At 46.5% G+C, this 115343-nt stretch carries 85 protein-coding genes (1 of these 85 running past the window's edge); 34 read left to right on the top strand and 51 right to left on the bottom strand.

The window, feature by feature from the left end; translation table 11 throughout:
- From Q1V85_RS04075 to Q1V85_RS04060, 4 genes are all read right to left on the bottom strand, one after another.
- Nucleotides 1–327 carry the beginning of a response regulator gene (locus Q1V85_RS04075; RefSeq protein ID WP_300597711.1) on the bottom strand. 1695 nt of this gene lie to the left of the window's left edge, so the window shows 327 of its 2022 coding nt (coding positions 1–327); its start codon is at nt 325–327; its stop codon lies beyond the left edge, outside the window.
- A gap of 456 nt (nt 328–783) precedes the next feature.
- A complete protein-coding gene (locus Q1V85_RS04070; RefSeq protein ID WP_300597709.1) occupies nt 784–1569 on the bottom strand; it encodes a CRISPR-associated endoribonuclease Cas6 in 786 nt (261 codons plus the stop codon).
- Nucleotides 1570–1821: 252 nt separating this feature from the next.
- Nucleotides 1822–3225, bottom strand: a complete 1404-nt coding sequence (locus Q1V85_RS04065; protein ID WP_300597707.1) for a c-type cytochrome domain-containing protein — start codon at nt 3223–3225, stop codon at nt 1822–1824.
- A 6-nt stretch (nt 3226–3231) separates the two neighbouring features.
- Nucleotides 3232–4167, bottom strand: coding sequence for a TIM barrel protein (locus tag Q1V85_RS04060; RefSeq protein ID WP_300597705.1), 936 nt, complete (start codon nt 4165–4167; stop codon nt 3232–3234).
- A gap of 117 nt (nt 4168–4284) precedes the next feature.
- Here Q1V85_RS04060 and Q1V85_RS04055 point away from each other — a divergent pair, with 117 nt between their 5' ends.
- The gene (locus Q1V85_RS04055) at nt 4285–4542 is read left to right on the top strand and encodes a hypothetical protein (protein ID WP_300597703.1); all 258 of its coding nucleotides are present in this window, start codon (nt 4285–4287) and stop codon (nt 4540–4542) included.
- A gap of 5 nt (nt 4543–4547) precedes the next feature.
- Nucleotides 4548–5165 (top strand): zeta toxin family protein, encoded by a 618-nt coding sequence (locus tag Q1V85_RS04050; RefSeq protein ID WP_300597701.1) that lies wholly within the window; start codon nt 4548–4550, stop codon nt 5163–5165.
- Nucleotides 5166–5195: 30 nt separating this feature from the next.
- Here Q1V85_RS04050 and Q1V85_RS04045 read toward each other — a convergent pair whose 3' ends face one another.
- From Q1V85_RS04045 to Q1V85_RS04025, 5 genes are all read right to left on the bottom strand, one after another.
- On the bottom strand, nt 5196–6704 hold the full coding sequence (locus tag Q1V85_RS04045) for a DUF1501 domain-containing protein (RefSeq protein WP_300597699.1): 1509 nt from the start codon (nt 6702–6704) through the stop codon (nt 5196–5198).
- A gap of 21 nt (nt 6705–6725) precedes the next feature.
- Nucleotides 6726–9461 carry a DUF1553 domain-containing protein gene (locus Q1V85_RS04040; RefSeq protein WP_300597697.1) on the bottom strand — a complete coding sequence of 912 codons (2736 nt, stop codon included), beginning with the start codon at nt 9459–9461 and terminating at the stop codon, nt 6726–6728.
- A gap of 595 nt (nt 9462–10056) precedes the next feature.
- Nucleotides 10057–10608 carry a hypothetical protein gene (locus Q1V85_RS04035; RefSeq protein ID WP_300597695.1) on the bottom strand — a complete coding sequence of 184 codons (552 nt, stop codon included), beginning with the start codon at nt 10606–10608 and terminating at the stop codon, nt 10057–10059.
- A gap of 164 nt (nt 10609–10772) precedes the next feature.
- Nucleotides 10773–11540, bottom strand: coding sequence for a LytTR family DNA-binding domain-containing protein (locus tag Q1V85_RS04030; RefSeq protein ID WP_300597693.1), 768 nt, complete (start codon nt 11538–11540; stop codon nt 10773–10775).
- A complete protein-coding gene (locus tag Q1V85_RS04025) occupies nt 11537–14650 on the bottom strand; it encodes a two-component regulator propeller domain-containing protein (protein ID WP_300597691.1) in 3114 nt (1037 codons plus the stop codon). Before Q1V85_RS04025 ends, Q1V85_RS04030 begins: the two co-directional genes overlap by 4 nt.
- A 297-nt stretch (nt 14651–14947) precedes the next feature.
- On the opposite strand from Q1V85_RS04025, the gene Q1V85_RS04020 reads away from it, so the two are divergent.
- From Q1V85_RS04020 to Q1V85_RS03975, 10 genes are all read left to right on the top strand, one after another.
- Nucleotides 14948–16381: a vanadium-dependent haloperoxidase gene (locus Q1V85_RS04020; RefSeq protein WP_300597689.1), complete on the top strand. Its 1434-nt coding sequence runs from the start codon at nt 14948–14950 to the stop codon at nt 16379–16381.
- Between the two features lie 43 nt (nt 16382–16424).
- The gene (locus Q1V85_RS04015) at nt 16425–17558 is read left to right on the top strand and encodes a hypothetical protein (RefSeq protein WP_300597687.1); all 1134 of its coding nucleotides are present in this window, start codon (nt 16425–16427) and stop codon (nt 17556–17558) included.
- A 60-nt stretch (nt 17559–17618) separates the two neighbouring features.
- A complete protein-coding gene (locus Q1V85_RS04010) occupies nt 17619–17837 on the top strand; it encodes a hypothetical protein (RefSeq protein WP_300597685.1) in 219 nt (72 codons plus the stop codon).
- Nucleotides 17838–17875: 38 nt separating this feature from the next.
- Nucleotides 17876–18208 (top strand): hypothetical protein, encoded by a 333-nt coding sequence (locus tag Q1V85_RS04005; RefSeq protein WP_300597683.1) that lies wholly within the window; start codon nt 17876–17878, stop codon nt 18206–18208.
- A 25-nt stretch (nt 18209–18233) separates the two neighbouring features.
- Complete coding sequence (locus tag Q1V85_RS04000; protein ID WP_300597681.1) at nt 18234–18797, top strand: hypothetical protein; 564 nt, start codon at nt 18234–18236, stop codon at nt 18795–18797.
- Between the two features lie 2 nt (nt 18798–18799).
- The gene (locus Q1V85_RS03995) at nt 18800–19150 is read left to right on the top strand and encodes a hypothetical protein (protein WP_300597679.1); all 351 of its coding nucleotides are present in this window, start codon (nt 18800–18802) and stop codon (nt 19148–19150) included.
- A gap of 89 nt (nt 19151–19239) precedes the next feature.
- On the top strand, nt 19240–19992 hold the full coding sequence (locus Q1V85_RS03990) for a DUF4595 domain-containing protein (RefSeq protein ID WP_300597677.1): 753 nt from the start codon (nt 19240–19242) through the stop codon (nt 19990–19992).
- A 64-nt stretch (nt 19993–20056) separates the two neighbouring features.
- Nucleotides 20057–20566: a hypothetical protein gene (locus Q1V85_RS03985; RefSeq protein WP_300597675.1), complete on the top strand. Its 510-nt coding sequence runs from the start codon at nt 20057–20059 to the stop codon at nt 20564–20566.
- An 8-nt stretch (nt 20567–20574) separates the two neighbouring features.
- Entirely contained in the window at nt 20575–21090 is a 516-nt protein-coding gene (locus Q1V85_RS03980) for a hypothetical protein (RefSeq protein ID WP_300597673.1), read from the top strand.
- 2 nt (nt 21091–21092) lie between these two features.
- Nucleotides 21093–21734 carry a hypothetical protein gene (locus Q1V85_RS03975; RefSeq protein WP_300597671.1) on the top strand — a complete coding sequence of 214 codons (642 nt, stop codon included), beginning with the start codon at nt 21093–21095 and terminating at the stop codon, nt 21732–21734.
- 6 nt (nt 21735–21740) lie between these two features.
- On the opposite strand, the gene bglX is transcribed toward Q1V85_RS03975, so the two are convergent.
- From bglX to Q1V85_RS03915, 12 genes are all read right to left on the bottom strand, one after another.
- The gene (gene bglX / locus Q1V85_RS03970; RefSeq protein ID WP_300597669.1) at nt 21741–24074 is read right to left on the bottom strand and encodes a beta-glucosidase BglX; all 2334 of its coding nucleotides are present in this window, start codon (nt 24072–24074) and stop codon (nt 21741–21743) included.
- Nucleotides 24075–24182: 108 nt separating this feature from the next.
- Nucleotides 24183–24839, bottom strand: coding sequence for a GDSL-type esterase/lipase family protein (locus Q1V85_RS03965; protein WP_300597667.1), 657 nt, complete (start codon nt 24837–24839; stop codon nt 24183–24185).
- Between the two features lie 114 nt (nt 24840–24953).
- Nucleotides 24954–26711 (bottom strand): family 43 glycosylhydrolase, encoded by a 1758-nt coding sequence (locus Q1V85_RS03960; protein WP_300597665.1) that lies wholly within the window; start codon nt 26709–26711, stop codon nt 24954–24956.
- 235 nt (nt 26712–26946) lie between these two features.
- Nucleotides 26947–27294, bottom strand: a complete 348-nt coding sequence (locus Q1V85_RS03955) for a GxxExxY protein (RefSeq protein ID WP_300597663.1) — start codon at nt 27292–27294, stop codon at nt 26947–26949.
- A gap of 511 nt (nt 27295–27805) precedes the next feature.
- Entirely contained in the window at nt 27806–29053 is a 1248-nt protein-coding gene (locus Q1V85_RS03950; RefSeq protein WP_300597661.1) for a glucoamylase family protein, read from the bottom strand.
- A gap of 5 nt (nt 29054–29058) precedes the next feature.
- On the bottom strand, nt 29059–30402 hold the full coding sequence (locus Q1V85_RS03945; protein WP_300597660.1) for a glucoamylase family protein: 1344 nt from the start codon (nt 30400–30402) through the stop codon (nt 29059–29061).
- Nucleotides 30403–30628: 226 nt separating this feature from the next.
- On the bottom strand, nt 30629–31516 hold the full coding sequence (locus Q1V85_RS03940) for a LamG-like jellyroll fold domain-containing protein (RefSeq protein WP_300597658.1): 888 nt from the start codon (nt 31514–31516) through the stop codon (nt 30629–30631).
- A 28-nt stretch (nt 31517–31544) separates the two neighbouring features.
- Nucleotides 31545–33098: a RagB/SusD family nutrient uptake outer membrane protein gene (locus tag Q1V85_RS03935; RefSeq protein WP_300597656.1), complete on the bottom strand. Its 1554-nt coding sequence runs from the start codon at nt 33096–33098 to the stop codon at nt 31545–31547.
- A gap of 18 nt (nt 33099–33116) precedes the next feature.
- Nucleotides 33117–36380 carry a TonB-dependent receptor gene (locus Q1V85_RS03930; protein WP_300597654.1) on the bottom strand — a complete coding sequence of 1088 codons (3264 nt, stop codon included), beginning with the start codon at nt 36378–36380 and terminating at the stop codon, nt 33117–33119.
- Nucleotides 36381–36601: 221 nt separating this feature from the next.
- Entirely contained in the window at nt 36602–37618 is a 1017-nt protein-coding gene (locus Q1V85_RS03925; protein ID WP_300597652.1) for a FecR family protein, read from the bottom strand.
- 96 nt (nt 37619–37714) lie between these two features.
- Nucleotides 37715–38275: an RNA polymerase sigma-70 factor gene (locus tag Q1V85_RS03920; RefSeq protein WP_300597650.1), complete on the bottom strand. Its 561-nt coding sequence runs from the start codon at nt 38273–38275 to the stop codon at nt 37715–37717.
- Nucleotides 38276–38688: 413 nt separating this feature from the next.
- A complete protein-coding gene (locus Q1V85_RS03915) occupies nt 38689–40128 on the bottom strand; it encodes a glycoside hydrolase family 30 beta sandwich domain-containing protein (RefSeq protein ID WP_300597648.1) in 1440 nt (479 codons plus the stop codon).
- Between the two features lie 50 nt (nt 40129–40178).
- Here Q1V85_RS03915 and Q1V85_RS03910 point away from each other — a divergent pair, with 50 nt between their 5' ends.
- The gene (locus tag Q1V85_RS03910) at nt 40179–40448 is read left to right on the top strand and encodes a type II toxin-antitoxin system Phd/YefM family antitoxin (protein ID WP_300597646.1); all 270 of its coding nucleotides are present in this window, start codon (nt 40179–40181) and stop codon (nt 40446–40448) included.
- Nucleotides 40441–40698, top strand: coding sequence for a Txe/YoeB family addiction module toxin (locus Q1V85_RS03905; RefSeq protein ID WP_300597644.1), 258 nt, complete (start codon nt 40441–40443; stop codon nt 40696–40698). Before Q1V85_RS03910 ends, Q1V85_RS03905 begins: the two co-directional genes overlap by 8 nt.
- Nucleotides 40699–40845: 147 nt before the next feature.
- Here the strand turns inward: Q1V85_RS03905 and Q1V85_RS03900 are convergent, their stop codons facing one another.
- The 4 genes from Q1V85_RS03900 to Q1V85_RS03885 form a co-directional block, all read right to left on the bottom strand.
- A complete protein-coding gene (locus Q1V85_RS03900) occupies nt 40846–42384 on the bottom strand; it encodes a RagB/SusD family nutrient uptake outer membrane protein (protein ID WP_300597642.1) in 1539 nt (512 codons plus the stop codon).
- Nucleotides 42385–42403: 19 nt separating this feature from the next.
- Nucleotides 42404–45778 (bottom strand): TonB-dependent receptor, encoded by a 3375-nt coding sequence (locus Q1V85_RS03895; protein WP_300597640.1) that lies wholly within the window; start codon nt 45776–45778, stop codon nt 42404–42406.
- Nucleotides 45779–45948: 170 nt separating this feature from the next.
- Nucleotides 45949–47043: a FecR domain-containing protein gene (locus tag Q1V85_RS03890; protein ID WP_300597638.1), complete on the bottom strand. Its 1095-nt coding sequence runs from the start codon at nt 47041–47043 to the stop codon at nt 45949–45951.
- 80 nt (nt 47044–47123) lie between these two features.
- Nucleotides 47124–47684 carry an RNA polymerase sigma-70 factor gene (locus Q1V85_RS03885; RefSeq protein ID WP_300597636.1) on the bottom strand — a complete coding sequence of 187 codons (561 nt, stop codon included), beginning with the start codon at nt 47682–47684 and terminating at the stop codon, nt 47124–47126.
- A 335-nt stretch (nt 47685–48019) separates the two neighbouring features.
- Here Q1V85_RS03885 and rpoN point away from each other — a divergent pair, with 335 nt between their 5' ends.
- Nucleotides 48020–49504, top strand: a complete 1485-nt coding sequence (gene rpoN / locus Q1V85_RS03880) for an RNA polymerase factor sigma-54 (protein WP_300597634.1) — start codon at nt 48020–48022, stop codon at nt 49502–49504.
- Between the two features lie 441 nt (nt 49505–49945).
- On the opposite strand, the gene Q1V85_RS03875 is transcribed toward rpoN, so the two are convergent.
- The 5 genes from Q1V85_RS03875 to Q1V85_RS03855 all read right to left on the bottom strand — a co-directional run bounded on the left by Q1V85_RS03875 (nt 49946) and on the right by Q1V85_RS03855 (nt 57380).
- Nucleotides 49946–53101 carry a carboxypeptidase regulatory-like domain-containing protein gene (locus Q1V85_RS03875; protein WP_300597632.1) on the bottom strand — a complete coding sequence of 1052 codons (3156 nt, stop codon included), beginning with the start codon at nt 53099–53101 and terminating at the stop codon, nt 49946–49948.
- Nucleotides 53102–53631: 530 nt separating this feature from the next.
- Nucleotides 53632–55293 carry an NAD(P)/FAD-dependent oxidoreductase gene (locus tag Q1V85_RS03870; RefSeq protein WP_300597630.1) on the bottom strand — a complete coding sequence of 554 codons (1662 nt, stop codon included), beginning with the start codon at nt 55291–55293 and terminating at the stop codon, nt 53632–53634.
- Between the two features lie 67 nt (nt 55294–55360).
- Nucleotides 55361–56074: a hypothetical protein gene (locus Q1V85_RS03865; RefSeq protein ID WP_300597628.1), complete on the bottom strand. Its 714-nt coding sequence runs from the start codon at nt 56072–56074 to the stop codon at nt 55361–55363.
- A 61-nt stretch (nt 56075–56135) separates the two neighbouring features.
- Nucleotides 56136–56501 (bottom strand): DUF3127 domain-containing protein, encoded by a 366-nt coding sequence (locus Q1V85_RS03860; RefSeq protein WP_300597626.1) that lies wholly within the window; start codon nt 56499–56501, stop codon nt 56136–56138.
- A gap of 192 nt (nt 56502–56693) precedes the next feature.
- Nucleotides 56694–57380 (bottom strand): TIGR02117 family protein, encoded by a 687-nt coding sequence (locus Q1V85_RS03855; protein WP_300597624.1) that lies wholly within the window; start codon nt 57378–57380, stop codon nt 56694–56696.
- Nucleotides 57381–57442: 62 nt separating this feature from the next.
- Between Q1V85_RS03855 and Q1V85_RS03850 the strand changes: the two genes are divergently transcribed.
- The 3 genes from Q1V85_RS03850 (at nt 57443) to Q1V85_RS03840 (ending at nt 59900) form a co-directional block, all read left to right on the top strand.
- Entirely contained in the window at nt 57443–58123 is a 681-nt protein-coding gene (locus Q1V85_RS03850; RefSeq protein WP_300597622.1) for a hypothetical protein, read from the top strand.
- 283 nt (nt 58124–58406) lie between these two features.
- Complete coding sequence (gene recA, locus Q1V85_RS03845; protein ID WP_300597620.1) at nt 58407–59435, top strand: recombinase RecA; 1029 nt, start codon at nt 58407–58409, stop codon at nt 59433–59435.
- Nucleotides 59436–59570: 135 nt separating this feature from the next.
- On the top strand, nt 59571–59900 hold the full coding sequence (locus tag Q1V85_RS03840; protein WP_300597618.1) for a DUF6686 family protein: 330 nt from the start codon (nt 59571–59573) through the stop codon (nt 59898–59900).
- Between the two features lie 114 nt (nt 59901–60014).
- Here the strand turns inward: Q1V85_RS03840 and Q1V85_RS03835 are convergent, their stop codons facing one another.
- From Q1V85_RS03835 to Q1V85_RS03815, 5 genes are all read right to left on the bottom strand, one after another.
- Nucleotides 60015–61691 (bottom strand): DUF4998 domain-containing protein, encoded by a 1677-nt coding sequence (locus Q1V85_RS03835; RefSeq protein WP_300597616.1) that lies wholly within the window; start codon nt 61689–61691, stop codon nt 60015–60017.
- A gap of 22 nt (nt 61692–61713) precedes the next feature.
- The gene (locus Q1V85_RS03830; RefSeq protein WP_300597614.1) at nt 61714–62985 is read right to left on the bottom strand and encodes a DUF4959 domain-containing protein; all 1272 of its coding nucleotides are present in this window, start codon (nt 62983–62985) and stop codon (nt 61714–61716) included.
- Between the two features lie 32 nt (nt 62986–63017).
- On the bottom strand, nt 63018–64976 hold the full coding sequence (locus Q1V85_RS03825; RefSeq protein WP_300597612.1) for a RagB/SusD family nutrient uptake outer membrane protein: 1959 nt from the start codon (nt 64974–64976) through the stop codon (nt 63018–63020).
- An 11-nt stretch (nt 64977–64987) separates the two neighbouring features.
- The gene (locus tag Q1V85_RS03820; RefSeq protein ID WP_300597610.1) at nt 64988–68110 is read right to left on the bottom strand and encodes a TonB-dependent receptor; all 3123 of its coding nucleotides are present in this window, start codon (nt 68108–68110) and stop codon (nt 64988–64990) included.
- A gap of 513 nt (nt 68111–68623) precedes the next feature.
- A complete protein-coding gene (locus Q1V85_RS03815; protein WP_300597608.1) occupies nt 68624–68758 on the bottom strand; it encodes a hypothetical protein in 135 nt (44 codons plus the stop codon).
- 141 nt (nt 68759–68899) lie between these two features.
- Between Q1V85_RS03815 and Q1V85_RS03810 the strand changes: the two genes are divergently transcribed.
- Nucleotides 68900–70141 (top strand): aminotransferase class I/II-fold pyridoxal phosphate-dependent enzyme, encoded by a 1242-nt coding sequence (locus tag Q1V85_RS03810; RefSeq protein ID WP_300597606.1) that lies wholly within the window; start codon nt 68900–68902, stop codon nt 70139–70141.
- Here the strand turns inward: Q1V85_RS03810 and Q1V85_RS03805 are convergent.
- Together Q1V85_RS03805 and Q1V85_RS03800 are read right to left on the bottom strand one after the other, a co-directional pair.
- Nucleotides 70138–71307 carry a serine hydrolase domain-containing protein gene (locus Q1V85_RS03805; protein WP_300597604.1) on the bottom strand — a complete coding sequence of 390 codons (1170 nt, stop codon included), beginning with the start codon at nt 71305–71307 and terminating at the stop codon, nt 70138–70140. The genes Q1V85_RS03810 and Q1V85_RS03805 overlap by 4 nt on opposite strands.
- Before the next feature lie 46 nt (nt 71308–71353).
- A complete protein-coding gene (locus Q1V85_RS03800) occupies nt 71354–72508 on the bottom strand; it encodes a helix-turn-helix domain-containing protein (RefSeq protein WP_300597602.1) in 1155 nt (384 codons plus the stop codon).
- A 313-nt stretch (nt 72509–72821) separates the two neighbouring features.
- Between Q1V85_RS03800 and Q1V85_RS03795 the strand changes: the two genes are divergently transcribed.
- From Q1V85_RS03795 to Q1V85_RS03785, 3 genes are all read left to right on the top strand, one after another.
- Nucleotides 72822–81512, top strand: a complete 8691-nt coding sequence (locus Q1V85_RS03795; protein ID WP_300597600.1) for a glucoamylase family protein — start codon at nt 72822–72824, stop codon at nt 81510–81512.
- 429 nt (nt 81513–81941) lie between these two features.
- A complete protein-coding gene (locus tag Q1V85_RS03790; RefSeq protein WP_300597598.1) occupies nt 81942–84143 on the top strand; it encodes an alpha-galactosidase in 2202 nt (733 codons plus the stop codon).
- Nucleotides 84144–84168: 25 nt separating this feature from the next.
- Nucleotides 84169–84813, top strand: coding sequence for a 4'-phosphopantetheinyl transferase superfamily protein (locus tag Q1V85_RS03785; RefSeq protein WP_300597596.1), 645 nt, complete (start codon nt 84169–84171; stop codon nt 84811–84813).
- Nucleotide 84814: 1 nt separating this feature from the next.
- On the opposite strand, the gene Q1V85_RS03780 is transcribed toward Q1V85_RS03785, so the two are convergent.
- The 3 genes from Q1V85_RS03780 to Q1V85_RS03770 all read right to left on the bottom strand — a co-directional run bounded on the left by Q1V85_RS03780 (nt 84815) and on the right by Q1V85_RS03770 (nt 90035).
- Complete coding sequence (locus Q1V85_RS03780) at nt 84815–85297, bottom strand: GNAT family N-acetyltransferase (RefSeq protein WP_300597593.1); 483 nt, start codon at nt 85295–85297, stop codon at nt 84815–84817.
- A gap of 10 nt (nt 85298–85307) precedes the next feature.
- Nucleotides 85308–89234 (bottom strand): Pls/PosA family non-ribosomal peptide synthetase, encoded by a 3927-nt coding sequence (locus Q1V85_RS03775; RefSeq protein WP_300597590.1) that lies wholly within the window; start codon nt 89232–89234, stop codon nt 85308–85310.
- A gap of 240 nt (nt 89235–89474) precedes the next feature.
- A complete protein-coding gene (locus tag Q1V85_RS03770; protein WP_300597588.1) occupies nt 89475–90035 on the bottom strand; it encodes a sugar O-acetyltransferase in 561 nt (186 codons plus the stop codon).
- A 114-nt stretch (nt 90036–90149) separates the two neighbouring features.
- Between Q1V85_RS03770 and Q1V85_RS03765 the strand changes: the two genes are divergently transcribed.
- From Q1V85_RS03765 to Q1V85_RS03725, 9 genes are all read left to right on the top strand, one after another.
- A complete protein-coding gene (locus tag Q1V85_RS03765; RefSeq protein ID WP_300597586.1) occupies nt 90150–91052 on the top strand; it encodes an Rpn family recombination-promoting nuclease/putative transposase in 903 nt (300 codons plus the stop codon).
- Nucleotides 91053–91172: 120 nt separating this feature from the next.
- Nucleotides 91173–92090: a DMT family transporter gene (locus tag Q1V85_RS03760; RefSeq protein ID WP_300597584.1), complete on the top strand. Its 918-nt coding sequence runs from the start codon at nt 91173–91175 to the stop codon at nt 92088–92090.
- A gap of 35 nt (nt 92091–92125) precedes the next feature.
- Nucleotides 92126–92485, top strand: coding sequence for a DUF4180 domain-containing protein (locus Q1V85_RS03755; protein WP_300597581.1), 360 nt, complete (start codon nt 92126–92128; stop codon nt 92483–92485).
- A gap of 254 nt (nt 92486–92739) precedes the next feature.
- On the top strand, nt 92740–93591 hold the full coding sequence (locus Q1V85_RS03750) for an NEW3 domain-containing protein (protein ID WP_300597579.1): 852 nt from the start codon (nt 92740–92742) through the stop codon (nt 93589–93591).
- Between the two features lie 2 nt (nt 93592–93593).
- Nucleotides 93594–94601: an ABC transporter ATP-binding protein gene (locus tag Q1V85_RS03745; protein WP_300597577.1), complete on the top strand. Its 1008-nt coding sequence runs from the start codon at nt 93594–93596 to the stop codon at nt 94599–94601.
- Nucleotides 94549–95568 carry an ABC transporter permease subunit gene (locus Q1V85_RS03740; protein ID WP_300597575.1) on the top strand — a complete coding sequence of 340 codons (1020 nt, stop codon included), beginning with the start codon at nt 94549–94551 and terminating at the stop codon, nt 95566–95568. The genes Q1V85_RS03745 and Q1V85_RS03740 overlap by 53 nt, the downstream gene beginning before the upstream one ends.
- A 355-nt stretch (nt 95569–95923) precedes the next feature.
- Complete coding sequence (locus Q1V85_RS03735; RefSeq protein ID WP_300597573.1) at nt 95924–97672, top strand: ABC transporter ATP-binding protein; 1749 nt, start codon at nt 95924–95926, stop codon at nt 97670–97672.
- A 4-nt stretch (nt 97673–97676) separates the two neighbouring features.
- On the top strand, nt 97677–99458 hold the full coding sequence (locus tag Q1V85_RS03730; protein WP_300597571.1) for an ABC transporter ATP-binding protein: 1782 nt from the start codon (nt 97677–97679) through the stop codon (nt 99456–99458).
- 155 nt (nt 99459–99613) lie between these two features.
- Nucleotides 99614–100018 carry a GxxExxY protein gene (locus Q1V85_RS03725; RefSeq protein WP_300597569.1) on the top strand — a complete coding sequence of 135 codons (405 nt, stop codon included), beginning with the start codon at nt 99614–99616 and terminating at the stop codon, nt 100016–100018.
- A 20-nt stretch (nt 100019–100038) separates the two neighbouring features.
- On the opposite strand, the gene Q1V85_RS03720 is transcribed toward Q1V85_RS03725, so the two are convergent.
- Both Q1V85_RS03720 and Q1V85_RS03715 read right to left on the bottom strand, forming a co-directional pair.
- Nucleotides 100039–101451 (bottom strand): MBL fold metallo-hydrolase, encoded by a 1413-nt coding sequence (locus Q1V85_RS03720; RefSeq protein WP_300597567.1) that lies wholly within the window; start codon nt 101449–101451, stop codon nt 100039–100041.
- A gap of 170 nt (nt 101452–101621) precedes the next feature.
- Complete coding sequence (locus tag Q1V85_RS03715; protein WP_300597565.1) at nt 101622–101837, bottom strand: helix-turn-helix transcriptional regulator; 216 nt, start codon at nt 101835–101837, stop codon at nt 101622–101624.
- Between the two features lie 191 nt (nt 101838–102028).
- Here Q1V85_RS03715 and Q1V85_RS03710 point away from each other — a divergent pair, with 191 nt between their 5' ends.
- Together Q1V85_RS03710 and Q1V85_RS03705 are read left to right on the top strand one after the other, a co-directional pair.
- Complete coding sequence (locus Q1V85_RS03710) at nt 102029–102580, top strand: hypothetical protein (RefSeq protein WP_300597563.1); 552 nt, start codon at nt 102029–102031, stop codon at nt 102578–102580.
- A gap of 514 nt (nt 102581–103094) precedes the next feature.
- The gene (locus Q1V85_RS03705) at nt 103095–105494 is read left to right on the top strand and encodes a prolyl oligopeptidase family serine peptidase (RefSeq protein WP_300597561.1); all 2400 of its coding nucleotides are present in this window, start codon (nt 103095–103097) and stop codon (nt 105492–105494) included.
- 341 nt (nt 105495–105835) lie between these two features.
- Here Q1V85_RS03705 and Q1V85_RS03700 read toward each other — a convergent pair whose 3' ends face one another.
- The 3 genes from Q1V85_RS03700 to Q1V85_RS03695 form a co-directional block, all read right to left on the bottom strand.
- Entirely contained in the window at nt 105836–106438 is a 603-nt protein-coding gene (locus Q1V85_RS03700; RefSeq protein WP_300597559.1) for a hypothetical protein, read from the bottom strand.
- 125 nt (nt 106439–106563) lie between these two features.
- Nucleotides 106564–106770, bottom strand: a complete 207-nt coding sequence (locus tag Q1V85_RS25155) for an antibiotic biosynthesis monooxygenase (protein WP_366913998.1) — start codon at nt 106768–106770, stop codon at nt 106564–106566.
- A 104-nt stretch (nt 106771–106874) separates the two neighbouring features.
- Nucleotides 106875–107393: a dihydrofolate reductase gene (locus Q1V85_RS03695; protein ID WP_300597557.1), complete on the bottom strand. Its 519-nt coding sequence runs from the start codon at nt 107391–107393 to the stop codon at nt 106875–106877.
- 81 nt (nt 107394–107474) lie between these two features.
- Here Q1V85_RS03695 and Q1V85_RS03690 point away from each other — a divergent pair, with 81 nt between their 5' ends.
- Entirely contained in the window at nt 107475–107882 is a 408-nt protein-coding gene (locus tag Q1V85_RS03690; RefSeq protein WP_300597556.1) for a helix-turn-helix domain-containing protein, read from the top strand.
- A 195-nt stretch (nt 107883–108077) separates the two neighbouring features.
- On the opposite strand, the gene Q1V85_RS03685 is transcribed toward Q1V85_RS03690, so the two are convergent.
- The 6 genes from Q1V85_RS03685 to Q1V85_RS03660 form a co-directional block, all read right to left on the bottom strand.
- Nucleotides 108078–108584: a hypothetical protein gene (locus Q1V85_RS03685; RefSeq protein ID WP_300597555.1), complete on the bottom strand. Its 507-nt coding sequence runs from the start codon at nt 108582–108584 to the stop codon at nt 108078–108080.
- A gap of 228 nt (nt 108585–108812) precedes the next feature.
- Entirely contained in the window at nt 108813–109907 is a 1095-nt protein-coding gene (locus Q1V85_RS03680) for a DUF695 domain-containing protein (protein WP_300597554.1), read from the bottom strand.
- A gap of 95 nt (nt 109908–110002) precedes the next feature.
- Complete coding sequence (locus Q1V85_RS03675; RefSeq protein ID WP_300597553.1) at nt 110003–112831, bottom strand: VCBS repeat-containing protein; 2829 nt, start codon at nt 112829–112831, stop codon at nt 110003–110005.
- Nucleotides 112832–113236: 405 nt separating this feature from the next.
- Complete coding sequence (locus Q1V85_RS03670; protein WP_300597552.1) at nt 113237–113719, bottom strand: GNAT family N-acetyltransferase; 483 nt, start codon at nt 113717–113719, stop codon at nt 113237–113239.
- A gap of 67 nt (nt 113720–113786) precedes the next feature.
- The gene (locus tag Q1V85_RS03665) at nt 113787–114113 is read right to left on the bottom strand and encodes a hypothetical protein (RefSeq protein ID WP_300597551.1); all 327 of its coding nucleotides are present in this window, start codon (nt 114111–114113) and stop codon (nt 113787–113789) included.
- A gap of 39 nt (nt 114114–114152) precedes the next feature.
- Nucleotides 114153–115124 carry a virulence protein RhuM/Fic/DOC family protein gene (locus Q1V85_RS03660; protein WP_300597550.1) on the bottom strand — a complete coding sequence of 324 codons (972 nt, stop codon included), beginning with the start codon at nt 115122–115124 and terminating at the stop codon, nt 114153–114155.
- Between the last annotated feature and the right edge of the window lie 219 nt (nt 115125–115343).

The following is a 115343-nucleotide window of genomic DNA, read 5'->3' as shown; positions in this document are numbered from 1 at the left end:
AAGCCGGATCACACCATCCACATCTTCAGGATGATTACGCCCTTCCAGCGTTCCCTGCCTTGCGGCAGTAATATCCGGACGATTGCCGGAAAGTGCCAGCCGGAGCTTACGGTCGCCCATGGGAACTTTCAAAAAATTGAGGTAGTCCTGATAATCGCTTTCATCCCGCGAATGTGCATATAGCAACAGGCTGGTTACGGCATTCTTCTGACCTTTTGACCATAGTCCTTCACCGTTTACAAAAGCCCTGGTTGCCGAAAGCGTTCCCAATGCCCACCAGAGGGTACAGAGTTCCAGCGTTAACAGCAACGCCATTATTCCAATCATAAAGTATAGCTTTTGAGCAATGGCAATACTTCTGAACTTCTTTCGTAAAAATGAAGAGAACATCAACTGTGGTAATGTAGGTTAAGAGTAGAGGAGTTATCCGTTCAATGGGCAGAATCGCATTTTGTTACAGCAAAGCCATCCCTTCAGCAACCGGGAAGCAAGGGGTACAGAAAACTATTTTTATACAATATCCTGCTTCCGGAAACAGGCAGCCGGTCTTCCGGTTTTTCATGTTGATATCCTGAAGGTGCGATCAACGGAACAGTTTTTCTTTTATAAAAAAAAGGGCTCATTGTAGCGGACGGTTGGTTGTCCTTGACGAATATAAGGATTTTCTAATGGATATATTATGTTTGAAACCGGGATCAAAAAAAGAAGCTGTTATGGCTTCGTCCGATGGCTTTAGAGCCGGAACGTATTATGTATGGCGCAAGGATTTGCCGCTACCGGATTTTAGCTGCCGCTTCCGGTGGGAATTACTTCCAGAAATCCCAGGCCTTCGTGATTATACGCTCCCATCCCGGTATTGAGTAAAAGGTTCAGAAAGTGTTTTCGGGCAGTCACTTTTAATACAAAGTTTAAGCATCCCCGGATCAAACTATGTGTTCCGTCTTCATGGACAATACGTGCAAAACGGAACCGGGCGCTGCTTCCTCCGCTTACTATTTTCGTGGTCAGCAATGCATTTTCCGCGGTCGCCATGTCATAGGTTTCGGCTATTTTTTGTCGCCAGCAGGCATTGAGCGTCGTTATAAATTCCGGCTCCTCCGGAAACAAAAAGCCCGTTCCCGAAGTATTGTGCAATGCCACCGGAGAAACCGGTTTTACAAGTAAAGAGGTAAAGATCCCCTCTTCCGGTATATACTCCGGTTCCGGCAGTTGCTCCAGTGCCTTTATTTTAAATGAAGCTGTGGTATAGGCGTCTCCGATAAAGAGCCGCTCATATTGAAAAAGCCCAATGACAAAGGCACTCATCTGTTCCGGCAAATGCAATCCAAGATAGAAGGAAAGTTCTTTATTCAACAACCACAACCGGTCGTCTTCCGGCTTAAACGCACAATGCATATTTGAAAAGGAAAAAAGCCGGGCATCCTGCCGGTAGCCCTCTTCATGCGAAAAGGTTGCTGCGGCCAATTTACTTTTAGAAAGAATACGCCGGATGGCTGCAGCCAGGGAGCCCTGGTAGTGTATGGGCAACGCCGATAAACGGGCTGCTTGCAATTTTACTAGAAAACGCATTCCAAATAAAACACAAATTAGCTATTTTAAAATATAACAATTTCGTAATAAAAATATTAAACTTAAAAACAAAATATCGACTTAAAAACGAATTTATTATTAAAATATATATAATAGGCTAATAAACCGAACCAGTTCTTGCTATTTTTTATTTCTATGGAAAAATAATTAGCTGTCCCGGATACCGGTAAACGAGGCCGAAGGTCATGGTTGGCCTTTTATGCCGGGAAGCAAACGTGGATAAAGACCGGGTTATTTCTTATTCTCTGCAGTAACCAGGGTTGTATCCGTTGGCAGTATGGGTACCGCGTAGCCTCCGGAATCCAGTACCGTTTTAGGGAACCATTGTTTTAACTGCACCCATCCGGTACTTCCAATGCCGGACTTATAAAGATAGAGGGCCCTCAACGATTTCAGGTCCTTCAACGCGGCCAATCCTTTTTCCGTAACCTTTGTACCTACCAGATTTAATACCTGCAACTGCTCCAATGCTTTCAGATGTACCAGCCCGGCATCTGTTATTTTTGTATTGGCCAATTGCAACCGCGTGAGATGGATCAATTTTGCAACGGCGGCCAATCCTTCATCCGTAATATTGCTTTCCGCCAGTTTCAGCCATACGACCTGTTTCTTTATGGGCTCCAGGAGCGTAACCAGTTCCTGCGCCTGGCTGCCAGCCGTAACAAAACTCACCGAAAGATAGTTGGTTTCATTGGAAACGGGCACTGCCATAATACCGGCATCCTTTAGCTTTTTCAGCACCGCTTCATCCGCAGCTCCTACTTCGTCTTGTGGCAGTTCGTTCTTTTTTGCAATATTGCCGGAGCCCCCGGATTGCAGGGCCGCTAATACCGGTTTTATTTTATCCGGCTGTGGTAATTCTTTTACCTTTTTTGTAAAGCTGTTTCTGCTACTTACCCACCAGCTCAAAATGGCCACTTCGTTGGGGCTTAACTGCGGTTTTTCTTTGGGCGGCATATGATCATCATCACTCAGCGGCAGCAGCAAGCGTTTAATGAGGGCGCTCTCATCCGGTTTACCGCTTACAATGGCCTTTCCATCTTTTCCGCCTTTCAGTATCTGTGCTTCGGCATCCAAACGTAGTTTGCCTTTTTGTTTGCTGCTGCCGTGACAGCTATAGCATTTTCGCTGCAATAACGGCTGTACCACATCTGTATACAAAACCGCTTCCTGTATGTTTGGGATCGGTTTCATTTCCTGCTCCGCGCCTGCTCCATTTAAACCTGCGGTCAGATAATCGGCGCCATGGGTCAGGGAGCCACCCAGGTGTCCCGTAATCATGATCAATAGCAGCACTACAATTGCGCCCAGGCGGGCATACCGGAACGCCAATGAAAACCGGTTTAAAAAATACAAGACCAATGATACCGCAGCTGTAGCAATACCCATCCACTGATGTTGTGTTACCAGCGCGTCATCATAATCACCGCTTAAAGACAGCAGATAGCCGGTAATACAGGAGGCAATGGCCGTCATAGCGCCCCAAAACAACAATACCGGAATGGCCGGCTTTAGTAAAGGAAAACGCTTTGCAAACAATTGAAATAAACAAGCCATCAATAAGATCCCGATAGGCAGGTGCACCCACACAGGGTGAAATCGTCCGATAAAATCCACAAATGCAAGCATCGTCATAAACAATTATTGATACCGGTTTCTAAGGGTTTTCATCATATGTACATTAATGGCCCATTGGTCGGCTACCGGTTGCTGCGTGTAAGGCAATACGGGCATGTATGTGGGAGGGCCAAATTCAGTGAGTACCGTCATGGTTTCTCCCCGCTGCCGTTTCCTTGTGGCAACCACATCCCACCAGTTGAAGTGCTGTTTTACCACCGCTTCCCATTCCGGCGCCCGCGGGTCGTTTACCTGCGGTCCTTCAGCATGGCCGATCCTTGCGTGAATATGTTCGGTTTTAGCCAGGGCCAGCGCTACGGTTTCCTGCTGATCACCCAACATGCTTTCATGTACATTGCACCAGTGGGAAATATCGAGTGTTAATTTTAACGAGGGATTTTTTTCAATAAACTGCCGCGCCACATGTGCTGCAAACAGCATCCGCGAGCGATGGGTTTCGTGGCAGATGGTAATTCCTGTTTGTGCAGAAAGCCCGCTGGTAAAATCGATGAATGCCTTGTTTTCTTCATAGCTGAAATGATCCCTTCCGGAATGGCAATTGATGTATACCGGTTTTTGAGCGGAGTTCCTCGTCGCTGCAGTAGCGGATTTCTTAAAAGATTCCAGGTGCTCTTTCCAAACGGGCTGATAGCCACCGCAAAGAAACCCTACCTCCAGCTGATATTTCTGTAATGCATCAAACAGTTCTTTCTGTTGTGCCGCTTCTCCCGGCCACCAAACTTCAATGCCATTATAGCCTTCTTTTTTTGCCGCGGCACAAAAAGCCTCTGCAGACCCGTTAAATCCCCAATTGGTTGCCAGCACCATCAGCCGGAAGCCTGCTTTTGCAGGCGCTTTCAATTGTTCAGGCTTTGTCATTAGATCTCCGTAAGGCAAAAACAAACCCGCTGCAGCCGCAGCGGATGATGATTTTAAAAAACTTCTTCTGCTATGGTTCATATGCTGCAATCGTTTGTGGACAGTCAAATTTACGGCATTGATATGGCATATACTCATACCAATGAAAGTAATCCGCTTTTTTTGTACCTTAGTATTTCTTCTTAAAAAGAACAAAAAATGTCTTTTGTTAATACAGCCATACTTACAAAAAAAGCCAACCTCGCAGTAAAACAACTACGGTCCCGGCAGCTTTCCAAAGGCTTACCGTTTATGATCAATTCCAGGGAGCTCCAGGATGATACTTGTTTTCTGGAATATCCTGACGGAAAAATAAAGCTTGTTCGCCAAAACAGGGCAGGAACTGAGTTTGTTGAAATACATACATTAAGTGCCGAAGCGGCCCGGCAAATACGGGTTCGATACAAACTGGTATAGACATCATGCCAGGGCTGTATATTATAACCGGGTCGAACGGAGCTGGTAAGTCTACAGTCGGATACAGTTATTTTCCTGAACATATCACTTCAATTTTTGATGGGGACAAACTGTACCTTGAAACCAAAAGCAGGCTATGGAAAGATGGTATCAAAGTTCAAAAGGAATTAAACATTCGTGCTTCTGACTTTGTAGAAAAGGAGTTCCTCCGGTTAGCTGAAGCCGCCCTGAAAAGCAAGACTGACTTTGCGTATGAGGGACATTTTTCAAAAGAGGAAAGCTGGAACATTGTGAACGTGTTTAAAAAAGAAGGATACTCGCTGCATCTTGTGTTTTTCTGTCTTAATAGTCCGGAGCTATCTTCAAACCGTGTTTTAATAAGAGCAAAAGAAGGGGGACATTTTGTAGATGCGCTAACCCTGCGCGAGAATTTTTTTGGCAATCTGGAGCAATTAAATAAACGATTTAAAATATTTGACACTATTTTTATTTTAGACACTTCCACAATGGAGCATATGCAACTTATGATCATCAACACGGGAACTGTTCAGGAGAGTGTCACTGCGGACCAATTACCGGAATGGTTTCATAAAACGCTTCCCGATCTTGTTGCATTAATCTGATCCTAATATAAGAAAATGCAATTCCGGATATTACGCAATGATCTCCTGAATCACCTTACCGCCCACATCGGTCAGGCGGAATGGCCGGCCCTGGTAGGGATAGGTAAACTGTTCGTGATCAAATCCTAACTGATTTAAGATGGTTGCCTGAATGTCATAGGCATCTACTTTTCCGCTTACTGCGCTATACCCGATCTCATCAGTTTCGCCATGCGTATAGCCTTTTTTAATACCGCCGCCAGCCATCCAAATGGTAAATGCCTCCGTGTGATGATCCCTTCCCTTGAAGGGGTTTTGTGCCCCGTTCCTGTTTTCCATCATCGGGGTACGTCCAAACTCGCCGGCCCATACTACCAGGGTTTCATCCAGCAGGCCTCTTTGCTTCAGGTCCATCAGCAAGGCTGTAACGGGTTTATCCACGCTCCTGTACTTATTGATGATGCCGATATTGAGCGCATTGCTGGCATTGTCGCCATGCGCGTCCCAACCCCAATCGAACAGCTGCACAAAACGCACCCCCTTTTCCACCAGCTTGCGCGCCAGCAATACATTATTGGCAAAACAGGCTTTTCCCGGTTTTGTGCCATACATATCGTGGATGTACTGCGGTTCATCATTAATGTTCATGACATCCGGCGCTGTGATCTGCATCCGGTAGGCCATTTCGTATTGCGAGATGCGGGAAAGGATCTCCGGGTCATTATAATCCTGGTACTCCTGCATATTGGCCTGGTTAACGGCTTCTATGGATGCCTTGCGCAGATCTCTGCTCATACCGTCCGGATCCTTTATGAACAATACAGGATCGCCTTCACTGCGGCATTGCACGCCCTGGTATACCGAAGGCAAAAAGCCACTACCCCAAACGCTTTTACCGGCATCGGGAAAACTTCCGCCGCTGGTAAGCACCACAAACCCGGGCAGGTTCTGATTTTCCGTGCCCAGGCCATAGGTTACCCAGCTTCCGATACTGGGCCTTCCCAACCGCGGGCTTCCGGTATGCACCAGCAACTGCGCAGGGGCGTGATTAAACTGGTCGGTTGTTACCGCCTTGAGAAAAGAGATCTCATCCACCGCCTGTGAAAGATGCGGAAGGTGCTCGCTCACCCAGGCCCCCGACTGGCCGTGCTGCGCAAAAGCGGCCTGCGGTCCCAACATCTTGGGAACACCGGTAATAAAAGCAAACTGTTTTCCTTCCAGAAAGGAGGGCGGACAATCCTGCCCATCCATTTTTGACAGTTCCGGTTTGTAATCAAAAAGTTCCAGTTGAGAAGGAGCGCCGGCCATATGTAAAAAGATAACACTCTTTGCCTTTCCAAAAAACGGGGAAGCCTTGGGCAGTAAGGGATGTGCCGGATCAAATACAATGGAGTGCGCAGCTTTCTTTTTGCCACCGCAGCCGCCCAACAACGATCCTATGGCCAGTGCGCCCAGGCCCATGGCACTCTCTTTTATAAAATGACGCCGCGTGTGGGTACGCATCACCATTTGTTCGGCCTCCTTTACCAACCGCTGATCAATAAGGTCTTTTTTTGTCATTGTAATCCTTTTGTGCGTTGTTTAATTTTTCACAACTACTTCATCCAAATTCAACAGGGCATTGGCCACCACTACCAGGGCCGCCGTAGCCGGTACCGCTTTCTCCTGCTGCCCCCCTACCATGGCCATCGTTTTCCCGGTATCTGACCGGAATTCTTTCAGGGCTTGCTGATACAGGGTTTCAAACACCTTCAGCTTATCCTCCTTTATCGGCTTGTATAATATCAGATTGTATCCCTTTTGTATCTGTGCCACCACGTCTCTACCGCCCTCCTGCTCCATCCGGTATGCCAAATGCCGCGCCATATCAATATAGGCTGAATCATTGAGCGTTGTTAACGCCTGCAGCGGCGTATTGGTCTTTATCCGCCGCGCCGTACACAATACCCGCTGTACCCCATCAAAGGAAATCATGGAGGGATAGGGAGCCGTGCGTTTCCAATAGGTATAAACCGCCCGCCGGTACTGGTCGTCCCCGGCACTGTTCAGCCAGCGCGCACCATTATAGGGCGAAAGCCAGATACCATCCGGCTGCCAGGGCATTACACCCGGTCCATACATTTTGGAGCTCATTAAACCGCTAATGCAGAGATTCTGATCCCGCAGCTGCTCCGCACTTAACCGCACCCTCGGCCCTCTTGCATAAAACTTATTTGCCGGATCTTTTTCCTTGAGCTCGGGGGTTAGCCTTGAATCCTGCCGGTAAGTGGCGCTCATCACCATTTCCTTCAGCAATTTTTTGATGCTCCATTTATAGTCGTTCATAAACCTCCAGGAAAGATGATCCAGCAGCTCCTTATGTGTGGGCAGCATACCCTGGGTGCCCATATCTTCCAGCGTTTCCACAATGCCCGTTCCAAACAGCTGTTCCCAGAGCCGGTTCACCATGGTTCTGGACACCAGGGGATTCCGCTTGTCGGTAAGCCAAAGGGCCAGTCCCATCCGGTTTTTAGGTGCATTGGCCGGCATGGCAAATTTTAGCGATTGGGGTACCGCCGGTTCTACTTCTTTTCCTAAAGTGAGCCGGTTGCCTCTTTCAAATACATGAGTTTGCCGTTGCATCCAGACAGGATTTTCCACCATCACCGGTGTAGTGGTAACGGAAGCATTCAGCAGGTTCCAGTACGTTTTTTTGTGTGCCTCAAAATCAGGCGTACCTTTTTCCGGCAGCTCCGGAAGAAATCCGAACCAGTCGAAAGTGGCCATGATATCGTCTCCCCTCTCCGTTGGATTTTGATAGGTTACATATACGTCATGAACGCCTGTTGATGCAATCGTGTTTGCCACACCATAATGCCATCGGTCTTCGGGCTGCACCACATAGGTACCCAGAATTTCACCCGCCGGATGATCTTTCCTGAACACAATGCTGCCGCCCGGCTTGTTGGAGCGGAACATAAAAACGATTTGCCCCATACCGTCCAGCTGAATGTGTTTCAGGCGGGCATGAGACTGGTTGCGCATATTTAGCGGCCCATTTTTATTGGTAGGCAGCGCATTCTTTAAGCTATCGGCAATGGTTGCATAAAAAGCCGGTTGCAGGGTTTTCAAAAAATGACGGACCCGCTCCGACTGTTCTTCCGTGCCATTATCTTTGATCCAGCGGGTTAATTGTGTTAATTCATTTTTAAGCGAATCGTTGTATTCTCTCAGAACCGGGTACTCGCCGGGGATATCGTTGTCCCGTGTGTTATTAAAGTACGCCATGAATTTGTAGTACTCATCATGACGAAACGGATCATAGGGATGGCTATGGCATTGCACACAGGAAAACGTGGTGCCCATCAATGATTCCCAGGTTGTATTTACCCGGTCCATTACGGCCGCCACCCGGAACTCTTCATTATCGGTGCCCCCTTCATCATTGGTCATTGTATTGCGGCTGAATGCCGTTGCGATGTATTGGGCATCGGTAGCTCCCGGAAAGAGGTCTCCGGCGATCTGCTCGGTTAAAAAGACATTATAGGGTTTATCTGCATTAAACGCGTCAATCAGCCAGTCGCGGTACCGCCAGATATTGCGCCCGCCATCCGATTCATATCCCTTGGTATCTGCATACCGCGCAAGATCCAGCCACATGGAGGTCCATTTTTCACCAAAGTGCGGCGAGGCCAGCAATGCATCCACCAGGCGCTCATATCCCTTGTCATCGCTGTTTTTCAGGTATTGATCCGCAATGGCAGCAGAAGGGTACATCCCGATCAGGTCGAGGCTCACTCTTCGCAACAGGGTTTGCGGATCTGCCTGTGCCGCGGGCTTCAGATCGCGGGCATCCAATTGTTCATAAATAAACCGGTCCACATCATTCCGCACCCACGAATTGGTTTCATCCGGTACGGCGGTTTGTTTTACGGGCAGATATGCCCAATGATCGCCCCATTGTGCCCCCTGTTTAACCCAGCGGCGCAGGATACTAATTTCGTCCTTGCTCAACGGCTCGTGTTTATACGGCATGCGCTCTTCGGGATCCTTTAAGGTAAGCCTGCGAATCATTTCGCTGTTATCCGGATCACCCGGAATAATGGCTGGTTTGCCGGATTCTGTTTTTGCCAGGGCTTCTTCCCTGAACAATACGCTAAAACCGCCCTTTGCTTTTACGCCCCCGTGACAGGTGATGCATTTTTTATTCAGAATGGGTTTTACATCGGCGCTGAAATCTACTTTTTTTGACCGGCTGGTAAAGCAGGCAGCAATGCCCGTTATTATCAAAACGGCCAACACCAGCAGCATCTTTCTGTTGTAATAAAAATGAGCCATCGTATTTTGCAATCATTAATCGAACCGGTCCGGGAAAATTCATCCGCACACAGCCGCTCCCTCTTCTCAAACTTACTAAAGTTTGATCTTTCACTAAAGAAAAGTTGTCGTTTTTAAGCGGGGACTGGCAAATGTGAAACGATTCTATCAAAAACCGATACTTTTTTACCATGCACCGTGCGGTGCATGGGTGTTGCCGGTTACCGGGTATTGCATTATTTGTTTGTGCTGCAAAACGGCAACGTGGTGACCGATCCCGCTGTTTCTTGATCTACGTGATATTGAACCAGCATCCAAATTATCTTTATAGGGTGTACCTACGGCACACCTAATGATCTTCGGCCGTAACCCGGCTACCAATAGATTGTTCCGATGGAACAAAAAATGCGAAATGGTTTTGGGCACGTCACTCTTCGTATTTGGATATTGTTTATGAATGCTTGCCGCTTTTAGAACCCTATATTAGAACAGTTCACCTGCTGCATACCGGCTACCCCAATAGATTGTTCCGATGGAACAAAAAATGCGAAATGTTTTTGGGCTCATCACTCTTTGTATTTGGATATTGTTTATGAATGCGGCGGACGACCTACTTTTACTCTTTTGCGGGCTCAAATTTCCAGTAAAATTTTGCACTTCCTTCTTCAACAGGGTCAAACCGCATTTCCAGCGGCGCCGTTGCATCGGACATATAGGCTCGTAAAGCATCGCCGTTATTTTTTATGCTTTTAATATACCAAAGTTCCGCTTTGCCTGGTACCGGTATTATTTTATAGGAGGATACATTCCCTTCCTTATAGCTGACAATAGGTGTGCGGTCGCTGATGCCGGGAAACGGCTGAAACCAGAGGTCCTCAGCATCTCCTGCCAGTTTTATGGTATAGATGATGTTCTTTGGCGTTCCGCTTTTGGTAACCACCCATTTCTGCAAACCACTGCGGCGGAAGGGCTTCAGAAATACATTCTGCCCAAGCGAAGCGGCTTCCGGTGTTAGCGCTACATTTCCGTTAACAAGGAAGTAGGTACCACTCGCAAGCTGCGGATCATTGGTTACAGCAGCAGCCGGCGCTTTCTTTGTTTGTGCAAATGCATTACTGGTGATCATGCAGGCAACAGCAATTAGCAGAGGGGATATAAACTGCTTCATGTTTGTAGGTTTTAATCTGTAAAATTAACGACACTGCAAAAAAAACAGGATCCCCAAATTGGGTGAGTCCTCCGCCCCTAGTTGATACAACAACTATGAGCCAAAGACTGTATTACCATCTTATTCATCCCAGCCGGCATTAGTATGCTTTTACCCGGCAACTGTCAGTATTTATAATATTCCCGCATTCTTTTAATAAACAATTCTTTTTTCCTGCGGGAGATTTCCACTTCATGATTATTGGTCATCATCACCGTTCCGCCTTCACCGCGGATGTATTCTTTAATATGTTCGAGGTTGACGAGGAACGATTTATGCACCCGTACAAAGGAGCTATCCTCCAGCAGCGTTTCATATTCAAAAATGGGTTTGCTGGAACAAAGGGTACTGCCGTTGGCCAGGTAGAAGTTGGTGTAATTGCTGCTTGCCTCGCAATAGATGATATCCGGAATCTCAATCACTTTAACGCCCCGGAGGGAAGGCACACATAGTTTCATTTTCTTTATAGCACCGTTCTGCTGCAGGTTATGCAAAAAAGCGTTCAGCTGCATGCCCTCATTTTTGTCGGCGATCCGTTTCGCGGCACGCTGTACCGCTTCAGCGAGGAGCTCGTCCTCCACCGGTTTTAAAAGATAATCAACGGCGCTAAACCGGAAGGCCTGCATCATATAGCTGTTGTGTGCGGTTACAAAAATGATCTCGAATGAGATCCGGTCCAGGCTGCGAAGCAGGTCAAATCCGTTTTTTCCCGGCATGGCAATGTCCAGGAATACCAATTGCGGCCGCAACTGTTCTATTTTTTCGATGGCATCTTCCGCATCCTGGCAGCAGGCCAGGATATGGACCTCGGGGCAATTGAGCTGCAACAACTTTTGCAGCGAGGAAAGACCTCTGGGCTCATCATCCACGAGCAGGGCAGTAACAGCGTTCATGATCTGTTTATTTGATGGGGAAGCAATAATTGTACAACCGTTCCGGTTCCGGTATAGGAATCAAGCGCAGCTTTATCATCGATATGCACACTGCAGCGGAGGGCATACTTTTCATTCAGCAACCGGATACGGTTGGTAATATTTTCAATACCAACGGAATGGTGGGTTTTACTCCCGTTGGCCTTATTTTTAAGGGATTGCCGGATGCCGATACCATCGTCTTCCACAACGCAAAGCAGCTGTGTTGCCTGTTTTTTAAAATCGATCCGGATATTAATGTTCTTCCGGGTAGCTGTGGTGCCATGCCAGAGCGCATTTTCCACAAAGGGCTGAATCAGCATGGAAGGCAGCATCACTTCATCGGGGTCCAGGTCGTCATCTGCCAGGATACGGCAGGTAAATTCTCCGTTGCGGATCTGTTCCATTTCTATATAGCGGGTAAGATGATCCATTGTTTGACGGAGCGTAACAAAGGGCACGCCCGACTGGTCGAGGGTTATCCGGATGAGGCCGGCAAATTTTCCCAAGAAATGAGAGGCTTCCTTGTTTTCATTACTCAGGATCATTTCCCGTATGCTATTCAGACTGTTAAACACAAAATGAGGATTCATTTGTGCCCGCATGGCCATCATCTCTGCTTCTGCTATTTGCTGCTTTAAACCGGCCTCTTTTTTTATTACCCGGATGCGTCTTCTGATTACCCAGGCAGCAATACCTGTAAGCAGGCATAGAACCACTACTATAAACCACCATTGCTGCCACCAGGGTGTACGAATGGTAAAGGGCATCGTGCTGATATCGTCGCCTCCCTTTCCGTCACTGTTTGCGGATTTCAGCTCAAACACATAATCGCCAGGAGGCAGGCTGGTAAAGTCGGCCACATTCCCGGTAGCAAAGGGACTCCAGTTATCCGTTAAGCCTTTAAGCCGGTAACTGAACCGGTTATTTTTTTCGTTGGAATAATTCGTAACGGCAAATTGGAATGTAATAAAATTTTCATTGTGCTGAAGCTGCAGCGGTCTGCCTTCCAAAACGGAGCGGGGGCTACCATTTACTACCATACCGGTAACCATCGGCCGTGGACTGAAATTGTTCGACTTTAATGCCGCGGGTTGAAAGAAAGTAATACCTCCCATCCCTCCAAAGTAAAGCATGCCATCGGTATCTTTAAAAGCAGCAGCAGTATTGTACTCCAGGAAGCGAAGCCCATTGGAGATGTCGTAATGTTGCCGGACTTTATAAGCAGCATCTACTTTATACAATCCGAAATTGGTGCTTACCCAATAAAAGCCGTCATCGTCTTTTAGCACGGCATAACAAACGCTCGACCGGTTCCGGGTCTCCGGTACGAGGTGATGGATTATTTTTTGCTGCCGGTAATCGTAGACGATCACTCCGTCATCTGTTGCCAGCCATAGCAGGTTGCCATCTTTTAACAGGTGGCGCACAAATAACGAAATATGATTCACTGGTGTTACCGGTTTAAGACGGTTCCCGGGATAGCTATACTGTAGTAGTCCGGCACCTTCCGTGCAGATCCATACCGTATTATCTTCGTCTTCATACATATACCGCGGTGTATATACCGGAGTTGTTATTTGCGCACCGGCATGCGCCAGCTCCAGCTGCTGGCTCCAGCGTCCGGAGGCCGGGAAGAAATACCATAACCCGTTTTCCGTAGCCACCAGCATATTGTTTGCCTGTTTCAGTTTTAGCAGGGCCACGGTTCTGTTCAGCGCTATTAAACCATTGTCCTGGTAAAAGCGCACCTTCCCCGTATGTGGGTTATACTCCATAGGGCCGGAAACCGTAGCGGCCCATATATGTCCGTCTGTATTTTCCGTTATATTGTACACCATACTGTTAACCCCGTTAATGGTTGCAGGTTGTGTTATGGCCGTTATGGTACCGGCAGACCGGTTCCACTCCAATATCCCATGGCTTTGGGTGCCAATATACAACCGGCCGTTCCGGGCTTTATACATCATGTAAACCGATTTTTCGGGCAGTGCTTTTTGGGGCCAGCCCATTTCACCCAGGTAGCCGAATTGCTGACGCATGGGATCGTACTTAGCAATACCGCCACTAAGACCAAACCATGTAATACCTTGTTTATCTTTATACGCGTCTAATATAAAATCCGTGGCCAGAGAGCCAGGGTCGTACGGGTTCTTGGCAACCCGCTGTACGGTTGCCTCTTTAATATGATACCTGTAAATACCACTGCCCCTGGATCCCGCCCAAATACGCCCATTATCTTCCTGTAAAAAAACATTAATACCGCCCGGCATTGTTTTTATTAAATGAATATTTTTTTCATCGTCCATGGATTGGCTCATATAGTAGCAATTCGACGAAAGGGTACCAATCCAAAGCAGATCATTGTGTGCATACAGCTGGTTGATTTGTGTAAATACCGTGTTGGCACATTTCCGTACGGGTATGTACCGGTTCTCCGATGGTTTTAAAATATAGAGGGAATGCAGCAATGACATTACAACCTCACCCCTGTATCTTACAATGGACGTTACACTTTCCCTGTTGGTGACGTCATCAAAATAATAAGCGCTGGTCCGGGTTTGCAGGTTCAGGTGCAGCAGGCCTTTCCGGGGAGTGATGATCCAGTATTCATTGGGCTCAAAACTCACGATCTTTTTTACCGGCATGGTATCCAGCATGGCAGCGAATGGATATACAGCAGATATGCGCTGCAACGAATCGCCCCGCCGGTTATACAAACAAACGCCTCTTGTGGTACCTACCCACAGCAATTTTTCCCGGTCATCAAAGAACAATGAAGAAACATGGTTGGCTGGCAGCAGGCGGTCGCCGGCCTGCTGTTTCAGGTACACTCTAAATTCCCGCCCGTCATAGCGGTTCAATCCATCCTGGGTTCCAAACCACATAAAGCCCAGGTCATCCTGGGCAATACTATAGCAACTGTTTTGTGAAAGGCCCTGCTCTGAGGTATAATTTTCAAAATATAAGGGCTGCGCAACCAGGTGCTCCGCATTAAGGAACATACAAAAATAAATCCCGGTGATCAAAGTAAGACCGCTTCCTTTCCAGGTGTCCTTAATGCAATCATTTATGGTTCTTAAAAAGTTCAAGCAGGTATCATTTTAGTAACCGGGCTTTTTCTCCTGCTCGTAAAGTTAACAATACTATCCAACAAAAAATACCCTGCCACGGTGGCGGGCCGGCTGATTTGCCGGTAATCCTGCAACAGGCGCCTTTTATGCAGCAACTGCCTCCGCTTATGGATTGAAGTCCCCAAAAATAAATCTGCAGGACCGGACCGCTCCTTCATTCAACGCCACCATTCGCTCATTACTTCCACAAACGGCGCCTTCGCAAGCTAGCTTTGACAGAAACAAACAATCACACCCGAATTAAACGCTTCAATTATGAAACCAATAGCACACCAACGCCTTATCCTGTTCTTCCTGACTGCAATACTCATTCTTGCCTGCCGGAAAGAGATGCAGTCCCCCTCTTCCCTGAAAGTTGCAGAACGGGCTGCCACGGGTAAAAACAATGAAACAAATGGCCATTTAAAACAAACAAAAACCTTTACGGCTGATGTGGTAAAAAAATGGCTGGAGGTACAAACTGCTTTGTTGTACGCGCCACCTAACTCTTACGGAATCAATGCCGGCAGATATATGGCATACAGTGGTGTGGCGCTGTATGAAGCGGTGCAACCCGGAATGCCGGCCTACCAAAGCCTTTACGGCCAACTGAACCAGATGCCGGAAATGCCTAAAACGGAACCCGGCAGGGCCTATCACTGGCCTACCTGCGCAAATGCAGCCCTGGCGGAGGTTACAAGAAATCTTTTCACGTTTACACCTGCTACCGGTGCCCGTGTAAAGCAACTGGAAGACTCCCTGAACGAGGCGTATGCAACCGAAATCGGGAATACGGATATTTTTGAACGGTCGAAGGCGTTTGGAAAGGCAGTTGGCACCGCGGTTGCAGGCTGGGCGGCCACCGACCATCCCTGGACATCATTACCCGATTTTTTACTTACAGACAATGGTGCCGGCCGGTGGTGGCCTGAAAACAATCCGCCGGCACCGTATATGGTTGCAAAGGGACTCGCCTACTGGGGCAAAACGCGCACCATTGTTCCTGGCAGCATCGACAACACCATTTCCGGTCCAAATACCTATGATGAAACACCCGGCTCTGCTTACTATAATGATATGCAGGAAGTATATACCGTTTCTAAACACCTCACCTATAACCAAAAGTTACAGGCGAAATATTACGATGACCCGGGTAAACGTTATCCGGCCGGCGCCCATTACTTCCCTATATTAAAACAGGTAATAGAGCAACTGGCGCCATCGCTTGACAAAGCTGCGCAGGCCTATGCCAAAGCTGGTATCAGCCTGATGGATGGCACCATCGGTTCGTTCAGTGCTAAATTTATATATACCACGGAGCGGCCCTTTCAATTCATCCAAAGAGTCATGGGGCAAACAGATAATGCTGCAAAAATCTGGAAATCGTACATTCCAACACCTGCGCATCCTGACTTTCCTTCAAACCATGCCATATTCAGCTCCAGCTTTGCTTTTGCGCTTACGAGTATTTTTGGCGAACATGTAAGCTTTACCAACAGCACCTATTCCGGCGAACAGGAAATAATTGATGGCACTCCGGTCTTTTTAGGCAGCCGCAGTTATCACTCTTTTGATGATATGGTGAATGATATTGCGTTTTCAAGATTGTATGGAGGTATTCATACCCGGCGTGCCTGCGAAGAAGGAATAAAGCAGGGAACCAAGACCGCCCGGAATGTTGATCGCATTGTAAAATTCCTGAAACAATAATCCGTCGCCAATACTTCTTATTAACATGATAACACACTTCAAAATGAAAAAGAATTTCCTGTCATTCCTTATGCTTCCGGTCGTATTATTATGGCATACATCGCTTGAAGCACAGATCTCCCTATCGGTACGAACGCCCAGGCTGCCCGGAACTAAAAAGGAAAAAACAGCGGCCAACACATCAAATAATAATCCTTCTGCCGATGAGGGACCTAATGGTGAAAGCTGGTTTATGGCCATTGGTAAATTCCGGCAGGGTTACGATCCCAACCGCGTTGTAGCCGAAGACCGCGCGTTCTTTATCAGCCCTTACCTGGACTGTTACGCCAGGAAATACCATATCGACCGGGATAAACTGGGATACGCCAACCGCCGCATCAGCAATACCGATTATGATGTAAAAAATCAATTGAAGAACGAGTTGCCAAAACTGGCTGAGCTTGAGCGCGAATTTAAACGCATGTTTCCATCCCGGCCTAACACGGGCAAGGGGTTCGACGAAAACCCTGCGATCTGGGATGATATTCTTACCAACCGGGAGGCATACTACCAATGTATTGTAGCGGATCTGCCCGATGCCGGCGATTGCAGTCGCCTGAGCGATATCGACAAGACCCGTGTAGGTATTTATAAAGAAAACATGCAAAAAACCCTGGAACAGGCAAAAAGCTTTACACCCGGGAGAGACTGGTATGTACAGGACTTTAATGACGGGTGGAACGAATACCTGAGAGCCGCTATTTCACCATCGGAGCGCAAACAATTTGAAAAAAAATATGGGCACCTCTACGCCTGTCTTGCCGGGCTTCTTGATGAAATAGCCCAGGCGGCACAAAAAACACTCCCCCTGTATAAACCGGTTGGCTATAACGTACACAATGCAGCAGAGGAGCGGATCCTGCGCAGCGGTGTTACAGACCTGGCGCAGGCAAAAGTAATGGGTACCGGGTTGCTGGAATCGAACTGGCTGATCTCAAAAAACGAGTTCGGAATCCCAACCGCCCGGTTTAAGCACGGAATGATCTATGCGCAATATCCCAAAACCAGCACCGATGATGGTTACTGCCGGATCATTTATGTAAATATTGTGCAGGATTACAGCGGGGGCGGAACATATGGCGCCAGCCGTGCCAGCTTTATCAAATCCGAACCCGCAGGTTGCTCCGGAGGAAAATGATGCTTATAAACCCTTTTTAACAACTAACAACAAAAGATGATCATTTAAAAATCACCAATTATGAAACGTCTTATACTCTTTGCCGTTCTCCTCTTTGCCGAATCCGTTGCTGACGCTCAAAGCCGTAAAGCAGGCGAGGGCCAGCGGGATTTTCTTGTTGTAACTACAGACACGGCTAAAAAGAAAACGTCTGCTCTCGCATCAACGCGAAAGCCGGCAGATAGCCTGGCAGTCAGCAATAAAACGCTGCGGCAAAAACCATTGGTTAAAAAGAATTAGGCAAACCCGGATTTTTTTACCTCATAATGATAACGATCATGAAATTAGAATTACAACCCAACGAAACGACAATCGACACCTGGGCCATCAACTACGTGGGCCCCAATAGTAAGACAGCTACCGGCAAGCTCACCATTACCAACCAGCGGTTATTGTTTCTGCCGCAGCATGGTGCCGACTCTTTATCTCTTTCTGTTTATAACCGGCAGGGGCTGATCGTACTGGACAAATCTTGTATCAGGAATGTAGCCGCTCAAAAAAGTTTTCTTTCAAAAAAGGTACTCATTACTATGTCAGACGATTCTGTTCATACATTCAATTATGGTGTAATGAATATCGACAAGTTGGTAGCAGCCATTCAAAATAATTAGTCAACCTATATCAATGCATACAAAAATGACAACGTACAAAACCCTGGTACCAGCTATGGCAACAGCCCTGTTCGTGCTATCCGTTTCATGTGGCAATCACTCAAACGATGCGCAAGCAGTGATCAACAAATATTGTGAGCTGAATACAAAGGAGCAGGAAGCGCCTTCTGCTGCCGCTAAAGAAGCCGCAGCAGCCAAAAAGAAAGCCTATGAAAAGGAAGTGGACGACCGGTATTTCAAGGATAACAAAACCTATCAACTCATTTTGGAAGGCATGAAAAAATGTGATGCCATGCAGGCTGCTGCGCCCGCGGGTGGCGGCGATGCCACAGATGCGTTACAGGCGATGTTACCATTGGCAACCAGTGATGCTGTTGCTGCAGCAAACGCCTATTGCAGACTGGTGGATCAATCCATCGCCGCGGCACAAAACGGCACCGAAGCGGAGCTAAAAAGAATAGTGGCCGCCAAAATCATCTACGAAAAGAATATGGATGAAAGCTTTAAGGCGAACACAGAAAGACGGGACTCTATCTATAACCTGATAAAGCCCTGCATGGAAAAAGAAATGCAGGTCCTGCACCAATAGCAATGCGCTTCAAAAAAAACATACGTGTCCTGCTGGTATGCACAGGCATCAACCTGCTATTACTGATTGCTGCAGCAGGCTTAGACATTATCCTGTCTTCCCTGCTGCTCCGGTTTTCCTCCTATGCATTTACGATTGCCTGCTTTGCGGTAGCAGGCGTCTTTTCAGGTGTGTTTTGCTACAGCCCGATGCAGGAGCACCACCGGTACCCGCTCATATGGACAACCATTTTATGTGTATTACTTTTTCTTGTAGCAGCGCAATTAAGTGGAAGGGCCTACAACTGGCCGGTTAAATTTTTTGCCATTACAGAAATGGCAACGGTCCTCTTTTTATGGAAAAGCAACGTATGATCCCCGATTATAAAACCATTAAAAATAAATAAAACGGCGGCCCTGTTTTGCCAAACTCATGGGCGACTAATCATCTTAAAAACAATACCATGAACCAACCATTTATTCTATTTTTCTTTCTTTTGACGATGGCATTAACCGGTTGCAGCAAAGACAAAAGAGCGGAGCAAAAGCCGGCCTGCCGCATTACCAGTATGACGTCTCCGGATGAAAGCTATACGTTTACCTATAATGCAGAAGGCAAATTAACTGCAACAAAGTCCAGCGGCACCATGGTCACCAATTTCACTTACAGTGGCAACACCGTTACGGCCCTGACGATTAGCGGATCTTACTACAATAAAACGACATACACGATCAACAGCACCGGGCAGGTAACGCGCGCAAGGATGGAGTATAATACCGCAGGAACCCTCTGGACTGAAAAAACCTTTGAATACAACGGAGCATTGATGGCAAAGGAAACCCATACAACAAAGGACGGTTTCACTTCCGTCCGCAGCTATCAATGGAGTAATGGTAATTTGCAACGCATCAGCTTCAGCAACAGCGATAACAGCTGGCAAAAGATCGAGTATGAATATTACCCGGATCAGCCTTACCAGGATGGAGACATGCATATCTGGGATAAAATGTCGGCCGGCGTAGAGATCTACCGTTCAAAGAACCTGGTAAAAAAATATACCAGCACTTTTGCCGATGCCGGCTCTACTGATCCCGCAACCGAAATAACGAACTATAGCTATGCTTTTGACAGCGATGGTAAGATCCGTTCCATGACGGCATCGTCTGGCAGCTATACGCAGGTATACCAATACCAGCACCAGTGCGATACTTATTAAAATAGAGCTCCAACAAGGCGGAACAAAAACAGCACACTTAAATTTATCATCTGTACGCAGCAATATGAAAAAGATACTACTATTGACGGCTATGCCAATACTTACCCTGGTCATTCATACACAGGCTCAGGGCCGGACGGATGTAAAGGATGCACACGACCGGTATGCAAACCAGGAGCTGGCTTATGCCGCAAGCAACCTACTTCCCGAAGGAGCCGAATTAAAAAACGGCAAGGTGGTGTTAAAAAGAGGATATGAAACCAGCTATGCCGATAACAACCAGGTACTTATTATTAAAAAAGCGAAAGCAGGCGGAACAACGGGTGCCTTCTCCTGTGATTGCGAACGGGGATCCGGGGGTTGCACCGTGGGCATTACTGACGGCGCTATTAACTGCTATTCAAAAAGCGGTTGTACAGATTGCAGGATCTCTGTTTCTATTGATCCAAAAAATACAGCCATTACAAAAGCCGGCACCAACTGGAAAAAGCTGACACTTACTGCTCCAAAAACAGAAGATCCGGACCAGGGAGGAGAAATTATCAGGAAGAAGGCGCTACCGGTAAAACAATGATTTTGTACATGTTTAAATTCATCCTTCCGATTATTACCCGCCGCCTTGCATATCCCTATCTTTTAGGGGCCCTGCTTTTGTTTGTGCTTGCCGGCAGTTACCTGGGTATCCGCAAATGGATGGACAACCGTACCGAGCAAAAGCAGGACACGGAAATAATCAGGAAGGGTGAGGAATACCTTGGCTCCTGGGGACAAAAATCGGATAAAGGGCTTATCCTGTTCCGGCTGCACCGGGATGGAACCTTTAGCTACAAGCAGGTGGCAGGCCCCACCCGTGATACCACCAGCATAAAAGGACGCTACGAAATAGCAAGGGCCGCCGGTGGCAGAACAGGCAATGACTATCCCCGTTTAATTGCAATAGGCCCTAAGGATGATACCATCATCAATCATTACATTGCGTACATTACACCGTATGATGCTGCGGCACTGGACCAGGGATATGACAAAATGGTTTTGAATGCGGGTGGCCGGCTCGATACCGCGGGTTTGGTCTTTTTTAGAATAAAAACATTTCACTAGTCATGAGAACTGTGTTATACATTTTCGTTGGATGTTGTATCCTTTTTTCCTGTACCAGTCCTTCCAACCGGCGCGCTGTAAACCCGGAGGACCTGGAAACCGTGCAGGCCACCGATAGTACCACATCTGTGCAGTACACCCCGCAGAGAGCTGCGCTGAGTGCACCGGAATTAATAGCGCTGGCCGATTGCCGCGACCTGCCCTGTGTACAGTTGTATATGAAGGACCGCGACCGGGATTTTGTGCATGCGTCGAAGGGAATGTTTGCGGCGCAATACCGGTCTGCCATAACCGATACCGCGGGTAACGAATGGGTACTGCCTTTATCCACTTTTTACGTGTCTGCAGAACCGCAATCTTCCTGGAGAGCTGCACATACGGTACACCGGCAGGAGCTGGCTAACCAGCTGGCCGCAGCATTTGATTCGCTGGAGTTCCGCCTGGCAGATTCCGCGTATTACCTGGGGTTAGCTGACATTCAAAAACATTATACATCCACCCGGTTTCCGGGTAAGCATCTTTATATAACGGCCACCTATATGCCCTGGTACAAAAAGGGCCTGTATGCGCATAAGGTTACCTGGCCCTGCTATGTATTTGAGGTATACAACCAACCGCTTTATATTGGAGCGCGGGAAAATTAAAGGCGATTATTTCTCCCAGTTTACCTGCCCGGTTTTAACATCCCTGGAATTGCCGCCGATCATGATCTCAAATGCACCGGGCTCCCAGTCATATTTCAACTGGCTGTTATAAAATTTAAGCTCGTCCGTTGTGATATCAAACGTAACAGTTTTAGATTCCCCGGCCTTTAACCAAACTTTCTGAAAGCCCTTCAACTCTTTTATCGGCCGGCTTACAGAGCCTACCATATCGCGGATATAAAGCTGCACCACTTCAGCTCCATCGTATTTTCCGCTATTGGTAAGCGTGATCCCCGCTTTTAATATATGGTTCCCCTTCAGGGATTTGCTGCTCAATGTAAGATCGCCATATGTAAAAGCAGCGTAACCGATACCATAGCCAAACGGATATAATGGATCATTGGAAACGTCCAGGTAATTGGAGCGGAATTTCTGGAACCATTTGCCCTCCGGCAGCGGACGACCGGTATTCAGGTGTGCATAATACAAGGGAATTTGTCCCACATTTTGCGGAAAGGACATCGTTAGTTTTCCGGAAGGATTAACAGCCCCAAACAACACGTCCGCGATTGCCGCGCCCGCTTCTGATCCGCCAAACCAAACATTTAGGATAGCTGGTATATTTTTCTGTTCCCAGTTTAAGGTAAGCGGACGCCCGGTAAACAATACCAATACCACAGGTTTGCCGGTTTTAAGCAGCGCCTTTAACAGATCCTGTTGTATATGCGGAATATTCAAATCGGTTCTGCTGCTGCTTTCGCCGCTGAATTCGGCAGACTCACCCATGGCGGCCACAATCACATCCGATTCTTTTGCCAGGGCCAGGGCCTCTTCTTTCATCGTTTCGGGGGTGCGGGTATCCCGCTCCCGGTTCAATGTTTTTCCAAACATGGTTGCCCGCTCTTCCAGGTCGGCATCCCCGGTCAGGTTACAGCCCTTGGCATAGCGTACCGCTGCCTTGTCGCCTATTGCTGCTTTTAAACCGGCCAGTACAGAAACAGAACGATCCTGTACGGTGGCTACACTCCAGGTACCGGCCATATTATTGGCGGCGTCTGCCAACGGACCTACTAATGCAATCTTCGCCGTTTTCTTTAGCGGTAGTATATTCCCGTCATTTTTTAACAACACAAAACTTTCGGCTGCAATCTGCCGCGCAATATTGCGATGCTCCGGCGTGTAGATCTCCGTTTTTGCACGCTGTTCATTGCAATACTTATATGGATCCGAAAACAAGCCCAGTTTATATTTTGCCACTAATACGTTGCGGCAGGCGGCATTGATCTCCGCAAGGCTGATCTTTTTTTCATCCAGCGATTTTTTCAGCGTTTTCAAAAACCCCTCGCCCACCATATCCATATCCACACCCGCTTTTAATGCCAAGGCCGAAACAGCCTGCAGATCGCCCATTCCATGATCCATCATTTCATTGATACCGGTATAATCCGTTACCACAAATCCATTGAAGCCCCATTGCTTCCGCAGCACGTCGGTGAGCAGCCACCGGTTACCGGTTGCCGGAATGCCATCTACCACATTGAAGGAGGCCATTACACTGCCTACACCTGCTTCTACCGCTGCTTTATAGGGAGGAAAATATTCATTGTACATGCGGAGATGGCTCATGTCTACTGTATTATAATCCCGCCCGGCTTCCGCTGCACCATACAGCGCATAGTGCTTCACACAGGCCATAATATTGGTGTTCTTTGAATAATCGCCCTGGTATCCTGTTACCATCGCTTTTGCGATTTGCGAACCCAGGTAGGGATCTTCGCCATTTCCCTCCGAAACCCGCCCCCAGCGGGGATCGCGGGAAATGTCTACCATGGGACTGAAGGTCCAGGAAATGCCATCGGCGCTGGCTTCGGTGGCCGCGATCCTTGCCGACTGCTCTATAGCCTTCATATTCCAGGTACAGGAAAGCCCCAGGGGAATGGGAAAGGTGGTTTCATAGCCATGAATCACGTCCATACCAAACAGCATGGGAATTTTCATACGGCTTTCTTCAACGGCCACTTTCTGGATCGCCTTTATTTTCTCAACGCCTTTGATGTTGAATAATCCGCCCACCCGGCCTTCTTTTACATTTTTACCAATATCGGAGTTAGTGGCGGTACCGGTTGTAAATTCTCCCGCGCTGGGCAAATTCAGCTGGCCGATCTTTTCTTCCAGCGTCATCTTGCTCATCAGCGTGCTGATGAATGTTTGCATCCGGCCATTATCGGATTTTACACCGCCTGCCTGCGCAAGTGCACCCGCAACAGCAATTGTGCTGAACAAAAAAAGGATGCTTATTTTTTTAAGCCATGTCTTACTGTTTTTGTTTTCATTTATCATGGTCTCAGATTTTTATTATTAGAATATCGGGGCAAGCTGTGTCTTTTCCGGCATCCGGGCATCATATACTGATGATATAGCACTGTTTAAAAACAGGCCGGTTTATTTTTATTTTTTCAAATAGGGCTGAATGATCTTTTGCCAGATCTGGTACCCGCCGGCATTCATATGCAGGCTGTCGCTTAGAAAAATACGGGGCATCGGTTTCCCATTACCGCCCAGCATCGCCGGGAATACGTCGATATAGCGCGTATGTTTCCGGGTGGCGATAAATGCTTTGATACCCGCATTGGCCTCCTGCACCTTCGTAAAATATTTAGCACGCACGGGGCTGGGTTTTATGGAAATGAAATCGATGGGCACTTTTTTATTATATCCGCGGATCAATCCGTATAACTGTTTAAAACGGCTGATGGCACTGTCTGCCGGTGTTTGATCGTTTGCCAGGTCATTTTCTCCGCAATAGATCACGATCTGCTTTGGCCGATAAACGGGCACCAAATCATTAAAATAATAGATGAGGTCTTTTAGGGTTGACCCGCCAAAACCCCGGTTGATGATGGTATACCCCGGAAAATAATCGCTTACGTCCTTCCATTTGGTGAAGGAAGAACTTCCAATAAATAGTATCGCTTTTTTTGGCGGAGCCTGTTGCTGGTCCTGCGCCTTAAACTGCTGAATATCGTTATAGAACGGAGGAGTTTGCCCCCAGATCGAAAGTCCATAAACGCATAGCAAAACAATCAACAAACTAATTTTCTTCATATTCTATTATTTTCTCCAAATTTACTAAACTGCGGGCGGACCTATGGGGCTAAGAAACCAGGAGACCATTTAATTACCCTCATACCGTTATAAACGTTGAAAGCGTTGAAAAGCTTATTCCACCTTTATGGCTTTACTGCGTTCGCTTACTCCATTCTCATTTACGGCTTCTACCTGGTAATAATAGGCTTTCTGTGCATCCATCGCCTTCATCCAGTATTCATTATCAGCATGCACCATGATGCAGGTATACAATTTACCGGGATCGGTTCCGTAGTAGATATTATACGCGTATGCATTATCCACAGGGCGCCATTTGATATACGCGCTGCGCTTATCCTTTTCAGTACGCAGCACCACAAAATCTTTTACCATCGCAGGTTTGGAGCCGTTACCATTTCCAAATACCCTTAGGCCGCTGATGGCAAATTTTCCCGTTGGCATATGCACATTCTCCAGCCGGATAAACCTTGCCTGTACCGGTTGCTCCAGCTCCACATAATCATGGGGCACGTCCTTTTTATTCTGACTTTTATTGATCAGCACATTCCACTTTTTGCCATCCGTTGAACAGGACAGTATATACTGATGGAATTGACCGTTTACTTTTCCAAGATGATCAGCAGCCACATCCTGATCTGCATAGTTGATCTGGATCGCACGAACAGTGGATAGATTTCCCAGATCAGATTGGATCCATTCCCCTTTGTCACCCGTTTTTGCGCTCCAATAGGTTTTGATTTTTTCATCAACCGCATTGTTGGGTGTATAATCGCCCAATGTGGAAGAAACCTGTACGGGCTTATTATAGTTCAGCAGCATCCACCCGGTAAACAAGGACCGCATCGTATCGCCCGCTTCTCCATCCAGGGACGAGGGCAAATAGGTGGGATAATCCCCAAATGCGGTGTTGCAATACATGATGCCCTCTTTATCGAACCCCGCCGGCCAGATACCGATCCTTCGTTCAAATGTATTTTTTACTGAAATGATGCCGGTGGAAACATGCCAGTAATTTTTAAAGTTGTCCTGGAAAGTGGCGCCATGCCCGGCGCCTCTTATAAAGCCGCCTTGCTTAATGCTATAAGGATCCGATTGAGGCGTAAACGGACCCAGCGGACTGTCGCCCACCACTACACCGTCTGCATAACCACTGAATTCTGTACCCGGTGCTCCGTATTGCAGGTAATACTTCCCATCATGCTTGGTCATCCATGCGCCTTCAATAAAGGGATCTAAAAAGGTATTATCCATATATTCTCCAAACCGCTGCCATCCGTACCGCCAGCTTTGCAGGAAATACATTTCTTTGCGGGTTCCTACCGGTTGAAAAGTTTTCCGGTTCAGTTCAATACCATATAACGGGTATACATTGCTGCTGCCATTGTACATATAAAACCGGCCGTCATCATCGGTAAAGAAAGCGGGGTCCCAGCCACCGATTTCGAAGGAATCGATCAGCGGCTTCCATTCATTGCCTTTGGGGTTGGTACTCATCCAAAGCGTAAAGTTTTTTGTATAGGTAGACCCAAATACCAGCATGGTATCTCCCACGACACCTACAGCAGGAGCACAAAGCTCATCATAGGTATGGGTATTCCAGGAACGCAGAAATCTTTTTGACACAAAATTCCAGTTCAGCAGGTCATTGCTCCACCAGTAGCCCCATTGATTGGTGCTGAACAGGTAGTAATCACCTTTGTAATTGACGATCACCGGGTCCGCCGTAGCCCGGTGCCGCCCCCATTCACTAAAGTTTGGAATAGGTGTATACCCATAATCAATATTGATAGGGTTGCAATATGTTTTTTGGGCTACCGACCATTTAAAAACAGAAAAGATCAGCAGGGATAACAATATGTATTTTTTCATCTTATTTTATTGGAGCCGTTGATGCACAAATGATTATTTGCCTTCTAATAAGCGCATCTGCGGCTCATGTATAAACAATATTTTCCTTTTGCTTCCAACCCATTTAAAGCCACTGATTCGCAGATGATTACCCGCACTTATAATCAACGCATCTGCGGCTCCTAATCAAACAGTACAGGCTGCATGCTTTGCGACTTCAAGGCCGCTGATTCGCAGATGATTTTCCGAACGGCCTTCATTCTGATAGTATGATCCGTTTATATTCCAGCGACTTTTCATGAAAATTTACCAGCAATCCCAATTGTAACCTGGATACAGCAAGATAATTAATCACCTGCGCGTAATGATCTTCTATTATTCCCTTTTTTGATTTTAACTCCAGTATGATTTTATTTTCAATCACAAAATCTGCATAAAATTTGTGCGGCAATATGATCTTTTTATATGTAACATTATATTCTTTTTCTCGTTCATAAAGAATGCCCCTGCTATTTAATTCATAGTCAAATGCATCCTTGTATACAATTTCCAGGAAGCCTTTGCCCAATATCCGATGGATCTCCATTGCAATTCTAATTAGCATATAGCTTTCTGACTGCAAAGGGTACGCCCTCTCATTAAAGTTTTTTTTCATGGTGATTAGTTAACGATCGTTTTATAAACGATTTCTCATTTCAAAGGTAGGTTGCAATGCTGCTTTTCACCTCCGATGTACCGATGATTATTTGGCCTCTTATAATCAGCGCTTCTGCAGCTTCAGTTTAAACATTAATTTTTTCTTTTGTCTCCGGATTATTTAAAGCCGCTGATTCGCAGATGATTAGCCGATCCTTATAATCAGCGCATCTGCGGCTTCAGTTTTTAAACATTGATTTTTTCTTCTATCTCCGGGCTATTTAAAGCCGCTGATTCGCAGATGATTAGCTGATCCTTATAATCAGCGCATCTGCAGCTTCGCTTTAAACAATATTTTCCTTTTTGTTCTCAACCCATTTAGGACCGTTGATTAACTGCCCTTTAATCTGCGCATCTGTGGCCTTATTGAACGGCTTAACCAGGAAGAAGGTACCGGCGCTCATCTGGGCTCTGTAGCATCATTTCAGATGCGGGCTTTTAAAGCCAAGTTTCTTCAACCCCCGCTGTACTTCTTTATCTTTCATAAACCATTTCCAAAGTAACCCGGTGCGGTAATTTTCGATCATCAGGATGGTAGCGCCCTGGTTGATGGCCAGGTGCGATGTGGCATACCATTTCCGCGTTTCGTTATAACTTTCTGAGAAGCCATAACGGCCCCAGATCTTGTCGCCCAGCACTTCGTAAAAATACCGCAGGGCCGCCAGTGATTCTTTTGGGCGATAGGGTAAACTGGAAAGTGCGGCCGCACAACAAATAGTGCCATTGTCTTTTACCGGGGAGTGTTCCCGGTATCTTCGCTTATAATCGCAGGCTGATAATCCCCAGGACTGTTTGCCATAATTTTTGTAATGCCCGGGATTATCTACGCAATACCGGTAATTGATGGTTACATGCGCTTTGTGCTGGCGCTCATAATCCGCAAAGCGATCGCTCAGTCCCCTGGGATCCAGCCCCGTAAAACTATAATGCGCAAAGAACAGCGGCCCGCCCAGATCCGGTCCCAGCGGTAACCTTGTCCGGTAAAAAGTGTTGCCGTTCTTCATGGCTCCGTTCCGTGCCCAGCCGCATTCATATACTTTTTTAGAAATGGAATATTCCGGGGCGGCGGCCGCCAGTATATAAGTAATCATCGCTTCATTATAGCCTTCTATCGGCAAATTCATTGCCCAATGATGTTTAGGGCTCCAATGCCAGTACAGTACATCGCGTTCTCTTGTAAACCAACTCCATTCCACCTGCTTCCAGAGTTTGGTTACCGTTGTCCGGATGGTTTGCTCTTCTTTGTTTCTCCGGTTAAAATATTGCCGAACCGTCAGCAGGCCCTGGAACAAAAAAGCCGTTTCTACCAGGTCGGCACCATCATCCTTTTTTGCAAATGGGATCGTTTTTCCAGTGCGTCCGTTGAGCCAGTGAGGAAAGGCCCCATGGTGCTTCTCGGCCCTGTCCAAAAAAGAAAGGATCTTTAAAAGACGCGTAACGGCCTGCGCGCGGTTGATCCATTTCCGCTCGGTTGCCACAACCAGGGCCATCACCCCAAAACCAGCACCTCCGGTGGTAATCACATCTTTATAATGTTCATGATCCCGATCCCTGGGCAAACCACAGGCGGGATGCGCAAAGTCCCAGAAATATGAAAAGGTTTGCCGTTGTACCAACTCCAGCAATGCATTTTCGTTTAGCGGTAGCGGGGTTTCTTGTTGTGTCATGCTTATTATTGATAGGCATTGGTAAAACCCAGTTTCTTCAATCCGCTCTGCACTTCCGGACAGCTCATAAAAAGCTTCCAGAGCAAACCGGTGCGGTAATTTTCGATCATTACCACAATGGGACCCTGGTCAATAGCAAGATGACTTTTTGCATACCAGCCTTTTGTTTCGTTAAAGGCATCGGTAAAGCCATATTCGGCCCATATTTTATCGCCCAGCGTTCCATAAAAATACCGCAATGCTTTCATCGATTGCTGCGGCGTATAGGGAAATGCCGATAAGGCGGCAGTCGGTGTAATGGTTCCGTTATCATTTGTGGGTTGGTGTGCATCATAACCGCCCGGATCATCACTGGCTGTAAGTCCCCAGCAATTTTCGCCATACCCTTTAAAGGCCTTTGGATTGTCTACACAATAGGAATAATTGATGAGTGTATGATGCTGGTTCTGCACCCAGTAATCGGCGTACTGATCTTTTAATCCTTTCGGATTTAGTCCCAGGAAGGAATAGTGCGAAAAGAAGAGCGGACCGCCATAATCGAAACCCAGCGGCAGGGTATAGTTATAAAACGTTTTTCCATTTTTAAAAAAGTTGCTCTGCGCCCAACCCCGGTCATACACCCGCCGGCTTACGGGATAGCGTTCTGCCGAGGCCGCCAGCACATAGGTAATGAGGCATTCGTTGAACCCTCTTAAGGGAAAGTTCATAGCCCACCCGTTATTCGGGCTCCAATGCCAGTATAACACTTCTTGTCCGCCCCGGGTAAACCAATCCCATTCCACTTCATTCCACAACCCGTTGATGCGGCCGCGCAATTCTCTTTCCAGGGGAAGGTCCTTATCAAAATACTGACGCACGCATAACAATCCCTGCAATAAAAATGAAGATTCTACCAGGTCAGCACCGTCATCCTTCCGGCTGAAGGGAATGGTTTTACCGGTTGCGCCATTATACCAATGCGGAAACGCTCCGTGGTAGGAATCGGCCTTCGACAGCCATTTTACCATTTTCAGCAGAAAGCGCGCAGCCGTATCTCTTTGGATCCATCCGCGGTTCACCCCAGCAACAATGGCCATTACTCCAAAACCCGTACCCCCGGTGGTAACCACTTCCTGACCATAATTAAACGATTGATTGCTCCGCTCCCGGGCCATGCCGCTTACGGGGTGCGCAAAATCCCAGAAATAACGCAGGGTCTGTTTCTGAACCAGGTCTACCAAAGCAGAATCGGAAATATTCCGATCGATCTTTAAGGTATACGGAATGGCATCGGACTTGTTTGCCGTTTTTTGGGCAAAAGAAAGATTGCCTGTAACCAGGAAAATGGTAAGTGCAATAATTCTCAACATATTTATAATTTAAGATTCCTGAAGTTACAACCGGGGATTGCGAGATCCAAGTTTTATACGCTTCTTTTTTAATCTCCGGAGCCATCATGCTTGCTTTGTATTCCATATGTTTGCCGGCAGGCAAACTTAGCGGTGAGAATATGTCATCTAACTACCAGCATAAAGCCGTATCAAAAGCCGCATGACCACGCCGGCATCCAGCTTTTGATACAGCTGCTGCGTGTATTTATAAGTTTTTCAGTCCCAGCTTATACAATGCTTTTATATAATCATCCTTTAAGGACTCATTAAATATTCTCAGCTCGTCGACCATACCGGTCATTGGAGCAACGGCCGCGTCCGATCCGGGAATCTTTCCTGGTATACCATTATAATTTGACCCGATTATAAACTCATTCGGTTCATAGGAGTTAAACAAATTTGTAGTTCCTCTGTTGGGAAAGTTCCCTACTTTCACACCATTTAACCAGATATTGAAAACACCGGTCGTTATATCGTATGTAAGCACAATATGATTCCAGTTATTCAAGTTGGTTTTGTCCAATATACTATTCAAATTATCTTCTACAGCACCAGCGGCTCCGGTTATTTTTCTAAATGTTGGCTGTATCCGTAAAACAGAATCATTTGTTGCCGGATAACTTTGGGTGTTTAATAAAAAATTGATATTGCCATTAAGAGAGACGTCTTTTTCTGCCAGCTGTAAAAGCATGGTACGTTTACTTCCATTGTTCTTTAATTTTGCCCACACACTGATGCTCCATGACTTAAGTGCATCTGTTTTAAAGGCGTCAAACTGCTTTGCAAAATATAGATATCCTCCATTGAGGTTTAGCGCCTTGCCCCTCACCCCGCCGCTTACAAGGGCATCATTTAATGTTTGCGTGGGAGCCGTATTCGTTTTTAATTCATTTTTTGAATCATCGAAACTCCAGTAGGCCACCAATTTTTTTGGATTGATCTCATCCGAACTGGTATACCCGTCTATCTTATCTGCATAGTCAGCCGGAGAAACACCGGGCAAATGATTCGGATTCCCATCTTTTTTGCAGGCATGGAAAAGGATCGCCATTAGCCCCAATAATAAAAATGAATTGTATTTATTATATTTCATTTTAAGAAGATTAATTAACGTAAATAAATTAATTCCCGTAGCCCGGATTTTGAGTCAGCACTCCTTTACTCAAATCGATCTGCGTCTTTGGAATGGGTAATAACACATCCCGGTCGTCCCGGAAATTGGTCTTGCCCGCAGCATTTAAGGTTGCCGCTGCAATGCCCCAGCGCACCAGGTCGAAAAACCGGTCGTGCTCCATCGCCAGTTCAATCCGCCGTTCCTTTCTTATGGCATTTCTTAATGTGGCCTGGTCAGTGGTGGTTACATTGGGCAGAATGGCATTGTTTCCTGCCCGGGCCCGGGCCCTTACAGCATTCAGCGCATCCCGAGCTGCGGTGATATTGGCATCGCCGCCCACCTCATTCGCGGCTTCTGCAAACATCAGTACCACATCTGCGTAGCGAAGAATCCGTACATTCATCCAATAGCCAAACTGATCGCCCACCGTGCCCCGCATGGAAGGATTGGAATAAACTTTATTGTTATACCGGGGATTGGGCAATCCTGCTGGCAACACCTCACCATAAATAGAAACGGCACTGTCGCCGGTGGTATATAAAATGGTCCGTTTTCTGCGGGGATCACCGGCCTCATAGGCCGTATCTAAACTCCTGCTGGGCGTATTCCAACCCCAGCCCAGGTTCCAGCTTCCGGAACCTCTAACGCCCATGATCTGTGCATATTGCACTCCCAATGCCGTTTTGGTAGTAAAGTTTGCGGTGGCCTGCACTTCAAATACAGATTCGGAACTGTTTTCGCCCTCTTCCCGGAATATTTTGTCATACGTAGTGTTTAAATTGTACAAACCGGCCGTCATTACCGCGTTAGCGGCGGCTTGTGCCTGTGCCCATTTTTTACGAGTCAGGTATACTTTTGCCAGTAAGCCATTGGCCGCTCCTTTTGTCAGTCTTCCGGGAAACTTCTGCGGATCCCAGGAAGGGGGCAGGTATTGTGTGGCAAATTGCAGATCACTTTCGATGAGTGTATACACCTGGTCCGCGCTGCTTTGCGGAACATTGCTTTGCGCTGCCGGGTCTGTAAATACCTTATCAATGACCGGCACCCGGCCAAATAAACGCACCAGCATAAAGTATGCATACCCACGAATGAATTTGGCTTCTGCTTCTGATTGCATCTTAACGTCTTCTGTTGCCTCTATATCCTTATTGTTTTGTACCTGATCTATAGCAATATTGGCTTTATTAATAAGGGCATAGTACCCAACCCAAAGTGCGTTGGCAAAATCATTCGAGGAGTAATTCGGTTGTACCGGAAAATTATCCATATCCGCAGCAGCAGCCCCGCCATCAGAGGGCGTGCTGCCTTTATCACCGTCATCGCTCCGGATACCGGTTGCACAAATAAATGCCTGGCTATGTACATTAAAGGCCCTTAATTCGGCATACGCGGCAAATAAATAAGAATCATAGGGTCCTGAACCTCCCGGATAAGGATAGGTTTCTGCCGTATATTTTCCCTGGGGATCCCGATCCAGGAATCCTTTTTTACATCCGCTGAACAGCAAAATAGCTAAAATGCTTACCGCACTAAAAATCTGTACTCGTTTATATTGTTTCATAATCGCTGCAATTAATAGTTAGAAAGTTACGTTTACGCCAACCGAATAAACGGCCGGCACCGGATACAGGTTATTGTCAGCACCGCTTGCGATGGGATTGCTTAACGGCGCCTCCGGCGTGTACCCGGTTGTTCTTGAAAAAGTGGCAAGGTTCTGACCACTTACGTACACCCTTAATTGTTTTACGGATGCCTTTTGAAGCAGCTTTTGAGCGAAGGTATATCCTAACTGAAGTGTCCGGATCCGGAAATAATCGCCGGGTTCCAGGAAATAACTGCTGAAGAGATAGTTGTTGCCCCTGGTATTGTCCAATATGGGCTCCACATTGGTACTGCCCGGGCCGGTCCATGCATTTAAACGGTTGGTTTCATAGTTTAATACGGCAAAGGTAGAGATGCGCCGTTGGGCATATACTTTGTTTCCGGCAACTCCCTGACCATCTACCAGCAGATCGAAGCCTTTATACCCCAGACTGATCGAAGCTCCAAAATTATGTGGTGGAAAGGGTGTTCCCAGGTAGGTACGATCCTTGGAATCAAGGATGCCGTTTTTGTCTACATCTTCAAAGGCAATATCGCCTACGCGGGAGTTTAAAAAGCTGGCCTGGCGGTCGAAGTCGGCCGTGACCTGGTAGATCCCGATCTGGCGGTAGCCGTAGAAATAACCGATCGATTCTCCGGTAGTGGTTTTATTGGCTCCGCTGTTGCCCAGTATCTCGAAGTTGATCTTATCACCAATGGAAACGACTTTATTTTTGTTGTAGCTGTAGTTGGCAGAAAGCCCGTAGGTAACATCACCGATCCGGTCTCTCCAGCCCAGCGCCACCTCAATGCCTTTGTTGGAGATGGTACCCAAATTGGTTTTATAGGTATAATTTCCGGCCGTGCCCGGCAGCGTCAGGTTGGTAATAATATCCTTTGTAGTACGGTCGTAAAAAGTGATCTCCGAAGACAGGCGGTTGTTCAACATCCGGGCATCGATGCCCAGGTCTACACCCCGTACCACTTCCCAATGCAGGTTGGGGTCGGGGATATATTCCGGAGTTACCCCCAGGTATACCCGGTCTCCAAATACACCGGAATTACCGGTTGTAAGCCCCGGCAGGTACAAATTAGGCTGAAGTCCCATTCCGCTTCCAACCGTTCCCCAGGCTCCCCGTAACTTTAAGAAATTGATTGCCGGAATGCTCCGGAAAAAATTTTCTTCACTGATCACCCAGCCTAAACCCAGGCTGCCAAAATTCCCCCAGCGATTGGCCTTTGCAAACTTGGAACTACCATCCCTGCGATAGCTCAGGTTAACGAGGTACCGGTTATCATAAGCATAGTTTACCCGGCCAAAAAGCGACATAAAAGCTTCTTCTGCTCCATTGCCTACATTCGATAGGGGGTTATTGATGTTTACAATATCCAGATACCAGTAGTCGGGATCCCTGGGTATGGTTAAGGTGGTATCTGTTCTGCTGCCGCCTACTTTTGCATTTCCCTGAAACAGGGTAGTAAAACCAGCCAGCGCTGTTATGCTGTGCCGGTCTGCAGTTTTTGCAAATGTAAGCGTATGGTCCTGCTGAAATTTCCGGTATTGGATCTGCTCCTGGTTCACCGAAGTTCTGGCAAGATTATTAAACGAGGTATCTGTTTTCCCGCTGCCCTCGCCAAGGTTTATATACCGGTAGGGCAGCGCGGTATAGCCCCTGGTATTATTAAATCCTAAGTCTGTATAAAAAGAAGACCGCCAGGTAACGTTTTTAAGAACCCTGATCTCCGCAAAAATATTTCCAACGGCCCTGTACCCGTCTTTTAATGTATTACCCCTATTCTGGTTGATCCTTGCCACAGGGTTTGCGATCTGCGCCCGCTGAAAACTGGGCATGCTATAATAGAGGTCGTCACCCGCTTGTACCGGCACAATGGGCGTAGCCCAGATTGCGTAGTTGAAGGCATCGCCGATCGGTTCGTCCTGCTTCCAGTAAAACCCGGTTACATCACCGCCTATTTTGATATGATCATTAATGCGTATCTCCTGGTTTAAACGGGCTATCAGTTTTTTGTATTGATCATATTTCAATACGCCTTCCTGCACATTGTATCCCAAACTAAAAAGGCTTGTGGTTTTTTCACCGCTATTGGAAACACTTAAGGTATTGTTATTGATTAGTGCAGGCCGGAATATCTGGCGCTGCCAGTCAGTGTTTGCTGTATAATTGGTATAGTCGAAGGCTGCAGCTCCAAGATTCTGCAACTGCGCATTATAAAGTTTTTTAAATCCTTCTGCGTCTGTTACATCAATATTTTTGGTCACCTTCTGAACACCCACCATACTTTGAAACGATATTCTCGTTTGTCCGCGGGCCGCCCTTTTTGTGGTAACAATAATCACCCCGTTACCACCCTGAAGACCAAAAATGGCAATCGAAGAGGGATCGCGCAATACTTCGATACTTTCAATGTCTCCCGGGTTGAGGTAATCGATATTGGATTGAAAAACGCCGTCTACTACATATAAGGGATCCGTATTGCTGGTACTGTTCACGCCCCGGATGCGCACCGTGGGCGATGCTCCGGCCTTGCCACTGTTAACAATGGTTAAGCCCGCTACCTTTCCCTGCAATGAGCTTACGGGGTTGGTATTGGGCATTTTTGCCAGGTCTTCTCCTTTTATTGAAGTAATGGATCCTGTAAGATCTCTTCTTTTCTGCGTACCATATCCCACCACCACTACTTCTGTAAGTTTGGTATCTGCGGCGGTTAACACTACCAGCTGGTGCAAATCTGTATTTACCGGCACTTCTTTGCTGAGGTATCCGATAGCAGAAATCACCAATACAGCATCCTGATCTTTTACTTCAATGGCATACATACCATCTTCTCCTGAAGACCGGCCATTGGTGGTACCCTTTTCTACGATGCTCGCGCCGGAAACAGGGCTTCCTTTATCATCAATGATCTTGCCTTCCACTACAATCGTGGCTTTTTCACTGGGTTTACCAATAACCACAACCAGCCCTTTATTGATTTTTTTATAGGAAAAGGCAGAGTGATTCAGCAATTGCTCCATCACATAGTCAATTGTGGCACCCCGGGCATACAGGTCGATCCTGTTGGTACTTTGCCGTACTTCATCATTATACACAAACCGGTATGCGTGATTGGTTTCGATCTTTTTCAGAATCTCAGGGATGGTAGCATTTTTAATGTTGAGACTGAGTCTTTCCTGAGAGTGTCCGCTGAAAGCTAAAACCTGAAGGGAGGTCAAAAGAACAAATACGACGGAAAGGTTCATTTTAAGAAATAGTTTAATATACCCACAATGCGGGCATAGCCGGCCAAGGCAATCCTTTTTATTCATATATTGCAATAATTATTAGTGATGCGTTTGCTGCTTTGTCAGCAGCGTATCTGTTTCTTAGTAACGGAAAATGTTGCGAGCATTTTCCGTTCTTGTTTTATAGCGCTACGTCATTTTCTTTCTTTTCATATATGCTGTTATTTTAGAATTGTTCGTTAATAGATGACTACATTGTTTTTATCGATCCGGTACCGGAAATTGCCAATAAGCTGCAACGCTTCCAGCACATCTTCCAGTTTATCATTTTCAAAGGTTCCATTGTAAAGCTGGCCATCTGTTTTTTTTCTTATAGCAATCTTCACATCATACCATCGCTCCAGAACGGGAACGATATGCTCTAGCTTTTCCTGGTCGAAAACAATCCGGTTTTTTGTCCATTCGGTTTCCGCCGCCATGGAATCGGTCCTGCTTACATGCACATCAAAAAGCTGTACTTCCGGTAATGGTTTTACCGGCTTATTCTTCACCTGTTTGTCCTCGTTTTGCACAACAATTTTTTCGTGCGGACTCAGGGTTATTTTCCCCGTTTTGCCGTTTTTTACCTGTACCTCAACAGAACCTCTGATCAGGACCGCTTCCGTATGTTGCTCGTTGTCATATGCTCTTACATTGAAAACGGTTCCCAACACTTTTACATCCAGGGTTTGGGTATGTACAATAAAGGGATGCGCTTTATCTTCCTTTACTTCAAAGAAGGCCTCGCCACTCAGAAACACATCCCGGTTCATATTGCCATAATCTTTGTGATAACTTAATCTCGAATCCGAATTCACCCAAACCTTTGTTCCGTCCGGAAGCACCAGGTTTGTTTTGGAACCCTTCTTTGTGGTAACAATATTTTCCGACCAGGATTCCGCTGGGGAAGTCGTTTTCCTGTACATGAAAAAAAATGTACTTCCAAGCGCAAGCAGCACTATGGCCGCCGCGGCCCATAACCGGTATTGTTTACGGCTGCCGCCGGCCAGCGGAGCAAGCGCCGGCTCTTTTGCCAATCGCTCATGGAACTGTGCAAGCGCCGATTCCACTTCTTTCTTGTCCAGATCATAGCTGATCCTGCTGCTGAATGCTTCGTGCAAACCATCAGCAATGAACTGGCCTTCCGCATCTGCTCTTAAAAGTTCCGTTAATTCTTTCTGCTCTGCAAGCGTTATGGCTCCAGCTTCTTTTTGCATTAAGAGATATTCCAGACGGTCCGGTTGCACAGAAAATGATCCTTTTATATAGGGACGCAATTCACTGCATAAAACCCCCAAAGGTTTAAAAAAAAATCAGGAAGATTTTTTCCGGCGTTCCCGGAAAGCGGCTTTTAAGGATTCCGTAAGCTTTTTAATAGCAATAGCCAGCTGATTTTCAACTGTTTTAGTGGATATTTCAAGCAGGGTGGCCACTTCTGCATATTTAAGCCCGTCTTCTTTTATCAGCTTAAAAATAAGCCGGCACCGGTCAGGCAATTCATTAATGGCCTTGTTGATCTGATCGAGTGTTTCCCGGCTGATCACTCTTGTTTCCTGGTTACTTAACTCAAAAGGCAGATGCTCTCCCGCTTCCTGCAGGGAAATATTCCCTTTTTCGCGCTGATACCCGCTCGTGCGCATATAGCTTATCACAGCGTGCTTTACTGCAACATACAGGTAATTGGAAATATTATTGATGGTACCAAGCATTTTCCTGTTGGACCACAGTTTCAACATTACATCCACACAGATCTCCTCCGCAACCGGTTTGTTTTTCAGGCAGGATTGCGCATAAGATAGCAATGCAGGATAAAACATCCTGAAAAGCTCATCAAATGCCTGCTCATCATTATTTTCGGCAATTGCAGCTATCAAATATGGTAAACGATTATTCTGCATCCCTGTTAAAGCAATTCATCCTGGTTTTCATAAACCGGGCAATGCCGGTTCGGATCCATTTCTATAGCCTGCAAAATAATAAATAAAGCGGAGTTCAATACGTTTCTTTGTGTTGCGTCAACACATTGGGAGCCGGCTGCATTCATTGCAGTTCATTTTTTTACCGCAAGGGAGGTAATGAAATAAGCGTTCTATAACCGCTATTCTTCTAAACCCTGCAACATCTGTTCACCGCAGTCTTTTACCGGAAAGGAGAACGCAATGAGCTATAGCATTCGTCTGACTATTTTTGCACCTTGCGAATCCCTGCATTCATTACGGTTCCATCTAAACCGAAAAGGATATAGAGGGATGCTAAGATAGCAGATATTATCATCAGCGCTTTCTCCTTACCAAACCATCGTAATAACCGATTTCCCGGGAATTGTTACAGGTGCCCATGTATTTTTATAGCGGATATTAACAGTATACGGTGCACCGGCTTCGTTTAACGCGATCAATGCCTTTTTCCCGTCTGGCCTTAAGAACGCTATATTGGGCACCCCACCTTCCGCACTGCTTTCAATTCTTACGGAACCCGGAGGTACAAATTTGGAGGCATGTGCAATGATATAGTATGCAACATTCCGGGAAACGGATGAACCGTTGATGGTGAGCGCCCCCTTGCATTGCGTACAGCCTCCCGGTGTATGCGGCCCGTACGAGGGATCATTGGCCAGGTTCCATTCCAATGCTGTTTTGCTCCAGTTACGCATCGTGCCGATGATTACATTTTTTATATGCCATTGCAGATCGCCATCAAAATTGCCTTTTGACCCGGTCCATTGTTCCGTGAAATAAAGATTTTTTTGGGGGAACTCCCGGTGCAATCGGCCCATCGCCTCCACAGGTCCTGCATAAAGATGAAAGGCCGCACCATCTACATATTTAGCAGCTTCCGCATCTTTATAAATGATGGCCGGATAATCTGGCCGGTCGAGATTATGATCGTATATCACAATCTTTGTGCTTAATCCTGCTGCCCTGAATGCCGGCCCCAGGCTATTTTTTATAAAGTCCCGCTGCTCCTCTGCAGTCATATGCATGCTGGGATTATTACCGGGATGTAGCGGTTCGTTCTGCGGCGTAATGGCATCAATTGAAATTCCTTCGGCCTTCATCGCCTGGATGTATTTTACAAAATAAGTGGCGTAGGCTTCATAATATTCCGGCTTCAGTTTCCCGCCCTTGCTTTGGTGATTATCCTTCATCCATACCGGTGCGCTCCAGGGTGTTGCGATGATCTTTATGGATGGGTTAAGGGCAAGGATCGCTTTCAGTACGGGTATCAGCGCGTTTTTGTCGGGAGTTAAACTGAATTTTGATTGCGTCACATCGGTTTGTCCCTCCGGCAGATCGTTATAACTAAAAACTGATGCATCCAGGTCGGAAGCGCCCATACTGATGCGAAGATAACTAACCGCTATGGAGCGGGTATCTTTTGCAAACAGCTCTTTAAGCAGGTTCTTTTTGGAAGCCGCATCCATTTGATGAATGAGCTGTGCACTGCCCCCGGTGAGGGTATATCCAAACCCGTCGACGGTTTGATATGCGGTACGTTCATCTACATCCAGGTAAGGCCAGGCATTTTGTTCTGTTCCGAAGCGGATCTCTTTCCCCGTCTGCTTTTTGAGCAAAACGGTTTGATCTGCTTTTGTTAACCAGATTGCTGCATGCCCAACCGAAGCATGCGTCCGCTTTGCGCCCGGGTTTCCATTTTTATTACATTGTGCACCGAAGCCTGTAAGTGCCAGCAGGATACAACAATAGCAGACGATTTTCTTTTTCATCCACAATTTTAATAAAAAAAAGTACATAATTTTGTACAAATTTTTGTACCATGTTAGTAGCCAATATTTCTGAATTCAGAAAAAATCTTAAATCCTACATTGACAATGTATATGATAATAATGATACACTAATCGTAACCGGCAGTGGTAAAACCGTGGTGGTGATCTCTTTGGATGATTTTAACAGCTATGATGAAACGGAATACCTCACCAGCACTGATGCCAATAAGGCGATGATGTATAAAGCCAAAAAGGAAATTGAAAACGGTAACACAACAACACACACCTTAAAAGATCTTAAAAACATGATCAATGATTAGTTTTTCGCTAACCGCTATGGAACACCTACACCATTGGATTGCTGAAGACAGGAAAGTTGCTATCCGGATATTAGAACTGATTGAAGCAATCAACCGGCATCCTTTTACAGGTATCGGTAAACCAGAACCGTTAAAGGGAGACTTTAAGGGTTACTGGAGTCGCCGTATCACAGAAGAACATCGTCTTGTTTATAAAATCAATGAGGGGCAGCTTCTCATACATTCCTGCCGCTTTCATTACAGGAAGTAATTTTTAAAAGCACATGCCGTCTGTTCCCTGAATGATATCGATAAACCGTTGGGGCAATAGAAAAATGTTATGCCCGCCACTATAAATTCAGGAAAGGCTAAAATACAGACCTGGAGCAGTAATGCACGACTCCGGTCTGTATTTTATTTATTTTAAATTAGGGTTCAGATCAATCTGAGATTGCGGAACCGGCAGGTATGCATTATTTTGTGTAAAGCCGGGCAATGCGGTTGCGGCCTGGCCGGTTCGCATCAGGTCGTTGTATCGCTCTCCCCACCATTCGCAGGCAAATTCTGCACGACGCTCATCTAACACCTGAGTAAGCGTTACTCCTGTAATCGGGCTTAATTTTGCCCTAACTCTTACCAAATTAAAAGTGGCGTCTCCGTTTTGCCCTTTTCGCACTTTGGCTTCTGCATTTAACAGCAAGGCATCTGCATAGCGCAATACACGAACATTGTTGTTAGATCCATAACTTGTTCTTCCCGAGGTCATTTGATTAACAGGCAGGTACGCTTTCCCGTTAAAATAAATCTGGTTATTGGTGTTACCATAAACAACATCCCCGCTGGGTGTAGTGGAAGACGAATTTAAAAAACCTGAAGTATTGACCAATGCTGGGTTTCCGCAATTAAGCAGGGTTGTTTTTATCCGCACAGAATCGTTTCTGCTTTTTAAAAAATCTGCAATGATATTTGTAGGCGGTATAAATCCCCATCCGGAAATAGGACTTCCTTTCTGGTCTCCCCCGGGTCCCTGGAATGCAAAGAACTGATCGGGACTGACAGATGTTCCGCTTCCCGTTCCAAAATCAGAGTATTGCAGCTCAAAAAGAGATTCATCGCACAGTTTACCCGGTATTTTAAACAGGTTATAAAAATCGGGGAACAGGGTGCATTTACCACTATTGATAATTTGATCGGTAGTGGATATTACAATATCCCAATTGGCGTTTCCGTTATCATTACCCGCCAAATCCGCTGCAGCTTTTGCCTTTAAAAGTAATGCAGAATATTTTGTAACGGCTCCTACATGTATAGACTTATTGGGAACAGCATCCTCCAGGTTCGCAATACAGTAATCCATTTCAGACATTATAAAATTGCGCGCATCTGCAATAGAGCTGCGGGGTACTGACCCAACCGTACTATTATCCGTAATAATGGGCACATTGCCAAATACCCGGGAAGCAACCAGTAATGTAAACGCTCTTATAAACCGAACTTCTCCTTTGTATTGATTGTAAAGCTTTTGATTGGTGGCATCCCCGGAGGGGATATTTGCCCCAAATTTGTCCAATTCTGTCAACGCCTGGTTGCATTTCATGATCAGCCCGAAATAGTCATTCCAGCTATTTTCCAGGCCAAAAAAACTTTGCACGGCACCCAGGCTAAAATTTTTAATATCTGAAAGGCCTGCCTGATCCTGCGGGGTACTTCCCTTTGTAAAATCATCTCCACGCACGGCCCTTATTCCTAAATCGACCCAGTGTATCAGGCCGGGATTATTGCCACCAGCTAACCGGTAAAGACCGGATACCGGCTGGTACATATTTCCCAGTTGGGTATAATCCAACAGTTGTGCATCCTGCTGGTTTTCTGTAGGCCGGTCCAGGAACTTGGAACAACCGGTTAATATCAATAACGCACCAATAATTCCAATTATATATTTATTAATCGCTTTCATGCTTCAAAACTTTAATTGGTTAAAAATTAACTCTTACCCCAAGGCTGTACACAGCAGCAACCGGGTATACATTGTTGTCATACCCTGTATTGGCAAGATTGTCTCCTGATGCGGGCAGGCCCGGAGCAACGGTAGATGTATTTCTTAGTGCTGAAGGCTTGGGAGCGGTTATTTCCGGAGTAAATCCACTATACCTTGTAAAGATTAAAGGCCTGTCTGCAGTAGCATATACACGCATACGTACAGGGTTCTCCGATTTGCCTACTTCAAAATTGTACCCCAGCTGAATGTTCTGGATCCTGAAATAAGCACCGTTCTCTACAAAAAAGGAGTTTGCGGCATTACTCCAGCTGCCCCGGCTTGCCTCTGCCGATGGAAAACTATTGGTGGGGTTTGAGGTTGTCCACAGGCTGGTTACATATGCAGCATCTCCATTCATCACCGGGTACAGGGAGCGTTGCGCACGATTAAAATTTAAAATCTTATTGCCGCCTACACCTTGCGCCGCAATGCTCAGATCAAACTTTTTATAGCCCAGCCCGATATTTAAACCATAGGTGATTTTTGGCAGATAATTCCCCAGGTTAACCCGGTCATTAACAGGATCTATTAATCCGTCCCCATTCTGATCCTTAAACTTTAAAAATCCCGGTTTTATAGGACTGGCGGGGTTTTGTTTGTTATAGGCCGAAGCAACCGGGTCTGCATTAATTTCTGCCTGCGATTGATAAACACCAGTCATTTCGTATCCATAAAAATAATTGATCGGCTGGCCAACCTGGATACGGGTAGGAAACTCCTGCCTTCCGGTACGAATTCCCCCGGCAATGCCGGTAATTTCCAATACCCGGTTTTTTAAAGTAGATATGTTGCCACCGATATTGTAATTGAAATCGCCCACTTTATCTTTCCAGTTCAATGCCAGTTCCCATCCAGTATTTAATACGCTCGCCCAGTTACCATATTCCGAAACAGAGTTAAAATTGGCAACCGGCCGGTCAAACGCCATATCGTGGGTTACCCGGCGATACCAGTCTACAGATCCGTCTAGCTTATTGTTTAAAGCAGTGAAGTCTAAACCGGCATCCCATTCCTCAACCACTTCCCAGCGGGTTTGGGTAAAAAAAGGATTGACATTGTAACCCGGAATAAATGTACCATTCCCGGATCCGTAACTACCAAAAATTCCAGAGAAGTCATTGCCAACGGATGCCACAGGGTATCCTGGGTTGGGCCGTACCCCATCATTTCCCAGTTTACCCCAACTGCCGCGCAGTTTTAAAAGTGAAAATGCGTTTTGGTTTTTCAGAAAATTTTCCTGCGTTAATACCCAACCCAAACCTACTGAAGGAAAATACCCCCATTTTGTCTGATATTTTGAGCTTCCGTCTGCACGGAATGTTGCTGTTAAAAGATATTTATTCTGGTAGTCGTAGCTGGCCCTGGCAAAATAAGACAAACCGGTATTTCTGGTTCCGTCTTCATTATAGCCGGTCTGATACCGCGTACCTTGTGTGGCATACCAGTATTCCTCCACATTTGGAACACCATTCGCCATTACCCAGGTTTGCCTCCATCGCTCGTCTCTTGCTGACTGTCCTAAAAGTACCGTCCAGTGATGCCCGTTTTTTCCGTCTTTATAGGTGAGCAAATTATCCAGTACAAGATCGGTGTACCGGTCCTGTACGGAGGTCAATTGCGACAGATCCCTCTTTTGAAAATTGTCTACATAATATTGGGGATAGTAGTTAATCGTCTGATCTGATTCATACCGCTGGCTCAGCTGTGTACGAAAAATCAATTTGTTGCCAATGATATTCGCTTCAGCATAAAGCGTAGGTAATATCTGAAATCCTTTGATGCGGTTATAATAATAGTGGGCCGCAGCAACGGGATTTACATACACGCCGTTATTGTATCCGATTTGAGTGGGTGAAGCAAATTTGGTGGGGTTAGCAGCCTTATTACTCGAGTCGTATACTGGGTATAGCGGCGATGCATAGTATGCATTTGTAAATGCAGCATTATTGGGCGTATAATTCGTAGAATTATTATAATACGCTGTAAACCCAACCTTCAGCCAGGGAAATGCTTTTACCTCCATTTGGGTGCGTATATTATAACGGTTGTAGCTGTTTTTGGCATTAAGTATACCATCCTGATTCAGGTAACTGAGCCCCAGGGAATACGTTACCTTTTCGCTTCCTCCTGCCAGATCAATACTGCTGCTGTGCATGATCGCCTGTTTTCTTAAAATCTGGTCATACCAATCCGTATTGGTTGTTGGATTGGCAGCCGTTCCTCCATATTTGGTAAGCGCCTGATTCACCAGCGCCGAATCGCCCGGGTTTCCCACGCTATACTGCATCGCTGCATACTGCCTTGCATCTGCCATTTTAAGCACATTCGTCGGTACCTGAAGGCCCACATAGCCATTATAGGTAACCCGGGTTTTCATGTTCAACTTCCCTTTTTTTGTAGTAATAATTACTACACCATTTGCAGCCCGTACCCCGTAAATAGCAGCGGCTGAGGCATCTTTTAATACGCTCATATCCGCTATATCATTGGGGTTTAGAAAATCTATATTTGTTAAAAGCATCCCGTCAACGACATAAAGCGGATTTTCATTCATTGACGATCCAACACCGCGGATCCGAACGGTTGGAGAAGCACCGGGAGCACCGCTGGTTACTATCTGTACTCCCGGAGCTGCCCCCTGCAATGCTCCCATTACATTACTGGTCGTTCTTTTTGCCAGCTCTTCTGTATTGACGCTCGTTATAGGAGCTGTTAAATCCCGCTTAGTGGCCGTACCATATCCAATCACCACCACCTGGTCCATGATCTGCTGGGAGGCCTTCAGGGAAATTGTTACCTGTGCGGCTCCGTTTAATGGGTATTCCTGCGCATCGTAGCCTACCATCGAAAAAACCAATGTGCTGTTGGCGTCCGGAACGGAAAGCGTAAAAGCACCATCAGCATTGGTAATTGTTCCAATGGTGGTACCCTTCACCTGTACCGAAACGCCGGAAAGCGGAGCCCCGGAACTGTCTGTAACCTTGCCGGTAATAGTCAGCGCTTTTTTTGCCGACGGGTCTTCACGGATAACAATCAGGTTGTTCTCCATTTGCCGGAACGTCATATCTGTATAAAAAAGCAGTACAGGAAGGATTTCCTCAATGGTGGCCTCTTTTGCATTGAGGGTCACTTTTGATTTCAGCGCCGGCAGATCATTATTGTACAGGAATCGGTATGCCGTCTGTTCCTCAATGGTCCGCAATACTTCTGCAAGTGCTGTTTTCTTTACTTTTAAACTGATGCGTTGCTGTCCAAACCCATTGGCATGAATGTTCAGCGTAAAGAACAGCAGAAATAGCACCGTCAATTTCATAGCGAGAAAAACTTTTTTTGTGAAGAGGGGGAATAACCCCTGTTTTAAGCGTCTCATGTGATAAATATTGTCTTTTTAATAATATCACATGAAGCATTCGTTATCCAGTTTGCTTCATGTAAAGTTAACCGATCGTTATTTGATCCCGATTCCTTTTGCACAGCAAAAATTTACCGGGATGTGCTTATATAGATGTCTTTGTTCTCTATTTGATAACTAAACGCATTTGCAAGCTTTAACGCTTCGAGCGCCTGGACGATCGTTTCTTTTTCGAACGATCCGTTGAAATTCAATTTTTTTACGGCATCATCGGTAAAGTGAATGGACACATTATACCATTGCTCCAATTTATGGGCAAGGGTTACAAAATCATCTCCCCTGAACTCGAGCCGGTTGTACATCCAGGCGGTTTCCGTACGTGCCTCCACGGCTTTTGTACTGTCGATGGCTTCAATTTTCAGCGCCTCCTGAGGTTCGCCGGTAACCTGGTGCGTAGCAGCAACAGCATTAGGAATCATCAGCTTTTGATTTGGATACAGCAAAACCGGCTGAAAATTTGTTTTCCCATCGTGCTTGGTTACGCTGATGAGGCCGCGGTAAAGCACAGCGGTGGTCACATTTTCATTGGCATAGGCCTTTATATTAAAAGCCGTTCCCAGCACGCTTATATCGATATTACCCGCATGAACAATAAAGGGACTTTTGGCGCCTGTTGCCGTTTGTGCATGCACCACGTCAAAAAAGGCTTCTCCCTCCAGTTTTACTTCCCGGCTGCCGCCTTTAAAATCCGTTACAAAAAACAGGCGGGATCCCCCATTCAGCCACACGTTGCTTCCATCCGGTAACTGCAACTGCTTCCGGGCTCCTTTAGCGGTAGCCAGGGCCAGCTGGTAGTGCGGCGGCAGTTCCGGACCGCGTGCGGGCGCATGCACCCGCATGATGCCCCAGTACGCCAGTGCCACTACTGCTGCAGCGGCTGCACCATAGTAGTATAGCCGGCGCCGGACGTTCTTTGCACGGGGATGCAGCGATGAAATGGGGGATTCCGTTTGCTCCAGGAGTATCCGCACCTGCTCCGAATGATCATCATTTACCAGGTGACCACTGCTTTCTGATCGCCTCAGCAACTGATGCAGCAACTCATACTGCTGCTGCAATTCCGGATTTTTTGCAAGATATTCCTGCAGCTCCTGTTTTTCAGACGCCGACGCCTCTCCATAAATGGCGCGCGCCATCAGATTCCATATGAAATCATCATTTCTCATGTATAATAAGCAACCAGGTTGCCCATACTAATAAAGGACAGCAACCGGGGAACGATCTACTATACCGGGCACAAAAATTTTTACTTTTTTTTCAGGGCTGGTTTCTGACGCAGGTATTGAGCAACACCCAGCGCCTCACTGATGCGCCGCACGGCGGTTGCCATCTGCACATCGATGGTGTTTACGGATATATTTAAAATTTCGGCTACTTCTTTATAACGCAACCCATCCTCCCGTACCAGTTTAAAGATCATTTTACAACGGGGCGGCAGTTGCTCCACTGCATGGTTTACCCGGCGGAGCATTTCAGCGGTTACCACCTGTGTGAACGGATCGCCGTCAATGGCCGCCACCGACGTAGTGGTTTCATCCAACCCGGAAACGATCCATTCCCGGGCTTTTACAGCCAGCCGGTTCAACGACTGATTTTTTACCGCCACATATAAGTACACGGAAGGATTATGGATCTCTTTTAACCGGGCACGGTTCAACCACATCCGGGTAAATACATCTTCCACCACTTCATTGGCCGTATCGGGAAGCCGGACCAGCGACAGTGAAAAATGATAAAGCCGTTTATGGAACAAGCCGTACAAACGGGTAAATGCCCCTTCGTCTCCCTCAGCAATCCGCTCCCGCAACAGCGGCCATTCGTTTTCAATATGGTTGGGACTGTTAATTGTTTTTAAAAATTAGAACTGTAAAGGTAGCCTTTTCCTAACAATCGTTAGAAGCACTGCCTGACCTGTTATTTAAACAATTTCTAATAAGTAAACCGTTTGTGTAAGAATCATTCGCAGATCGCCCCCTTTTTCTTATGTTCTGTAAAGATTATTCAGTACACAACATTATAAATCAGGTATTTATTCGTTAATTTTGGGTGAAATAGCGTGATCGGTCCGTTTTTTTGCCGATCAAATGGATATATTTGTAATTTACGGCTCGATTTTTGAGACGCACCAACATTTTTTTTATCATGGCTTTAGGACAATCATTACAACAGAAGCTTTTACAGAAGCTATCCCCACAGCAAATCCAGTTAATGAAATTGCTGCAGGTGCCTACAGCCAACCTGGAAGAGCGCATCAAGGAGGAAATGGAGGAAAATCCGGCATTGGAGCTGGATGAGGGCAAGCACAGCGATGACGGGGAGCTGAAGGATGAATTTACAGACGGTTCCGACTCCCTGGAGGAACCGGAACGCACACAGGATGAATATGACACCATCGACGTAAGTGATTATGTGCATGAGGGCGATGATGATATTGCCGATTATAAAACCCGTGAAGATCATTACGGGGACGATGAAAACCGGCAATTGCCCATAAAAACGGAGACCAGCTTTTATGATACCCTGGAAAACCAGCTGGGATTGCTCTCGCTTTCAGACAAAGAGCACCAGATCGCGCAGCATATCATCGGAAGCATTGACGAAGACGGTTATCTGCGCCGTGATACCCCGGCCCTGGTAGATGACCTGGCCTTCCGTCAGAATATTGAAACCACCGCTGCGGAGGTAGAAAGCATTATTCAAAAGATCCAGCAGTTTGACCCCGCCGGTGTTGCGGCCCGGGATCTGACGGAATGCCTGTTGCTGCAACTCAGGCGCCAGAAACTGGAAGGAAAGGATGTAGACAAAGCGATCCTGGCCATTGAGAAATATTTCGACGAGTTCACCAAAAAGCATTACGAAAAGATACAGCGCGGACTGGGCCTTACGGAGGATGAATTAAAGGAGGTAATGCAGCAGATTGTAAAGCTGAACCCCAAACCCGGTGGCAATATCGGCGCTGTAAACAAAGCAGAAAGCTATGTGGTTCCCGACTTTTTCATTATGAACAATAACGGGAAGCTGGAACTGACCCTCAATAGCCGCAATGCGCCGGAACTGCGCATCAGCGAAGGTTACCGCGATATGATGAAGGAGTACGACCGAGGTTCTAAAAAGGACAAACAACAGAAGGAAGCCGTACTTTTCATCAAGCAAAAAATTGATGCCGCCAAATGGTTTATTGATGCCATCCGCCAACGCCAGCATACGTTGCTGGATACCATGTCTGCCATTATGGAGCACCAGGAAGAATTTTTCCTTACGGGTGATGAAACCACCATGCGCCCGATGATCCTGAAAGATATTGCGGAAAAGACCAACCTGGATATTTCTACCGTTAGCCGTGTAGCCAACAGCAAGTTTGTACAAACCGAGTTTGGCACTTACCGCTTAAAGTTTTTCTTCAGCGAATCGCTGAGTACCGATAGCGGCGAAGAAGTATCAACCCGCGAGGTAAAAAAGATCCTCACGGACCTGATCGAAAATGAAAGCAAAAAACATCCCTACAGCGACGAAAAGCTCACCGAACTGCTGCAGGAAAAAGGATATAATATTGCACGCCGAACAGTAGCCAAATACCGCGAACAACTCAATATTCCGGTAGCAAGGCTAAGAAAAGAGCTGGTATAACGCTCCGCATATTTTTGAACACAGGACCCAACAATCTAAAACATGCTGGCTGGATGGTTATGATTTGTAATATATGCTTTCGTAATACAAAAAAATATCACAAAATATTTATTACAAATCTGTAATCAGCCAAACTGTAATATTTTTTTTGATTACAATTTGGCTGATTACAGATGGCGCACCATCAGCTTCAAAATATATTTATTGGCCTGATATATGCCCCGGCTATAAGCACTTCCCAGACAGGAATCTCCCATTACACAAAAGGCTGCTCTCACAGATTACGCTGGCTATCACAGAACCAATTTAAACACAGGCATTGGGCCCTCCTGTGCAAACCTGAGTAACCGGTGAGCAACCTTGCTCTGAACGCTGAATTCGGGTGACAAAAGGAAATATACTTCACCACATTTCCGCATCCTTACTATTTCGCATCGGTTCTTAGAAACTATACCGCAACCCGATCTGGAACTGGTACGGATCTCCCGAAGGGGTAACCACACCTGCCGTATTTACGTTGTATAAAAACTGACGCGTAGCCGCATCAAATGCCGTTCCTGATTGCGGGGAGTAGATGGCCTGGCTACCCAGCGTTTTACTGGATCCCCTGTACCGGTCGAAGAAGTTCACTACGTTAAACAAATCACCCGATAACTCCAGGGCATGAGTGCCGGCAATTTTGAATTTCTTTCCTACGTGCAGATCCAGTATACCAAAAAACCCGTTGATGCCCCCATTGCGCGCTGCAATTTGACCATTGTATTTACGGATGTAATCTTTAATGCTCTGACTGGCCTTGGGGTTATCCAGCACTGCTTGCAGCCCTTTGCGGATGTTTTCGGCAACCGCCGGATTATTAATATCGAAGATATAAGCCAGGTCATTATCGCCGTTTACAAAATCGCCATTGCTGTTTACACCGGAACGGAGTGTATAACGGGTACCGCCCATACCGGTATACCGCACACCGATGGTAAAGCCGGCCAGCGTAGGCGAAGTACCGTAAACCACTACTTTATGCCGGAACTGGTTGTCGGAGTACGACATATGACTCAGGTCCCGGGGATCATCTTTAACCGGCAACACCAGTGTAGCAGTGTTGGCCACGTTTCCGTTATAGGTGGCATTGTCTTTATTATCGTTCCAGGTATAGCTTGCAGAAATTTCTCCATCCCGGAAGTATTGCCAGGTAGCATCCACTACTACGGCAAATTGATTAACCTTGCCAATACTGTTTAACTCCAGCACCCGTCCCAGTTTATTGCTGATGCGGCCCTGCTTCCAGTCGGCATTACCACTGGCCGGCATGGATGGCAATGGTACAAATACGCCCCGGTTATCTTCATTGGGTATAGTGAAATAAGGGGTCTTTGCCATGTTGCGATCGAGGTAGAAATAATTGTTCCGGCCGAATGTCATAAACCCGGTGATGCCGGCCCGGAGGCGGTTGGTAATATAGCGTGAATAAGAAAGGTTGGCCTTATAAACCGTGGGCACTTTTACATCTTTACCGTTCATATTGATGGTGGGCACCTGGAACTGCGGCAACATGGGTGCTGTGGAAGGATCCCTGCGATATCCGTTAAAATCAGGAACCGGGATATCGGCCCCTCTTACATCCACGGTTGCGAGGTGCGTACCATCAAAAACGAGGTTATTAATCACCATATAGTTGTTGATATCCGATGCGAAGATGCCTGCGCCAAGCCGGATGTAATCCGTATGCGCCTCGTTAATATCCCAGCTGAACTGCAAACGGGGTTGTACGATCAGCGAGTTTACCTTACTATCGGTGCGCAATTTCAGTTCATCAAATACCAGCTTATTAAACGGAGCGGAAGGATATTTGGCATAATCGATCCGGAGGCCACCCGTAAAATCAAGTCCCTTTGCCAGCCTTGTCTGCAGCTGCCCATAGGCTCCAATATTCCAGATGGAAGATTTCACCTCCTGGTTCGGATTGATGGGCGCCTCGCGGTAGAAGAGGCTGGGCTTGCCATTGAAAAAATCGGTGAGGCTGTTATACTCAAATCTCCCGTTTACCTCGCTGCCGTAGATCGACTTTGCAAAGGTGCCCATGAGGTCAAAACCGAAAACGTATTTGATCTTATCGGTGTTCCAGTAAAAATTATCTACCAGCTGGATCACATTATTTTTAAATCCTTCCTGTGCAAAACGGTGTCCGCCAAATTGTACATTGGTTTTATACTCCTTCCCGTCGATGACGGAGGGAATATTACGGATAATGGCCCGGGGAATATTTGCACGGGGCAATTCATCGCCCGGCTCACTGCTTTGGTAGGTATGCAGGTGCTGCAGCTTGAGCTCATTGGTCATGCGGGAATTTACCGAGGTCCTTAAAGTTGCCAGCAGGCTGTTATCCCGGTTATAATCATTCCCGGCAGATTCATACAGGTTGATGGCTGTATTATCGATCAGCCCCAGCTTATTCTGATCGCTGGTAAAATTATTGCGGATGGTCAGCAGGTTTTTATCATTGATCTGCCAGTCGATACGGGCAAAGGCCGCGTCTGAATTGCGCGTTTTAGGAAAGGAGCCATATTGTGCATGATCCGACAATCCGAAATTTTTCCGGGCAAAATCGATCAGCTTGTCCAGCGTATCCTTTTTTATCTTCAGCCGCAGTTCATCCTGCGGTGTCTGGATATCGGCAATGACCAGGGAACGCTGATCGAGCTGGTGATCCCAGGCTACAAAAAAGTGCAGCTTATTTTTTATAATGGGACCACCCAGTGAAAAACCATACTGGTAGGTGGAATAGTTGTTATTCCGTTTGTTGCCTACAATATCATACCGCGATGAAAGTTCATTAGCCCGTCCAAACCCGAAAACGGACCCGTGAAAATCATTGGTACCAGACTTTGTAACCGCACTCACCGTTCCACCACCACTGCGTCCGTAGGTTACATCATACTGGTTGGTGACCACTTTAAACTCTCGTACGGCTTCAATGGATATGGAGTAAGGTGCCCCGCTGCGGCTGGTGGTAGGTCCGGCCGATGTAGGGTTCTTGGCATTCATCCCATCAATGGTATAGTTGGTAGAGGTATTCAGCTGTCCGGAGATACTTCCGTTACGGCCTGCAAGCGGGGAAAGCTCGGTAAGATTTGCAAAGTTTCTTCCGTTTACCGGCAGTTGCGTCATCAGCCTGGAACCGATTGCAGTGGCAGCACCGATGTTTTCCACCTTTGCTTTAAGACCGGAGGAAACGGTAACATTTTCCAGGTTTTGCACATTCGTTTCCATTTGCATGTTGACCCGCAGGGCGTCGCCCTGGTTCAGAAAGAGATTTTCCTTTTTCTGATCGGTAAAACCAGTGGAGGTGATCTGTACATAGTAAGGACCACCCAGCGGCATTTCGTTAAAAATATAATTGCCCTTGCTGTTGCTGAGTGTGGTTTGTTTAAATCCCGTCGATTGGTTGTAAACAAGAACGGTTGCGCCCGCTACCGGCTTGTTATCCGAATCGGTTACAAGGCCCGAGATAGAGGCCTGGGTGGTTTGGGCGATCAGTGTTGTAGCATGAAGCCATACCATGGTTAGTAGCAGTCCAACTGCCCGGATTGGTTTATACATATTGAAAGTTTTTGCAAAAGAAGGGCACCTGTATTACCGGCAGTTTTCTTTAACATTAAGGATCTGTAAATAAACGCCAGGGCTTAGAGGCAAATGCAATCATTTACACAGGTCAGTAGCACCCGTCTTTATGCGCAAGAATGGCGCCAATTTTAATTTGAGAATTTGAAGATGTGTAAATTTGAGAATGGACAATGGGCAATAGTGAATCAATGCCGTTTCCTTAAGCGATTTTTATGGTTGCCGCTGATTCGATGGTTGTGTCTGCGGCGCTTTTCTGCGACATTGTTGTAATTAAGCCAACAACAAATCTGCGCATCTGCGGCTTTAAGGAAATGGCTCAGCAAGCATGAGTCCGGTTAGGGATAGTGATCAGTATTGGTGGCCGGGCTTTGAGTTTTCAGTCTTCAGTTATCAGCAATCAGCGTTTAGCCTTCAGTTATCAGTTATCAGTTTTCAGTTTTCAGTGAATCATCAAGCATGAAACGGATCCAACGTGAAACTTTAAACCTTAGACGTTAAAACATGCATTAGGGCGCCCGCTTTAACCGCAGGGACCAGTTTTCTGCATAAGGTTTAAATTCCGGGGCCAGGCGCGCTTCATCCAGCGTAATTTTTGCATTGAGATAAGCCATCAATTTCCGGCAGGTTGCAGGCATGCGTTCTTTAAGCACGATCAATGCGGCATTGGTACCGGCTTTTACGGCAATGGGAACACCGCCTCCCAGCTCTGCCCAATGACCGCCGATCAGCAAATTTTTTACCGGCGTTTTATAACGGGCCACTTTTGATTGCATGTTCTTTTTATTGGGGCGCGTTCCCATCATGGTTCCGTTTTTATTGCCGGTATAGCGCCAGTGGGTAACCGGCGTTGCCGCTTCATAAAAAAGGATATGGGCTTCAATGCCGGGATAAACCAGGGCCAGCCGTTTGATCAGCTTTTCCGCTATCTGGGTTTTAAGCGCTGTATATGCTTCTCCCCGCTCCATATCCTTACAGGTATTCCAGTGGTTGTACTGGTGCATATAAGCGGGCATAAATACCACCAGGGAACCCTTTCCTTCCGGCGCTAACGAATCGTCTTTGTGTGAGGGAGCGAGGATGCTGAGCGCAGAAAAATCGGGATCTCCGCTGTTATGAAGATCCTTATTAAGGCCATCCTTAAATAAATGGATCATCTCCTCTCCAAAACCCAGGGAGGCAGCGCTGCAATTCAATGCAATGCTTAGAGTAAAGGACGACGCATAAATTTCAGCAGCATTTAACCGGCTGATCATTTTTTTACTAACCGCCCCTTCCGGCAGCAATTTGCAGTAAACGGTTTCCAGATCACAGGCGGCAATCACATAATCTGCATGTAACACCAATGCTTTTCCCTTCGACAATGCCTCCACGCCTTTTACAGCGCCGTTTTCCGTAACTATTTTTTTAACGGTCGTATTTAAAAACAGTTTATTTCCATATTGCTTTACCACATGCGCCAGCCAATGCGGAACCACCTGTCCGCCTCCGGCCGGAGGTGTTTGATAGTCATTATAGTAAGCCCAGCCAATGGGAACAAGGCAGGATAACAAATCCGTCTCCGCGGAAAAGATATCATGAATTTTTTCGTTGGAAAAGAACTTTTTCAATCCTTTTTTCATTCTTGTTCCGCTGTATGTTATAAATGGAATAAACGGGAGGGCAAACCGGAGTCTGTTCCATATATTTTTGATCCGCGCCCATGCATTCATGGTTTCGGCAGACAGCATTACCGACTTAAAATTATTGAAGGAGGCGCCTATTTTTTTTGCTTTTTGAAAAAAGCGCGTAATCCCCTGCTGATCCTCCGGGTAGGTTTTAATCAGCAATGCTTTTAATTCATCGGGATTGTTGGTCAGTAAAAAATCGATGGACTCACTTTTGTACCGCTGGATCTTTTCCAGGCATTTAAACGAGGGATGATCCTTTCCGATAAAATCAAATATTTTGGAAACACTGCCGGTAGCGGAACATTGGTTCAGCCAGTGGATGGCTGTATCAAAACGAAATCCCTTGCGCTGAAAACCTGCCAGGTAGCCGCCCGTCCGCGGCTCTTTTTCCAGGACCGCCACCTTTAATCCGGACTTACTAAGAATCGCCGCTGCAGTAAGGCCTCCGACCCCGGAACCTATAATGATAACATCAAACTGTAAAGAATGCACATTATCCATTAGCAGATTAAACTGTTTTGATCAGTAAAGGGGTGCTTTCTCTACTAATGCGGTTTGCCAATAAGCGCTAAATCGTCCATTGATCATGCACGATGGCTACCAGGTAATACCGGCCATGCTCCAGCTTATATACCAGCCGTACCGATTTCCAGTCCATACCTCCGTTCTTCCTGGTGCCATCCACATAGTTTTCCGTAAACTCCCCGCCGGGATACACCGTTTTCAGGTTGTTAAGGGAATTTCCTTTTCCATATATGGTATTTACCCCCGCTTGTTTGGGGCTTAGGAAATTGCCATCATAAACGAATTTCCCAAAATATTCGGCTGGAGAAAGCATGATGGCATTTCCGCTGCCATCATACGTTCCCCAATTGATCTTTTTATTTTTATCCTGGGTGATGAGCTCCAGGAACTCCTTCCGGGAAAATTTTTTGTCCGAGCCCGGTTCCACGGTAGCATAAGGCGAGAAACGGACACCTTCCTCCGGGTGAATAAAAGAGTCCAGCTTTGCATACTCTTTATTCTTAAACAGGGTCAGGATCTCCTTTGTAGTAGCGGACAATACGCTGTCTTTATTGGCCTCCGTTACCCGGAATTCAGTAATGGTATCTCTTCCCACCAGCTGCAGGGTGTCATGTCTTTCCGAAATATCTACCCCGCTTGAATCATCATCTGCAGATCCCGGTTTTGTACTTTTATTCTTACAGCCGTTACAACCGGCTATGATACACCCCAGCATCAAGCTAAAACCTGCTGACCACACCCATTGTTTTTTCATCATATGCTGTCCTTTTTTGAATCTTCAGATCCGCTTTCCGTGCAAGAATACGTTTGATTCCTGTTTAAAAAGGAAGATCATCTGCTCCTTCATTCAGATCGGAATAGCTATCAGAAGGATTGTTATCGGTAAATTGATTGCCACCGCCGTTGCTGCCAGCTCCGCCCGCCGGTTCCAGTTTCCAGGCTTTTACGTCGGTATACCAGCGGCCGTTATACTCCCGGCTTTCCACATCAAAAGAAATGGTCAGCACTTTTCCTACCTGCAGCAGGCTTTCATTGATCTTATCTCCCCAAATAGAGATGCACACTTTTTTGGGATATTGCGCCTGTGTTTCCACAACAATATCCTGTTTTTTCCATTCTCCATTCTTTCCCGTTCCTTTTTGTAAAGGCAATATCTGAACCAATGTACCTGTCAACTGCATCATTAAACTGCTTTATTTAAAATAGTAATCAAAATTTATGCTACAAATATAACAGGCTTCCCTCAAAGCCATTGGAAATAATGTGATTTAACCTGCAAAAACAGCTCCCGTTCTGCAACCCTGTTCCTGCGAAAATTACCGGCAACAGGCCGCTCGCAGCTCCCCGCTATCAAAAACCGGTTCCGGAACCAGCTGCTAGCGGTACTGGTAGAGGATGCCTTTGTCAAATGCAGCCCACCGGCAGGCTTTTGCCCCGGCAGCTTTCAGTCCGCTATTCGTCCAGCTGTTACAGGTGTGAAACAGGCTATAGGCCCCTTTTGCTTCGTAAAAAGCGTCATCCCGGTTATACCGGGCATCGGTAACAATGGCAACCGGCCGGTCTGAGCGATCCCTGTCCAGCGACGCCTCCACATATGCTGCCAGCTTGTGGTATTGCCATTCTGAAAGTGATAGTTTCCGGCATCGGGCATTTTCGGTCATATATTTATAATAGGTAACATGCAACGCGGTTTCGCCCAGTCCGGTAACGGCTTTGAAAGCGGTTGCGGCCGTAAGATCCTGCCAATCCGGTGTATTCAGGTAAAATCCTTTATCACCCCAGCCAATGGCCACCCATTGATAAGCGGTATCCCGGCTGATGGTATTTTGGTAGGAAAAAGTCTGGCTCCAGTTTTTACCCGCCGCAGCAACCGGAAGCACAAGATCTGTATGAACACCATTAGACAGCACAAATGCGGTGATGATCCGGGGTAATCCATCCTGCTTTTCTGCAACGGCACTGCGGGAAAGCGTTCGCTCTGCAAGCAGGTACCCGCCAATAAATACCAGCAACAGGCCCACAACCCAGCGCACTCCTTTGAATATTTTTTTAATGATTTTCATATGGAATGATAAAGATGCAGAAAAGAAACGGTTTTCGCACCCGGATTTCTTTACTTTGCAAAATGGACTCCAGAATGGTATTAGACAGCGACAATGAGCTGCGTGAAAAAATAGACCGGCAACCCCAATTTCAGAAGATCATTGCCACCCTCCTTTCGTATATCTTTCACCCGGTATTTGTGCCCATCTATGTTATTTATTTTTTATTATATATAGAGCCGTTTTTATTCTACGGCACAACGGTAGACGGCCGTTTGATGGTGCTGCTGCAGGGCGTTGTAAACTATACCTTCTTTCCCCTGGTTTCCGTTTTGCTGCTGCGGGGGCTTAAATTTATTCCGTCCATAAAACTTAAAGAACGGAAGGACCGGATCATTCCTTTTATTATCTGTAATATCTGGTATTTCTGGATCTGGTATGTGTGGCGTGGCCTGGAAGGGATGCCGCGGGAAATGGTCGTTTTTGCGATGGGCGTTTTTATGGCCTCCTCCATTGGCCTGTTGCTGAATATATACATGAAAGTAAGCATGCATGGTATTGCCCTTGGTACCGCTGTTTCCTTTTTATGCCTGCTTGGCTTTGAATATGGCCAGGGAATGGGGATGTATATTATGATTGCCCTGCTGATTACCGGGTTGGTTTCCACGGCCCGGCTGCTTTTATCGGATCATACGGCCAGAGAAGTGTATTTTGGACTGATAGCCGGCACCCTGGGCTTACTGATTGCCCAAATAGTGGTGTAGTTGCCGTTCACAGAAACACTGTAGCCTGCGCAGGCAAATCGCCTGCATTTTTCCGGATACAGGCCCATTCTCCGGGATTCCGGAGACGATCCACTGCTTTTACATCAGAAAACCGGATGACAGGATTCCTGATATACAGGCAGTCCGGTATTTCTGTTCTTCTGTGCCTCTGCGGCAGTATAAAAAAACTTCCAAAAATATTAGCGTTATATTGCTAAATATATTAGCTTTGTATTGTTGATAAATTCATTCACGCGGACTGGGCTAAATTGTAATTTTGGTTATGGCAAAAACAGATAAAACAACAGAAATAGACATGAACAGCGAAAAGCTGAAAGCGCTGCGCCTTACAATGGACAAGATTGATAAGGACTATGGAAAGGGCAGCGTAATGCTAATGAATGAAAAAGCCGAAGTAACCCAGGAAGTCGTTTCTACCGGCTCCATCGGACTGGATACAGCCCTTGGAATTGGCGGGTTGCCCCGGGGACGTATCATTGAAATTTATGGCCCGGAATCTTCCGGTAAAACAACCATCGCCACCCATGTTATTGCGGAAGCGCAGAAAAAAGGTGGCATGTGCGCAATCATCGATGCCGAGCATGCTTTTGACAGCAGTTATGCTAAAAAACTGGGGGTGAACGTAGACAATCTTTTGATTTCGCAACCCGATTATGGGGAGCAGGCGCTGGAAATTGCCGACCGTTTGATCCTTTCCGGTGCATTGGATGTAGTGGTGATTGACTCTGTAGCGGCCCTGGTACCCAAAAGTGAACTGGAAGGTGAAATGGGCGATAGCAAGATGGGATTACATGCCCGTTTGATGAGCCAGGCATTGCGGAAATTGACGGCCACCATTTCAAAAACCAATACCATTTGCATTTTTATCAACCAGCTGCGGGAAAAGATCGGGGTAATGTTTGGCAACCCTGAAACAACTACCGGTGGTAACGCATTAAAATTTTATGCTTCCGTACGATTGGATATCCGCCGTTCTGCCCAAATCAAGGACGGGGATGCTGCAATTGGTAACCGGGTAAAGGTAAAAGTGGTAAAGAATAAGGTAGCACCGCCATTCCGCGCCGCTGAATTTGATATCATCTTTGGAGAAGGTATTTCCAAGACCGGCGAAATTATTGATATGGGAGTGGAACTGGGCATTTTACAGAAAAGCGGTTCCTGGTATAGCTATAATAATGATAAACTGGGTCAGGGACGGGATGCGGTAAAAGCACTGCTGCTCGATAACCCGGAAATGGCCGCTGAAGTAGAAGCCAGGATCCGGGAAAAGATCAAAGAAATGCAAGGATAATTTTTTGAATATAAACAAGGTTAGTAAGTCGCCCCGGTTCTCCGGGGCGTTTTCTTTTTCCGGATTGCGTAATTTCTTTTCCTGTTTTCGAAACACCGGAAGAAAATGGGCAGATATTTTTGAAGAAAAAAGCCCATGTGCAACTTTAAAACACTCTATTACGCACCCGATGGATACCTGATCATGTGCAATGACTGCCAGCACTTTCAGCTGGCCTTTCAAACAACATTACTAACCATGACGGCACAGGACCTGCAGGTATTTCACACACTGGTGAAAGAAAACCGTGAATACAGTCCGTTTGATACAGACCCCGACCGTAAAACTATCTACATCCCCACGCCTTTAGAAGGCCATGGAATGATCCTGAATCACAAAGAACTGGAAATGCTTTTTCAGCTATTGGAAACTGCGGAAGTAAATTATAAAACCGCATCCCTGCTCGAATTATTCAAAACAGCCTGATCTTCAAAACCACACAGATACGCCGGCTCCTGCCCATAACCGCATTATATAAAGAAACTGCCGCAGACAAAATGCTGCGGCAGGAAATCAATGAAAAGCAGTGTTCTTTATTCTTTAATTCTTGCTGAAACGGAAATTAGCAAAATAAAAGACAATGGGCTGGGCAGGTGCCGTAAACGCTGTAGACGTTTCTCCCCCGATATTAAGCACCAACACCCGGTTATGCCTGCCTACTGCCTGGGTAAGATCCAGCCTTACATCGTACCAGGTTTGAAGTGCAGCATCCGGCAGCTTGTAGTCGGTTTTCCCAAGGTCCCATCCCTGTTGCCCAAACGTACTTTCGGTGCTAAATGCCCATAAATAGTTCATAAACCGGGGCCACAGGATCTGGTAATCTTTATAGTTTCCGGATATAGCCGCTTTTGGCGGCGCATATATTTTAAACCGGATGTACCGGTATTGAGCCACATTAAACTCATATTCCTTTGGAATCATCATTACAATAGAGGCATTTTTGGCCAATATCGTTCCTTTAAACACATTTTGCAGATCGGTACCTGCAGGGTACCCGGAGGATACCGCTGCTGCATCCATCTTAAAGGCGGCGTCCTGCACCACTCCATCGATAAAAAAGCGATCAAATGATATCAGTTCTTCATCCGGCATAGACACCAGCTGCACAATTCCTTTATCTACATAAGGCTGCAGCAGGGCGTCGATGCCCAAGGAGCCGGGCATATATGTAACCTTGGTAAGCTGACCAGATTCCAGCATATCCAGCAGGAAAAATACATTTGCCTCGGGCATATCACCAACACGTCTTGCAAAATAAACCTGGTTTCCCCCGCCGATCGTTTTGGTAACACTATTCCTGTTATACGCATTTGTTTTCATTTGAAACAATGTACCTCCGGTGAGATCAATCTCCTTAACATTCGGAAAATAAAAAATATCCTGTAAAGTAAGGGTATGTACCGGGAAGGTAAGTTTTTGAACAGCTGCTGTTCCGTTTGCGGTAAAATCCGTAATACCATTCGCTTTAAGGATATCGGGCTCTGCCGGTTTAAACACTGTGCTGGGCGTTGGTGTATTTATCTGAAGCGTTTGATCCAGCGTAACCGTATCCAGAATGGGTACATTGTTTACCTTGGGAACCACCTTGTACCGGATGTCTATTTGTGCAGCCTCTCCCTGAACAAGATTGGTCATAAAGATCCTCGGTTTATCCTTCCGGTCGCCGGTCTTCACTTCACCAAACCGGTCCTTATAGCTATAACTCAGCCCATAATAGCTTGATAAAATAGAGGACAGCCCGGATGGCCAGTCTAGGGCAACGGAGGATGGAGATGCCAGCACCCTTGGTGCGGCCACCTGCAGCCGTTCCAGATCACTGGTCGTGTAGGGGATCACACCTATTTCCTGTGGTACGGATTTATTCTCAAACTCATCGATCGTATATACCCGGATACGATACAGCTTTGACTGTTTCAGATTGGTAACATTTACCCAGGACACAACAGAATCCTTAATGATTTTTACATCATCATATTCAATAATGGTCTTTTTTGCTTTACCCAGGTTCATCCTGGACGCCGGGATCCTTCCTGCCCTGGATAGATCAAGTTCTACCCGCTCATAGCCAATCCGTGCAACGATCGTATCAAATTTCCCGGGATAAACCACTTCTCCCGCATATTTATCAATGTTATCGTACATTCTGCTGCAGGCCGTTATCGTAGCGGTTATTACCGATAGACAAATCAGCAGGTGTATATATTTTTGTTTGCTCATAAAGTCTTTTTTTGGCAAATGATCAATTCTTTTTTCTACCATAGAGGGTTACCTCAGAAAGGCAATTTGCATCCGCGAGGGTATAGTTACTGGTGAATCCCATTACCGCCTCGTACCGAACCCACCGGGTAGGCTTTGTATACTTGGGATCATCTGGGTACATATACGCCATATCGCCGGCCTCGCCCATTTTTACAAATTCCAGCTCGGTAAGACCTACCGGAACATCAATTTTCTTTTGCATCACCGTATCCCATTTACTTTTACTATCATCCCAGGTATAGAACCGGTAAATGCCCACGTTTTCCGTTTTATAATATTGTCCGCGGCTTATATTCGCCAGTCCGCCCGAATGCCGTTGCACGGTAACAATCCGGCTGATCTCATAATAATCTCCCAGGTCAATCATCAGGTTCCAGGGCATATTTCCATCAACCGCCTTTCCGGTACGGCCCCGGCTTTGTGTGTGCATAAAGTTCAGGTTATCGCCCCGGTCAATAATTCCATCTATAACTTTTGCAGTTCTTCCTTCCAGACCGTCACCAAAAACCATAGGAACACCTCCGATGGTATCGTTGGCATTTGGTAGCTTCCAGGCCTGTTTCGGGATCTTCACATCTTCCAGCAGGGTCAATTCTCCCTTATTGATTGGTATGGTCATATTGCCATACTTATCTTCTACCCTTACATTCACTTTTACCTTACCATTAGCACCCAGCACCAGGTCATTGATAAACCGGCGATCCTGTTCCATGTTAGAAGAGAACACTGTTGTAAGTTTCCGGTCCGCGCCATTTTGCTGAAACTCATAATCTACATACACATTAATGTTCTGTTTCAGCTCATTTTTCCAATCCACAAAGAAAGAGCTAAATCCGGCTCTTGCCGTAAGTGAGTTAGCCACTCTGGAATAAGCCGGCTCCAGGGATACCACATCTACTTCCACGGGCTGTGAGCGGTTTCCGGAACGGTCCACCGCATAGAGTTTAACCTTTTGCGGATCCACACTTGCAAAACCGTAAACATCCAGCGAGTCCTGAAAATAGGAAGACATAAACCTGAAGACCTGGTTGTTTTTGTTGGTATACTCCGCTTCTACTCCTACCAGGTCCTCATCCGAAGGGATGGTGTAAAAAAAGCGGGCGCCACCATACAATGGGGTATATTTTTTTAATACAATAGCTCCGGGAGGCGTTTTATCATTTCCCTGGGTTTTAAAACCTTCTGTTTTAGAACATCCCATGACCACCAGCGCGCATAAAAACAGCTGGAAGGCAAGTATTCTTTTTTCCATAATAACTTTATATTTCATTGTCAATATTGTAATTACCATCCCGGGTTCTGAATCAGTCTGCCATTTGTATTCATCTCGTTCAAATCAATAGGCCACAGGCAATCCGTGATTGTAAATTTCCGTTGCTGTTTTACCTCCAGGTTAAAGAAGGTTTTGGCGTCAGCGCCTGTAACCGTCCAGCCCCAAACAGGTGCAGAGAAGGCCGCCGGCGCACGTTTTTGCCGGATCATATCCCAGTAATGCTGCCCTTCAAAGGCCAGTTCTATGGAACGCTCATAAAGGATAATATCTCTGAGTCCTTCCTTTGTTAAATGCTTACCGGGGTCGCGTGTAAGACTGGGATCGGCCCAAACGGTTTCCACGTCCGGTATTCCTGCACGACGACGTATTTTATTAATTTCATTATAAACTTCGCTGCTTGGACCGGTGTATTCGTTCAATGCCTCTGCTTTCATCAAATACAGGTCGGCCATCCTGATAAGCGGATATGGAAATTTAATGGTTCGCTGCCAGGCGCCCGACATGGACTCCGGATGTACCATTTTTTGCACCCCGATTCCGGTGGTCAAATAATCTGTAGCGTTTACTGAAGAGTTAAAGCCCCCATCCGAATTCGCAAACATCTTGGTATTGATCCGCACGGTATGCGCCCGCCAAAATCCACCGGTAATGCCCAAATTGGCGTAAAAGCGGGGCTCCCGGTTCATATAAAGGTTGATTGTTTCCGCACCGGGCTGCATAAAGCCTCTGAGTTGATTGTACTCCGGATCAGACTCGCCGGGTGTGGTTAATTGTTCGTATTTCAGGTTCATATCAAAGGTACGGTCCTCATCGAGGGGTAAGCCGTTCTTTGTATAGTAACGCTCCGCCATCTGGTAAGTAGCGGCCAGCCACTGCCAGGAAAATGTTGCGGAGTTGGTAACCCCGTCTCCATAGCCAACCGGCAGGCGGATATTGGTGGCATGAGCTATTTCGCCCTGGCCATAATAATTCAGGTTGGAGAAGCCCCATACCACTTCCTTGTTCCAGGGATCGCAGATAACCATGCGCAGGTCGTACAGCGTTTTCATTTTGTCGCCATTAAGCCGGAAGGCCGCTGAATCATACAGGTAGGGCTGCTTTTGATAGGTATAAAGACCATGACCATTTCCTTCTGCAGATACAATGGCGGCATTAATGGCGTCGATGGCCTGCTTCCATTTTTCGCGGTCATATTCCATGGGGAAAAACGGTTTGCCATCACTATCGACAAAGTCTCCAAAATACTCCCGGTTACCATTATAAAAAGGACTGGCTCTAAACAACAGCACTTTCGCCTTAATGGCCAGGGCAATCATCTTGTCAATTTGTCCAAGATCGTTCTCATTTGCTCTTTCCTTTAACTGGGGAATGGCTTCATCCATCAGGTCCAGTACATATTTGAAACAGTCTTCTACTTTTGAACGGGGAATAAAAAGCTCTTCCTTCGATGATTCGGGAGTAGCCATTTTGGTGGGCAGCACCACCGGACCGTAATAACGTATCAATTGAAAAACGTAGTAGGCTTTCATCATTTTCACCTGCGCCTTCCAGTCGTTCCGGTCAGATTCTGTCATATCGTTTACCCGGTCGATATTTTGTAAAAACACATCACACTGACGAATGCCCTGGTAAAGCGGGGTACCGCCATTACTGCCCGACCAGTAGCCCAGCTGCGGAGAAGATTTTGACTGTAACCCCCGCATAATCCTTATTCCGTGAACATTGCCGGTAACATCATTTAAATCCAGGCGCCCGATCCATTCATCGCCGAGCAGCCAGGAGGTATTGTGCGTATTATCATCCGCAGGCATATAGCTGTATACCTTGGCCAGGGCATTCCAGGCATCTTCTTTTTTCTGAAATATATTTTCAAGCCGCATGGTATTATCCGGTACCACGTCCAGGAACTTGGAGCAGGAAAACCCGCCGGTCAGCAAAAGAGCAAATAGTATATTTTTATATAATTTCATAGTTATTTTTTTTAGAACATCACTTGAATTCCTGCGGCAAATCTTCTGTTAGGAGGATAGCCCAATCCTTTTCGTCCCATTTCCGGGTCCCAGAGTTTAAATGCACTGAATACCGCTGCATTTTCCGTACTTACGTACATCCGGGTGCCGCGTGCAATGCCAACCCGTTTCAGCAAGGATGCGGGGGGGCTATATCCAACCTCTACTTTCTTTAACCGTAAAAAAGATCCGTCTCTCAGCCACCAGGATGACTGTTGTGTATTGTTCTCCATCGGCTCGGTAGAAAGGCGGGGCCAAAAGGCATGGATATCGGGGTTGGTTTCGCTCCAGTGGTCATCTGCAATAATCGCCAAGGCATTTCTTCTGAAGGCAAAGGGTGCGATCCCCGCAGTAGTGCTGGAAAGGTTAGCGGTAGCATCAATAAAGAAAGAAACCCTCGAATTACCCTGGAAGAAAAAGTTCAGATCAAAATTTTTATAGGAAGCTGAAGCGCCAAAACCGTACTGGATCTCCGGAACGGTAGGATAACCCATGGCCACCCGGTCGTTGGAGTTGATCACCCCATCTCCATTTACATCTTTGTATTTAATATCTCCGGCCATGTACCGGCCAAAATCCTGTTTGGGAGAGTTGGCAATTTCTGCAGAATCTACAAAAAGCCGCTCCGCTACCAAACCCCATTGCTGATTAATATTGCTTCCCAGGCGTCTCAGATAGGCATCGGGATAATTCTTCTCATCTATTTCCACCAGCTTATTGGTGGCATAGGTAAAGTTACCCATCACCTGAACCATCAGGCCGTTTTGAAATGATTTACTATAATCTATATGCGCTTCGAATCCTTTTGAATCAACCTTTCCCACGTTTCCGCTGATAGAAGCTTCCAGACCTGCAGTAGCTGGAAAATTCTGGCGCTGCATGTAAATTCCAGTCCTCATATCCCGGTAAAAATCGATCTGAAATTTCACGGCATCTTTAAACAGGTTCAGATCCATTCCCAGGTTCAGTTTTTTGGAAAGCTCCCAGGTAATATCCGGATTTGCATAGCGGTTTATAGTATAACCAGGATAAGCATTCATAAAGGAACTACCCCAGCGGTATTCGCCTCCTCCAAGTGAGATATCAGACAGGTAAAAGAAACGGCCACTGCGGCCTGCAATTGCGTCATTACCCACCAATCCCCAGGTGCCTCTGAATTTTAATGTACTTATTATATCTTTTATGGGTTCCCAAAAGTTTTCATTCGAAGCCAACCAGCCTCCTCCAAAGGAAGGAAAAAATCCAAAACGGGTATTGCTTGAGAATTTTTCGGAGCCATTGTATCCGTACGTAAATTCAAAGAAATACCGGTTGTCATAGTTATATGTTGCCCGGCCTGAATTACCCAGGTTCCGTTCCGGGAGCGTTTCATAAATCGAATTACTATTGCCCGCAGTCAGCAGTTTTTCATCCGACATGCCCACCGTCATTAACCCAACACTGTGTTTACCAAAAGTACGGTCATAGTTCAGCATCACCTGAAAGTAATAGTGCCCGTTGGCATCCCTTCCGGGAAGTACGTTTCCAAGGTAGGGGCTGCCGCCATTCGGGTTCAGATCAAACAGCGTATACCTCCCGGTAACCTGGTTATAGCTTTCGAGGTCGAAATAATAAGGATTATAACTGCGGCGGCCGGAATATTTGCTCCAGGTATCTACCGAAGCACGGGCTTCCAGTTTTAAACCCCGGGTAATAAACCTCAGATCCTGGTAAAGCGTAGCATTGGTCGTAATATCGCTTTCATTGCGTCCTTCATAACCCCGCACCATTTCTGCGTAAGGGTTGCGTTTCAGCGCCCCTCCCAAATAGGTATTTCCAAACAAGGTATAGTCTGCACTGGAATGTTTTTCATCCCGCTCATAAGTAGCCGGAAAATCTACCGGGTTGGTATTCATTACCATATTGTATACATCGGTAGCAGAAACAAACGGACCGTTATACCGTTCAAAACGTCCCTGGATCCTTGTATCCAGCTTGGTAGTAGGCGTTAGTTTAAAGATTACGTTGGAGCGGATGTAAAACCGGCTGATATCGATATTGTTATTAAAATTATTCCGTTTGTCTACCTTTAACAACCCCGATTCTTTATCAATACCAAGGGCCACATAATACGTAGCCACCTGTCCGCCACCGTTGATATTTAAGTTGAGCTTTTTATTTTGTGTGGTTGGGTTAAACAGCGTTTTATACCAGTCGATGTTTGGAAAAATCATCGGATTTTCTCCGCTGGCTGTTGACTGAATTTTTTGTTCGGAATAATAGGCCCCCAATATAGGATCCCTGGATATACGGGCTTCATTATAGAGTTTCATGTAAGATACCCCATCCAGCATTTTTGGAATTCTTGAGGATGCGCTCACGTTCATATCGAAACGGGCGCTCAGCTTTACCGGCCCTTCTTTTCCCGACTTGGTATTTACCATGATGATACCGTTGGCCCCGCGGGCGCCATATAATACGGTGGCCGATGCATCTTTTAAAATAGAGAACGACTCAATATCATCCGGCTGAAGACGGGCCAAAACATCCGTAGAAGATTCAAATCCATCAATCAAAATGAGCGGGGAAGCCTGGTACCCGAAGGTGGTTACCCCCCGGATAAAGAACTGGGCGTTGTCCGCACCGGGCTCGCCCGAAGGCGAAAATGAGATCATCCCCGGAATACGGCCGGCAAAAGAACTGGTAAAATTAGAAGAAGGGATTCGGAGATCTTCTACACTTACCGTCGTTACCGCGCCTACCACACTGGTTTTTTTCTGTTTACCAAAGGCCACGATGGTTACTTCATCCATCTCACTTTTACCGGCATACATTATAACCTCAAGAATGCTTTTTTCCGCAATCACAACGGTTTGATCTTTCCGTCCTACGTGAGAAAATAAAATCGAGTCGCCTGAAGCTGCGTCTATTTTAAATTCCCCGTTCTGGTTCGATGCTGTTTGAAAGCTCGTTTTGAGGTTGGTGATGGTAACTCCTCCGATAACGGTACCATCATCTGCATTTTTTACAACTCCTGTGATATTCCTGGTTTGCGCAAATCCTGTTGCAACACAAAAAATCAGCAAAAGAGGTCCTAATAGTCTCTTTAGAAACATGTGATTGTTTAGTTTAAGTTTACTTTATATATTCTGGTTGGCTGCTCGTATAAGGGCAAAGGCCGTACAATCGTTGCCGCAAATAACTAAAATAAAATGAAAGAAAATAAAATATTTTAATAATTAAATAAAAATTAAAAATAATTCACTAATGTTAACCCAATGTTAAATAGAATCAAAAAAATGTTAGAAAATCAATTTTTTAACAAAATAAAGGTCGTTTGCTATCTTCATCCTGTTTAAATTCAGGAAAGATTATTGAACCTTTTTAAAGTGCTTTTTAGACTCGTGCAGGGGCGAATATTTTAAAAAATGATGCTATTTTCCATGTGCGGAATTTGTTTCAGGCCCGGTAATCCGAAACCGGCCCTTTATCTATTGGGGACTAAAAGTTTTTATTAAAATATGCATGCCTGGAATGCGTCGCCCTGATATTTATATTTTTTTAGTCGTGCAACTGCCACATATGACTCAACGCCCGCACTTTATAGCCAATTACATTTTTTGTTACCTTCACCGGGGAATCCGGATTTTTGGATTGCCTGGCTCCACGCCCGGGGCCAGACGCTCTTCCGTTTTAACCGGCGCTGCTTTTGGCAGCCAGGGATCATAAACATCAAAGGCAATAGCCGTTCCGGACTTCTTCATAAATACCGGTAATTTCACAGACAATGCCGCTTTTATAAAAATGCTTCTGCAACTGTGCACCAATTCAAACAACCGGTGGCACCGTTTTAAAAAAAGAAGCCTGTTGGTAAAGCGCATCCAAATTAAAAATGCCTCATAAAAATGACATCTGATCAACCGCAACGCTTTGAAGATATTTGTTCTGCAGCCATTCACAGCATTCACGATGAGGGAAGCCTGCACAGCCACGCCATTCCCATTTATGCTACTTCCACCTTTGTATTCGACAGTGCCGAACAGGGTATGAACCGGTTTGCGGCAACCGAGCCCGGCTATATTTATTCCCGTTTTGCCAATCCCACCACAACAGCGGCCGAAAAGCTGATCGCCGCACTGGAAGCATTCGGATTAAAAAACGCGCAGGGAGCAGCGCTGGAACTAAAAGCATTGCTGCATGCCAGTGGCCAGGGTGCACTTTCCACCCTTTGCTTTTCCTTGCTAAAAAGCGGCGATATGGTGCTGACCAATACGGCCCTGTATGGCGGCACACACGAATTTTTTGCTTATCTCTTAGCCCGGTCCGGAATACAAACGTTATTTATAGACCTTTCTGACCTGAAGGCAGTGGAGGAAGCGTTGCAACAGCATCCGCAGATCCGGCTGATTCATATCGAATCGCCCACAAACCCGCTGATGGGTTGTACCGATATCGGGGCCATTTGTAAACTGGCAACACCTTATAAAATAAAAGTAAGTGTAGACAATACCTTCGCTACTCCGTACCTGCAGCAGCCCTTTGCGCTGGGCGTTGATTTTGTATATCACTCCACAACCAAATTTTTAAACGGCCATGGCACGGCTATTGGCGGCGTGCTGGTTGGAAAGGACCTTGACTTTATGAAAACAACTGCCACAAAAGTCTTTAAGTTGCTGGGCGCTAATGCCAATGCCTTTGATGCGTTTTTACTGATCAACGGCATCAAAACACTTCCCCTCCGGATGCGGCAACATAGCGCCAATGCAGAACGCGTGGCGGAGTGGCTGGATGCGCACCCTTCAGTAGCAAAAGTGAATTACAACGGGCTAAAAACGCATCCTGATTATGCTTTAAGCACCCGCCAGATGCGATACCCCGGTGCCGTACTGAGTTTTGAGCTGACGGGCGGCATTGCTGCAGGTAAACAATTCATCAACCGTTTGCGGATGTGCACCCGCGCTGTATCATTAGGCACGGTAGACACATTGATCTCGCACCCCGCATCCATGTCGCATGCCATCATGAAACCGGAGGAGCGATTGAAGGCCGGTATTACAGACGGGCTGATACGCATGAGTGTGGGCATAGAAGCTCTGGAAGACATTCTCGCAGATCTTGAGCAGGCGCTTTCAGGGTTGCCGGCTTAATCTGCAAACAGATCCAGGAAAGCCGCTGCAAAGCCGGAAGCCTTCAATGTTTTATTCAGGTTGCGCCGGAACGGGTTAAAGAACCCGAAACCCAGGCCGGGAATGGGCTTTACGATATGATAAAACGGCCGGCTCAGGTCTTGCGAATTAGCCAGTATGATAAAGGTCAGATCCTTCTGCGGAATCTTTACAAAAAGAGCGGAATAACCCAGCCACCAGCCCGTATGCCATAAAAGCTTCATGCCTTTGTATTCTTTTATAAACCATCCCAATCCGTATTGGATGGTTTTTCCCCTGGGTGTTACGTAGGGGGTAGTAACCTGTTGCCAGCTGCTGTCTGACAGGAACCGTTTTTCATCAATAGCAACCGTATACAGGGCCAGGTCGGCTACGCTGCTCATTATACCGGCGGCGGGATTAAATCCATATTGGAAGCGTACCCGCTCCAGTTTTCCGCGTTTCCAGTCATAAGGTGGCGCTACTTTCTCAAGAAAGGCGGTCTTGTTATAGCCTGTTAATGCAAAAGCCGCACTATCGTCTGTACTGGGCACCGTTTCCTTCATATGGAGCGGCAAAATGATCTCCTGCATCAGCAATGCACCAAACGAATGGCCGGAAGCCCGGGCAATGGCTTTCCCGATTTCTCCATACCAGCCACCATTGTACCGGAATACATAACCGGGTTTAAAACCGTTAAACGTATTGCCCATTGCCGTATGCGTCATCAGGTGCCGTAAACGGATGCGCGGATCACTGCCCCACCGGGCACCCAGGTTAATCCCATACTTACTGACAGGGTCATTGAGCTGCAGCCTTCCTGCGGCCACCTGCTGCATAAAAATGATCGACCCGAACGTTTTGGTAACAGACGCAATATGGTATACGGTATGCTCGTCTGGCAGTGTCCGGCGGTCCATATCCGCATAACCAAAACCCTTTTTCCATACCAGTTGCTTTTCATTTACAATACCAGCCGAAATGCCGGGGATATGATACCGTTGGCGCAGCTGTTCCAACCGCTGTTCAAAAGCAGCCAGCTTCCGCGTGTTCCAAAGGGTACGATCAGATGCTTTTACAGGAACAACCTGTGATACGGGGCGATGCGTGCTGCAGGAAAAGAAGAACATCGTTCCTAATATCAGCGTAAAGGAGCATTTTAACGTCATGGATTATTTTTCCGCAAAGCTCTCTCATCTTTATTCAACCGCTGGTTCAAAAGCCACTCAAATCGCGATTTGAGTCATATATAGTGCGCGCTGTCATATGATTTTTCCGGAATTCAAAGGGCGACATACCAGTTGCCTGCTTAAATACCCGTTGAAAGGTTGCAGGGGAATTAAATCCACAGTCATACGCTATTCCTGCAAAGGTTAATTGCTCCGCTCCATCTGCCAGCAATTTTTCTTTAAATAAAGCTACCCGGTATCCGTTTATGAACTCATTAAAATTTTTATGCAGGTGCTGGTTCAGCACAGCCGAAATGGTTTTAGCGGCCAGGCCGGTATGTTGCGCCACCATTTGCAGGGTAAGCTCAGTATTCAGATACAGCCGGTCCTGTTCCATGGTGTTTTTCAACAGCCGGATGCTTGCGTCCGCTACCTGCGCTGGTAACAAGACGGCTTCCTGTTTTTTTTCTGCCGCCTGTTGCTGCCAGGAAATCAGGTATCCCTTAATGCCCAGCCAGTAAATCAGCAGGGTGATGGGTATGTAAAGGGGATACCAATCCAGGTTGTCCAGCATCCAGCCGGTGTACCGGGGAATTACATAGGGCACTAAATACACAAACCAGATACAAAGAAACACACCAAAAACGATTGCAACCTGCCGCAGCCACCTAAAACCGGCCAGGCTTTTTTGTTTTTCGGCAGTAAAATACCGCAGGGTAAGCACGGTATAAATGGCAAGCGATATCCATCGGGGGATATCGGCATACACATTATAGGTATCAATGGCCATCCCCCAGGGGCGTGGATCGTTTTTAAGCAGGCCGGTCCATACGCCGCCCACAAATGTCCATGCAATCAGTGATCCTCCCAGATCAATAATAACCGGCAGAAACTGCATCCACTCTTTCTTTCCGATTTTAAATTCCGGCTCGATGAACGACCGAGTATAAAAATACAGCAATGGTCCTACCGGCATCACTATGATCATCGGAACAAGACCTGACAGAAAATTCAGCCATTTTGAACCAAACCAGCCAATATAAGATCCATATAAACAAAAGCTGGCAAGCGTTAGCAAAAAGATCAGCGTTGCCAGCAGACGGTTCGGCGTACGCAAACGCTTCGAAAAAAACAAGAGGCTGCTCACGATAAACCCCTGCACCACACCCAGCAAAATAATGGTTTGCAGAAAACGCTCCATACTTATAATTCACCGGTAAAATAATCATTTTTCCGCAGAAAGAATGGTTCACGGGTTTGATAGTATCTGTTAAAAAAGAAGCCGCATTGCCCAATGCCTGCGGTATAGTAAAAAAAAACATACCTTATAAATATCAATAAAGCATCATTTTACATGGCATGTTTCTTGGAAGAGATCAACTGTATTTTTAGCAGACCGCATGTATCCGATCGAAACCGGAAGGAATGTGACCGTATTGTCCGCTGCTTCTACCGGATAAGAATTAACTTTATAGATTCAATCGGAGGTCTGTAAATTTTTTATTGGTAGTACTATGAAAATTTCAAAGCCCGTTGATGATTTTATGTTGCGCATGCGCGAGTTCCTCACAGGAGATGCCACTCCTGAATTCAAAAAAGAAGAACCCTTCCGGCTCGAATTATTCAGTCATGATCAGATGCAGCAGCACGGCAGCACCATTGCCCGTTCGCATGTAGTGGCAGGCGGACATCCGCCGGATAAGGTTTTGCCCCGGCTTGACGACAATGAAACGGTGATTGCAAAGGTGTACGAACTGCTCAATGATTCCGTAAGCTCTAAACAGCCCATTGCTCCTGCCAGTGAATGGTTTCTGGATAACTATTACCTCATTAAGGAACAGATTGCGCTGGGAAGAACCCATCTTCCTAAAGGTTATAGCGAAACGCTTCCGATACTGGCAAAAGGACGGTCGGCGGGCTTTCCCCGGGTATATGATATCGCACTGGAGCTCATTGCCCACAGCGACGGACATATCAGCATTCCCACACTCACCGCATTTATTGACGCTTACCAGACCGTAACCCGTTTAACCCTGGGTGAGCTTTGGGCCATTCCCATCATGCTGCGCCTGGCCATTATCGAAAATATCCGGCGTATCGCTTCACGGGTAGCCATGGACCGGCTGGAAAAGAATGTAGCCGTTTACTGGTCCGACCAATTACTTGAAACGGCCCAAAAAAATCCACGTGACATTATTATTATCATTGCGGAAATGGCCAAGTCGAAACTGCGGCTGGACAGTGGGTTTGTTGCAGAATTCATCCGGCGGTTACAGGGCCGGGGCCAGGGGCTGGCCCTGCCGCTTACCTGGCTGGAAGAGCGGCTGGCAGAAACCGGCCGATCGTCCGTTGAACTGGTCAATATCGAAAATCAAAAACAAGCCACAGACCAGGTCTCTATCCGGAATTCCATCGAAAGTATCCGGCTGATACGCAGTACCGACTGGCGCAGCTTTGTAGAGCAGGTAAGCATTGTTGAAAAGATATTGAACACCGATATCGATGGCATTTACGGGCAAATGGACTTTGTAACCCGCGACCGGTACCGGCATATTGTAGAATGGGTGGGTAAAAACAGTGCGCTGGAGGAATACCAGGTAGCACAGCTCGCCATTGACCTGGCCAAAGAGCGTGCCGGAAAAGGAGCTCCGCAGCGGCAGCACCACGCAGGTTATTACCTCGTTGACGAAAAAGGACAACAGGTCCTGATCCGGAAATCGGGTATGCGCATCTCTTTAAAACACCGGTTCAAAAACCTGCTGAAGCACAACCGGCTGCTGTCTTATGCCGGTTCGGCCCTGTTTCTTTCCCTCCTGCTTAGCATCTGGATGGTGCTGTATGCCTATAAACAAGGTGCGGGCATCTATGCTGCACTTTTATTGGGGCTCGCCTCCTTTATCGCATGCAGTCAGGCCATCGTCATCCTTATCAACTGGCTTGCCACCCTCATCGTAAAGCCCCGCCCCCTTCCCAAAATGGATTATTCGGACGGCATCCCCGAATCCGGTCGTACAATAGTGGCCGTGCCCAGCATGCTCTCCAGCGAAAAAGCCATTGAAGAGCTGGCAGATGAATTGGAAGTACGCTACCTGGCCAACCCCGAAGAACAGCTTTTCTTTGCCTTACTGACGGATTTTACCGATGCACCGGAAGAAAAAATGCCTGAAGATGATGCACTGCTCGCTTATGCCCGCAAACGCATCGAAACTTTAAACCATCAGTATGCAAAAGAGGGCAGTTCCGGAAGCCGGTTCTTTCTTTTTCACCGGCCCCGGAAATGGAACCCCTGTGAAAAAATTTGGATGGGGCAGGAGCGTAAACGCGGTAAACTGGCCGAATTGAACAGTTTTTTAAGATCCACGGGCCATTATGATTTTATGGAGATCACCGGCGATACGGCCTCCCTGAAGCAGGTACGGTATGTGATTACACTGGACGCAGACACGCAACTTCCACGGGAAGCTGCCTGGAAACTGGTAGCCACCATGGCTCACCCTTTGAACCAGCCGGTACTTAATGCGCAGCACACCCGGGTGGTAGATGGTTACGGCATTTTGCAACCCCGCGCTTCTGTAACCATTCCCCGCACCAACAGCAGTTACTATGCAAAAATGCATAGCAACGATTCCGGGCTGGATCCTTACACACGGCTGGTGTCCGATGTATACCAGGACCTGTTTTCCGAAGGATCCTTTGTAGGAAAGGGGATCTATGATATTGATGTTTTTGAAACCGTGCTGGGTGATACCTTTCCTCCCAATCGCATTCTTAGCCACGACCTGCTGGAAGGATCCTATGTACGCTCCGGTTTGCTTACAGATGTGGAGTTGTTTGAAGAATACCCCGAAACCTATTGGGCAGATGTGAGCCGGCGTCATCGCTGGATACGGGGCGACTGGCAGATTGCCAGTTGGGGAACGCCATTTGTGCCAGGCAGGGAGAACAAACTCCGCCGGAACTTTATATCCAGCCTCTCCCGGTGGAAGATATGGGACAATATCCGAAGGAGCCTGGTAGCTCCGGCGATGGTGGCCTTTTTAATCATAGGCTGGGCCTTTGTTCCCTATCCGCAGTTATGGACGCTTCTTTTTTTCACCGCCTGGCTGTTGCCACTTGCAGCCAGTTCCATCTGGCAGCTGTTTCATAAGCCGGAAAGCATGCACTGGCGGGCACATCTTTTGGAAATAAGAAATAATGGCATCAACAGCCTGGCGCATATCCTGTTTAGTATCCTCTGCCTCCCCTTTGAAGCCATTCAAAACCTGGATGCCATTTTCCGTGCCAACTGGCGTATGCTGATCTCCCATCACCGGTTGTTACAATGGACGCCATCCGGAGTATCCAATGGAAAACAAAAGAACATCGTTCAGGCATATCGGTATATGTGGCCCTCCGTATTGATCCCCGCCGGCATCATTGCATTGCTGGTTACCCTTAACCCCGATGCGCTTTGGATGGCTGCACCCTTACTTGCGGCATGGTTGCTGGCGCCGGTGGTTGCCTGGAAGATAAGTAACCCCTCTGCCAAAAAAGCCGTTGACCTGTCTTCAAAAGATATTGACCGGCTTCATTTTTATGCACGTAAGACCTGGGCTTATTTTGAGGATTTTGTAGCCCAGGAAGATAATTGGCTGGCGCCGGACAACTACCAGGAGCACCCGATAGAATCCCTGGCACACCGCACTTCTCCCACCAATATCGGCCTCGCACTGCTCTCCAATTTATCGGCCTACGATTTTGGTTATTTATCCATAAACAAACTAACGGAAAAAACGTATAAAACCTTTGAATCGCTTGCAGCACTGGAGCGCTATCGCGGACATTTTTATAACTGGTATGATACCCTTTCGCTGGTGCCTTTACAACCCAAATATGTTTCCGCTGTAGATAGCGGAAATTTTATTGCCAGCCTCATCCTGCTGCGGCAGGGGCTGGAAGAGATCCGCCAGGAAAAACTTTTCAAACAACAACACATTAATGGTTTGTTGGATACTTTTTCAGTACTAAAAAGTTTTTGCGACAAAAAAACACAGGCCGACTTATTGGCCCTGCCCGGCAGGATCCTGAACAACCTGAAAGCTGCCTTTCCGCTTACATTGCATGAACTGATGACGCAACTCAACGCGCTTCAGGAGCAGGCAGGTATTTTAAAGAACAACAAGGTTATCGCCGCAAATGCAGAAGCGCTCAGCTGGACAGAACGCCTGGAAACCCAGTTAACAGATCTTATAACCTGTATCCGGACCTTCTGCCCCTGGATACTTCACCTGCCCATAACCGGTATCGATCCCCGGCTGCAGATACTGGAAGAAATTCCTTCCATCAATAATATACTGGAGCTACAGCGCATACTGCCCAGGTACATCAACGAATCCATCAAAGAAACCGGCAACAGTGCCGATAAAGAGCAATTAAGCCTGCTGCTGAAAGAACTCGAAACGGGGTCCGCTTCTGCCACCGGGTTCCTGTCCGGACTTGAAAAGATAAAACACAGCTGTATTGATTTTTCAACGGCCGACTATGATTTCCTGTACAATAAATCCCAGCACCTTTTCCATATCGGGTATAATGTAAGTGAGGATGCCGCTGATAAAAGCTATTACGATATGCTGGCGTCGGAAGCCCGTTTGGGGATTTTTACAGCAATTGCACAGGGCAAGATCCCGCAAACCGCCTGGTTTACGCTTGGCCGGCTGGTAACCAATCTGGGTAATAACCCGGTATTGCTATCCTGGAGCGGATCTATGTTCGAATACCTGATGCCCCAGCTGCTGATGCCCTCCTATGAAAATACATTGCTGGACCGCAGCAATAAAGGAGCGGTGAAAAACCAGATCGGGTATGGCAATAAAAATAATATTCCCTGGGGCATTTCAGAATCCGGGTATAATCTGGTAGATACCAGCCTGCATTACCAGTACCAGTCATTTGGCATTCCCGGCCTGGGCTTAAAAAGAGGACTGGCCAACGACCTGGTTATTGCCCCCTATGCCACCATGATGGCGTTGATGATTGATCCGGCAGAAGCCATGGACAACCTCCGCACCCTGTCACAAAAAGGATTTGAAGGACGTTATGGTTTTTATGAAGCCATTGATTATACGCCCTCCCGCATGCCAAGAGGCCAGTCGCATGCCATCATAAAGTCCTTTATGGTACACCACCAGGGAATGAGTTTTTTGGCCATGGCCTACCTGCTGTTGGATAAAAAGATGCAGGAGCGGTTTATCAGAGATCCGCAGTTTCAGTCGGCACTGCTATTACTCCAGGAAAAAGCGCCACGCTCTACGAATTTTTATGAGCACACGGAGGATAACAGTGCGCGGCAAACCGTTTCACACGAATCGCATATGCGGGTATTAACCACTCCCAACACACCCATTCCGGAGGTGCAGTTGCTTTCCAACGGAAGATATGCCCTTATGATCAGCAATAGCGGCGGCGGTTACAGTCGCTGGAAAGGCATTGCGTTAAACCGTTGGCGGGAAGATACCACATTGGATAACTGGGGGCTCTTCTGTTATATAAAAGATTTAAGCACCGGTCATTTTTGGTCCAACACCTATCAGCCCACCCTCCGGAAAAGCAAGGCGTATGAAACGGTTTTTTCACAAGGCCATATTGTATTCCGGCGCGTAGATGACGGTTTTGAAACCAAAACGGACCTGGTGGTTTCGCCGGAGGACGATGTGGAGATCCGCCGTATCCGGATCACCAACCGGTCCGCCTCCACCAAAACCATTGAGGTTACCAGTTTTGGAGAAGTGGTCCTGGCGGATCAGGCTGCAGATGAAGCACATCCCGCCTTTAGCAATTTATTTGTACAAACGGAAATAGAAAAAGATGCCAGCGCCATTCTCTGTACCCGCCGGCCCAGGGCCCGCAAGGATACACCACCCTGGATGTTTCACACGTTTATGCTGCATGGAGCCATCAGCGAGCAGGTATCGTATGAAACGGACCGGATGCGGTTCATCGGCCGCGGCCGCTCTGTGGCGGCTCCGGCAGCCCTGGAACAGGATGGTCAGCTATCCGATACAGCCGGTTCTGTATTGGACCCCATTGTTGCTATCCGGCAGCGGATCACGCTAAAAGCCCGCCAAACGGTAACCCTCGACCTGGTTATGGGTATTGGCGAATCCAAAGAAGTCTGTATGAGCCTGCTGGCAAAATATCAGGACCGGTATATCAAGAACCGGGTATTTGAACTGGCATGGACCCACAGCCAGGTACTGCTGCGCCAGATCAATGCCACAGAAGTAGAAGCCCAGCTTTTCAACGCCATTGCCGGCTCCATTATCTATGCGAACAACAGTTTCCGCGCAGCGGCTTCCGTTATTGAAAGCAATTTAAAAGGACAGCCGGGCCTTTGGAGCTATGCCATCTCCGGCGACCTTCCTATTGTACTGGTTCGCGTAAAAGATAGCAATAACATCGAACTGGTGAAGCAGTTAATCAAAGCGCATTCCTACTGGTCGCTAAAAGCATTGCGGGTAGACCTCGTAATCTGGAACGATGATTTTGGCTCCTACCGGCAGGTATTCCAGGACCAGGTGATCGGGTTTATTACGGCAACCAGCGGTGGTGTACTGGATCAGCCGGGCGGTATTTTTGTAAGAGCAGGAGACCAGATCTCCAGTGAAGACCGGATCCTGTTTCAGACCGTTGCCAGGGTCATCTTTGACGATGACAAAGGCACGCTGGCCGAGCAGGTGCTTCGGAAAACACCGGCAAAAGGATTGCCGGAGCCACTTTCCGTACAGCTGCGGCATCCTAAAACAGATCCTCAGCAAAGCGTTACATTACCGGGGCAGCTTCTGTTCGCCAACGATACCGGTGGGTTTACACAAGACGGCAAAGAATACATCCTGGAATCGGGTCAGCAGAAAAAGTCGCCCGCGCCCTGGTGCAATATCATTGCCAATAAAGAAATCGGATCCATCCTCTCCGAAAGTGGTTCGGCCTATACCTGGGTAGACAATGCTCAGGCGTTCCGGCTCACGCCCTGGCAAAATGATCCTGTAACCGATAAATGCGGCGAAGCCTATTATATCCGTGATGAAGAAACAGGCGTTTATTGGTCGCCCACGCCATTGCCGGCCCCGGGCAAAAACGCGTACATCACCCGGCATGGCTTCGGATATTCCGTTTATGAACACATACACTATGGCATTTCGTCTGAATTATGGGTTTATGTAGACGAAACCCTACCTGTTAAATATGCAGTGCTGAAACTGCGCAATCTTACAGACCAGGAACGTAAACTTTCTGTTACCGGCTATGTGGAATGGGTTTTGGGAGATCTGGCCCATAAAAATAAAATGTTTGTGGTGGCCGATAAAGATCCTCAAACAAATGTACTGTTTGCCCGTAACCGTTACAATTCGGCCTTTTCAGATAAGGTTGCTTTCTTTGACACCGATGCCCATGCAAAAACATTTACCTGCGACCGTGCAGAGTTTATCGGAAGAAACGGTACGCGCCGCCGTCCTGAAGCACTTTCAAGAAAGCATTTGGCAGGAAGGGCCGGTGCCGGGCTCGATCCCTGCACCGCGCTACAGGTAATGATCCGTCTTGCCCCGGATGAAGAACAGGAGCTTGTTTTTCGCCTGGGTGCGGGCAAAAATGAACAGGAAACCCGCGAACTGGTAGCGAAAATAAAAGGAAATGCTTTTGCCAGCGAAGCCCGGTTGAAGGTACACAATCAATGGAACCGTATCCTGGGCGCCGTTTTTGTAAAAACACCGGATGAAGCCATGAACGTAATGACCAATGGCTGGTGGCTGTACCAGGCCCTGGCCTGCCGGGTTTGGGGCAGAAGTGGCTTTTATCAATCCGGCGGGGCCTTTGGCTTCCGCGATCAGTTGCAGGATGTACTGGCACTTATGCACACCACTCCGGAAGTTACGCGGGAGCAGATCCTCCTGGCCGCTTCCCGTCAATTTAAGGAAGGGGATGTGCAACACTGGTGGCACCCGCCCACCGGCCGCGGCGTGCGTACGACCTGCTCCGACGATTATCTCTGGCTTCCATATGTTACGGCACGATATATTACGGCCACCGGCGATAAGGACATCCTCAATGAATACGTATCTTTTATCGATGGGCGCCCATTACAACCCGATGAGGAGTCCTATTATGACCTGCCGGTATTTCTGAATCATTGGGAAACCCTGTACAATCACTGTAAACATGCCATCAGCCATGGATTAAAATTCGGAGAACACGGACTGCCACTGATCGGATCGGGAGACTGGAACGACGGTATGGATAAAGTGGGCGAACATGGAAAAGGAGAAAGCGTATGGCTGGCCTTTTTCCTTTATGATGTCCTTACCCATTTTGCCACCATTGCCGCGGCATATGGCGATGACGACTTTACCACGCTTTGTAAAACGGAAGCCGGTAAATTAAAAACGCATATCCATGAAAATGCCTGGGATGGCGATTGGTACCGGCGTGCTTACTTTGACGATGGCACTCCGCTGGGATCGGCCACCAACGAAGAATGTAAAATCGATTCCATTTCCCAGAGCTGGTCGCTGTTATCGGGCGGAGGAGAACCGGAACGGAGTTTACAGGGAATGAACGCATTGAACAAGTTCCTTGTCGACCGGCAGAATAAGATCATCAAGCTGCTCACGCCCCCATTTGACAAATCGGATCTATATCCAGGCTATATTAAAGGTTATGTACCCGGCGTACGGGAAAATGGCGGGCAATACACGCATGCGGCCATCTGGACCATTATGGCCTTTGCCGCATTGAAAGACAAAGAGCGGGTTTGGGAGTTATTCTCTATGGTGAACCCGGTGAATCATACACGTACGGCCGAGGCGGTTGAAAAATATAAAGTGGAACCCTATGTAATGGCTGCGGATGTTTATGGAGCACCGCCACATGAGGGCCGGGGTGGGTGGACCTGGTACACGGGTTCCGCGGGGTGGACTTACCAGCTCGCCATTGGGTCCATCCTGGGATTGAACCGGGAAGGCGACCGTCTTTACTTTAATCCCTGCATTCCTGATGCCTGGGAAGGATATGAGATCCGGTACCGGTTTGGAAATACGTATTATCAGTTGCAGATTCAGAACGAGAAAAAAGATGGCAGCATCCGGCTCAGCGAAAACGGGCAATCTTTAAGCGATCCGTTTATTACCTTACAGGATGACGGCAATGAGCATCATATAATAGTGGAGTTATAGCACTATAAAATCTTTTTACCTGGCCTGGGCATAATAGCAAGACATTTCCGGCGCTCCGGTCGCCGGAGGCCGGGCTTGTTTACATTTTTTTCTTAATTGCTTTTTTTGTAAACAAATCTGTTCTCCGCTTTTTTGTGTACAGCTTTTTTGTGTACAAAATTCTTGTACACAAATCTTTTGTAAACAACTTTTGCGGCCTACCAACGCCGATCGCGATCAGGATAAATTGAGATTCAATGCCGCGAAAATTTAAATGACACCCCAGCCGGGGTGGCCGTGCCTGCACCGGGTGCGGATATAAAAGTTCGGCGAAAGGCTGCGGTAAAAACGCAATAATATACACCTCACAAAAATGTTACGCAACCATTGCAGCTTCATAATCCCGAATAAAGTATTTTCGCTCTACTCAGAAATACAGCATCCATTCATATGAAAAAATTGTTCGCACTCGCCACCGGTCTCGCCATCATCAGTCATTTTACCGGTACCATTGCCGCGCAAACCATTATTCCTGTTGAAACCAGGAACGTAGCCGTGGTAATGCAAACCGATAAAAACAATCATTTAAAAATTATTCACACCGGCAAAACCTTGCAGGCGCCGGAAGAATATGCAGCGGCGGGCCGGATGTACCATCTTTCCGGCGACGGCGGCAGCTCCAACAACAGTGCTTTTGCTGTGGCAGGAATTGACAACAACTTTTCTGAACCGGCCATTGCTGTAGTGCATGCAGATGGCAACAATTCACTTGATCTTCGTTATGAAAACAAGAGCGTTACCAATGAAGGCGGCGCCACACTCACGAAGATCACGCTGAAGGATGCGGTTTATCCCTTTTATGTAGATCTTTTTTTCAAGGCCTGGAAAGATGAGGATGTCATTGAACAGTGGAGTGTGATCCGGCACACAGAAAAAGGAAAAGTGACCCTGAATAAATACGCCTCTGCCAATCTTTATTTCTACAATAAGGATTATTACCTTACCAGCTATAACGGCAACTGGGCAAAAGAAATGCAGCCGGAACAAACACAGTTAAAACAGGGTATGCATACCATCCAGTCCCGGTTGGGCACCCGCGAGAACCTCATTGGCTCGCCCAATTTTATGCTGGCGTTGGATGCTCCTGCTACAGAAACCAGCGGTACTGTGATGCTGGGCCAGATCGCATGGAACGGCAATTATTCCATACAATTTGAAACAGATATCAATAAAAAAATGCACCTGGTGGCGGGTATCAATCCCTACCAGTCGGCCTACGATCTTAAGCCCGGCACTTCATTTGAAACGCCACGGTTTACCTATACCCTGTCCTTTACCGGTACTGGAACCGGCAGCCGCAACCTGCAAGCCTGGCTGCGCAATCATCAGTTGCTGGATGGAAAAGGCGAACGGCTTACCCTGTTAAATAACTGGGAAGCCACTTATTTTGATTTTGACCAGGAAAAACTGGTGGGGCTTTTTAAGGGAGCAAAGGACCTGGGCGTGGATCTCTTCCTGCTGGATGATGGCTGGTTTGGCAATAAATACCCCAGGAACGGCGATAAGGCCGGACTGGGCGACTGGCAGGAAAATAAAAAGAAACTGCCCGATGGACTACCCTACCTGGTAAACGAGGCGGGGAAACAGGGTATCAAATTCGGTATCTGGATTGAACCGGAAATGGTCAATCCAAAAAGTGAACTGTATGAAAAACACCTGGATTGGGTGCTGCGCGAACCGCAACGTCCGGAGATCTATTACCGCAATCAATTGGTACTGGACCTCACCAATCCGCAGGTGCAGGATTTTGTATTTGGGGTAGTAGATGGTTTATTTAAAAAGAACCCGGACCTGGCCTTTATTAAATGGGATTGCAATGCACCTATTTTTAACGGGCACTCTCAATACCTGGAAAAAAATAAGATCCCGCAGTCGCATTTATACGTGGAATATACCCGTGGCCTGGAAAATGTATTGCAGCGCATCCGTTCAAAATATCCAAAAGTGCCCATGATGCTTTGCTCTGGCGGTGGCGGCCGGTCAGACTACAGTTCCCTGAAATACTTTACAGAGTTCTGGCTCAGTGATGATACCGATCCGCTGGAGCGGGTATTCATCCAATGGAACTACTCCTATTATTACCCGGCCATCGCCATGTGCAACCACGTAACCGATTGGGGCAAACAGCCGTTGAAATACCGGGTAGATGTGGCGTCCATGGGCAAGCTCGGGTTCGATATCCGCGCCAATGAGCTCAAACCGGAGGATCGCGCCTTCTGTCAGCAGGCGGTTAAGAACTACAATGCTTTTAAGGATATTGTGTGGCATGGCGATCTGTACCGGCTTGCAAACCCTTATGAAAAAGACCTGGCATCCTTAATGTTCGTCAATAAGGAAAAGAACAAAGCGGTTATGTTCAATTATCTTACAAACGCAAGATATATCAGCGAAGCGGCCTTGAGTCCTATTCAGCTCCAGGGACTTGATCCTGCCAAAAAATATAAGATCCGGGAACTTAATCTCTACAACGATCAAAAACCCGGCATAGATGAAAGCAAAACCTATAGCGGTGATTTCCTCATGACCATTGGGTGCAATCCCAATGTAACATTAAGTCGCACCAGCGTGGTGCTGAGCATTGAAGCACTCTGATCTCCGTTTGTTTGGTATACATCATATGAAGGCCTTTGTTTTTTATAACTTTTTGTATGCGAACAATGCGGCCGTCATTGAAAAGCAGGCGCAGCAATTTCCCCCGGAGATGTTGTCCGCTATAAACCGGTACCAGGCTGCGGCAGACCGGCAAAGCAGGCTCCTATCCCGGCTGCTTTTAATGCGGGCCATGGATAGGCTTTGCCCCGGACAGGAGGAGCTGATACATACCATCGCCAGATCAACAGACAATAAGCCCTTTTTTAAAAACAGTAGCTACCAGTTCAGCAGCACACATAGCGGGGAATTATGCGCAGTAGTTATTACTGAAAGTATACCTGTTGGAATTGATGCGGAATTTATAAAACCGGTAAACCTTTCGATGATGCAGGACTGGCTGCATGAAAATGAAATAAAACAGGTTAACAGCAGTTTGAATTCCACTGCTGCTTTCTATAAGATCTGGACACGGAAAGAGGCGATCATAAAAGCTGCCGGTACCCGACTTACAGAAACATTAAAAGACATCGATACAAGCCGGTTACCCGTACCATTTAAACAAGCGCAATATTATTGCTATCCTGTTCATCTGCACCCGGATTATATTGTACATATAGCCGCACCGGTGCCGGTAGCAGCAATCGAAACAACAGCCCTTATTTTTTCCTGATCTATTGCAGCCATTTTTCATACACCAGCCGGATGGGCTTATATCCCTGCTGTTGCAGCCAGCTTTGCATTACCGTATTATTCACCAGGGTATACCGGTATACCCTCCGGATATTAAAAGAGCGGTATTCGGCCTCAAAAGCCTGGTTCAGCCGGGTATAAATGCCCTGTTTCCGGTATTCTTTTTTTACATAGCCTTCAGAAACATAGAGATCTTCTCCCTTGCCTGTTTCAAAATCACTGTCATCCCGCTCTTCAATATATCCAAAAATAAACCCGATGGCCCGGCCATCCATTTCCGCAACCAGGAACCGGCCATGATTTTCATCCAGGCATTCTTTTACAAAATTCAGGTACCGTTCCCGGATGGCGTCCCAATCGGCAGTACGATCATTCAGGCTTTTTTCTGAATCATGCAGTTCCCGGAGCAATGCATCCGCAATACTGCGTTCATCTGTAAAATGAATTGTTCTTATGGTAACCATATCAGCGCTTTTATATGGGCCGCACCGGGCTGCCTCCCCAGGCGGTATTATCCGGTAATTGTTCTCCTTTCATAATCAGCGACAGCGAATCAACTGTAACATGGCTGCCCACAACACTGTCGTACAATACAATACTTCGGGTGCCAATGGTGCTTCTGCTTCCGATATTTACGGTGCCTACTTTCATAATCCGGTCTTCAAACAAATGCGTTTGCGGACCACAATCTTCATTCAGCATCGCTTCATCTCCAATGGTCACCATATCAAACTCTGTAATATCCGTTGTATTCAGCCACACTTTTTTTCCCGTTTTTACACCCAGCAGCCGTAACAATAACGGAAGCCACATCGTACCGCGAAGCGGGTCCAGCAAAAACGGCACAGAAAGCGCTTCATGAAAACTGGTGATGGCTTCACTCAACCATACCTTAACACTGTACATAGGCATCGCTGCCTTTTTATATTTTCCTACAAAGATCCATTTCAGCAACACTGCTACCAAAAACAGCGGTATTCCCATAAAGAACAAATAGTAGAACGGAATAAACAGCAGCAGGCGGCCCACAGAAACCAACAACAGGTTATGCGCATATGCAATCAGCAGCACCGAAGCAATAATGACGCAGGTTTGCGGCAGAATAATGCGGATGCCTTCCACTACCGCTCTTGCTATTTTTAAACCGGCTGAAGGGTGATAGGTCAGCTTATCTTCAAAACCCTCCATTTTTTGGCGGGCTGGCAGTGCTATGGGCGGAGAGCCAAACCAATCGGCATTTTTATTGGCGGCCCATTCTTTTTCATCCGGAGCCTTGGATAGCACTCCAACAAGCGTATTATCTTTCAAATGATATCCCTGCGGAATTAGGCCACTATTCCCAACAAAACTATTGTTTCCAATAACAGTTTTTTCAAGTGTCAGCACTTCATTTTTTACGTCATGCTCTCCCAGGATCACCGCATCGGCAATAAAAGACCCGTTTCCTATTTCCAGTAAATGATGCGACACATCACTGGCAGTAGAAATCTCAGAATTCCTGCCCACCTTAGCACCCAGCAAACGGTAAAACCAGGAAATATACACCGAAGCATACAGGGGATGCAGTACGATCAGGGACATATTCATCAGCTGATCCTTTACCCATTTACGGTAATAGGTAAAACTAAAGATGGAATATTGCCCCTCCTTCATCTTCCACTGCAAAACACGCGATATACCCGCTACGCAAAATATAAAAATAAGCAGGTAGGAGGCCGCCAGCAATGGCGTTTGCCACAGATAGCTGAAATCATAATCATCCGCATTATAGTCAGCCACATATAGCGTATACAGCGTGGGAAACAGGGGAATAACAACGATCAGGGGAAAGATAAATAAAGAGCAGAGGTAAACAAAGGCATACCGGTTTCGTTTGGCTGCAGGAGCCGGCTTAATTCCAACACTCGCGTTGTCGTTTATAACCGCCTCTTTTTTTGCAGGACTGCCATTCCATATTTCGTTTTCACCGATACGTTCTCCTTCACGTAGACAGCTCAATTCCCGGAGTTCCCCATTCTTTTCAATTACCGTATTACCACAAACAATAGAAGACGAGCCCAGGTAGGCATGATCTCCGATCCGAACCTGGCGCAACCGGAGCAGCCCGTTTTCCACCACCGCATTATCTATAGCACAACCGGAACTGGTGCTTACATTTTTTCCGATGCTGACCAGGTCTTCCGCGGCAATCGGCAAAAAACTAAGCTGAGCGGTGGGATGCACTTTTACCCCAAGAAGCCGCAGGTATCTTGGATATAAAGGCGTATCTACAATATACTGGGAAGGTAATAGCCGTTTCAATGCCTTCCATAGCCACCATCTGAAATAATACCAGCCCCAAAGCGGGTAATCGCCTTCTTTTATTTTACCGATCACTATCCATTTCAAAACAATTGCCGTAAGTGCCAGCGTCGGAGGGATAAGGATATATAAGAACACTGCACTCGACAACGCCTTCAGATAAGAGTCGCCGTTTGCAAGGAAATAATAATAACTGAGGTAGGGAAAAATAACCTCTATTGCCAGTAATCCGTAAACGAAAAGAAGACAAACCGTTTGCAATACATTACACAGGTAATATTGCGCGGTAGACACCCGGTGAAACGGTTGTTCCTTTGGAGTGGTACCTGCTTCCTGTTTTTCAGCCAGGCAGCCGGCAAACGATTGCAGGGGACGGTGCTCGTATATATCCTTTAAGGACGCATGCAACAAACCTGCATCCCGCCGCAGGGAGGAAACAACGGTGGCCGCCAGCAGGGAATGACCGCCTAAATCTGTAAAAAAATCCTGTTGCAGGTTAATCTCTTTCCCGGGAAAAACAAGCTGCAGCACTTTGAGCAGGTGCTCTTCCACACTCCCGTTTTTATCAAATACAGGAGCATCTGCCGCATCGTTCTTTTTCAAAAAGGATTCCGGCTGGGGGAGTTGTTTCCGGTTAATTTTACCGCTGGGCATCCGGGGCATATCCGCAATGGATACAATGGTAACCGGCACCATGTAGGGTGCCAGGAACGTAGCCAGCTGGTGGCGGATCTCGTTTTCATTAAATGCATGTACACCACTCCACACTACATAACCCACCAGCTGATCCTGCCCGTTGGCGTCCTGTTTTAAGGTAACCGCGGCAGCCGAAACACCCTCAATCCCATTCAGGCGACTTTCGATCTCGCCCAGTTCTATGCGATATCCCCGCAGCTTTATCTGGTCATCAAAGCGGCCATGAAATTCAATAAAACCATCCTCGCGGATCACCACGGCATCGCCGGTTTTATAAAGGGTATCTCCCGGAAGTTCGGGGAACGGGTTGGACAAAAACTTTTGGGCGGTCAGCTCCGGCAGGTTAAAATACCCCTCCGTTACGCCCGGTCCCGTAAGGATCATTTCACCCCTTTCCCCGCGTGGTACGATCTGCATATTTTCGTCTACCACCGCCACATTGTAATTGGGCAGCGGGTCACCGATACTGATCTCATCTCCTGCTTTGATAAACGCCATATTGGAGGATACCGTCGTTTCGGTAGGCCCATAGCTGTTGATAAATATACGGTAGGGCGTTCCCCATTTCTGTAATACGGGTTGGGTGCAGGCCTCGCCTCCTGAATTTACGAGCCGGAGCGCAGGCACTTCATCAATAATCGCCAATACACTGGGTACTGCGTGTAAAACCGTAATATGATTTTCTGTAAGCACACTGCTGAGCTCGTCCAGTGCTTTTACCGTTACCGCATCGGCGATCCAAACAGTGGCACCGGCAAATAAACTGATCCACACCTCCTCACACCACATATCAAAAGAAACTGAAAAGCCCTGGTACACAGTATCCGAAGACCGGATCTGTATGGTATCCTGTTCAGACCGTACCAGGTGGCAAATATTATGGTGGGCCACAGGAATGCCCTTGGGTGCGCCGGTACTGCCCGAAGTAAACAACACATAGGCCCAGTTTTGTGCACCGGCTTCACAAAGTACAGGCGGTACCCGTTCTTCCGGGTTAGCAGGCACCGGAATGGGCGGACAATGAATACCGGCATCTTCATCAGAAAAATAGGTTTTCACCTGTATATCCCCGAATACTTTTTGAATCCGCTCCAGGGGCATTTCCCGGTCAAGCGGCACATAAGCAGCACCGGCTTTTATAATACCCAGTATGGCAACCGGCAGTTCCATACTTCGTGGATACCACACCCCTACACGGTCCCCGGCTTTTACTCCACGATTTTGCAGATCTGCGGCAATCGCATTGCTCCAGCTATCCAGTTCCGCATATGTTAACCTGCGGTCCTTAAAGATGAAGGCCGTTTGATCTTTATAGGTCATAAACGAGGGGGCCAACAACTCCGGCAGGGTTTCGGTTTTAATGATCTCCGGGATCGATTTACCCAAAAGCACACTTTGTGACATAGCGGACGAACTATTTAACGGATTATACGCAAACGCTTGCCTGTTACTGGAACAAACATAACTATTTACGCCCAGGAGCATCTTTTTATTTATCCCCGGAGGAAGCAGACGCATTTCCCCGGTTATTCGTTGCCCGTATGCCGCGCTAAAAGCTAAAGACAAGTTGATGAAGGCTTTAAAGTACAGCGCCTTTTCCTCATTGGATGCCTTATTCAAAAACAGCCGGTGGCAATGCTGTTGCTATTGCTGAATGGGTTTGATGACCCACGCGGGGTTGCCCGCTGCAAAGCTATTCGCGGGCACATCCCTTGTTACAACACTACCCGCCCCTATCACACAGCCATCCCCAATATGCACACCGGGCAGTATGGTAACATTGCCTCCTACCCAAACGCTGTTTCCGATCACCACTTCCTTTGCATATTCCAGGCCGGTATCCCGTTCGGCCACATTCATAGGATGCAGTGGCGTATAGATCTGCACGCCGGGTCCAAACATACAGTGATGGCCAATGATAACCGGCATCGTATCCAGGATGGTGCAGTTAAAGTTAAAAAACACATTATCGCCAATCGTTATGTTTACTCCATAATCACAAAAAAAAGGGCCCTCAATATAAAGACCTTTTCCCTGGTTCGGTATCAGTTTTTTTAAAATAGAAGCCTTCGCTTCATATTCCAGGGCATTACATTGGTTGTATTCCTGGCAAAGACGGTGTGCCTGGTCGCTCATGGCCCGCAGTTCGGGATCTGCCGGAGTATACAGTACTCCTGAAAGCATTTTTTCTTTTTCGGTGATCATTGAAGGTAATATTAGTATACCGTAAATATAGTAAATCGGGAAAAGGGCAACAAACACCTGGCAACCGGGTATGAGCGATGTTTTAAAGAAATCGTATCTTTAATTATGGCTGCTATGAAAAACACGGTGATTGTACCACTGGGCAGGTACATCGACCCGCTAACTGATTTTGGGTTTAAACGGATATTTGCTTCTGAGTCACATAAAGACCTGCTGATCGCCTTCCTGAACGCCTTATTCCAGGGCCGCAAAAAAATCTGTGCCATGGTATATAACCCACAGGAAAATAATGGCCCGGCCAGGCATCACCGTAAAACCATTTTTGATCTTACCTGCACAGGACCCGATGGAGAAACCTTTATCATAGAAGTACAACGTGCCGGGCAAAAATTTTTTACCGACCGGGCCCTCTTTTATACAGCCTGCAGACTACAGGAACAGGGACCAAAAGGAAATAAACATTGGGATTTTGAATTAAAGGAAGTGTTCTTTGTAGGCATTATGGATTTTAATTTTGATCATACATCACCTGGTAAATACCTGCACTATGTACGGCCGACAGAAGAAGAAACCGGTAATATATTTTATAACAAACTGGGATTGATATTTTTAGAGCTTCCCAATTTTAACCTGCGGGAAAACGATCTGAACACCGATCTAAAACGCTGGCTGTACGTACTGCGCAATATGGCGAAATTGGAGAAAATTCCGGTAAATTTGCATAAAGCGACATTTCAAAAGCTGTTTAAACTTGCGGAGGTTTCCAACTTAAAAAAGGAGGAGTATATGTTATATCAAAAAGACGTATTGGACAAATGGACTGAATATTCCGTATTAAAAACTGCGGAGGAAAAGGGTATAGCAGAAGGAGAAGTTCTGGGCAAAGCAAAAGGGAAGGCTGAAGTTGTTGCCAACTTAATTACCAAATTTGGTTTTACAAATGAACAGGCTGTGAACGCCGCTGAGGTTTCCCTTGATTTTGTAAAAAAGGTCCGGGCCTCTTTGAAGAAAAAGTAAGATATCTTAAATAACAATTGAAGGAACCGCTTCCAGCCAAAAGGAGCGGTTCTTTCGTTTTGGGATACCATATATCTATCGCCTGCTGTATGATCATTATTCCCCAACAACACCGTATTTTTGCCGGATTCTTTCGTGCATACACAAAAAAAACATACCGGGTTAAAGTGGATTCTGACAGGATTGGTATTTGCCGTATTATGGTCATCCGCGTCTACTGCAACCAAGATAGCGCTAACCGTTTCGCAACCATTGGTAATTGCCGTGATGCGTTTTGGCGTAGCATCACTAATCATGCTGATGATTGCACACCTGGTACTTCGCAAACCGCTGCCCCGGAAAAAAGAATGGAAACCATTGATTATTTACGGCATGCTGAATATCACTATTTACCTGGGTTTATATGTGATCGCCATGCAGCAGGTAACCGCCAGTATCGGCGCATTAACGGTGGCAGTTAGCCCCGTATTTATCAGTTTCATTTCCGTTTTCTTTTTAAAAAAACCCTTGCCGCTTCGCATTCTGCTGGCCATATGCATCTGCCTGCTGGGCATCTTTGTAGTGGCCTGGCCCTTATTAGGCGGGGCATCGGTTACCCCATTAGGCCTGATTTTGTTGTTGGCCAGCATGCTTTCTTACTCCATCGGTACCATTTATTTTTCATCCAGGAGCTGGGGACAAATGCACTTATTTGTGATCAATGGCTGGCAAACTTTTTTTGGTGGTCTGCTGATGCTTCCAGTTGCCTTATTTACCTATAAAGGGTCCGCCAATCACTATACACCGGCATTTTGGGGAGGTACCCTTTGGCTGGCCATACCCGTTTCAATCGGTGCTGTTGCACTCTGGCTCCGCCTGCTGAAGCAGGACGCCGTAAAAGCAGGTATGTGGCTATTTATCTGCCCGGTATTCGGCATTATCATCGCAGCGCTTTGGGTACACGATCCTGTAAGCATTTATACCATCGCCGGCGTGTTAATGGTACTGGCGGGCCTGGCCCTTAGCCAGTTCGACAGACGCAGGACAGATAAGCATTGAGTGCAGCATTATAAATAATATCGTTGTCATTCTATATGGAAATTATAACGCACACGAGCAATCATCAGACAGTTGCCGAAATAAAAGGGGAAGCAATATATCTTAAAGGGATCGAAGACGGAATGGATCTTATTGGAAATAGTTATTACCAGGGATATGACCTTGTTATACTGCATGCGCGTAATATAACACCGGCATTCTTCGACCTCAGTACGCAGCTTGCTGGTGAAATTTTACAAAAATTTGTCAACTATCGGATGCGGGTTGCCATTATTGGTGACTGGACCGGTATTACTTCAAAAAGTTTACGCGATTTTATCCGCGAAAGCAATGCCGGGCGGCAGGTATACTTTACCGGCAGTATTGATCATGCACTTGAAAAACTAACACAATAACCCTTCGTAAAAACCCGGGTTACCAGGTATACCAAAATGACCGTTGCCCTTCCCGGCCAAACCTGGTTCAGTAAAGAAAAAAAACCGGTCATAATTGCTGAGCAACCGCTCATATAATTTTTTTTGTTGAAAAAAATCTTTTTATAAATTAGCGCACCTTTTATTCAAGAACAATCAACGTTTGCACTCAAAAAGGTAATCCCATATTTGAGGCGCTATTATTTTATTAATGAATTTGATTATTTATTAATGTCATGTTAGCACAACAAAGTTCAATTTCGTTACGGAGCGGAAGAAGAAAAGTATTCCGCTGCCTGCTGTTTTTATCAGCAATTGTTTTTCATCCCGGGTTTTCATTTTCCCAATCGCCGGGTTCCGCATTTACTGCGCGCCTGATGAACCTGGAAGCGGCCGTTAATGAAACATTCCGGTATAATGCAAGTTTGCACAATACGGCGCAACAGGCTAAAATCTATGAGTTGAAATCGGAGGCGCCCATTGGGTGGAGTGTGGCATTTAAAGTAGAGGGAAGCCAGGTGGCATCCTTCCGGTTAGATTCGAACCGGACGCAGGACATCTCCATCGAAGTGGTTCCCTCTCCCGTAGCTAAACCCGGAAAGTACAGCATTCCTTTAAAGGCCATCACCGGCACAGACACGGCCGCATTAACTATTGAAGCGGTGGTAAAAGGTTCGTATGCGCTGGAACTGACAACGCCCACCGGAAGGCTAAGCGATGAAGTTACCGAGGGCTCCTCCCTGCAGCTGCACCTGGTAGCGCGAAATACCGGTACCATCGCCCTGGACAACCTGGATCTTTCGGCACAGGCGCCATCACAGTGGGAGGCATCTTTTGAGCCATCGAAGATCAGCCGGCTGGAACCCGGAAAAACCATCGATGTAATAGCAACACTTAAAGTTCCGGGTAAAACCATCGCCGGTGATTATGTATCCAACTTTAGTATAAAGAATCCGAATGCCAATGCCAGCGCGGCCTTCCGCATAACAGTAAAAACATCGTTCCTCTCCGGCTGGATCGGGCTGCTGGTCATACTGCTGGCTGTAGCAATCATCTATTATCTGATCCGCAAATATGGAAGAAGATAAATATGGAAACTCCGATCATTGAACTGGAGGGGTTAACAAAATGTTACCGCTCGCTTCGGGCTGTCGACAACCTGGACCTGACCATTTATAAAGGGGAAATTTTCGGATTGCTGGGTCCTAATGGTGCCGGCAAATCTACCACCATATTAATGATGCTGGGTCTTACAGAACCCACTTCCGGTACCGCAACGGTTTGTGGCTTTAATGCTACAAGAGATCCGATACCGGTAAAACGCAAAGTGGGATATATGCCGGACAATGTGGGGTTTTATAACAACATGACGGCATTGGAGAACCTGGTATATATCGGTCGGCTGAATGGCATACCGGAAAACGAGGTAAAAGAGCGCGCCCTGGATACACTGGAAGAAGTGGGGCTCTCCGGAGCGATAAACAAACGGGCATCTACGTTTTCCCGGGGAATGAAACAACGGCTGGGCCTGGCGGATGTACTGATTAAACAACCGGAAGTGATCATCCTGGACGAACCCACTCTTGGCATTGATCCCAGTGGGGTAAAAGATTTCCTTACACTTATAAAACAATTAAGCCGGCAACAGGGGCTTACCGTACTGCTTTCATCCCATCACCTGCACCAGGTGCAGCAGGTCTGCGACCGGGTGGGAATTTTTGTGGGCGGAAAGCTACTAGCCGAAGGAGCTATTGACACACTTGCCGGTAACCTGTTTTCCAGTGAGCCGTTTACAGTGGAAATAGCGGTTAAAAATGCGATACCGGAAACACTGAAGGCCGATCTGTTAACATTGGATTCAGTGAGGAAGGTTATTGTAACAGATCATTTGCTGCAGGTATCCGGTAACGCCGATATTACCCCACAACTGGTACGTACGCTTGTTCAGCAAGGGGTGGACATTACAGGAGTGCAGCAACGCGTTTACGGGTTAGATGAAATTTATGAACGTTATTTTGAAACCAATTTAAATGAAAACAGTTCCAGTGAAAAATCCAGCGGTTTATTTCAAAGGTCTTTTTTCAGAAAACGTAAATAGCCGGAAAAAGCAGCCGGGCGACCCGCCTTTTTCGGTAATGCTCCGGAAAGAGGTAGCCGACCATATCCGCAGCTGGCGGTTCATCATATTACTGGCCATCATGTTGCTGACCTTTTTAGGCTCCATGTATGTGTCGCTATCCAATATTTCCAAAGCGGTGGCAAATGTGGAGGATCCGGACCGCTTATTCTTATACCTGAAACTGCTCACAATTACCGACAACAGCCTGCCGCCCTTTCACATCTTTATAGGCTTCCTGGGGCCGCTGCTGGGCATTGGCCTGGGATTCGATGCCATTAATTCGGAACAGAACAACGGTACCCTGATCCGCCTCCTGGCACAACCGGTGTACCGGGATAACCTGCTGCTGGCCAAGTTTACCGGCGCCCTTATTGTGATCAGTGCGCTCTTTTTATCCCTGGGCTTACTGATGATTGGCGGCGGATTGATCATTACCGGTGTACATATGGAACCGCAGGAGTTTTTGCGTATTCTCTGCTTTCTTGTGCTTACCATTGTGTATGTGGGTTTCTGGCTCAATCTTTCCATCTTACTTTCAGTCATTTTTAAACAGGCCGCCACATCTGCATTAACGGCTATTGGAATCTGGTTGTTTTTTACCATTTTTTACCAGATGGTGATGAGCCTGGTGATCAAAGCATTTTTACCCGACCCGGCCCTGCTGTCACCAGATCAGGTAGCGGGCTATAACAGCACGATCACTACGTTCCTTCAGCTGGCACCCAGTCAGCTTTACGCAGATGGCACCACCACCTTATTAATGCCTTCGGTAAGAAGCCTGGGACCATTATCGATGGAGCAGATGGCAGGTGCCATTCCTACCCCCCTTTCACTCCGGGAGAGTATCTTGATTGTATGGCCCCAGCTATGTGGTTTGCTGGCTGCTACGTTATTATGTTTTGCCTTCGCTTATTATCGCTTTATGAGAAGAGAAATACGGAACTGATCCCTATAGTCTCATTTTGTGCAGGAAGGCAACGCTTAAATGTGCAACGCGTTCTCTTCCGGAACGGGTTCCTGTAAAGGAAAATCTGTTCATCCGTATCTGTAACGGCTCCCGGCAACGGAAACATTCCAATAATAACGGAAGATCCGATCCGCTGTTAGATACCGCGGAAAAGATCTTCTGTGTTTCAGCGTTTCTGTAGCATTATCTCTAATTTCGCAGTCCGGGCAGACCCCTGTGTGGGTACGTACGCTATTTCTTTTTAAACAAATTAAAGTAAAACGGCACATCGTACGTCACCAATAGCAAATGGCCCCAGTCCGGCAACAGCCATTCATTGTGTATAAAACATATCATGCAGGAAAGAACAAACGCCCGTAAAGCAGCAAAGCCCAACATGTTTGCCATGTTAAAGCCTTATAAAGGGCTTATCATTATATTATTATTGCTGGCTTTATTTAGCAATGGCCTCAACCTCGTCATTCCCAAACTGATTCAATCAGCTATTGATGATTTTTCTCAGAACCGGTTCCAGATGCAACGGCTCGTGCTCTATTTTACGGGAGCGTCAGTGCTGATCCTGATCTTGACCTACCTCCAAAGCCTGGTTCAAACCTATGCTTCAGAAAAAGTAGCCCGGGATCTGCGGGAGCAACTGGCCGGCAAAATTTCCCGCCAAACACATGCGTTTATCCAGGAAACCAGCCCGGATAAATTGCTGACCAATATCACTTCTGATGTAAATGCGGTCAAGACCTTTGTTTCACAGGCCATTGTTAATATTATTTCGTCGATCGTATTGATCGTTGGTACCGCCGTTCTTTTGCTCAGCATCAACTGGCGGCTGGGCCTGATCGTACTCTGCGTGATCCCGATCATTGCGCTGGCTTTTATGCTTGTTTTTAAAAAAGTAAAAACGCTTTTCAAACGCTCTCAGGAGGTGATCGATAAACTGAATAAAACCATTAACGAATCCATACTGGGTGCGGCGTTGATCCGGGTGCTGAATGCCCAGTTCCAGGAATACAATAAATTTATGGATGCCAGCGGCGAAGCTAAGAACCTGGGCCTGTCCATCCTTAAATTATTTGCCACATTGATTCCCATTATTGTGTTTACGGCCAACCTTGCGGTATTAGCGGTAGTAGTAATTGGCGGCCGTTTTGCCATTACCGGATCAATGACCATGGGTGCCTTTGCGGCTTTTAACAGCTACATCGCGATCCTGATCTTTCCCATTTTATTGATTGGGTTTATGAGCAACCTGATTGCAAGAGCATCTGCCTCCTATGCCCGCATACACCAGGTACTTACAGCCGCGGATACAGAAGAGGGCGGCGATGTTGAAAAACAACTGGAAGGGGCTATTGAAGTAAAAGAGCTTACCGTAGCATTTGGTGAAAAAAAGGCACTGGATGCTGTTTCTTTTCAAGTAAAAGCAGGATCCCGTACCGCCGTTATCGGTCCTACCGCAGCTGGCAAAACGCAATTGTTTTATGCATTAACCACGCTGATCAAACCCCGGCATGGCACCATTTATTATGACAATATTCCCATAGAAACCTATAACCAGGAAGTATTGCTGCGACAGATAGGGCTGGTATTCCAGGATGCGATCATCTTTAACATGAGCCTCCGGGAGAATATTGCCTTCAATGCCGACGTTTCGGAAGCCGCACTACAAAAAGCCGTGCAAACGGCGGAACTCTCGGATTTTGTGGCATCCCTTCCCAACGGATTGGATACCGAAGTATCTGAGCGGGGACTCAGTTTATCCGGAGGGCAAAAGCAGCGTATTATGCTGGCGCGGGCATTGGCCGGTAGTCCGAAAATTTTACTCCTGGATGAGTTTACGGCACGGGTAGACCGCACCACTGAACAGCGGATCTGGAAAAATGTGGCAGAAAACTATCCCGGCATTACCATTGTGTCCATTACCCAGAACCTGGAACCTGTAAGGGATTACGAGCAAATCATTTTATTGATGGAGGGCGAGCTGGTTGCCAAAGGAACCCATGAGGAATTATTGCGGTCGAACCCGGAATATAACCAGATCTTACAGAGCCAGCAAAGCATGAACAATTATCAAACCACAGAAGCCTAACAATATGCAGGAACAAAACGGCAATCATCAAACAGACTATAACCTGAACCAGGAACAGAAAAGTCCTGCAGGTGCAGCACTGCGTAAGATGTTCCGGTTTATGAAAGGAGAAAAAAGAAATCTCGGGATCGCTTTTTTTGTAATGATGCTGAACGCCGGTCTTACCATGCTCACACCGTACCTGATCGGTTACATGGTCGATCATTTCATTCTTAAAAAACAATATGGCCCGTTAATGCAATACAGCGCAATATTGCTGGGTGTTTATATTGTTTGGGCCGGTACGGAGTATCTGCAGGCAAAGTTAATGGGCGGTGTAGGGCAACGTATGTTGTATGCATTGCGGAACGAGGTATTCAATAAACTGCAGCAACTGCCGGTTGCCTTCTTTAACAGCAACCGCTCCGGCGACCTCATCTCACGGATCAACAATGATACAGATACCGTGAACCAGTTCTTCTCCCAATCCCTGATGCGGTTTATGGACAGTATCTTCTCCATGATCGGGGTAGCGGTATTTGTGTTATCCATCAACTGGAAACTGGGAGCCGCATCATTGATCCCTGCCGTTTTTATCCTGCTGTTTGCGTTGATTGTTTCCCCCTGGGTCAAGAAAAAAAATGCCATCAGCCTGAAAGCCAACGGAGATCTCAGTGCCAACATACAGGAAGGGCTGCACAATTTTAAAACCATTATCGCGTTTAACCGGCGCGATTATTTCCGGGCCCGTTTTTCAAAAGCCAATGATATCAACTACAAAACATCCGTAACAGCAGGTGTTGCCAATAATTTGTTTATGCCTGTATTTGGTTTCTTTTCCAACCTGGCACAACTGATCGTATTAGGTTTTGGAATTTACCTGATCCTTGAAGGCCAGTTCACACTGGGATTGCTGATCAGCTTTATGAGTTACGTGCAATATTTTTACCGGCCGCTGCGCGAGCTGGCCGCACTATGGGCGAGTTTTCAAACAGCACTGGCGGCCTGGGACCGCATCTCTGTGATCCTTTCCCGTCAATCGAACCTGCCGGTATTAAGCAAAGCAGATACGGCCGTGCCCACATCGGATAACGTGCTCACATTTCAGCAGGTATCCTTCCGTTATCCGGATGGCAAAAGCGTATTACACGACATCAACTTTAACCTGCAGCGCGGGAAGACCTATGCCCTGGTTGGTCCTACCGGTGGCGGTAAAAGCACTACGGCTGCCTTAATTGCACGGTTGTATGATCCTACAGAGGGACTGGTGCTTTTAAACGGACAGGATATCCGCACCTATACTGCCGAAGAACGCACCCGGGAGATCGGCTTTATTTTACAGGAACCGTTTTTATTTACCGGCACATTGCGGGAAAATATCCTGTATGGCAACACCGAATTGCGCCAACTGGATGATGAACAGTTATTACAGGCTATTGGTGATACCGGGTTAAGCGATCTTTTATCGCGGTTTGATGCCGGCTTAAGCACACAGCTGGTTACCACTTCCGATTCCATCAGCCTGGGCCAAAAACAACTCATTGCTTTTATAAGAGCCGTACTGCGCAAACCCCAGATCGTGATCCTGGATGAGGCCACTGCCAATATTGACACGGTAACCGAAAAGATCCTGGAAGAGATCCTGGAACGATTACCTGCAACCACCACAAAAATCATCATTGCGCACCGGCTGAACACAATCGAAAATGCCGACGAAATTTTCTTTGTCAATGCGGGAGAAGTGATCCCAGCCGGAACCCTGGAGCATGCAATGGATATGCTGCTACAGCATAAACGGGCGAGTTAAAAAATAAAACATATTATTTTAAACTCATGTACCTTTATAAGGGCCATTGAACGTTCTCTTTTTCCGGAACCATTAAGAAGTTAAGATATATGATGCAGCTTCTTAATGGCCCTTAATATCTTAATGTTATATATAACACCCATAAATAAAAACCTATGACAAAGAAAGAAGTAACACAGCTTTCCTATGAAATTACAGGATACGCCATTAAAGTACACAAGGAATTAGGCCCGGGCCTGTTAGAAAGCGTTTATCAAAGATGCCTGGAATATGAACTTTCCAGGAATCATTTTGCCGTTTTGCGGCATGTTTTAGTACCGGTTATTTATGAGCATATTGCTATTGATGCAGACCTTCGCCTGGATTTGTTGGTGAATGATTGTGTTGTTGTTGAACTAAAAGCGGTAGAGCACTTATTGCCGGTTCACGAAGTACAGCTACTTACCTACATGAAACTATTACAAAAACCTCAGGGCCTGCTCATCAACTTTTATACAGATAATATAACAAAAACCATGAGGCCTTTTGTAAATGAATATTTCAAAGCGTTACCATCGTAACATGGCTTAAGAGGATTTCTTTACTTCACCGACGTAGGGCAAACAAAATCCGTCACATTAAATTTTCCGGAATCTTTGATCGCCTTAAAGCCACCCTGCACATCGATCACATGGTCAAAGCCACGTGCTTTTAAAATGGAAGAAAAGATCATAGAGCGGTATCCACCGGCACAGTGCACATAAACCGGGTTATTCTGGTCGATGTCGGCGATATGGTTATTGATATAATCGAGCGGCATGTTTTCGGCACCTTCGATATGTTCCGCCTGGTATTCGCTTTCCTTGCGTACATCCAGGATATGAGGTTTTACAACAGTTGCCAGTGCTTCGGGCGTAATACTTTCGATATGGTCGGTTTCTTTGCCGGCCTTTTTCCAGGCATTGATACCTCCTTTCAGGTAACCGATGGCATAGTCATAGCCAACGCGTGCCAAACGGGTAACCACTTCTTCTTCGCGTCCCTCATCAGCAATGATCAGGATCTCCTGTTTCAGATCGGGGATAAGGGTGCCTACCCAAACAGCAAAACTGCCATCAATTCCGATATTGATCGAATTGGGAATAAACGCTTTTGCAAAATCCTGGGGTGCACGGGTATCCAGCATGATGGCACCGGTATGATTGGCCACTTCCTCAAATGCATCCGGATCCAGGGCCTGGTTGCCTCGCTCCAGCACCTCGTTGATGCTTTCATAACCCTCAATATTCATCAGCACATTCTTGGGGAAATATTGAGGAGGTTCGGTCAGCCCGTCTGTAACAGCTGTAATAAATTGCTCCCGGGTCAGGTCAGGGTTCAATGCATAATTTACTTTTTTCTGATGCCCCAGCGTATCCGAAGTTTCGCGGCTCATATTTTTGCCGCAGGCACTCCCCGCTCCATGCGCCGGGTAAACGATTAGCGCATCCGGCAGCGGCATTATTTTATTGCGCAGCGAATCAAACAGCAACCCTGCCAGCTTTTCTTTGGTAAGATCGCCGGCAATTTTTTGTGCCAGGTCCGGCCGGCCAACATCCCCAATGAACAGGGTGTCACCCGTAAAAATAGCGGTTTCTTTACCGGTTTCATCCACCAGTAAATAAACGGAACTTTCCAGGGTATGCCCCGGCGTATGCAGTACTTTTATAGTAGCATCCCCTATTTTAAAAAGTTCCCCGTCCTTCGCAATATGTGCATCATACCCCAAATGGGCTTCTGTTGGACCTAAAACGATCTGAGCGCCGGTTTTCGCAGCAAGATCAATGTGCCCGCTTACAAAATCGGCATGAAAATGTGTTTCGAAAATGTATTTGATCTTTACCCCGTCTTTTGCAGCCCTGTCAATATAAGGTTGCACTTCCCGCAAGGGGTCAATAATTGCTGCTTCACCTTTTGAAGAAATATAATACGCCCCCTGGGCCAGGCATCCGGTATAGATCTGCTCTACTTTCATACACACTGTTTTAGATAGCAAAGATCGTTATTTATAACCATCCAGTTCCGCATCCTTCCTTATTAACAGATTAAAGGGAAAAGGGTTTTATACGCTGAAGGATTCAAATTTGAGAAAAACACGCCCTTCAATGCAGATAGACGATCCGGACCTTTTAAAACAGCGATTGGTTATGATTTTGCCTGTATGACCAATAACTCAGACACATTCACTTCGAGTACTTCGGCGATGTCAAACAAGGTATCCAATGTAGGTTGCTGATCATTGGTACACCATTTTGAAACGGTACTTTTGTTTTTGTCCAGTTGCTCCGCCAACCATAAATTGGTTCTGCCTTTATCCGCCAGTACGCTTTTTATCCGGTTAAGGATTCGCTTTTCTGCCATAATTAGTTATGAATTTCATCATTTAATTGGCAATATAGGAAACCCTGAATTATTTTTTTTGCCAGGAAAATATAAAAAAATAGCGCTAAAAAATAAATTTACAGAAATAAAATGCTGTTTTTCAGAATTTTTATTTATCTTAGAGTTGAAAAAGTATTTATTCTGCTTTATACCAATCTTAAAACACTGCTATGGAAAAAACAAAACCAATTATGCAAAGCTACGGCGCGCCCTACCTGGAATGGCAGACCGGGCAATATGATCGATTTGCCCGTTTCAGTTTTATACTCCCGTACCGGTTCCTGCTGCTATGCCGGCTGATTGAGATTCCTCCACAAGAGATGCTTGAAGACTTTATGGCAAGTCTTGGTTTCGAAGGTGCCGGGCCGGAGGGCAATACTGCCCAAAAGCATCTTCTGTATTATTTTCTGGCAAAGGGTTATGGTCAGCAATATTATACCCGGCGTGAGATACACCGGATATTTGCTGAGATGAATGCCATAAATGTATTATTTCCCAATGGTGACGAAACACGGATAGAAGCCCATGTAATCTGGCGGGATGATCGACAGCACCGCTGGTTTAATGATTGGTTTCAGAAAGCCCGTCGACTTCCCCCGCAACCACCAGGTCCCTCCCCCGAGGCCATTGTACAACCCCGGTACCGGGCTCTGCAACAAGGTGCTTTGGAAAACAGCCACCTGCAGGAGCCATCGGAAAGTCAGCTAAATGCTGATGGCTGACCGCTGAATGGCACTACCGTAAAAACCCTATAAAAAACCCGTGCTTTTACGCTTTGGTGCGCCTGTTTGCGGGGCGAACTTTATGGCCGAAACAAAACAAAAGCATATGTCCCTTAAACACGAGATTCCCTTAAAGCACAAAAAAGTCGGTTATATGGAATTTTTAGCCGGGTTTTTCATCTGCGGCACCGTAGTCACTATTGTTTTATTTGTTTATGTGTTGCTCAGCCTGCTGCGATAGAATGCACACTCAACAGTGTACAGTCCCCTTAACATGCCGGTTTTTACTGCAAATCCCTGTCCTTTAACTGTACAAGGGTATCCTTATACGCCACCGGTCTTGTCCCAGCAAATCGTCAAAAAATCTGCACATCTGTGGCAACACAAAAATACCGCTACCATGGCAAGTGTATGCACGTGCCATTCTATCCTAAAAAATCTGCGCATCTGTAGCATAAAGCCCCATTCCCCAATTTTCACTACATTCGGCCGAAGAAATACCAAATCTTCAAACATGAAACGTAGTCTGTTCCCTGCCCTTGTGCTGCTATGCTTTGTAACCGGTGTTATGGCCCAGGAGGGCAGCACCTACCAAAAGCCGCCCGCCGTTATTGAAAAATTATTGCTCGCCACCTTCAACCCAGGTGTCAGCTTTAATGATGATGGTTCCTGGATGGTACTTATGCAACGCAGTACCGGCCCTACTGTGGAAGACCTTGCGCAGCCGGAACTCCGGATCGCCGGGCTACGCATCAACCCCGCCAATTTCAGTCCCAGCAGGGGCAGCTATTATACCGGGCTCACGTTAAAAAATGTAAGCACCGGCAAAGAAGCTGCCATCACCGGATTGCCCGAGCCTTTAAGAGCTTCTTCCGTTTCCTGGAACCGCGCAGGTACCAAACTGGCCTTTTTACAGGAAACGCGCACTGCCATGGATCTTTATGTGGTAGATATAAAAACCGCGCAGGCCGTTAAAATCAACCGCACGCCCCTCAACACGGCCACTGGCAATGATTTTAGTTGGTGGGACAATGACCAATTGCTTTACCAGGCTACCACGGCCGCTCCTTCGGCCATGCCGCAAAAGCCCGCCGCTCCAGACGGACCGGTGATCCAGCAGAACCTGGGCAAGGTGGCGGCTTCCCGCACCTACCAGGATCTTATCAAAAACAAATACGACGAAGCGCTGTTCCGCTTTTTTGCCACATCGCAGCTCCTGCTCAACAATGGCGAAGTAGAAACGCCCATTGGCAAGCCGGACCTGTACGCTTCGATCCAGCTTTCGCCCGATAAAAATTATTTGCTGGTGGAGCGCCTTACCGGCGATCTTTCCTACCTGGTGCCTTCTTATGGTTTTGCCTCCACCATTGAAGTGTGGGATGCCAAAGGCGCTTTGGTAAAAACCATCGCAAAGATCCCTTCTTCAGAACTGGCGCCCAGTGGCTTTGACAATGTACTAAACGCCCCGCGCGGTCATAACTGGATCGCCACCCAACCTGCCACGCTGGGCTGGATCGAACCGCTGGACAGTGGCTTTATCAAACACAATGTGCCCAATCACGATCAGTATGTAACCCTTGCAGCGCCGTTTACGGCAGCGCCGCAACCGGTGGTGGCCACGCCCATGCGCCTGTACAATGTCAGCTTTGTGAATAAAGATATGGCGCTGGTTACCCAGGGCTCTTTTGCCCAGCAAAAACGCACCTGGCAGCGGCTGGATCTTTCTACCCAAAAACTTACCGTGCTGGATGACCGCAGTACCAACGATGCCTATAATGATCCCGGTACACCCTTCACGGTAAGGAACGAATATGGGCGACTGGTGCCGCTCATCTACCAGAAAACAAAATTCATCATGAACGCGCAGGGCGCTTCTCCCAAAGGTGACTATCCCTTTGTGGGTACTTTTGATTTCACTTCTCTAAAAAAAGAAAAACTATGGCAGGCAAAAGATCCGTATTATGAAGTGCCGGTTAAATTACTGTCGCAGCAAAAAGCGCTATCCTTTGTAACCAGCCGCCAGAGCAATACCCAACCGCCCAACTATTTTATTATAAACGGTAAAAAAGAAACCCCGCTCACCAACTTCCCCGATCCGCAACCGGAGTTGCGCGATCTTAAAAAAGAAAAAGTCACCTATACCCGCAGGGACGGCATCCAGCTTACCGCCAATGTATACGTGTCAAACAATTATGACCCGGCAAAAGATGGCAAGCTGCCGGTGATCATTGTGGCGTACCCGCGGGAGTATAAACAGGCTTCGGATGCGGCCCAGGTGCGGGGCAGTAAGAACACGTTTACGCAAATCAACTACGGCAGTTTTGTGTTTTTTGCGCTGGAAGGCTATGCGGTTATGGACAATGCCGAGTTCCCTATTGTGGGCGAAGGCAGCAAGTATCCTAACGATAATTTTGTAGAGCAGCTGGAGTGGAACGCCAAAGCGGCGATCGATAAAATTGCATCCATGGGCATTGGGGATAGCACGCGCGTAGCCGTTGCGGGTCATAGTTATGGTGCCTTTATGACGGCCAACCTGCTGGCACATACCAGCCTTTTTAAAGCGGGCATTGCGCGCAGTGGGGCTTATAACAGAACCCTTACCCCGTTTGGGTTTCAGAATGAAGAGCGTACTTACTGGCAGGCGCCGCAGGTGTACAACCGCATGAGCCCCTTTAGTTATGCCGATAAAATAAAAACGCCGCTGTTGCTCATCCATGGCGAGGCGGATAATAATCCCGGCACCTTCCCCACCCAGAGCGAGCGGCTCTTTAATGCCGTCAAGGGCCACGGCGGCACGGTGCGTTTTGTACAGCTGCCCTTCGAGTCGCACGGCTATGCGGGCAAAGAAAACCTCCTGCACCTGCTTTGGGAAGAGTACCAGTGGCTGGAAAAATATGTGAAGAAGGGGAAATGATTTTTTGGGGCTGTCGGCTGTAGTGCAGGTGGCATCAGAAGTTCCGGCTGCTGCGGGCTGCGGCCAACTGCGTTGCAGTGGCTGCCCCTCCGCATCCGGCAGCCCTTCAGCTTTAAGTAATGCCTGGCCATACAAAATTTCCGGCGCACAATTACTTAAGCCATTTACGCAATCCTTCTTTACCGGTTACATGAACTGAGTACAATAACGACTAACGCTACTATTAAATTTATATGTCTCATACGAAAAAGTTTTGCTGTTCGCCAAAAATAGCCGGTTTGCGAGGGTTGTTTTTACAGGAACCCTAGCCTATCAGTGCAAAACCTATGACAGCCACTATATCATTTCCAGTAGCCCATTAAATACTCATTAACCTGCTTTCTGTCTTTAAGATCAAACAACTTTAAACTATTCCAATCAACCAAAGTCATATCACAGTCTTCTCCCAAACAATGCAAAGCAGATTCAACTAAACCATATTGCTTAACATCAACAATTAAACTTATAGACAGCCAAATGTTTTTCACAAACACATCTTCGGTATCAAAAAAAATGGTAAATGCTGCGAAGCCGAATCCTTTGATTGGTCCGACTTCGCAGTCCAGGATTTTTTGGCTGTTATAATTTATACTTTTTGCCTTTTCAAATTCAAAACCGGATAGCAACGCTTCCAAATAATGAATTCTGATTTCCTTACAAAAAGTTGTTACAGGCATTTGCCTTCTTCCGTATATTTCAGCAAACCCAAAATCTGTTTTTGAATTATTTGCAAGCTTCTCTATTTGCTTAAAAGTCTTTAAAATGTATTCTTTATTAGCATGTGGAACAATTTCAATTTGACAATAGTCATCTTCGCAAAATGATGGCAAATAACGGAGTGCCTCATCTTCATTTTTTAAAGCGGCTTTTTCCCGAATTTTTTTAAAGAAATTAACTAGTCTCATTTCTTCTGGTCAGCTGTTAGTTAAAGTACACAGCTAACTTATAAATATACGCAAACGATCCATTTTAAACGATTATTATCGCCTATATGTGTTTACAAATGCCGCATCTGTCTTTTAATATTCCACTATAATTTCACGCCAAAAACTGAGCTTAGCGATTCCATAAGAAACTCCTCCGCCGTTTTGAGGAATACCTGCATACGTGGAGTCTGCATGTGCAGATCTGTAAAAACAACTTCGTTATCCCAATATTCAATAATGAGTAGCCGGTGCGGCCTCTTTGGATCGTCGTGTACACGAATGCCATGGCAGGCCGGTCCTCCATGTAGCACCGTGCAGCATTAGCTTGTTTATTGGCACAAATAAATACTGAATCGTTAAGCTAGATCCTTTTCCCTCTTCAGTTTTATTAAAAGATCATCCTCATAAAATCAGTCTAAGACCTTACTATTTCGTAATGTAATTGAACCGTATTGCCGTTTAGTTTTTTTACCCCCAGCAGGTTGAGCTTTAACTCAGCTTCAACACCTTTTAAGAAAGGCAGGCCGCTACCAAAAAGCACGGGTTCCATAACAAAATAAATATCGTCTACCACCCCTGCGTTTACAAACGCGCTTATGGCAGCAGTACCGCCGATAATAACGGCATGGGTGTGGCCCCGGTCTGCAAGCATTTGAACGATTTCAGCAGGCTTTGCTTTTGTAAAAACCACGGTCGAATTACCGGAGGTTGCAGCTTCGTTGGTCGTTAACACCACCGTGGTTCCTTCCTGGGTAAGGGGCAGATAATCCGGTGCCAGAATATCATAAGTAAGCCGGCCCATGATCACCGCCTTATACTCCTGGCAAATAGACATCATCCCGGTTCCATATTCGGGAGAAAGCCAGTCAGGCACATTTCTTGAATTAGAGATCAATCCGTTTGCAGAAGCGGCTATGTAGATACTGATTTTCATATTTCGTATTTTTGATCAAAGTTCTTTATCCATCCTTTTATAAACAATGACTAACAAAATTGTTAGCCCCATTCCATAAGTATGAGAAAAAAGCAATCTTCCAATTATATCAACGAGCAGTTTTTATTTGAAACCTGTGAGCGCAACTCTGCTATCAGTATTGTGAGTGGCAGGTGGAAATCGCAAATCATCTATTATATTTCCCAGGGTTATAACCGCTTTCATCTTTTAAAGCAACAGCTGCCGGCTATTTCCGAAACGGTGTTGGCAAGACAATTAAAAGAACTGGAATCCCACGCCATTTTGGTAAAACGGGAAATGACAGATACCATTCCAACCGGTGTAAAATATTTACTGACCAATAAGGGATGGGACCTTGTTCCGATTTTAGACAGTTTATGTAACTGGGGCAAGGTCTATGCAGATGGGAAGGAAATTTTTGTTCCAACAGATCCCAAGCTTGTTAGGTATCGGGCAAGCGTTAAGTAGGAACCGTAGCTCAGGGTTGTTTTCAATCGCATCAATACTTCTTTCGGAATGTTACCCGATTTATTCAAATTCATATTTATCAATGAAAGTTTCGTTCATAAAAACGATGATTGTTCCTTCATCTGGCCACCCTCTTGATGTTTCAAATTACAAGAATGTTGGTAATGCATTCCTGCAGTATCTTTAGTCGCAGCATCATGGTTCTTTAACTATGTCAAATTGTATTCCAAACGAACTTTTACTTTTAATAAGCTTCTTTTCCTCTTCCGATAATTCTGTTGTTCCCAGCCTAATCCCCTTCTCGATTTTTCCTCCCACGCTTTTATCGGCGCACTCAATTACTTCTATTTTAGGTTTTATGTTGAGGCCAAAGAATGTCAAATCCATGAATTGTCCTTGCCTGATCGCTCCTTTCACAATTTGCCCTTGCAGGAAAAATTGCTCCTCCCCAATTTGAAAGGCATCATTAATTTTAAATTGAGCAATTGTTAGCTCATGCCAACTATATCCACAATGCCGGCACTGTCTTGCATAGGGAGTTCGGGCAAGTTTGTTGCATCTTGAGCATGAGTTTAAAAATACCTTTTCGGGGGTTTCGTTCATTATCCGTTTTGCAATGGCCAATTCAAACTGATCATATCCATCTTTCAGAAAATTGATTATTTCAGACTCCTCGTTTATCGCGCCCCGTTCAATCAGCATCTTCCTCATTTTCGGCTCATCGGAAGTCTTATAGGTGTACATGATGCTTCAATGCTAACTTTTCATCGTCAGTCATTAAGTTGCTAAAATAGTTTCTGACATAGCTTGCCGTTTCTTTGTTCAAGCCATTCATATTATTGTTGCTGTGTTTTAAAAATAAGACCCAAAATACGAAGTAAAGCAGTCCTCAATTTACTATTAATAACAATACAATACTTCCACCTCATTTCAGGCAGTCACAAATCGTTCAAATGACTGCCAGTATTTGTCTTTATAAATATCGTACTCTATTTCAAATTCATTACCATTCTCTTGCAGTACTTTAAAAAACACTTTTGAAGGTTTACGAAAATCTTTGCAGGCAAAATAAATATCGCGCTCACCATTCGCCGTTTGTCTGCCAATATATAAATAGCCGTCCTGATCTGAAAGTTGATGCAATATGCTTTCTTCTATTTGGTTTAAACTTTCATAGTCCTTTTTGTTAGGCATGCCATTATGATTACTTCCATCATATCGAAAGGTAATAAATGCAATCCAGGGATGTGACGCCTTGCCATTCCAATTAAGCAGCTGCGTATTGACCACCGCAATTAAATTGTTTCCATTTTTCAATTCCGCTTCCAAAATTGAGTATTCATCATCTTCCGCATTATATCCAACGCCTTCATACTTTTCAACAAATTCCTTTTGCCGCCAACTAAGAAACTCCTTGAGCTTTACAATCGGAATCAATTGCTTTTCAGCCTCGTGCCTGCTGATTATTCTTAGATAGTCTATATTATAAACAAAATCAAGTTCTCCCAAATAATTATCAAGGAAAATATAAACTCCGGTTTTAATCTGCTGCCTGTTTTCTTCAGTCAGGTCATTATGGATTATCGAAATATCGATCTCGTCCGGATAATCCGCATAGTCGTTAGAATAGAAAAATAAATTATCACTGTCAAATCGATATCCCGCCATATTGATTGCCGCACTTTCAATACCAGATGCCTGCTTGAGCGCTGTAAACTTCCAACCGCAAATATCAGGTGCCTGTGCTACAAGCTCCTCCACAAATGCGATGTTTTTCGTGTTCCCATCCGCCGTTAATATCAATTCAACAGTACTCTCGTTATACATGCCTGTCAAATAAAAACAACCGTCTTTCAGAGCGGAAAGCTTAGGCGAAAGTATGTCGAAAAACTCCGTTTCTACATCTCTTTGGTTTTTAACCACATTAAAAAATGTTTTTTCATGTTTGTAAAACCAATTCCAAAAATCGTTGTATGTTTTGATTGGTTTACCCTTCTTGCCGAAAATAGTTTGTAGAAGACTCATTTGTTTGTCAGATTATAATTTGAGGTTCGCACGGCCTATAGCCTACGTTCATGGTGTAACGTTCAGCGTTTGTTCTTCAACAACGAATCATTTATCTACTCCTGCACTGCCCGGATCACTTTTGATACCTGCTGCGTACCATCCTTATCTACCTGCACAATGCGCACAAACAGTTTGCCGTCTTCAATGGTTTTGGCAATATCCCGTTTACTGCACGAAATGGCCAGAACACAAAAGAGAACAGATGCCATTATAAGCTCCTTTCTTTTTTTGCGGCAGCCAGGCATTAGCCCCAGCAGTAAGAGCCCGGCGCTTATACCCGCTGCCGTTAACGGAAGGGTACTGCTATACTCTAATGTGGTATTGCTGTTGCCGCCGGCCGCTTTGCTCTGTATGGTTTGCACGGTTTTCCATTGAGCACCGTCCACAGAAAGCTGTATTAAAAAATGATCATTATTGGTTTCAGTTTCCGTACTCCAGTTTACCAGCAGCCGGCCATCCTTTATAATCGCGGTAAAAGAGCCAAATAATACCGGCAACACGGTCTGACTTTCATAGGCGCCCATATCGATCGTGCTGCCCGACAAGCGTATGTTGCCGGCCAGGTCGCGGTCGCTGCTGATGGTGCCGCCAGCGGCAGTATATAATGCGTTGCTACCGGTATTTTGCGCCGGGCTACCGGCCTGCAATGTATACTGGCCATTGGCCGTATTGGTAAAAAGCGGGTTAATATCGGTTAAGTTATTATCTGCACCATTACCGGTGTTAAAAACCTGCGTTATACTGTTTTTTACAACAGTAGTGACATTGGCTGCGTTTTCAATATCTGCACCGGCTACAGCCGTATTCCCATTCTTCTGGTTGTTCCAGAGAATGCTGTTATATATGTTGGTTGCCGAAAACACGCGGTTATTGAACCCACCGCCATAAGCGGCACTGTTGCCGCTGATAGTAGCATTGACAAAAACAGAAGTGGCATTAGCATTATATACCCCACCACCCTCGTTTGCGGTATTGCCAATGATACCAAGGTTCCTGAAAACCGGGGTCGTCGTATTCTGATTACAGATACCACCACCCCTAACCGCTTTATTGCCCCTGATATGGCTGTTGGTAAATACCGGTTCGGAACCATCGCAAATAAAAATACCGCCGCCTGTAGCAGCAACCGTATTGCTGTGAACGGTAAGATTGGTAAGCAAAGGAGAAGCCGCGCCGCTATAAATGCCGCCGCCATCACTTCTGAAGATATTTTTTGCATTAACCGCTATAGCCGAAGATGGAGCTATTCCGCTGGCATTACCACCGCTGACAGCAAATCCATCCATACCGGCCCGGCCTACATTACCGGAGGCGATTACCACGTGGTAGGCATTTTCATTGTTATTGGTAATGTTTAAGGAGGTACCACTACCGCTTACAACATCATCATTATTAAAATCGCCGCTTAAAGTACTGCCGCTTGCATCAAAAATACGGGCATGGTCCGGCTCCGTAATGCCGCCGGCCGGGTTAAAACCACCGTAAAGCTGCACATTGGGTACCAGCAGGAAGGCCCGGTCCCTGGTGTCGGCCGGGTGGGCCGGATCCGTATGGTTATCCTCCGGTGTGTAGCCCGGCAGGTACCGGCCTTTGGCTACATAGATCTTTAACGGAGCGTTTGCTGTCCAGCTGCTTTTATGCGTACTGGCCCATTGAAGCGCATCTGCCAGATCGGGAACGGCATTGGCCCAGGAAGATCCGTTTCCGGTATAACCCGTGGCCATTTGATCCACCGCCTGGTTTACGTAAAGGATATTAGAGGCATTAGGTGTATAGCCGCCGGCATTTAGCCATACCCAGAGATGGTTCGCATTAAAATCCGTTGCCGTAGCCAGGTCCAGCCTGCCATCGCCATTAAAATCGGCCAGGTCAAGTGCAAGCGTATGGTTCATAAGCCCCGAAGAATATCCCGTGCGAAAGGTTCCGTTACCGTTACCGGTTAAAACAGACAGCGCATTTTCAGATATGTTTGCCACAGCAATATCGGCCTTGCCATCCCCATCCAGGTCGCCCACTGCAACTGTTGCAGGGTCTTTTCCGGCTTTATAAACGGCCTGGGCGCCAAAAGTTCCGTTGCCATTATTCCGTAGTACGGATACGGTGCCATCGCCGCGGTTGGAAACCACCAGGTCCTTTTGCCCGTTGCCATCTACGTCGGCAACAGCAATGTAATGCGCATAATTTCCCGTGGGGTAGCTGGTGGCATTCCCAAAGGTTCCGTTGCCATTATTTAACAGTACGGAGACCTGGTTGGAACCTCCGCCGGTTACTGCTAAATCCGCACGACCATCGTTATTAAGATCCGCAATCGCCAGCTGCCGGGAGCCGGTAGCAACATAATTTACCGGAGCAGCCAGGGTTCCATTGCCGTTATTAAGAAGAACAGATACCGTAGCGGTGCCGTCACCAACCGCCACATCGGCCTTTCCATCATTATTGAAATCGCCGGTGCGTACAGAAAAAGGCGTATGGCTGAGCGTATATTCCCCTGCAACAGAAAAACCACCACTGCCATTATTAAGCAACAGAACCAGTTTACCGGTTACCGGATCATCGGTATCAATCGCCGCCGCCAAATCCGGGTGGCCATCGCCGTTCAGATCACCGATGTCAAGGTCTTCTGTACGGCTACCGGGCAGGTATACTACCCCACCGTTAAATGTGCCATTACCTTTGTTCAGTAATACCATTACGCCATTCTCTGGCGTTGGATTCCAGAAATTATTTGCCATCGCCAGGTCGGCGAAGCCGTCTCCGTTAAGATCAGCAGCAGCCACTGTTCGTGTAACCGGGGCTCCGGGATAACCGGCTTTTGAAAATACTACCTGCGCAGCTGCCGGTAAGAACAGAAACAGGAAAAGCATATACAGGAAGGGTTTCATAAGCTTTTTGGCCAAGAGCATCATGTTCATCATTGCACTGTTGTTTAATAGATAGCCTGGTTAAACCCAATTAATGGAGGCTGTATCATTCCATAAATAGCGTGGCTTATGACAAGGCTTAATCGTAGTTTTTAATAGATGTACGTAAAAATAAAGAAAATAACCCAAATGAACCGATGAAACCGATCCATCCATGTGACACCGGTACCAGACTGGATCGTTTTGGCTTAATGAAGTATTTGCATTTTTAGCATAGTACTAATTAAAACTACTGCAGTCTAACCTCGGGCGATTGTATTCCCTCTGCAGGTATTGCAACCTGTTCTTGTAGCAGCAACGTTCGTCATCCTTTTTATTTCAAATCGAATTCTAAATAATAGTCCTTACTTATGCTATGCATCTTCTTTAATCCAGCTTATAAATAAACTCTTCAATTTCCTCCTGCCGGGCATTGGCAAAACCTTTGTCCTTACCGATCCTTACAAAACCACCTTTTTCCAACACCCGTTGGGAGCCCATATTATCAAATGCCACCCGCCCAAAGATGGGCCGGGCTTTTTCAAGCGTCAGGAACTGTTTAAGCGCGATGGTGCCGATCCCTTTACCCCAAAAATTCCGGTCGATCCAGTAGGTAATCTCCGCATCGCCTTCCATTTCAAATTTTGAAATACTGCCGGCAATCACATTATCCGCCATTATGGTGCGCATATGCACCGTAGGCTCACCCAGCAACTTTGTATACTTATTTAAATAAGCGGTTTTGTCGGTTGGATCTTTAGGCGTAAAAGCCGCCAGATGGATCGCTTCTTTATCCAGTTGAAAAATAAAGAACCGTTCCAAATCAGCAACTGTTGTCGGTTGCAATACTATGTTGTCGTTTGTTATCATTTCTTTTTCAATATTAATCTGTTTTTGACAGTTCAATATCCTCTTCATCGCCTCTTTACGTTGTCCCTTATTTCCGGGCATAATAACAGCTTTGGCTATAAAGTCTTTGGAGATTCCCTTTATTGATCCACCCGAACTTTTTAAGCAATTGGGTACTGAACATTTCAAAATCCATAAAGCCGATTTCAGAGCCATCCAACACGGGGTTTTCACACACCAGCTCATGCGCGTTCTTGTTTATTTCTGCGCACAGGTCATTGCACCCGATCAGCTCGTTATCAGCCAATCCAGGATATATCTTTGAGAGTCGCTCATTCACCGGCAGCAGCCAGTTTTCACCCCATTCCATCGACAATGCCAGCGCCTTGTTCAATAGGTCGTCGTTTAAATCCATGTGCTATTTAGGGTACCTGACTTTTACAAGTATCAACCATCAGTTTTTAAGATTAATAAGGTTCACCACCACTTTTACCATCATTTCTTTTTCCTCCGGTTTGCTTTCCGCAATCATCAGCGTAAGGGCCACCAGCGCATTATCCGCAATTTTGCGGGAGCCGTCTTCTTTATACAGGATCTTATTTTTCTCCAGGAACCATACAAACAGGAAGGCGGCAATCCGTTTATTACCGTCCGAAAAAGAGTGATTTTTTACCACAAAGTATAACAAATGTGCCGCTTTTTCCTCTACGCTGGGATAAAGGTATTTTTTGTCAAAGGTCTGATAAATGGCACCAAGCGATCCCTGGAAAGACTCATCTTTTTCGTTCCCAAACAAGAAGCTGCCTCCAAATTTTTCGCGTAGCCCGTTAATGGCAGCCATCGCTTCGTTATAATTGATCCGGAACAGCTCTTCCCTGGTGGTCTCTTTTATTTCCAGTATTTGGTGATCGTACTGGTCCAGCACATCCAATGCGTAAGTATAATCAGTGATTACCTTCAGCAGGCCGGATGCTTCATCTGAATTTAAAGATTGATTTTCCAGCAGCTTTACCGTTTGTTTCAGTTGATCCAGTTGCTGGCTTTGCTCTTTCAGGCGTTTTTCATTCACAGCATATCCCTTTACCAGGTAATCTTTCAACACCTTATTGGCCCAGATACGGAATTGGGTGCCTTGCGGCGATTTTACCCGGTAGCCAACGGAAATGATTACATCAAGACTAAAATGTTCAACCTGATAAGTTTTACCGTCTGCTCCAGTTGTTGCATTTTTTGCAACAACTGAATCTGCATTTAATTCAGATTCTTTAAAAATATTAGATATGTGCCTGGAAATTACAGACTTGTCCCGATCAAATAAGTTTGCCATTTGATTTTGCGTCAGCCAAACCGTCTCCTTTTCCAGCCTTACATCAATAGCGGTCTGACCATCCGGGGCCTGGTAGATGATGATTTCTCCTGTTTGCATAGATTAAACGTTATTAGCATATGAAGTTGAGTACCGGGTGTTCTAACAGGTTACCTCATAAAAGCAGTACTAACGCAATTTATACCAATTAGACATTAAATTTATATTTAAAGGTTTTTAGGTAGAATTCATTTCCGCAGATTGATTTTGTAATGATTGTAGTAATGTTGTTAACGACTTGCGTTAGCCTTTGTTGTAAGTCTTCAATGTTATTGTAGG

The sequence above is a fragment of the Niabella sp. genome (assembly GCF_030150205.1).
In the GTDB taxonomy this organism is placed as follows: domain Bacteria; phylum Bacteroidota; class Bacteroidia; order Chitinophagales; family Chitinophagaceae; genus Niabella.
The sequence above is the reverse complement of the archived record's forward strand: the minus strand, read 5'-3'. Positions and strand labels throughout refer to the sequence as shown.

Excerpts from the sequence above, each read along its gene's own strand:
- Q1V85_RS04070 (WP_300597709.1), bottom strand. The coding sequence starts at position 1,569 with ATGCGTTTTCTAGTAAAATTGCAAGCAGCCCGTTTATCGGCGTTGCCC.
- Q1V85_RS04065 (WP_300597707.1), bottom strand. The coding sequence starts at position 3,225 with ATGACGATGCTTGCATTTGTGGATTTTATCGGACGATTTCACCCTGTG.
- Q1V85_RS04060 (WP_300597705.1), bottom strand. The coding sequence starts at position 4,167 with ATGAACCATAGCAGAAGAAGTTTTTTAAAATCATCATCCGCTGCGGCT.
- Q1V85_RS04055 (WP_300597703.1), top strand. The coding sequence starts at position 4,285 with ATGTCTTTTGTTAATACAGCCATACTTACAAAAAAAGCCAACCTCGCA.
- Q1V85_RS04050 (WP_300597701.1), top strand. The coding sequence starts at position 4,548 with ATGCCAGGGCTGTATATTATAACCGGGTCGAACGGAGCTGGTAAGTCT.
- Q1V85_RS04045 (WP_300597699.1), bottom strand. The coding sequence starts at position 6,704 with ATGACAAAAAAAGACCTTATTGATCAGCGGTTGGTAAAGGAGGCCGAA.
- Q1V85_RS04040 (WP_300597697.1), bottom strand. The coding sequence starts at position 9,461 with ATGGCTCATTTTTATTACAACAGAAAGATGCTGCTGGTGTTGGCCGTT.
- Q1V85_RS04035 (WP_300597695.1), bottom strand. The coding sequence starts at position 10,608 with ATGAAGCAGTTTATATCCCCTCTGCTAATTGCTGTTGCCTGCATGATC.
- Q1V85_RS04030 (WP_300597693.1), bottom strand. The coding sequence starts at position 11,540 with ATGAACGCTGTTACTGCCCTGCTCGTGGATGATGAGCCCAGAGGTCTT.
- Q1V85_RS04020 (WP_300597689.1), top strand. The coding sequence starts at position 14,948 with ATGAAACCAATAGCACACCAACGCCTTATCCTGTTCTTCCTGACTGCA.
- Q1V85_RS04015 (WP_300597687.1), top strand. The coding sequence starts at position 16,425 with ATGAAAAAGAATTTCCTGTCATTCCTTATGCTTCCGGTCGTATTATTA.
- Q1V85_RS04010 (WP_300597685.1), top strand. The coding sequence starts at position 17,619 with ATGAAACGTCTTATACTCTTTGCCGTTCTCCTCTTTGCCGAATCCGTT.
- Q1V85_RS04005 (WP_300597683.1), top strand. The coding sequence starts at position 17,876 with ATGAAATTAGAATTACAACCCAACGAAACGACAATCGACACCTGGGCC.
- Q1V85_RS04000 (WP_300597681.1), top strand. The coding sequence starts at position 18,234 with ATGACAACGTACAAAACCCTGGTACCAGCTATGGCAACAGCCCTGTTC.
- Q1V85_RS03995 (WP_300597679.1), top strand. The coding sequence starts at position 18,800 with ATGCGCTTCAAAAAAAACATACGTGTCCTGCTGGTATGCACAGGCATC.
- Q1V85_RS03990 (WP_300597677.1), top strand. The coding sequence starts at position 19,240 with ATGAACCAACCATTTATTCTATTTTTCTTTCTTTTGACGATGGCATTA.
- Q1V85_RS03985 (WP_300597675.1), top strand. The coding sequence starts at position 20,057 with ATGAAAAAGATACTACTATTGACGGCTATGCCAATACTTACCCTGGTC.
- Q1V85_RS03980 (WP_300597673.1), top strand. The coding sequence starts at position 20,575 with ATGTTTAAATTCATCCTTCCGATTATTACCCGCCGCCTTGCATATCCC.
- Q1V85_RS03975 (WP_300597671.1), top strand. The coding sequence starts at position 21,093 with ATGAGAACTGTGTTATACATTTTCGTTGGATGTTGTATCCTTTTTTCC.
- bglX (WP_300597669.1), bottom strand. The coding sequence starts at position 24,074 with ATGATAAATGAAAACAAAAACAGTAAGACATGGCTTAAAAAAATAAGC.
- Q1V85_RS03965 (WP_300597667.1), bottom strand. The coding sequence starts at position 24,839 with ATGAAGAAAATTAGTTTGTTGATTGTTTTGCTATGCGTTTATGGACTT.
- Q1V85_RS03960 (WP_300597665.1), bottom strand. The coding sequence starts at position 26,711 with ATGAAAAAATACATATTGTTATCCCTGCTGATCTTTTCTGTTTTTAAA.
- Q1V85_RS03955 (WP_300597663.1), bottom strand. The coding sequence starts at position 27,294 with ATGCTAATTAGAATTGCAATGGAGATCCATCGGATATTGGGCAAAGGC.
- Q1V85_RS03950 (WP_300597661.1), bottom strand. The coding sequence starts at position 29,053 with ATGACACAACAAGAAACCCCGCTACCGCTAAACGAAAATGCATTGCTG.
- Q1V85_RS03945 (WP_300597660.1), bottom strand. The coding sequence starts at position 30,402 with ATGTTGAGAATTATTGCACTTACCATTTTCCTGGTTACAGGCAATCTT.
- Q1V85_RS03940 (WP_300597658.1), bottom strand. The coding sequence starts at position 31,516 with ATGAAATATAATAAATACAATTCATTTTTATTATTGGGGCTAATGGCG.
- Q1V85_RS03935 (WP_300597656.1), bottom strand. The coding sequence starts at position 33,098 with ATGAAACAATATAAACGAGTACAGATTTTTAGTGCGGTAAGCATTTTA.
- Q1V85_RS03930 (WP_300597654.1), bottom strand. The coding sequence starts at position 36,380 with ATGAACCTTTCCGTCGTATTTGTTCTTTTGACCTCCCTTCAGGTTTTA.
- Q1V85_RS03925 (WP_300597652.1), bottom strand. The coding sequence starts at position 37,618 with ATGCAAAAAGAAGCTGGAGCCATAACGCTTGCAGAGCAGAAAGAATTA.
- Q1V85_RS03915 (WP_300597648.1), bottom strand. The coding sequence starts at position 40,128 with ATGAAAAAGAAAATCGTCTGCTATTGTTGTATCCTGCTGGCACTTACA.
- Q1V85_RS03910 (WP_300597646.1), top strand. The coding sequence starts at position 40,179 with ATGTTAGTAGCCAATATTTCTGAATTCAGAAAAAATCTTAAATCCTAC.
- Q1V85_RS03905 (WP_300597644.1), top strand. The coding sequence starts at position 40,441 with ATGATTAGTTTTTCGCTAACCGCTATGGAACACCTACACCATTGGATT.
- Q1V85_RS03900 (WP_300597642.1), bottom strand. The coding sequence starts at position 42,384 with ATGAAAGCGATTAATAAATATATAATTGGAATTATTGGTGCGTTATTG.
- Q1V85_RS03895 (WP_300597640.1), bottom strand. The coding sequence starts at position 45,778 with ATGAAATTGACGGTGCTATTTCTGCTGTTCTTTACGCTGAACATTCAT.
- Q1V85_RS03890 (WP_300597638.1), bottom strand. The coding sequence starts at position 47,043 with ATGAGAAATGATGATTTCATATGGAATCTGATGGCGCGCGCCATTTAT.
- rpoN (WP_300597634.1), top strand. The coding sequence starts at position 48,020 with ATGGCTTTAGGACAATCATTACAACAGAAGCTTTTACAGAAGCTATCC.
- Q1V85_RS03875 (WP_300597632.1), bottom strand. The coding sequence starts at position 53,101 with ATGTATAAACCAATCCGGGCAGTTGGACTGCTACTAACCATGGTATGG.
- Q1V85_RS03870 (WP_300597630.1), bottom strand. The coding sequence starts at position 55,293 with ATGGATAATGTGCATTCTTTACAGTTTGATGTTATCATTATAGGTTCC.
- Q1V85_RS03865 (WP_300597628.1), bottom strand. The coding sequence starts at position 56,074 with ATGATGAAAAAACAATGGGTGTGGTCAGCAGGTTTTAGCTTGATGCTG.
- Q1V85_RS03860 (WP_300597626.1), bottom strand. The coding sequence starts at position 56,501 with ATGATGCAGTTGACAGGTACATTGGTTCAGATATTGCCTTTACAAAAA.
- Q1V85_RS03855 (WP_300597624.1), bottom strand. The coding sequence starts at position 57,380 with ATGAAAATCATTAAAAAAATATTCAAAGGAGTGCGCTGGGTTGTGGGC.
- Q1V85_RS03850 (WP_300597622.1), top strand. The coding sequence starts at position 57,443 with ATGGACTCCAGAATGGTATTAGACAGCGACAATGAGCTGCGTGAAAAA.
- recA (WP_300597620.1), top strand. The coding sequence starts at position 58,407 with ATGGCAAAAACAGATAAAACAACAGAAATAGACATGAACAGCGAAAAG.
- Q1V85_RS03840 (WP_300597618.1), top strand. The coding sequence starts at position 59,571 with ATGTGCAACTTTAAAACACTCTATTACGCACCCGATGGATACCTGATC.
- Q1V85_RS03835 (WP_300597616.1), bottom strand. The coding sequence starts at position 61,691 with ATGAGCAAACAAAAATATATACACCTGCTGATTTGTCTATCGGTAATA.
- Q1V85_RS03830 (WP_300597614.1), bottom strand. The coding sequence starts at position 62,985 with ATGGAAAAAAGAATACTTGCCTTCCAGCTGTTTTTATGCGCGCTGGTG.
- Q1V85_RS03825 (WP_300597612.1), bottom strand. The coding sequence starts at position 64,976 with ATGAAATTATATAAAAATATACTATTTGCTCTTTTGCTGACCGGCGGG.
- Q1V85_RS03820 (WP_300597610.1), bottom strand. The coding sequence starts at position 68,110 with ATGTTTCTAAAGAGACTATTAGGACCTCTTTTGCTGATTTTTTGTGTT.
- Q1V85_RS03815 (WP_300597608.1), bottom strand. The coding sequence starts at position 68,758 with ATGAAGAAGTCCGGAACGGCTATTGCCTTTGATGTTTATGATCCCTGG.
- Q1V85_RS03810 (WP_300597606.1), top strand. The coding sequence starts at position 68,900 with ATGACATCTGATCAACCGCAACGCTTTGAAGATATTTGTTCTGCAGCC.
- Q1V85_RS03805 (WP_300597604.1), bottom strand. The coding sequence starts at position 71,307 with ATGACGTTAAAATGCTCCTTTACGCTGATATTAGGAACGATGTTCTTC.
- Q1V85_RS03800 (WP_300597602.1), bottom strand. The coding sequence starts at position 72,508 with ATGGAGCGTTTTCTGCAAACCATTATTTTGCTGGGTGTGGTGCAGGGG.
- Q1V85_RS03795 (WP_300597600.1), top strand. The coding sequence starts at position 72,822 with ATGAAAATTTCAAAGCCCGTTGATGATTTTATGTTGCGCATGCGCGAG.
- Q1V85_RS03790 (WP_300597598.1), top strand. The coding sequence starts at position 81,942 with ATGAAAAAATTGTTCGCACTCGCCACCGGTCTCGCCATCATCAGTCAT.
- Q1V85_RS03785 (WP_300597596.1), top strand. The coding sequence starts at position 84,169 with ATGAAGGCCTTTGTTTTTTATAACTTTTTGTATGCGAACAATGCGGCC.
- Q1V85_RS03780 (WP_300597593.1), bottom strand. The coding sequence starts at position 85,297 with ATGGTTACCATAAGAACAATTCATTTTACAGATGAACGCAGTATTGCG.
- Q1V85_RS03775 (WP_300597590.1), bottom strand. The coding sequence starts at position 89,234 with ATGTCACAAAGTGTGCTTTTGGGTAAATCGATCCCGGAGATCATTAAA.
- Q1V85_RS03770 (WP_300597588.1), bottom strand. The coding sequence starts at position 90,035 with ATGATCACCGAAAAAGAAAAAATGCTTTCAGGAGTACTGTATACTCCG.
- Q1V85_RS03765 (WP_300597586.1), top strand. The coding sequence starts at position 90,150 with ATGAAAAACACGGTGATTGTACCACTGGGCAGGTACATCGACCCGCTA.
- Q1V85_RS03755 (WP_300597581.1), top strand. The coding sequence starts at position 92,126 with ATGGAAATTATAACGCACACGAGCAATCATCAGACAGTTGCCGAAATA.
- Q1V85_RS03750 (WP_300597579.1), top strand. The coding sequence starts at position 92,740 with ATGTTAGCACAACAAAGTTCAATTTCGTTACGGAGCGGAAGAAGAAAA.
- Q1V85_RS03745 (WP_300597577.1), top strand. The coding sequence starts at position 93,594 with ATGGAAACTCCGATCATTGAACTGGAGGGGTTAACAAAATGTTACCGC.
- Q1V85_RS03735 (WP_300597573.1), top strand. The coding sequence starts at position 95,924 with ATGCAGGAAAGAACAAACGCCCGTAAAGCAGCAAAGCCCAACATGTTT.
- Q1V85_RS03730 (WP_300597571.1), top strand. The coding sequence starts at position 97,677 with ATGCAGGAACAAAACGGCAATCATCAAACAGACTATAACCTGAACCAG.
- Q1V85_RS03725 (WP_300597569.1), top strand. The coding sequence starts at position 99,614 with ATGACAAAGAAAGAAGTAACACAGCTTTCCTATGAAATTACAGGATAC.
- Q1V85_RS03720 (WP_300597567.1), bottom strand. The coding sequence starts at position 101,451 with ATGAAAGTAGAGCAGATCTATACCGGATGCCTGGCCCAGGGGGCGTAT.
- Q1V85_RS03715 (WP_300597565.1), bottom strand. The coding sequence starts at position 101,837 with ATGGCAGAAAAGCGAATCCTTAACCGGATAAAAAGCGTACTGGCGGAT.
- Q1V85_RS03710 (WP_300597563.1), top strand. The coding sequence starts at position 102,029 with ATGGAAAAAACAAAACCAATTATGCAAAGCTACGGCGCGCCCTACCTG.
- Q1V85_RS03705 (WP_300597561.1), top strand. The coding sequence starts at position 103,095 with ATGAAACGTAGTCTGTTCCCTGCCCTTGTGCTGCTATGCTTTGTAACC.
- Q1V85_RS03700 (WP_300597559.1), bottom strand. The coding sequence starts at position 106,438 with ATGAGACTAGTTAATTTCTTTAAAAAAATTCGGGAAAAAGCCGCTTTA.
- Q1V85_RS03695 (WP_300597557.1), bottom strand. The coding sequence starts at position 107,393 with ATGAAAATCAGTATCTACATAGCCGCTTCTGCAAACGGATTGATCTCT.
- Q1V85_RS03690 (WP_300597556.1), top strand. The coding sequence starts at position 107,475 with ATGAGAAAAAAGCAATCTTCCAATTATATCAACGAGCAGTTTTTATTT.
- Q1V85_RS03685 (WP_300597555.1), bottom strand. The coding sequence starts at position 108,584 with ATGCTGATTGAACGGGGCGCGATAAACGAGGAGTCTGAAATAATCAAT.
- Q1V85_RS03680 (WP_300597554.1), bottom strand. The coding sequence starts at position 109,907 with ATGAGTCTTCTACAAACTATTTTCGGCAAGAAGGGTAAACCAATCAAA.
- Q1V85_RS03675 (WP_300597553.1), bottom strand. The coding sequence starts at position 112,831 with ATGAAACCCTTCCTGTATATGCTTTTCCTGTTTCTGTTCTTACCGGCA.
- Q1V85_RS03670 (WP_300597552.1), bottom strand. The coding sequence starts at position 113,719 with ATGATAACAAACGACAACATAGTATTGCAACCGACAACAGTTGCTGAT.
- Q1V85_RS03665 (WP_300597551.1), bottom strand. The coding sequence starts at position 114,113 with ATGGATTTAAACGACGACCTATTGAACAAGGCGCTGGCATTGTCGATG.
- Q1V85_RS03660 (WP_300597550.1), bottom strand. The coding sequence starts at position 115,124 with ATGCAAACAGGAGAAATCATCATCTACCAGGCCCCGGATGGTCAGACC.